The sequence below is a fragment of the Streptomyces sp. NPDC046915 genome (genome assembly GCF_040644935.1).
Classification (GTDB): Bacteria; Actinomycetota; Actinomycetes; order Streptomycetales; family Streptomycetaceae; genus Streptomyces.
Genome location: NZ_JBEYXB010000006.1, coordinates 272,897 through 388,239, shown reverse-complemented (window position 1 = coordinate 388,239; position 115,343 = coordinate 272,897). Strand labels below are relative to the sequence as shown.

The 115,343-nt window shown below is 71.1% G+C and carries 92 protein-coding genes, 1 tRNA gene and 3 pseudogenes (2 of these 96 running past the window's edge); 43 read left to right on the top strand and 53 right to left on the bottom strand.

Annotated elements, in window-relative coordinates:
* From ABZ915_RS18530 to ABZ915_RS18490, 9 genes are all read right to left on the bottom strand, one after another.
* Window positions 1-933, bottom strand: the 5' portion of a protein-coding gene (locus ABZ915_RS18530; RefSeq protein ID WP_361803561.1) for a glycoside hydrolase family 13 protein. It extends 657 nt beyond the left edge of the window; only the first 933 of its 1,590 coding nucleotides appear in the window; the start codon lies at window positions 931-933; the stop codon falls past the left edge of the window.
* A 36-nt stretch (window positions 934-969) separates the two neighbouring features.
* Window positions 970-1,845 (bottom strand): carbohydrate ABC transporter permease, encoded by an 876-nt coding sequence (locus ABZ915_RS18525; RefSeq protein WP_361803558.1) that lies wholly within the window; start codon window positions 1,843-1,845, stop codon window positions 970-972.
* On the bottom strand, window positions 1,842-2,798 hold the full coding sequence (locus ABZ915_RS18520) for a sugar ABC transporter permease (protein ID WP_361803555.1): 957 nt from the start codon (window positions 2,796-2,798) through the stop codon (window positions 1,842-1,844). Before ABZ915_RS18520 ends, ABZ915_RS18525 begins: the two co-directional genes overlap by 4 nt.
* Window positions 2,799-2,803: 5 nt before the next feature.
* Entirely contained in the window at window positions 2,804-4,153 is a 1,350-nt protein-coding gene (locus tag ABZ915_RS18515; RefSeq protein WP_361803552.1) for an extracellular solute-binding protein, read from the bottom strand.
* A 110-nt stretch (window positions 4,154-4,263) separates the two neighbouring features.
* Window positions 4,264-5,262 carry a LacI family DNA-binding transcriptional regulator gene (locus tag ABZ915_RS18510; protein WP_361803549.1) on the bottom strand — a complete coding sequence of 333 codons (999 nt, stop codon included), beginning with the start codon at window positions 5,260-5,262 and terminating at the stop codon, window positions 4,264-4,266.
* 48 nt (window positions 5,263-5,310) lie between these two features.
* Window positions 5,311-6,126 (bottom strand): ABC transporter permease, encoded by an 816-nt coding sequence (locus ABZ915_RS18505; protein ID WP_361803546.1) that lies wholly within the window; start codon window positions 6,124-6,126, stop codon window positions 5,311-5,313.
* 16 nt (window positions 6,127-6,142) lie between these two features.
* A complete protein-coding gene (locus tag ABZ915_RS18500) occupies window positions 6,143-7,033 on the bottom strand; it encodes an ABC transporter permease (protein ID WP_361803543.1) in 891 nt (296 codons plus the stop codon).
* Between the two features lie 3 nt (window positions 7,034-7,036).
* On the bottom strand, window positions 7,037-8,227 hold the full coding sequence (locus ABZ915_RS18495) for an ABC transporter substrate-binding protein (RefSeq protein ID WP_361803540.1): 1,191 nt from the start codon (window positions 8,225-8,227) through the stop codon (window positions 7,037-7,039).
* A 33-nt stretch (window positions 8,228-8,260) separates the two neighbouring features.
* Entirely contained in the window at window positions 8,261-9,298 is a 1,038-nt protein-coding gene (locus ABZ915_RS18490; RefSeq protein WP_361803537.1) for an ABC transporter ATP-binding protein, read from the bottom strand.
* A gap of 107 nt (window positions 9,299-9,405) precedes the next feature.
* On the opposite strand from ABZ915_RS18490, the gene ABZ915_RS18485 reads away from it, so the two are divergent.
* Together ABZ915_RS18485 and ABZ915_RS18480 are read left to right on the top strand one after the other, a co-directional pair.
* Window positions 9,406-10,149, top strand: coding sequence for a GntR family transcriptional regulator (locus tag ABZ915_RS18485; RefSeq protein WP_361803534.1), 744 nt, complete (start codon window positions 9,406-9,408; stop codon window positions 10,147-10,149).
* Between the two features lie 34 nt (window positions 10,150-10,183).
* Window positions 10,184-10,966, top strand: a complete 783-nt coding sequence (locus tag ABZ915_RS18480; RefSeq protein ID WP_361803531.1) for a cache domain-containing protein — start codon at window positions 10,184-10,186, stop codon at window positions 10,964-10,966.
* Between the two features lie 57 nt (window positions 10,967-11,023).
* Here ABZ915_RS18480 and ABZ915_RS18475 read toward each other — a convergent pair whose 3' ends face one another.
* Window positions 11,024-11,686 (bottom strand): hypothetical protein, encoded by a 663-nt coding sequence (locus ABZ915_RS18475; protein WP_361803528.1) that lies wholly within the window; start codon window positions 11,684-11,686, stop codon window positions 11,024-11,026.
* A gap of 235 nt (window positions 11,687-11,921) precedes the next feature.
* Here ABZ915_RS18475 and ABZ915_RS18470 point away from each other — a divergent pair, with 235 nt between their 5' ends.
* The 3 genes from ABZ915_RS18470 (at window position 11,922) to ABZ915_RS18460 (ending at window position 13,543) form a co-directional block, all read left to right on the top strand.
* The gene (locus ABZ915_RS18470; RefSeq protein ID WP_361803525.1) at window positions 11,922-12,578 is read left to right on the top strand and encodes a helix-turn-helix transcriptional regulator; all 657 of its coding nucleotides are present in this window, start codon (window positions 11,922-11,924) and stop codon (window positions 12,576-12,578) included.
* Between the two features lie 52 nt (window positions 12,579-12,630).
* Window positions 12,631-13,170 (top strand): toxin-antitoxin system, toxin component, encoded by a 540-nt coding sequence (locus tag ABZ915_RS18465; protein WP_361803883.1) that lies wholly within the window; start codon window positions 12,631-12,633, stop codon window positions 13,168-13,170.
* A 145-nt stretch (window positions 13,171-13,315) separates the two neighbouring features.
* A complete protein-coding gene (locus tag ABZ915_RS18460; protein ID WP_361803522.1) occupies window positions 13,316-13,543 on the top strand; it encodes a hypothetical protein in 228 nt (75 codons plus the stop codon).
* Between the two features lie 51 nt (window positions 13,544-13,594).
* Here the strand turns inward: ABZ915_RS18460 and ABZ915_RS18455 are convergent, their stop codons facing one another.
* Together ABZ915_RS18455 and ABZ915_RS18450 are read right to left on the bottom strand one after the other, a co-directional pair.
* Window positions 13,595-14,275 carry a 4'-phosphopantetheinyl transferase superfamily protein gene (locus ABZ915_RS18455; protein ID WP_361803519.1) on the bottom strand — a complete coding sequence of 227 codons (681 nt, stop codon included), beginning with the start codon at window positions 14,273-14,275 and terminating at the stop codon, window positions 13,595-13,597.
* Window positions 14,223-15,131: a metallophosphoesterase gene (locus ABZ915_RS18450; RefSeq protein ID WP_361803516.1), complete on the bottom strand. Its 909-nt coding sequence runs from the start codon at window positions 15,129-15,131 to the stop codon at window positions 14,223-14,225. Before ABZ915_RS18450 ends, ABZ915_RS18455 begins: the two co-directional genes overlap by 53 nt.
* 320 nt (window positions 15,132-15,451) lie before the next feature.
* On the opposite strand from ABZ915_RS18450, the gene ABZ915_RS18445 reads away from it, so the two are divergent.
* Window positions 15,452-16,603: an ATP-grasp domain-containing protein gene (locus ABZ915_RS18445; RefSeq protein ID WP_361803513.1), complete on the top strand. Its 1,152-nt coding sequence runs from the start codon at window positions 15,452-15,454 to the stop codon at window positions 16,601-16,603.
* Between the two features lie 199 nt (window positions 16,604-16,802).
* Window positions 16,803-18,488 (top strand): carbohydrate binding domain-containing protein, encoded by a 1,686-nt coding sequence (locus ABZ915_RS18440; RefSeq protein ID WP_361803511.1) that lies wholly within the window; start codon window positions 16,803-16,805, stop codon window positions 18,486-18,488.
* Window positions 18,489-18,497: 9 nt separating this feature from the next.
* Here the strand turns inward: ABZ915_RS18440 and ABZ915_RS18435 are convergent, their stop codons facing one another.
* The 5 genes from ABZ915_RS18435 to ABZ915_RS18415 form a co-directional block, all read right to left on the bottom strand.
* Window positions 18,498-19,388: a sulfotransferase gene (locus tag ABZ915_RS18435; RefSeq protein ID WP_361803508.1), complete on the bottom strand. Its 891-nt coding sequence runs from the start codon at window positions 19,386-19,388 to the stop codon at window positions 18,498-18,500.
* Between the two features lie 153 nt (window positions 19,389-19,541).
* Window positions 19,542-20,792: an alpha-L-fucosidase gene (locus ABZ915_RS18430; protein WP_361803505.1), complete on the bottom strand. Its 1,251-nt coding sequence runs from the start codon at window positions 20,790-20,792 to the stop codon at window positions 19,542-19,544.
* Window positions 20,793-20,795: 3 nt separating this feature from the next.
* Entirely contained in the window at window positions 20,796-23,897 is a 3,102-nt protein-coding gene (locus ABZ915_RS18425) for a glycoside hydrolase family 38 C-terminal domain-containing protein (RefSeq protein ID WP_361803502.1), read from the bottom strand.
* 71 nt (window positions 23,898-23,968) lie between these two features.
* The gene (locus ABZ915_RS18420) at window positions 23,969-25,306 is read right to left on the bottom strand and encodes a 6-phospho-beta-glucosidase (protein WP_361803499.1); all 1,338 of its coding nucleotides are present in this window, start codon (window positions 25,304-25,306) and stop codon (window positions 23,969-23,971) included.
* Window positions 25,303-26,067 carry a DeoR/GlpR family DNA-binding transcription regulator gene (locus ABZ915_RS18415; protein ID WP_361803880.1) on the bottom strand — a complete coding sequence of 255 codons (765 nt, stop codon included), beginning with the start codon at window positions 26,065-26,067 and terminating at the stop codon, window positions 25,303-25,305. The genes ABZ915_RS18420 and ABZ915_RS18415 overlap by 4 nt, the downstream gene beginning before the upstream one ends.
* Before the next feature lie 136 nt (window positions 26,068-26,203).
* On the opposite strand from ABZ915_RS18415, the gene ABZ915_RS18410 reads away from it, so the two are divergent.
* The 7 genes from ABZ915_RS18410 (at window position 26,204) to ABZ915_RS18380 (ending at window position 36,962) form a co-directional block, all read left to right on the top strand.
* Window positions 26,204-27,223, top strand: a complete 1,020-nt coding sequence (locus ABZ915_RS18410) for a carbohydrate kinase family protein (protein ID WP_361803496.1) — start codon at window positions 26,204-26,206, stop codon at window positions 27,221-27,223.
* A 67-nt stretch (window positions 27,224-27,290) separates the two neighbouring features.
* The gene (locus ABZ915_RS18405) at window positions 27,291-28,577 is read left to right on the top strand and encodes an extracellular solute-binding protein (RefSeq protein WP_361803493.1); all 1,287 of its coding nucleotides are present in this window, start codon (window positions 27,291-27,293) and stop codon (window positions 28,575-28,577) included.
* Window positions 28,577-29,539, top strand: a complete 963-nt coding sequence (locus tag ABZ915_RS18400) for a sugar ABC transporter permease (protein ID WP_361803490.1) — start codon at window positions 28,577-28,579, stop codon at window positions 29,537-29,539. The genes ABZ915_RS18405 and ABZ915_RS18400 overlap by 1 nt, the downstream gene beginning before the upstream one ends.
* A 12-nt stretch (window positions 29,540-29,551) precedes the next feature.
* The gene (locus ABZ915_RS18395; RefSeq protein ID WP_361803487.1) at window positions 29,552-30,415 is read left to right on the top strand and encodes a carbohydrate ABC transporter permease; all 864 of its coding nucleotides are present in this window, start codon (window positions 29,552-29,554) and stop codon (window positions 30,413-30,415) included.
* Entirely contained in the window at window positions 30,412-33,375 is a 2,964-nt protein-coding gene (locus ABZ915_RS18390; RefSeq protein ID WP_361803484.1) for a glycoside hydrolase family 2 TIM barrel-domain containing protein, read from the top strand. Before ABZ915_RS18395 ends, ABZ915_RS18390 begins: the two co-directional genes overlap by 4 nt.
* Window positions 33,376-33,408: 33 nt before the next feature.
* Window positions 33,409-35,259, top strand: coding sequence for a LamG-like jellyroll fold domain-containing protein (locus tag ABZ915_RS18385; RefSeq protein ID WP_361803482.1), 1,851 nt, complete (start codon window positions 33,409-33,411; stop codon window positions 35,257-35,259).
* Between the two features lie 26 nt (window positions 35,260-35,285).
* Window positions 35,286-36,962 carry a histidinol-phosphatase gene (locus tag ABZ915_RS18380; RefSeq protein WP_361803479.1) on the top strand — a complete coding sequence of 559 codons (1,677 nt, stop codon included), beginning with the start codon at window positions 35,286-35,288 and terminating at the stop codon, window positions 36,960-36,962.
* Window positions 36,963-37,040: 78 nt separating this feature from the next.
* On the opposite strand, the gene ABZ915_RS18375 is transcribed toward ABZ915_RS18380, so the two are convergent.
* Genes ABZ915_RS18375 through ABZ915_RS18360 form a run of 4 tightly spaced genes read right to left on the bottom strand, consistent with a single transcriptional unit; the run spans window position 37,041 to window position 40,836 of the window.
* The gene (locus tag ABZ915_RS18375) at window positions 37,041-37,496 is read right to left on the bottom strand and encodes a MaoC family dehydratase (RefSeq protein WP_361803476.1); all 456 of its coding nucleotides are present in this window, start codon (window positions 37,494-37,496) and stop codon (window positions 37,041-37,043) included.
* A 14-nt stretch (window positions 37,497-37,510) separates the two neighbouring features.
* Window positions 37,511-39,019, bottom strand: a complete 1,509-nt coding sequence (locus ABZ915_RS18370; RefSeq protein ID WP_361803473.1) for a long-chain fatty acid--CoA ligase — start codon at window positions 39,017-39,019, stop codon at window positions 37,511-37,513.
* Between the two features lie 12 nt (window positions 39,020-39,031).
* A complete protein-coding gene (locus ABZ915_RS18365) occupies window positions 39,032-39,907 on the bottom strand; it encodes an amidohydrolase family protein (protein ID WP_361803877.1) in 876 nt (291 codons plus the stop codon).
* A gap of 11 nt (window positions 39,908-39,918) precedes the next feature.
* Entirely contained in the window at window positions 39,919-40,836 is a 918-nt protein-coding gene (locus ABZ915_RS18360) for an SDR family oxidoreductase (RefSeq protein WP_361803470.1), read from the bottom strand.
* Between the two features lie 278 nt (window positions 40,837-41,114).
* Between ABZ915_RS18360 and ABZ915_RS18355 the strand changes: the two genes are divergently transcribed.
* The 4 genes from ABZ915_RS18355 to ABZ915_RS18340 all read left to right on the top strand — a co-directional run bounded on the left by ABZ915_RS18355 (window position 41,115) and on the right by ABZ915_RS18340 (window position 45,376).
* Window positions 41,115-41,540 (top strand): MarR family transcriptional regulator, encoded by a 426-nt coding sequence (locus tag ABZ915_RS18355; protein ID WP_361803467.1) that lies wholly within the window; start codon window positions 41,115-41,117, stop codon window positions 41,538-41,540.
* Between the two features lie 50 nt (window positions 41,541-41,590).
* The gene (locus ABZ915_RS18350) at window positions 41,591-42,346 is read left to right on the top strand and encodes an IclR family transcriptional regulator (RefSeq protein WP_361803464.1); all 756 of its coding nucleotides are present in this window, start codon (window positions 41,591-41,593) and stop codon (window positions 42,344-42,346) included.
* A gap of 166 nt (window positions 42,347-42,512) precedes the next feature.
* A complete protein-coding gene (locus ABZ915_RS18345; RefSeq protein WP_361803461.1) occupies window positions 42,513-43,778 on the top strand; it encodes an Ig-like domain-containing protein in 1,266 nt (421 codons plus the stop codon).
* Between the two features lie 197 nt (window positions 43,779-43,975).
* Window positions 43,976-45,376 (top strand): glycoside hydrolase family 16 protein, encoded by a 1,401-nt coding sequence (locus tag ABZ915_RS18340; RefSeq protein WP_361803458.1) that lies wholly within the window; start codon window positions 43,976-43,978, stop codon window positions 45,374-45,376.
* Here the strand turns inward: ABZ915_RS18340 and ABZ915_RS18335 are convergent.
* A complete protein-coding gene (locus ABZ915_RS18335; RefSeq protein WP_361803455.1) occupies window positions 45,370-46,293 on the bottom strand; it encodes an AraC family transcriptional regulator in 924 nt (307 codons plus the stop codon). The two genes, ABZ915_RS18340 and ABZ915_RS18335, sit on opposite strands and share 7 nt — an antisense overlap.
* A gap of 199 nt (window positions 46,294-46,492) precedes the next feature.
* On the opposite strand from ABZ915_RS18335, the gene tkt reads away from it, so the two are divergent.
* The 7 genes and pseudogenes from tkt (at window position 46,493) to ABZ915_RS18300 (ending at window position 55,398) form a co-directional block, all read left to right on the top strand.
* Window positions 46,493-48,568 (top strand): transketolase, encoded by a 2,076-nt coding sequence (gene tkt / locus ABZ915_RS18330; protein WP_361803452.1) that lies wholly within the window; start codon window positions 46,493-46,495, stop codon window positions 48,566-48,568.
* Between the two features lie 19 nt (window positions 48,569-48,587).
* Window positions 48,588-49,730 carry a transaldolase gene (tal, locus tag ABZ915_RS18325; RefSeq protein WP_361803449.1) on the top strand — a complete coding sequence of 381 codons (1,143 nt, stop codon included), beginning with the start codon at window positions 48,588-48,590 and terminating at the stop codon, window positions 49,728-49,730.
* Complete coding sequence (gene zwf, locus ABZ915_RS18320; protein ID WP_361803446.1) at window positions 49,730-51,316, top strand: glucose-6-phosphate dehydrogenase; 1,587 nt, start codon at window positions 49,730-49,732, stop codon at window positions 51,314-51,316. The genes tal and zwf overlap by 1 nt, the downstream gene beginning before the upstream one ends.
* The gene (gene opcA, locus ABZ915_RS18315) at window positions 51,313-52,248 is read left to right on the top strand and encodes a glucose-6-phosphate dehydrogenase assembly protein OpcA (protein ID WP_361803443.1); all 936 of its coding nucleotides are present in this window, start codon (window positions 51,313-51,315) and stop codon (window positions 52,246-52,248) included. The genes zwf and opcA overlap by 4 nt, the downstream gene beginning before the upstream one ends.
* The gene (gene pgi / locus ABZ915_RS18310) at window positions 52,241-53,890 is read left to right on the top strand and encodes a glucose-6-phosphate isomerase (RefSeq protein ID WP_361803440.1); all 1,650 of its coding nucleotides are present in this window, start codon (window positions 52,241-52,243) and stop codon (window positions 53,888-53,890) included. The genes opcA and pgi overlap by 8 nt, the downstream gene beginning before the upstream one ends.
* Window positions 53,891-53,901: 11 nt before the next feature.
* A pseudogene (gnd, locus tag ABZ915_RS18305) lies at window positions 53,902-54,798 on the top strand (phosphogluconate dehydrogenase (NAD(+)-dependent, decarboxylating)); the annotation flags it as partial.
* A 6-nt stretch (window positions 54,799-54,804) separates the two neighbouring features.
* The gene (locus ABZ915_RS18300) at window positions 54,805-55,398 is read left to right on the top strand and encodes a histidine phosphatase family protein (protein ID WP_361803437.1); all 594 of its coding nucleotides are present in this window, start codon (window positions 54,805-54,807) and stop codon (window positions 55,396-55,398) included.
* On the opposite strand, the gene ABZ915_RS18295 is transcribed toward ABZ915_RS18300, so the two are convergent.
* Together ABZ915_RS18295 and ABZ915_RS18290 are read right to left on the bottom strand one after the other, a co-directional pair.
* The gene (locus ABZ915_RS18295) at window positions 55,395-57,197 is read right to left on the bottom strand and encodes a TIM barrel protein (RefSeq protein WP_361803434.1); all 1,803 of its coding nucleotides are present in this window, start codon (window positions 57,195-57,197) and stop codon (window positions 55,395-55,397) included. The two genes, ABZ915_RS18300 and ABZ915_RS18295, sit on opposite strands and share 4 nt — an antisense overlap.
* 109 nt (window positions 57,198-57,306) lie before the next feature.
* Window positions 57,307-58,185, bottom strand: a complete 879-nt coding sequence (locus ABZ915_RS18290) for a shikimate dehydrogenase (protein ID WP_361803431.1) — start codon at window positions 58,183-58,185, stop codon at window positions 57,307-57,309.
* A 187-nt stretch (window positions 58,186-58,372) separates the two neighbouring features.
* On the opposite strand from ABZ915_RS18290, the gene ABZ915_RS18285 reads away from it, so the two are divergent.
* Both ABZ915_RS18285 and ABZ915_RS18280 read left to right on the top strand, forming a co-directional pair.
* Window positions 58,373-59,038: a TetR/AcrR family transcriptional regulator gene (locus tag ABZ915_RS18285; protein ID WP_361803428.1), complete on the top strand. Its 666-nt coding sequence runs from the start codon at window positions 58,373-58,375 to the stop codon at window positions 59,036-59,038.
* A gap of 184 nt (window positions 59,039-59,222) precedes the next feature.
* Window positions 59,223-60,563 carry an MFS transporter gene (locus tag ABZ915_RS18280; protein WP_361803425.1) on the top strand — a complete coding sequence of 447 codons (1,341 nt, stop codon included), beginning with the start codon at window positions 59,223-59,225 and terminating at the stop codon, window positions 60,561-60,563.
* Between the two features lie 82 nt (window positions 60,564-60,645).
* On the opposite strand, the gene ABZ915_RS18275 is transcribed toward ABZ915_RS18280, so the two are convergent.
* Both ABZ915_RS18275 and ABZ915_RS18270 read right to left on the bottom strand, forming a co-directional pair.
* Complete coding sequence (locus ABZ915_RS18275) at window positions 60,646-61,239, bottom strand: TetR/AcrR family transcriptional regulator (RefSeq protein ID WP_361803874.1); 594 nt, start codon at window positions 61,237-61,239, stop codon at window positions 60,646-60,648.
* Between the two features lie 166 nt (window positions 61,240-61,405).
* The gene (locus tag ABZ915_RS18270) at window positions 61,406-61,843 is read right to left on the bottom strand and encodes a PPOX class F420-dependent oxidoreductase (RefSeq protein ID WP_361803422.1); all 438 of its coding nucleotides are present in this window, start codon (window positions 61,841-61,843) and stop codon (window positions 61,406-61,408) included.
* Window positions 61,844-61,918: 75 nt separating this feature from the next.
* On the opposite strand from ABZ915_RS18270, the gene ABZ915_RS18265 reads away from it, so the two are divergent.
* The 3 genes from ABZ915_RS18265 (at window position 61,919) to ABZ915_RS18255 (ending at window position 65,236) form a co-directional block, all read left to right on the top strand.
* Complete coding sequence (locus tag ABZ915_RS18265; RefSeq protein WP_361803419.1) at window positions 61,919-62,512, top strand: TetR/AcrR family transcriptional regulator; 594 nt, start codon at window positions 61,919-61,921, stop codon at window positions 62,510-62,512.
* Window positions 62,509-63,882, top strand: coding sequence for an MFS transporter (locus ABZ915_RS18260; RefSeq protein ID WP_361803416.1), 1,374 nt, complete (start codon window positions 62,509-62,511; stop codon window positions 63,880-63,882). The genes ABZ915_RS18265 and ABZ915_RS18260 overlap by 4 nt, the downstream gene beginning before the upstream one ends.
* Window positions 63,883-64,012: 130 nt before the next feature.
* Window positions 64,013-65,236 (top strand): serine hydrolase domain-containing protein, encoded by a 1,224-nt coding sequence (locus tag ABZ915_RS18255; protein WP_361803413.1) that lies wholly within the window; start codon window positions 64,013-64,015, stop codon window positions 65,234-65,236.
* Between the two features lie 116 nt (window positions 65,237-65,352).
* Here the strand turns inward: ABZ915_RS18255 and ABZ915_RS18250 are convergent, their stop codons facing one another.
* Window positions 65,353-66,492: an FAD-binding oxidoreductase gene (locus ABZ915_RS18250; protein WP_361803871.1), complete on the bottom strand. Its 1,140-nt coding sequence runs from the start codon at window positions 66,490-66,492 to the stop codon at window positions 65,353-65,355.
* Window positions 66,493-66,651: 159 nt separating this feature from the next.
* Complete coding sequence (gene ribA, locus ABZ915_RS18245; RefSeq protein WP_361803410.1) at window positions 66,652-67,311, bottom strand: GTP cyclohydrolase II; 660 nt, start codon at window positions 67,309-67,311, stop codon at window positions 66,652-66,654.
* Between the two features lie 39 nt (window positions 67,312-67,350).
* On the opposite strand from ribA, the gene ABZ915_RS18240 reads away from it, so the two are divergent.
* Window positions 67,351-68,139 (top strand): creatininase family protein, encoded by a 789-nt coding sequence (locus ABZ915_RS18240; RefSeq protein WP_361803407.1) that lies wholly within the window; start codon window positions 67,351-67,353, stop codon window positions 68,137-68,139.
* Window positions 68,140-68,243: 104 nt separating this feature from the next.
* On the opposite strand, the pseudogene ABZ915_RS18235 reads toward ABZ915_RS18240, so the two are convergent.
* From ABZ915_RS18235 to ABZ915_RS18215, 5 genes and pseudogenes are all read right to left on the bottom strand, one after another.
* Window positions 68,244-69,179: pseudogene (locus ABZ915_RS18235) on the bottom strand (lysylphosphatidylglycerol synthase transmembrane domain-containing protein); the annotation flags it as partial.
* A gap of 290 nt (window positions 69,180-69,469) precedes the next feature.
* Entirely contained in the window at window positions 69,470-70,441 is a 972-nt protein-coding gene (locus ABZ915_RS18230; protein WP_361803868.1) for a class I SAM-dependent methyltransferase, read from the bottom strand.
* Between the two features lie 155 nt (window positions 70,442-70,596).
* Window positions 70,597-71,796, bottom strand: a complete 1,200-nt coding sequence (locus ABZ915_RS18225; protein ID WP_361803404.1) for a glycosyltransferase family 4 protein — start codon at window positions 71,794-71,796, stop codon at window positions 70,597-70,599.
* On the bottom strand, window positions 71,793-72,191 hold the full coding sequence (locus ABZ915_RS18220; protein ID WP_361803401.1) for a 6-carboxytetrahydropterin synthase: 399 nt from the start codon (window positions 72,189-72,191) through the stop codon (window positions 71,793-71,795). Before ABZ915_RS18220 ends, ABZ915_RS18225 begins: the two co-directional genes overlap by 4 nt.
* Before the next feature lie 163 nt (window positions 72,192-72,354).
* A complete protein-coding gene (locus ABZ915_RS18215; protein ID WP_361803398.1) occupies window positions 72,355-73,335 on the bottom strand; it encodes a zinc-binding alcohol dehydrogenase in 981 nt (326 codons plus the stop codon).
* A 121-nt stretch (window positions 73,336-73,456) separates the two neighbouring features.
* Between ABZ915_RS18215 and ABZ915_RS18210 the strand changes: the two genes are divergently transcribed.
* Window positions 73,457-74,257 (top strand): CDP-alcohol phosphatidyltransferase family protein, encoded by an 801-nt coding sequence (locus ABZ915_RS18210; RefSeq protein WP_361803395.1) that lies wholly within the window; start codon window positions 73,457-73,459, stop codon window positions 74,255-74,257.
* 121 nt (window positions 74,258-74,378) lie between these two features.
* Here ABZ915_RS18210 and ABZ915_RS18205 read toward each other — a convergent pair whose 3' ends face one another.
* From ABZ915_RS18205 to ABZ915_RS18170, 8 genes are all read right to left on the bottom strand, one after another.
* Complete coding sequence (locus ABZ915_RS18205) at window positions 74,379-75,140, bottom strand: YcnI family protein (protein WP_361803392.1); 762 nt, start codon at window positions 75,138-75,140, stop codon at window positions 74,379-74,381.
* A gap of 40 nt (window positions 75,141-75,180) precedes the next feature.
* Complete coding sequence (locus ABZ915_RS18200; RefSeq protein ID WP_361803389.1) at window positions 75,181-75,792, bottom strand: hypothetical protein; 612 nt, start codon at window positions 75,790-75,792, stop codon at window positions 75,181-75,183.
* A 68-nt stretch (window positions 75,793-75,860) separates the two neighbouring features.
* Entirely contained in the window at window positions 75,861-76,163 is a 303-nt protein-coding gene (locus tag ABZ915_RS18195) for a hypothetical protein (RefSeq protein ID WP_361803386.1), read from the bottom strand.
* A gap of 606 nt (window positions 76,164-76,769) precedes the next feature.
* Window positions 76,770-78,662 (bottom strand): discoidin domain-containing protein, encoded by a 1,893-nt coding sequence (locus tag ABZ915_RS18190; RefSeq protein WP_361803383.1) that lies wholly within the window; start codon window positions 78,660-78,662, stop codon window positions 76,770-76,772.
* A gap of 160 nt (window positions 78,663-78,822) precedes the next feature.
* Window positions 78,823-80,187, bottom strand: a complete 1,365-nt coding sequence (locus ABZ915_RS18185) for a GH1 family beta-glucosidase (RefSeq protein WP_361803380.1) — start codon at window positions 80,185-80,187, stop codon at window positions 78,823-78,825.
* Between the two features lie 29 nt (window positions 80,188-80,216).
* On the bottom strand, window positions 80,217-81,056 hold the full coding sequence (locus ABZ915_RS18180; RefSeq protein ID WP_361803865.1) for a carbohydrate ABC transporter permease: 840 nt from the start codon (window positions 81,054-81,056) through the stop codon (window positions 80,217-80,219).
* Window positions 81,057-81,063: 7 nt separating this feature from the next.
* Window positions 81,064-82,056 (bottom strand): sugar ABC transporter permease, encoded by a 993-nt coding sequence (locus ABZ915_RS18175; protein WP_361803377.1) that lies wholly within the window; start codon window positions 82,054-82,056, stop codon window positions 81,064-81,066.
* A 5-nt stretch (window positions 82,057-82,061) separates the two neighbouring features.
* Window positions 82,062-83,378 carry a sugar ABC transporter substrate-binding protein gene (locus ABZ915_RS18170; RefSeq protein ID WP_361803374.1) on the bottom strand — a complete coding sequence of 439 codons (1,317 nt, stop codon included), beginning with the start codon at window positions 83,376-83,378 and terminating at the stop codon, window positions 82,062-82,064.
* Between the two features lie 210 nt (window positions 83,379-83,588).
* Between ABZ915_RS18170 and ABZ915_RS18165 the strand changes: the two genes are divergently transcribed.
* Window positions 83,589-85,406, top strand: coding sequence for a coagulation factor 5/8 type domain-containing protein (locus ABZ915_RS18165; RefSeq protein WP_361803371.1), 1,818 nt, complete (start codon window positions 83,589-83,591; stop codon window positions 85,404-85,406).
* A 140-nt stretch (window positions 85,407-85,546) separates the two neighbouring features.
* Here the strand turns inward: ABZ915_RS18165 and ABZ915_RS18160 are convergent, their stop codons facing one another.
* Window positions 85,547-87,712, bottom strand: coding sequence for an elongation factor G (locus ABZ915_RS18160; RefSeq protein WP_361803368.1), 2,166 nt, complete (start codon window positions 87,710-87,712; stop codon window positions 85,547-85,549).
* A 964-nt stretch (window positions 87,713-88,676) separates the two neighbouring features.
* Between ABZ915_RS18160 and ABZ915_RS18155 the strand changes: the two genes are divergently transcribed.
* Window positions 88,677-89,933 (top strand): MFS transporter, encoded by a 1,257-nt coding sequence (locus tag ABZ915_RS18155; RefSeq protein WP_361803365.1) that lies wholly within the window; start codon window positions 88,677-88,679, stop codon window positions 89,931-89,933.
* A 143-nt stretch (window positions 89,934-90,076) separates the two neighbouring features.
* Here ABZ915_RS18155 and ABZ915_RS18150 read toward each other — a convergent pair whose 3' ends face one another.
* Window positions 90,077-91,135, bottom strand: coding sequence for a LacI family DNA-binding transcriptional regulator (locus ABZ915_RS18150; protein ID WP_361803362.1), 1,059 nt, complete (start codon window positions 91,133-91,135; stop codon window positions 90,077-90,079).
* 639 nt (window positions 91,136-91,774) lie between these two features.
* Here ABZ915_RS18150 and ABZ915_RS18145 point away from each other — a divergent pair.
* The 3 genes from ABZ915_RS18145 to ABZ915_RS18135 are packed head-to-tail and all read left to right on the top strand — an operon-like array spanning window position 91,775 to window position 95,511.
* On the top strand, window positions 91,775-93,364 hold the full coding sequence (locus ABZ915_RS18145; protein WP_361803359.1) for a sugar ABC transporter ATP-binding protein: 1,590 nt from the start codon (window positions 91,775-91,777) through the stop codon (window positions 93,362-93,364).
* Window positions 93,361-94,455 (top strand): ABC transporter permease, encoded by a 1,095-nt coding sequence (locus tag ABZ915_RS18140; RefSeq protein ID WP_361803356.1) that lies wholly within the window; start codon window positions 93,361-93,363, stop codon window positions 94,453-94,455. Before ABZ915_RS18145 ends, ABZ915_RS18140 begins: the two co-directional genes overlap by 4 nt.
* A 57-nt stretch (window positions 94,456-94,512) precedes the next feature.
* Window positions 94,513-95,511: a substrate-binding domain-containing protein gene (locus ABZ915_RS18135; RefSeq protein ID WP_361803353.1), complete on the top strand. Its 999-nt coding sequence runs from the start codon at window positions 94,513-94,515 to the stop codon at window positions 95,509-95,511.
* 108 nt (window positions 95,512-95,619) lie between these two features.
* Here ABZ915_RS18135 and ABZ915_RS18130 read toward each other — a convergent pair whose 3' ends face one another.
* The 4 genes from ABZ915_RS18130 to ABZ915_RS18115 form a co-directional block, all read right to left on the bottom strand.
* Complete coding sequence (locus ABZ915_RS18130) at window positions 95,620-102,270, bottom strand: beta-ketoacyl synthase N-terminal-like domain-containing protein (RefSeq protein ID WP_361803350.1); 6,651 nt, start codon at window positions 102,268-102,270, stop codon at window positions 95,620-95,622.
* Window positions 102,267-103,988: a fatty acyl-AMP ligase gene (locus ABZ915_RS18125; protein WP_361803347.1), complete on the bottom strand. Its 1,722-nt coding sequence runs from the start codon at window positions 103,986-103,988 to the stop codon at window positions 102,267-102,269. Before ABZ915_RS18125 ends, ABZ915_RS18130 begins: the two co-directional genes overlap by 4 nt.
* Window positions 103,989-104,277: 289 nt before the next feature.
* Window positions 104,278-104,362: transfer RNA gene (locus ABZ915_RS18120), tRNA-Leu, on the bottom strand.
* A 196-nt stretch (window positions 104,363-104,558) separates the two neighbouring features.
* Window positions 104,559-106,118: an aldehyde dehydrogenase family protein gene (locus ABZ915_RS18115; RefSeq protein ID WP_361803344.1), complete on the bottom strand. Its 1,560-nt coding sequence runs from the start codon at window positions 106,116-106,118 to the stop codon at window positions 104,559-104,561.
* Window positions 106,119-106,375: 257 nt separating this feature from the next.
* On the opposite strand from ABZ915_RS18115, the gene ABZ915_RS18110 reads away from it, so the two are divergent.
* The gene (locus ABZ915_RS18110) at window positions 106,376-107,170 is read left to right on the top strand and encodes a low temperature requirement protein A (protein WP_361803341.1); all 795 of its coding nucleotides are present in this window, start codon (window positions 106,376-106,378) and stop codon (window positions 107,168-107,170) included.
* On the top strand, window positions 107,098-107,529 hold the full coding sequence (locus tag ABZ915_RS18105) for a low temperature requirement protein A (protein ID WP_361803339.1): 432 nt from the start codon (window positions 107,098-107,100) through the stop codon (window positions 107,527-107,529). The genes ABZ915_RS18110 and ABZ915_RS18105 overlap by 73 nt, the downstream gene beginning before the upstream one ends.
* A 15-nt stretch (window positions 107,530-107,544) precedes the next feature.
* On the opposite strand, the gene ABZ915_RS18100 is transcribed toward ABZ915_RS18105, so the two are convergent.
* The 4 genes from ABZ915_RS18100 to ABZ915_RS18085 all read right to left on the bottom strand — a co-directional run bounded on the left by ABZ915_RS18100 (window position 107,545) and on the right by ABZ915_RS18085 (window position 110,888).
* A complete protein-coding gene (locus ABZ915_RS18100; RefSeq protein WP_361803336.1) occupies window positions 107,545-108,228 on the bottom strand; it encodes a GntR family transcriptional regulator in 684 nt (227 codons plus the stop codon).
* Window positions 108,229-108,371: 143 nt separating this feature from the next.
* Window positions 108,372-109,319: a beta-ketoacyl-ACP synthase III gene (locus ABZ915_RS18095; RefSeq protein ID WP_361803333.1), complete on the bottom strand. Its 948-nt coding sequence runs from the start codon at window positions 109,317-109,319 to the stop codon at window positions 108,372-108,374.
* Between the two features lie 137 nt (window positions 109,320-109,456).
* Entirely contained in the window at window positions 109,457-109,585 is a 129-nt protein-coding gene (locus ABZ915_RS18090) for a hypothetical protein (protein ID WP_361448894.1), read from the bottom strand.
* Window positions 109,560-110,888 (bottom strand): OFA family MFS transporter, encoded by a 1,329-nt coding sequence (locus tag ABZ915_RS18085; protein WP_361803330.1) that lies wholly within the window; start codon window positions 110,886-110,888, stop codon window positions 109,560-109,562. The genes ABZ915_RS18090 and ABZ915_RS18085 overlap by 26 nt, the downstream gene beginning before the upstream one ends.
* 224 nt (window positions 110,889-111,112) lie before the next feature.
* Here ABZ915_RS18085 and ABZ915_RS18080 point away from each other — a divergent pair.
* A pseudogene (locus ABZ915_RS18080) lies at window positions 111,113-111,247 on the top strand (Fe-S-binding domain-containing protein); the annotation flags it as partial.
* 7 nt (window positions 111,248-111,254) lie between these two features.
* Complete coding sequence (gene fdhD / locus ABZ915_RS18075; RefSeq protein ID WP_361803327.1) at window positions 111,255-112,103, top strand: formate dehydrogenase accessory sulfurtransferase FdhD; 849 nt, start codon at window positions 111,255-111,257, stop codon at window positions 112,101-112,103.
* 44 nt (window positions 112,104-112,147) lie between these two features.
* Here fdhD and ABZ915_RS18070 read toward each other — a convergent pair whose 3' ends face one another.
* Both ABZ915_RS18070 and ABZ915_RS18065 read right to left on the bottom strand, forming a co-directional pair.
* A complete protein-coding gene (locus ABZ915_RS18070; RefSeq protein WP_361803324.1) occupies window positions 112,148-112,672 on the bottom strand; it encodes an isochorismatase family protein in 525 nt (174 codons plus the stop codon).
* A 16-nt stretch (window positions 112,673-112,688) separates the two neighbouring features.
* Window positions 112,689-113,129, bottom strand: coding sequence for a MarR family transcriptional regulator (locus ABZ915_RS18065; protein ID WP_361803321.1), 441 nt, complete (start codon window positions 113,127-113,129; stop codon window positions 112,689-112,691).
* A 125-nt stretch (window positions 113,130-113,254) separates the two neighbouring features.
* On the opposite strand from ABZ915_RS18065, the gene ABZ915_RS18060 reads away from it, so the two are divergent.
* Window positions 113,255-114,172 carry a zinc-binding dehydrogenase gene (locus ABZ915_RS18060; RefSeq protein ID WP_361803319.1) on the top strand — a complete coding sequence of 306 codons (918 nt, stop codon included), beginning with the start codon at window positions 113,255-113,257 and terminating at the stop codon, window positions 114,170-114,172.
* Between the two features lie 153 nt (window positions 114,173-114,325).
* A protein-coding gene (locus ABZ915_RS18055; RefSeq protein ID WP_361803316.1) for an exo-alpha-sialidase crosses the window boundary here: on the top strand, window positions 114,326-115,343 show its 5' portion. The gene runs 878 nt beyond the window's last position; only the first 1,018 of its 1,896 coding nucleotides appear in the window; it begins with the start codon at window positions 114,326-114,328; its stop codon lies off the right edge, out of view.

Below are 115,343 nucleotides of genomic sequence, written 5' to 3'. Positions count from 1 at the left end.
GGCGGGGGCGCCGACCGGCGCGTGTTCGGCGAGCGTCTCGTCGATGGACGTCCTCAGGCGGGCCGCCTCCCAGGGGCAGGTCATGAAGGAGAAGTTGAAGGCGGTGTGCAGTTCGTCGGGGCGCAGATAGCGGGCGAAGCGTTCGGCGTCCGGGAGCCAGACCTCGCCGACGAAGACGCCGCCGTACTCGTCGGCGATCGCCCGCCAGGCCCGGTAGATGTCGTGGAGTTCGTCGCGGTCGACGTACGGGTGGGGGTCGCGGCCTTCGGTGAAGTCCGGCAGCCGGGGGTCCTTGACCAGAAGGGCGGCGGAGTCGATGCGGACGCCGGCCACACCCCGGTCGAACCAGAACCGCAGGATGTCCTCGTGCTCCCGGCGCACGGCCGGGTGGGCCCAGTTGAGGTCGGGCTGCTCGGGGGCGAAGAGGTGGAGGTACCAGTCGCCGTCGGCGACGCGGGTCCAGGCGGGCCCGCCGAACTGCGACCGCCAGTCGTTGGGCGGGAGTTCGCCGCGGTCGCCGCGTCCGGGGCGGAAGTGGAACAGGGCCCGTTCGGGGCCGCCGGCGAGGGCCTGGCGGAACCAGACGTGCTGGTCGGAGACGTGGTTGGGCACGACGTCCACGAGGGTGCGGATGCCGAGTTCACGGGCCTCCGCGATCAGCTTCTCCGCCTCGGCGAGTGTGCCGAAGGCCGGGTCGACGGTCCGGTAGTCGGCGACGTCGTAACCTCCGTCCTTCAGGGGTGACAGGTACCAGGGCGTGAACCACAGCGCGTCCACGCCCAGTTCGGCGAGGTACGGGAGCCGGGCACGGACGCCGGCGAGGTCCCCGGTGCCGTCGCCGTCGCCGTCCGCGAAACTGCGGACGTACACCTGGTGGATGACGGCGGAGCGCCACCAGTGGTCGGGGGTCCGGGCATGGGTGGGCTGTCCCACGGTGCTTGCCTTTCTGTCTCGGTCCGGAGGGCGGCGTCAGCCCTTGGTGCTGCCCGCGCTGATCCCGGCGATGATGTGCCGCTGGAAGAGAAGGAACAGCGCGACCATCGGGATGCTGGCGATCACCATGGCGGCGATGAGCACGGTCAGCTGGATGTTCTGCGACAGCTGGACGAGGGCCACGCTGATCGGCTGCCGGTCCGTGTCGGAGAACACCATCAGCGGCCACAGGAAGTCCTGCCACACCGCGACCAGCGCGAAGATCGACACCACGCCTAGCACGGGCCGCGACATGGGCAGCACGATCGACCAAAGGGTCCGCAGCCGCCCGGCGCCGTCGATCTCCGCGGCCTCCAGCACGTCCCGCGGCAGCTGGTCGAAGAACCGTTTGAGCAGGTACAGGTTGAAGGCGTTGGCGACCGCGGGCAGCCAGATGGCGAGGGGGTCGTTGAGCAGGCTGGTGTGGATCAGGGGCAGATCGGCGACGGTCAGGTACTTGGGTACGACCAGTGCCTGGGCCGGGACCATCAGGGTGGCCAGGATGCCGCCGAGGATCACCTTGCCGAAGGCGGGCCGCAGCTTGGACAGGGAGTAGGCGGCGGCCGTGCAGAACACCAGTTGCAGCAGCCAGGCCCCGGCCGCCTGGACCACCGTGTTCCGCAGGTGGAGCGGGAGCTGCATCAGGTCCCAGGCGTCGGTGTAGCCGCCGAGGTGCCAGTGCTGCGGTACGAGCGTGGGCGGGGTCCGCGCCACCTCGTCGGGGGACTTCATCGCGCCCGTCACCATCCAGTAGACGGGGAAGAGGAAGGCGAGCGCGAACAGTATGAGGACGACGGTGAACAGTATCCAGTAGACGATCTTCGCATACGGCCGGGCGAGCGCCGCCGGGGACACCAGGGTCCTGGTGCTCATGCCTCCCCCTCTCCGGAACGGGTCAGCCGCAGGTACACGGCGGAGAACAGGCCGAGCAGGACGAGCAGCATCACGCTGAGCGCGCAGGCGCCGCCGAAGTCGTTGTAGAGGAACGCGTACTTGTAGATGAGGTAGAGAACGGTGACCGTGGCGTTCTCCGGCCCGCCGCCCGTGATGACGAAGGGCTCGGTGAAGACCTGCATGGTGGCGATGATCTGCAGGAGCATCAGCATCAGGATCACGAACCTGGTCTGCGGGATCGTCACATGGCGGATGCGCTGGAGGAGGCCGGCGCCGTCCAGCTCGGCCGCTTCGTACAGCTCGCCGGGGATGGACTGGAGCGCGGCGAGGTAGATCAGGACCGTGCCGCCCATGTTCGCCCAGGTCGCGACGATGACGAGGGAGACGAGGGCGGTGTCGGCGCCGTTGGACCAGTTCGAGGTGGGCAGGTGCAGCGAGCGCAGCGCCTCGTTGGCGAGGCCGGCCCCGGGGTCGTAGAACCACTTCCACAGCAGGGCGCTGACCACCGGAGGGATCATCACCGGCAGGTAGACCACGACCCGGAAGAAGGCCTTCGCGTGCCGCAGCTCGTTGAGCACCAGGGCGAGTACGAAGGGGATCGCGAAGCCGATGAGCAGAGCCAGCGCGGTGAAGGTGAGCGTGTTGCGCCAGGCCGCCGCGAACTCCGGGTCGTGCAGGACGCGGGTGAAGTTCGCGGTGCCGACCCACTCGGGCGAAGAGCCCGGGGTGTACTTCTGGAAGGAGATGACGACCGCGCGGATCGCCGGGTACCAGGAGAACAGGGCGAAGCAGAGGAGTCCGCCGAGGAGGAAGGCGTAGGCGCGGGCCTGGTCGGCCAGGCGGCGCCGCCTCCGGTCCCCTGCCGGGGGCGGCGCCTGTACCCGGTGGACGGCGACCGCATCGGCGGGGCGCCGCTGAGCCGTCTTGGTCATCGGTGTCAGCCCCGGGCGAGGATGCCGTCGATCTTGCCGGAGGCGTCCTTGAGGAGCTGGTCGATGTCCGCGTCCTTCTTGGTGAGGACGGCCGAGACGACGCCGTCGAGGACGGAGTAGAGCTGCTGGGCGTCCGGCGGCTCGATCTTCATCTCCAGTCGCCGGCTGCCGTCGAGGAAGGCCTGGTAGTTCTCGACCGGCACGTTCGCGTCGGCCTTCTTGACCTGCTGGTCCTTGGCGTCGGCGGCGCCGGTGAACAGGCGTGGTTCGGGCAGGCCGACGGGGGCGTCGTTCTTCTTGGCGCGCGCGTAGTCGCCGAGGAAGCCGTCGCCGGGGGTGAGGAACATGTGGTCGAGCCACTTCAGGCCGGCGCGGATCTGGGCGGGCGTGTCGTGCTTGTTGAACATGTAGCCGTCGCCGCCGATGAGCGTGCCCTTGCCGCCGGGCATGGGGGCGAGGGCGAGGTCCTTGTAGTTGCCGCCCTTCTCCTTCACCAGGATCGGGATGTTGTCGGGGGCGGCGAGGTACATGCCGAGCTTGCCCGAACCCATCATCTGCTGGACGTCGTTGATGACGAGCAGTTGCTTGCTGCCCATGGAGTCGTCCGTCCAGCGCATGTCGTGCAGGTTGCCGAGGACGGCCCGGCCCTCGGGGGTGTCGATCGTGGCCTTCTTGCCGTCGGCACCGACGACGTCGCCGCCCTGGGAGTACAGCTCGGCGGTGAAGTGCCAGCCGCCCTGGTTCTGGGCGCTGTAGTCGGCGTAGCCGACGGTGCCGTCGCCGAGCGCGGCGATCCGCTTGGCGTCGGCGCGGACCTCGTCCCAGGTGGCCGGCGGCTTGTCGGGGTCGAGGCCCGCCTTCCTGAAGAGCGCGCGGTTGTAGATCAGTCCCATCGAGTAGCCGGTACGCGGTATGCCGTACACCTTCCCGTCGGCGGTGTAGATGTCGCGCAGCTGCTTCTGGATGGTGCCGTAGCTCTTCAACTCCTTGACGTACGGCGTGAGATCGGCGGCCTGCCCGATGTCGACCACGTGCCGGGCGTCGGTGAAGTACGTGTAGAAGACGTCCTCCATCTGCCCGCCGGCGAGCTTGGCGTCGAACGTCTTCGGGTCCTGGCAGGGGAAGGCGTCGTGGGCGACGACGTCGGTGTCCGGGTTCTGTTTCGCGAAGGAGGCGAGGTCCTCCTCGAAGAAGCTCCGGTCGGTCTTGGCGCTCTTGGGCGGCTCGCAGTTGACGGTGATGCGGGTCTTGCCGCTCGCCGCGTCGTCGCCCGATCCGCAGGCGGTGGCGGCGAGGGCGAGGGACGAACAGACGCCGATCGCGAGGAGGGTACGGCGGAACCCGGTGCTTCTCATCGGTGGACCCCTCTGGGCAGGAGCAGTGGGCGCCGCACACTCAAGCACCGCCGACACCTCTTCGCAAGATGTCGCGCAGGATCTGTAATTATTCGACAGTGGAGTGGATCTCAGCTACGAGGTGCTTGCGCGGTCGACCCCCGCACCACCAGCTCCGGTTCGAACAGCAGCTCCTCGGCCGGTACGGCGGAGCCTGCGATCTGGGCGTTCAGCAGCTCGACGGCCGCCCTGCCCATGGCCTCGATGGGCTGGCGGACGGTGGTGAGCGGGGGCTCGGTGCAGTTCATGAGCGCGGAGTCGTCGTAGCCGACGACGGAGACCTGCGAGGGGACGCCGAGTCCCTTGCGGCGGGCGGCCCTGACCGCCCCCAGTGCCAGCGGGTCGCTGGCGCAGATGATGCCCGTGACCCCCCGGTCGATCAGCCGGGAGGCCGCGGCGTGACCGCCCTCGATGGAGAAGATCGCCCGCGCGACGAACTCCTCGGGCAGCTCGCCGGCGATCGCCCGCGCCGCGGCCAGCTTCCGCGCCGACGGCATGTGGTCGCCGGGTCCCAGCACCAGGCCGATCCGTTCGTGCCCGAGGGAGGCGAGGTGCCGCCAGGCCTGCTCCACGGCGACCGCGTCGTCGCAGGAGACGGCGGGAAAGCCGAGGTGTTCGATGGCCGCGTTGACCAGGACGACCGGGATGTTGCGGTCGGCGAGCAGCCGGTAGTGGTCGTGCGGCGCGTCCGCCTGCGCGAACAGGCCGCCGGCGAAGACCACGCCGGACACCTGCTGTTGCAGCAACAGGGACACGTAGTCGGCCTCGGAGACCCCGCCCTTGGTCTGCGTGCACAGCACCGGGGTGAGGCCGAGCTGGGCCAGCGCGCCGCCGATGACCTCGGCGAACGCCGGGAAGATGGGGTTCTGCAGCTCGGGCAGCACCAGGCCCACGAGCCGGGCGCGTTCGCCGCGCAGCTGCGTGGGCCGTTCGTAGCCGAGGACGTCCAGGGCGGACAGCACCGCCTGCCGGGTGGCTTCGGAGACTCCGGGCTTGCCGTTCAGCACCCGGCTGACCGTGGCCTCGCTGACCCCGACCTTCTTCGCCACTTCCGCAAGTCGTCGCGTCATGAGCGCAAGACTAGCGCAAGAAACGCAAACAGCTTGCGTAAATCGGGTTCAGACCCTGCTCCCGGTCGCCGTGTCCGCCGACAGCCGCTGAGCGACGTAGATCGGCACGACGGACAGCAGCACGAGGACCGCCGCCACCACGTTCACGACCGGTGCCTGCTGCGGCCGGGTCATGTTCTCGAAGATCCAGATGGGCAGCGTCTCGATGCCGGGCCCGGCGGTGAAGGTGGTCACCACGATCTCGTCGAAGGACAGCGCGAACGCGAGCAGCCCGCCCGCGAACAGCGCCGAGCGCACCAGCGGGAAGGTGACGTCCACGAAGGCGCGGAAGGTGTTCGCGCCCAGGTCCATGGCCGCCTCCTCGTACGAGCCGGAGGTGCGGCGCAGCCGGGCGACGACGTTGTTGAAGACCACCACGATGCAGAAGGTGGCGTGGCCGACGATCACGGTGAACAGGCCGAGGCCGATCCCCAGCGGCGCGAGGACCGTGCCGAAGGCGGAGTTGAGGGCGATGCCGGTGACGATACCGGGCAGCGCGATCGGCAGGACGACGACGAAGGAGACGGCGTCCCGGCCGAAGAAGCGGTACCGGGCCACCGCGAACGCGATCAGCGTGCCGAGGACGAGGGCGACGGCGGTGGCGCCGAGGCCGGCCTTCACCGACACCCACAGCGCCTCGCGCGCGCCCGCGTTCTCCCAGGCGACCGACCACCAGTGCGCGGTAAGACCGGGCGGCGGCCAGCTCGCGCTGCGGTCCGGGTTCAGGGAGTTGACGAGGACCAGCAGCAACGGCACGTAGATCACGGCGAAGCCGAAACCGGCGGCGACGCGCAGCGCGATGCGCGCGGAACGCGAGAGCTGCATACGGACGAACACCTCTCTAGAGGCTGCTGAGCGCGCCCGTGCGGCGCATCGCCAGCAGGTACAGCACGATCACGACGACCGGGACCGTGCCGAGCGCGGCGGCCATGGGCAGGTTGAGTTCGATGTTGGAGTAGACGAGATTGCCGATCAGCTGGGTCTTGCCGCCGACGATCTGCACGGTGATGTAGTCGCCGAGGCTGAGCGAGAAGGTGAAGACGGACCCGGCGGCCACCGACGGCAGCACCATCGGCAGGACGACCGACCGGAAGGTGCGCCCCGGACGCGCCCCGAGGTCGGCGGAGGCGTCCAGCAGGCCCGCGGGCAGCTGTACGAGGGCCGTGTGGATCGGCAGGATCATGTACGGCAGCCAGAGGTAGGTGAGCGTCAGTACGGCCGCCGGCAGCCCGAAGCCGGGACCGCTCAGGCCGAACGGCTTCAGCACCCAGTCGGCGAGCCCGCCCTCGGAGAGGATCAGCCGCCAGGCGTACACCTTGACCAGGTAACTCGCCCACAGCGGGGTGAGGATGGCGACGACGAGCAGCGGCCGCCACTCGGGCCCCGCCACCCGGGCGGTGTAGAAGGCGAGCGGGAAGGCGATCACCGCGCACAGGACGGTGACCGCGAGGGCCACGCCCACGCTGCGCAGGATCACCTGCCGGTAGACGGGGGTGGTCAGCAGCGCGTGGAAGTTGTCGGTCGAGAAGACCTTCACCACCTCGGAGGTGAAGGAGTCGGTCGTCCAGAACGCGGAGACGAACAGGACGCTCAGCGAGCCGAGGTAGAGCACGGCCAGCCACAGCAGCGGGGCGGTGAGCAGCAGGGTCAGCCTGAGCCGGGGCCGGCGGTGCAGTGTCCCGGCGAGCCGCCGGACGGTCCCCCGCCCGGCGGCCTGCGCCTGTGTGGTCATGGCTCAGCCCTTGATCTCGGTCCAGGCCTGGACCCACTTGGCGTACGGCACGCACGTGACGTCCGTTCGGCCGTCGAGGCACTGCTCGATGGGCGTGTTCCAGAAGGCGATGTTCTTCCAGTAGCTCTCGTCGCCGGCGTGGTAGGTGGCGCAGAAGTTCTTGTCGCTGGTCTCCGCGCACGCCTTGGCGTTGGCCGGTGCCTCGCCGAAGTACTCGGCGACCTGGGCGTTGACCTTCGGGGAGACGATCCAGTTCAGCCATTTGTATGCACAATTCGGATGCTTGGCTTTCGCATACACCATCCAGGTGTCGGACCAGCCGGTCGAGCCCTCCTTCGGCACGAAGGCCTTGACCTTCGCCCCCTCGGAGGCGGCGAGGCCGGCGATGACCTGCCAGGTGGTGCCGACGACCGAGTCACCGCTCTTGAAGGCGGAGATCTCCTTGAGGTAGTCGCTCCAGTACTCGCCGATGCTGGCGTTCTGCTTCTTCAGCAGGGCCACGGCGGCGTCGAACTGCTTCTGGTCGAGCGCGTACGGGTTCTTGATCTTCAGTCCGGGCCTGGTGGCCTTGAGGTAGAGCGCCGCGTCGGCGATGTAGATCGGCGAGTCGTACGCGGTGACGTGGCCCTTGTACTTCGCCGCGTCGTCGAACACGGCCGACCAGGAGGTGGGCGCGGGGGTCACCTTCTCGGTGTTGTACATCAGCAGGTTGGCGCCGCGGCCGTGCGGGATGCCGTACATCCTGCCGTCCACCGAGTTCCAGGCGCCGTTCTTCAGGCCGCTGAACACGTCCTTGTAGTTGGGCACGAGGGAGGTGTTGACGGGGGCCGCGTCGCCGGAGGCGATGAGGCGCAGGGACGCGTCGCCGGAGGCGGAGACGGCGTCGTACTCGCCGGTCTTCATCAGTTTGACCATCTCGTCGGAGCTGGCCGCGACCTTGGAGTGGACCTGACAGCCGGTTTGTTTCTCGAAGCCGCTGACCCAGTCGGCCTTGGGGTCGTTGGACCCGTCCTCGACATAGCCGGCCCAGGCGATCAGGTCGACCTGGCCCTCGGTCCTGCCGATCTCGGACTGCGCCTTGAGGTCGGGCGGGTTGAGGCCGCCGGACGAGGAGCCGCCGGAGGAGCCGCAGGCGGTGGCGGCGACGAGCAGCGCGGCGGCTGCCGTCACCTGAAGGGTTCGGGTGAGGCGCACGACGTACTCCCTGTGTGACTGTGTGAGGAACGGTCAGTGGGCGTCCGGGACCTGGACGGTGTGACGGCGGTGCCATTGGAGGCGGACCCGTCTGCCGCGGTAGGCGGCGACGTCCTCGGCGGAGGTCTCCAGGTTCTGCTGGAGCGCGGTGAGGCGGCCGCCGGCGTCGAGGTCGACCAGGAAGCGGGTGCTGTCGCCCAGGTAGACGACCTCGGCGACGGTGCCGGTGGCGCTCGCGTGGCCGGGTCCGTCCACGTCGGCGGACTCCTTCAGCACGCGGATCTTCTCGGGGCGGACGCTGTAGGTGCCCGGGGTGCCGGTGATGCGCCGGGCGGACTCGCCGGCGAGCAGGTTGGAGGTGCCCACGAAGGAGGCGACGAAGCCGGTCGCGGGGCGCTCGTAGATCTCGGCCGGGGTGCCGACCTGTTCGATGCGGCCCTGGTGGAAGACGGCGATGCGGTCGCTCATCGTCAGGGCCTCCTCCTGGTCGTGGGTGACGAAGACGAAGGTGATGCCGACCTCGCGCTGGAGCGCCTTGAGCTCGACCTGCATCTGCTCGCGCAGCTTGAGGTCGAGGGCGCCGAGCGGTTCGTCGAGCAGCAGCACGCGAGGGCGGCCCACCAGGGCGCGGGCGAGGGCGACGCGCTGGCGCTGGCCGCCGGAGAGCCGGTCCGGGCGCCGTGTGCCGTAGCCGTCGAGACGGACCTCGGCGAGCGCCTCGCGGGCACGGACGAGACGCTCGGCCTTGGGCACCCCCCGGACCTTGAGGCCGTAGGCGACGTTCTGCTCGACGGTCATGTGCGGGAAGAGGGCGTAGTCCTGGAAGACGGTGTGCACGTCCCGCTCGAAGGGGGCGAGCCGGGTGACGTCCCGCCCGGCGAGTTCGACCCGGCCCTCGGTGGGGGTCTCGAAGCCGGCGATCAGACGCAGGACGGTCGTCTTGCCCGAGCCGGAGGGGCCGAGCATGGAGAAGAACTCCCCGTCCCCGATCTCCAGGTCGACCCCGGCCACGGCGGTCGTCTCCCCGAAGGACTTCGCCAGGCCCTGCAACCGGATCGCGCTTCCCTCCATGTGCGGGAACCTTTCTGGCGCTCGCTTACGTTGTCGGGAAACATATGAAGTCATAGTTCAAAGCTCAAGTCCCCGTTAGGGTAAAGCTTGAGTCAACGTGCAAGGTGGTGGCCGTGAAGCAACCGACTGACGGCGGGGCCCGCAGAGCCGTCTTCGCGCCGGTCGACAACCGGGCGCGCGTCGAGGCGGTCGTCCACCGGCTGGGCGACGCCATAGAGCTCGGACTGCTCGCCGACGGCGAGCAGCTGCCCGGCGAGAGCGAGCTGGCCGGGCGGCTCGGCGTGTCCACGGTGACCCTGCGGGAGGCGCTCATGGCGCTGCGGCAGCAGGGCCTGGTCACCACCCGCCGGGGCCGCGGCGGCGGCAGCTTCGTCTCGCTGCCCGACGTCCCGGGCGAGGAACGCCTCAGGGTCCGGCTGCGCGGCTGGAGCACCGAGGAACTGCGTGACCTCGGCGACCACTGGGCCGCCCTGTCCGGCACCGCGGCCCGGCTCGCGGCCGACCGCACGGAATCCGGCGACCTCGCACAACTGCGCCGTACGGCCCAGGAGTTGGCCAGCGCCGAGAACGCGGCGGCACGCAGCCGGGTGTACGGCAGGTTCCACGTGGAGCTGGCGGCTGCCGCGCAGTCGGCGCGGCTCACCCGGGAGCAGGTCGCGCTCCAGAGGGAGATCGGGGCACTGCTGTGTCTCGTGTTCGGCGACGACGCATATCGTGAAGAAGTGGCGGACCGTCACCGGTCCGTGATCTCGGCCGTGCAGGATGGGGCCCACGAAACGGCCCGCACGCTGGCCGAACGGTGCGTCCAGGACTCGGCGGCGCGGCTCATCGCCCTGCGCATGAGCCTGTAGGGCGGCCGTCCGGTCCCGTCCGCTGGAGTGCGCCATGAGCCAGAGCCCCGGCCTCGCCGGCGCGGCGGCCACGACACCGGCCGGCACCGCCGAGGAACACGTGTCCGCACAGGTGGGCCGGTGGCTGGAGGCGGTGTTCGACGCCGTCGCGCAGACCCGTGCCGACACGGCCGCGCTGCTGGCGCGGGTCGCCGCCGAGGGGCGCCGGCCCGCCACCGCCGACCTCGCGGCGCTGCGCCCGGGACTGCATCTGCGGCTGACCCGGGGCGAGTTGGTCTCCGGGGTCGGTTTCGTCGCGGCGCCCGGGCTGCTCGCGGATGTGCCGGCGTGGCTGGAGTGGTGGCAGACGAACGCCGAGGGGGACGTACGACCGCTGCTGCCCGAGCTCGACCCGGACCGGTCGGCGTACTCGGACTACACGCACTGGGACTGGTTCGCCCTGCCCCGCGACACCGGGCGGCGGGCGGTGGCCGGGCCGTACGTGGACTACCTCTGCTCCGACGAGTACAGCCTGACGCTGTCCGCGCCGGTGACGGTGGCGGGCCGGTTCGCGGGGGTGGCCGCGGCGGATGTCTACCTGCGGCACTTCGAGGCGGCCGTACTGCCCCTGCTGCGCCGGCTCCCCGGGCCCGCCCACCTGGTCAACGCCCGGGGCCGGGTGGCGGCCTCCGCGGATCCGGCACACCTCGCCGGGTCGCTCACGAAGGGGCCGGACTTCGCCGCCGTACTGGGGCGGGCGCGGACGCAGACGCTCGGCGGCTCGCGGCTGGTGCCCTGCCGGGGCGTGCCGCTGGTCCTGGTGGTGGGGGCGGGATGAGGCCTCGCGGGTGTCCGGCCCGGCGCCGTCGGCGACCTGAACGCCGACGGTGCCGGGTCAGGCCTCCGGTGCGGGGACGACGGTCAGATGGCTCGCCCCGGCGCGGGCACGGCGCGGGGCCGCGGCGGGGCGGCGGGGGTCGCGCAGCACCAGGGTGAGGCGGGTGTAGCCGAGGGCCTGAAGGGTCCTCGGGGTCTCGACGACGATCCGGCACTCGGTGGCGCCCCAGCGCGGGTCGGGGTGCAGCAGCGGGCGGACGGCGCCGTCGGGCTCGCCGGCGTCCTCGCCGACGGCGCGGATCCAGTGCGGCAGGCCCTGCCGGAAGGCGGCCTCCATGAGGGGGTCCTGGGCGATGTCCCGGCGGATCGCCTGCAGCCCGTGGTCGTGGGCGCCGAGCTCCCAGGCGGCCTTGAAGTGCGCCAGCATCGGCAGGCACCAGCTCGGTTCGTGCTCGCCGAGGACCGTGGCGGCGTCCGGGTGGAACAGGACGAACCTCAGGAAGTTGTCGCCCGGCATGGCCGTCGGATGCGGGCCGACGCCCCGGAAAAGTGTCTCGAAGGCGCTGTTGGCCAGGACGACGTCCCAGCGGTGGTCCACGACGAAGGACGGGAAGGGACCGGCTTGGAGCAGCGCGGCGTAGTCCTGGAGGTACGCCTGGGCCTCGAGACCCTCGGGGACGGGCCGCGGCGCCGGCCGCTGCCCTCCTGCCTGATGTGCCATCGGGAGGTCACCCCTCTTGCCTATGCGGCCTTCACGCGGCGCCCTGATCCTGCTGCCCCGAGAAGAGTGATGTCAACTATCGTGGCATTTCATGCCTGTTGACGGCTGAAATTGGCCACAGTTGTGGCGAGACCTGGATGTGAGTTCGAACCACCCGCTACTCTCCGGGAAGTTCACGGCAACCGTTTGTGATGAGCCTCGTGTAGAGCCTCTGAGAGACGTAGGAGATCTGTCGGTGACGGATGGCTACGAGGATCCGGGCGCCACGGCGACCGACCGGCTGCCGGCCGTCGTCGCCCGCGTCACCGCGCTCGCCGACCGGCTCGGTGTACCGCACGCGGAGGTCTTCGACGTCAGACGGCTCTCCGTCGGCTGCGGCGTCCCCGAGCCCGTGGTCGGGGCCCTGCTCGGCGGCCGGCCCGCGGGCGAGCGCGATGTGCAGGCACGGTTCCTGCAACGCCTGGACCTGCTGCGCCGCACCCGGCTGAAGACGAACGGGCGGAAGTACACCCAGCAGGAGATCGCCGACGGCGCGGGCATGTCCCGGCAGCAGGCGGGCGCTCTGATCAACGGTGACCGGCGTCCCACGATGGAGCACTGCGACGCGTTGCAGCGCTTCTTCCGGGTGCACGCCGGCTTCCTCACGGCGGAGGACCCCGAGGCCCTCGCGGGTACGTTGCAGCGCACCGAGCAGGAGCTGCTGCAGAAGCTCGCCGGCCGCGAGCGGGCGGCGGCCGAGGCCGCCGAGGATCCGCTGGAGCGGCTGTTGCAGGACCACGGTGTCCGGGGGATCGCCTGGCGGGCCGCACAGCTGCCCACCGACCAGCACCGCGACAAGGTCGCGGAGTGGCTGGACATGCTCCTGGAGAGCGTCAAGCGCCCTGAGCCGTGAGCAGTCGTGACCAGTCGTGAACCGAGGGAGAAGAGTGGGCATCGCCAGGGAGATGCGCCGCCTGTGCGGCGAGTTGGTCACCGAGCTGACCCTTCCCGCACCGGCGCGGCCGCACGACCTGTACACGGCCCTGTGCGACGCGATGAGCCGCCGCCGCGGCCGGCCCGTGGTGTTCCGGGCGGCCGGCTTCCCGCCCGGCACCGCCAGCGGGCTGTGGCTCGACATGGCCGACCGTGACCTGATCGTCGTCGAGGAACGCACCGCGCCCGACCACCAGCTCGTCATCCTCGGGCACGAGCTGTGGCACATGCAGGCCGACCACAGCGGCCACCACGTCGACGGCGTGGGGGTGGCCGCGCGGCTGCTGGACGACGCCCCGGACCAGCGGACCTTCGAGGCCACCGTGCGCAAGGTGGCCGCCCGGACCCGCTTCGACCTGGCCGAGGAGCGGGAGGCCGAGGCCTTCGGACTGCTCCTGGCCAGCAAGTGCCGCACCTGGCTCGCCGGTTCCTCGCTGCGCGGCCCCGTGCAGCGGGACGACGTGGCGGGCCGCATCGAGGCGTCACTGGGGTATCTCGGGCCGCAGGGCTGACCACGCGGTACGAAACGGCGGGGCCGGACCCGCGGTGGGGCGGCGTTGTCAGTGGTGGACGGCAAGCTGGAGGTACGCCGCCGGCCTGTGCGGCGTACGCGCTGCCAAGTGCGTGACCGTGACGCCCGACGGGGAGAGCCGACCGATGCCCACCGCCGTACTGACCGACCGCGAGCGTGCCGCCGTCCAGGCCTATCTGCGCTTGCTGCACACCGTGCGCGCCGCCCTGGACGGCCCACCCGGCCGAGTCCGTCCGGTCGTGGTCCCGCCCGCCGTGCTCGCCGAGGCCGAGCAGGCGCTCTCGGACGCCGGACTCGCGGGCAACGAGGAGCAGTTCTTCCGGCTGCTGCACGACTGGTGCCCTCCGTCCTGACGGCCCCGGTCCGGCGCCGGCCGCACGGCCGGCGCCCCCGGCGCACCCCGCTCAGGAATGCGGCACCACGACCGCCGTGGTGACCACGCCTCGCCGGATGCTCCAGCGCCCCTCGAACCGGCCGAGGCGACGGCCGCCCACCCACGGCCCCGGCACGAGGAGTTCGGCGTGCAGACGGCCCTGCGGGGCCGGGCCGGGCTCGGGGACGATCTCGATGTCGGCCTCGGAGAAGTCCAGCCACTGGCCGGTGAGCGGGAACCAGGCCTTGTAGACGGACTCCTTCGCGCTGAACAGGATCCGGTCCCAGTGCACCTCGGGCCGTTCCTCGGCGAGCCGGCGCAGACGGTCGGACTCGGCGGGCAGGAACACGTAGGAGACGACCTCCTCCGGCAGCACCTCGTGCGGTTCGGCGTCGATGCCGAGGGAGGCCAGGTCGGCGGCGCGGGCGAGGGCGGCGGCGCAGTAGTCCTCGCTGTGGGTCATGCTGCCGACCAGCCCGTCCGGCCAGCGCGGCGCGCCGCTCTCGCCGGTCAGCACGGGCTGCGCGGGTACGCCGAGCTTCTCCATGGCGAGCCGGGCGCAGGCGCGCACGGTGGAGAACTCGCGGCGGCGCTTGGCCACCGCCCGGGTCATGAGTGCCGCTTCCTCGGGGTAGAGCGGGGCGTCCCGGAGTCCGTCGTCACCGTGCGCTTCCACGGCCACGACCGAGTCCGGAAGCAGCTCCTCGATCACCGGATCCGACCTCCATCGGCAGAATGCGGCGCAGCCTTCCCGGTGGTTCCGGGCGCTTGCGCCACTCGCGGGGGTATCCCACGGACACCTCTTCGAAGCGGACGCCGTCGAGCCAGGTCGTCCGCGGGATGTGCAGATGACCGTAGACCATGGCGGCGACGCGGAATCTGCGGTGCCAGTCGGCGGTGAGCGCGGTGCCGCACCACATGGCGAACTCGGGGTGCCACAGGACGTCCATCGGGTGGCGGTCCAGCGGGTAGTGGTTGATCAGGACGGTGGGCAGGTCCTCGGGAAGCGCCGCCAGCCTGCGTTCCGTCGCGGCGACCCGGGCGCGGCACCAGGCCTCGCGGCTGGGGTAGGGGTCGGGGTGCAGCAGGTACTCGTCGTTGCACACGATGCCGGTGCCGTGCGCGTAGGCGAGGCCCTCCTCCTTGGTGGCGCACCCGTCGGGCAGCAAGGAGTAGTCGTACAGCAGGAACAGCGGTGCGACGACCACCGGGCCGCCGGGGCCGTGCCACACGGGGTAGGGGTCCTCGGGCGTCGTCACGCCCAGCTCGCGGCACACCTCGACGATGTGCTCGTAGCGGGGGACGCCGCGCAGGGGGACGGTCTCACGGGGGTGGGTCCACAGGTCGTGGTTGCCGGGGGACCACAGGACCTTGCGGAAGCGGCCGGCGAAGGTCTCCAGGACCCAGCGGATGTCGGCGACGGTCTCGGCCACGTCGCCCGCCACGATCAGCCAGTCCTCGTCCGAGTCGGGGCGCATCTGTTCGACGAGCGCGCGGTTCTCGGGGTACCCGATGTGCAGGTCGCTGATGGCCAGTAACTGCCCGGCCCCGCCGGCCGTCGACTCCACCCTGGCCCCTTCCGATCATGTCAGTCACACCACGAGAACACATTCGAGGTCACCGGACAAGAACAATCCGCGACAGTACGAGAACACGCCCCGAACGCCTGTTTCTCGAACTCCCGTTTCACAGTAGCGGCCGGACGGGTTGGCAGGACCGGCGAATCCGTAACACTCGCGTTGTACGCCGGACCGATTGAAAGCCGTATGATCGCCCCAACACCACCGCCACGATGGCCCTTCGCGCAGGGCGGTTCGGTGTCCCTCCATCCACCCTGCCCGGGCACGGGCCGCTGAGCCCTGCCCGAAAACCCCGAAAGGCGGCCTGCATGCTCTCTCGCGTACGCGTCTGGCTCAACCGCACGTACGCGGAGAACGTGTTCTTCATGGATCAGCTGCGGAGAAATCCCAGCGACCGGGCGGTCGAGATCCATGCCACGCACGGCGACCCCGACTCCCCCGTGCTGGCCGCGGCCGACACCGCGGACCTGGAGCCGGAGGGCCTGTCCCCGGCCGGGTACGTCGAGTACGCCCTGGACCAGTGCGCACGGCGCGGCATCGACGTGTTCGTGCCGCGCCTGCACCAGGCGGCGATCGTGGCGCACCGCGCCGACTTCGCCGCGGCCGGTACGGCGCTGCTGGCGCCGACGCCCGAGGCGGTCGCCGTGTTCGAGGACAAGGCGACCGCGTACGAGGCGATGGGCTCGGTCGGCGTGCCGGTGCCGCCGTGGCGACGGGTACGCACGGCGGACGAACTCCTGGCCGCCGTCGAGGAGTTGGAGGCGGACGGGCACAAGGCGTGCTTCAAGCCGGCCGCCGGTGCGGGCGGGGTGGGCTTCCGGGTGATCACGCGTGCGCCCTTCTCGCTCACGCATCTGAGCGGCTTTCCGGGGCCGTACGTGCCCTTGGACATGGTGCTGACGGCGGTACGGGAGGCCGACGAGCCGGTCGACTGGCTGGTGATGCCGCGCCTGTCGGAGCCGGAGGTGTCGGTGGACTGCCTGACCGGCCCCGACAACCGGGTCCGGCTGGCGGTGGGCCGCACCAAGAACGGCCGTCGCCGCGGCTTCACCCTCGACGAGCGGTGGCTGGCGCCCGCGCGGCTGATCGCGGGAGGTTTCGGGCTGCACTACCTGTCCAACATCCAGTTCCGGATGTTCGGCGAGCAGCCGGTGCTGCTCGACGTCAACACGCGCCCGGCCGGCGGCCTGCACCAGCTGTCCCTGTGCGGGATCAACGCCCCCTGGGCGGCGGTGCAGTTGGCGCTCGGCGAGGACCCGGGCGAGTTCGAGCCGCCGTTCCTGGGCCAGGACTACGCGGTGGTGTCCGGGCCGCGTCCGCTGCGCCCGGTGTCGCTGCCGCGGCAGCGTACGCAGGAGCCCGGGGTACTGCTGCCGGCGATGCCCGCCCCCGCGACCGAACCGGCCACCGGCGTCGCTGCACAAGCGGATGCCGCCGCGGCGGCCACCGCCCCGGCCTAGGCCCTGCCGGCCCGCCACCCTGCCGCCCTGCCGTACGAAAGCCCCGACTCACCCCCACCGGTCTGGACCAATCATGGCGTAGCCCCTTGACACCATGATTGGTCCATACCAACTTGGTTGCGCATCGCTTTCCGCACTCCCCGCACTCCCCGCACACCTTCGTGCACTCCCGAACACCCCACCACTTCAGGGAGATCGCGTGCGCAACACACTCCGGCGTTCCAGACGCCGTCTCCTCGCCCTGCTCGGCTCCGCTGCCCTGGCCCTCGCCGGGGCCATCGCCCTACCCGGCACCGCCCACGCGGCCAACGTCCTCACCAACCCGGGCTTCGAATCGGGCGGCCTCTCCCCCTGGACCTGCACCGGAAACCTCGGCTCGGTCGTCTCCTCCCCCGTGCACGGCGGCTCCAAGGCCCTGGCCGGGGCGGTGAGTTCGAGCGACAACGCCCAGTGCAGCCAGACCGTCTCCGTCCAGCCGAACACGACGTACAGCCTCAGCGGCTGGGTACGCGGCAGTTACGTCTACCTCGGCGTGAACGGCGGCGCCTCCACCTGGACGACGTCCCCGTCCGCCTACAGTCAGCTGTCGGTGTCCTTCACCACCGGCGCCTCCCAGACCAGCGCCACGATCTACGTCCACGGCTGGTACGCGCAGGGCACCTACTACGCCGACGACATCAGCCTGGACGGGCCGGGCGGGGGCGGCGGTTCGGACACCCAGGCGCCGACCGTGCCCACCGGGCTGAGCTCCACGGGCAAGACCTCCTCGAGCGTGTCGCTGAAGTGGAACGCCTCCTCGGACAACGTGGGCGTGACCGCGTACGACATCTACAGCGGCTCGAGCCAGGTCCTCAGCGTGTCCGGTACGTCCGCCACGGTCAGCGGCCTGTCGCCCAGCACCTCGTACACCTTCACCGTGAAGGCGCGGGACGCCGCCGGGAACACCTCCGCGGCCTCCAGCTCCGTGTCCGTCACGACCGATGCGGGCACCGGCGGCGGCACCGGCTTCAAGCAGGCCGCGCCCTATCTGTACGAGGGCTGGGGCGATCCCCCGAGCCCGAGCACGGTGATGAGCGCGACCGGCATCAAGTGGTTCACGATGGCCTTCGTGCTGGACTCCGGCGGCTGTACCCCCGCCTGGGACGGCAGCCGGCCGCTCACCGGCGGCGCCGACCAGAGCGCCATCAACGCCGTCCGCTCCGCCGGCGGTGACATCGTCCCGTCGTTCGGCGGCTGGCAGGGCAGCAAGCTCGGCGCCAACTGCTCCTCCGCGAGCGCGCTTTCCGGGGCCCTGCAGAAGGTGATCGACGCCTACTCCCTGAAGGCGATCGACATGGACATCGAGAACTCGGACGAGTTCGAGAACGAGGCCGTGCAGGCGAAGATCCTCACCGCGCTGAAGACCGTCAAGGCCAACAACCCCGGTCTGAAGACGATCGTCACCTTCGGCACGTCTACCACCGGCCCGACCTACTACGGCAACCGCCTCATCGAGCAGGCGCAGTCGCTCGGCGCGAACATCGACGTCTTCACGATCATGCCGTTCGACTTCGGCGGCGGCTCCGACATGTACGGCAACACCGTCAACGCCGCCGAGGGCCTGAAGACCAAGCTGAAGTCGACCTTCGGGTGGGACGACGCCACCGCCTACTCCCACATCGGCATCTCCGGCATGAACGGCCTGTCGGACCAGCAGGAGAACACCACCCCGGCGATCTGGACCCAGATCCGGGACTGGGCGAACTCCCACCACATCGCCCGGCTCGCCTTCTGGGCGGTCAACCGTGACCGGCCGTGCGCGGGCGGCGGCGTGGTGAGCAACTGCTCCGGCATCAGCCAGAACAACTGGCAGTTCACCTCGATCACGGCCGGCTTCACCGGCTGAGCCGTGCCGTCAGCGGCGTGGGGGTGCCCCGACCGGGTACCCCCACGCCCTCGCGATGTCCGCGAGCCGCGGCGGCAGTTCGGCCGTCGGGTCGGCGCGGCGGGCCGCCTGGATACGGCCCGACCTGATGGCCGGCGACCAGTCGCCGAGCTGCGGACGGAAGGCGCCGTGGTCCTTGGTGCCGTAGTCGAGCATGCCGCTCTCCCACTCGACGCCGGGGTACGCGCACAGGCCGCGCGTGGTCCGCTCCGGCTCGGCGGTGAGGTCCTCGTACCGCACCACATGGACGTCGAGGCTGTTCCGCGCCTCCTCCAGCTTCTCCGCGTAGCCGAGGACTTCGGCGTGTACGGCCGCAGGGTCGGGATGTCTGCGGCGGTCCGTCAGGGACGCGACGACCGCACCGGGGTGGCGCAGCAGCAGGATGTAACGCGCGTCGGGCCAACATCGGTGCAGCCGCGGCCAGACGAGGGTGTTGGGCGGTGTCTTGTCGACGATGACGTCCTTGCCGCTGCGGGCGAGTTCCAGGTGCAGCACCCGGTCCCACAGCACGTGTTCCAGCTCCTCCTTGTCGAGTTCGCGCGCCTGCATGGCGTCCGCCGTGAACTCGCGGGAGAGGTTGACGTGCAGGGTGCGCAGATGCATCTCGTGCGGGGCGCGGACACGGCTGTGGCTGTTGAGCAGGACCCGCAGCGGCGTCGAGCCGGAGCGCACGGAGGACAGGACGAAGACCGGCGACCGCACCAGGCGGGGAGCCCGCGGCGCGGCGTACGAGGCCCCCGGCGCGGTGCGCGGTGACGGTACGGCGTCCAGGTTCCGGCGCGGCGGGCTCACCGCCCGCGCCACCAGCCGTCCTCGACGCCTCGGTCCCTTACCGATCGCGGACATACGCGGCTCACGCACGCTGACACCTTTCTCTCGCCGTTCGCCCGCATCTCAGGGGCGGCGGGCGAACCCCAGGTGTCGCGGAAGCGAACACCCCTGGTCACGGCGGCCGGAAACACCGCCGCGACCAGGGGCTTTACCGCTTCCTTAATTCTTGATGGGAATGCCGGTTCAGAACCGGCCCGCCCCCCGGTACAGCTCCAGTTCCCCGTCGAGTTCGACGGCGAGCACGGTGGCGTACGGATCGAGGTCGGACGCGGCGGGCGGGTCGATCCACAGCACGCCGACGGCCTCGTGCAGCCCGCCGACGACCCGGTGGCCGAGCTCGGTACCGGTGCCGAGCACAGTCACCCTGCGGACCGGTGTGGCGAGTCCCCGGACGCCGATCTCGGCGCGCGGCGCGTCGAACAGGGTCAGATAGAGGGTGCGACGGTCCGCGGAGAGGGTGCTGGGCCCGTAGTGGTGCCCGGCGGGCAGCCCGCGCACCGTCCCGTACACGGCCTCGGCGTGCCTGCGGATCCACTCCCCCAGGCCTTCGAGCCGCTCGGCCTGCGGCTGCGGGATGGTGCCGTCCTCCATCGGCCCGACGCTGAGCAGCAGGTTGCCGCCCCCGCCGATGGTCTCGGTGAAGTACCGGATCAGCTGCGCGAGCGACTTGTGGTTGTGGTCGTGGTGCTGGTACCCCCACGAGTCGTTGATCGTCAGGCACAGCTCCCAGGGGCCGTCCGGCGGCACGATGGGGGCGCCCTGCTCGGGGGTGGCGTAGTCGCCCTCGCTGAGCATGCGGGCGTTGAAGACGACGTGCGGGACGTAGGAGCGGACGAGCGCGGCGAGTTCCTTGATGCGCCACTGCTCCTCGCTGCGGTCCCACTCGCCGTCGAACCACATCAGGTCGGGCCGGTAGCGGGAGGCCAGTTCACGGATCTGGCCGTCCCGGTAGGCGATGAACCTCTCCCAGGCGTCGAGGTCCTCGTCCTCGGCCGAGCACTCGGAGTACCGGTTGTCCTCCATCTCCGGTGGACGGCCCGGCTTGCGGGTGGTGGCGTAGTCGGGGTGGCTCCAGTCGGAGTGCGAGTAGTAGAGACCGACCTTCAGACCCTGCTCGCGCAGGGCGTCGGCGTACCCCGAGATGTAGTCGCGGCCCAGGTTGAGGTCGCCGTACGCGGTGTCCCACAGGGCGACACCGTCGTGGTGCCGGCTGGTCAGGACGGCGTACCTGGCGCCCGCGCGGGCGAACAGACCGGCCCACGCGCGCGGGTCGTAGTGCGCGCCGGTGAAACGGCCGAGCTGGGACATGTACCGGTCGTACGGCACGATGTCGTCGTAGAAGGACCACGACTCCTGGACGCCGTCGACGGCGTAGATGCCCCAGTGGACGAAGATCCCCAACTTGGCGTCGGTGAACCAGGGTTGCATGGCCACGGGTCAGCTCACCTCCGCCCGGCCGAGGCGCAGGGTCAGGATCTGGAAGGGCCGCAGGGCGACGGTCACCGCGCCGTCGGCGTCCCTGTCCGCGTCCGCCAGCGGCCGTTCCAGCAGGTCGGTCACCTGGGCGCCCGCGAGCGGGAAGCCGGTGCGCAGCACACCCTGGGCACGCCCGCCGCAGGACTCGTACAGGCGGACCACGACATCGCCCGAGGCGTCGTCGGCGAGCTTGACCGCCTCGACGGTGACACCCTCGCCCTCCACGGAGACGACCGGCTCGGGCGCCGGTTCGGGCGCCGGTTCGGGCGCCGGTTCGGGCGCCGGTTCGGGTGTGCCCGCCGAATCGGCCACGCGCAGGGGGAGGTTGAGGGCGTAGCCCTCGCCGACCGCGTCGGCGATGCTCGCGCCGGGCAGCAGGGAGTAGGTGAAACGGTGGCGGCCCTGGTCGGCGCCCGGGTCCGGGACGCGCGGGGCGCGGACCAGGCTGAGGCGGACCGTGGTCGTCGTGCCGCCGTCCTCGCGGACCGTGCGGGAGACGTCGTGGCCGTAGGTGGAGTCGTTGATGACCGCGACGCCGTAGCCGGGCTCGCCGATGTGCACCCAGCGGTGGCCGGAGACCTCGAAGCGGGCCGCCTCCCAGCTGGTGTTGGTGTGGGTGGGCCGCTGGACGTGGCCGAACTGGATCTCCGCGCTGGAGTGCGGGGCCCGGATGTCGACGGGGAAGCCCGCCTTGAGGATCTTCTCGGCCTCGTGCCAGTCGATGTCGGTCTCGAAGTCGATACGGGGGCTGCCGGCGCGCAGGGTGATCGTCTGGGTGATCTTCGAGCCCTTGCCGAAGCTGCGCTCCACGCGGATCGCGCCGAGCAGCGGGTCCTCCTCGACGACCGTCACGGAGTCCGGTTCGAGCAGGTCGGTGTAGCGGTTCTGGTAGTGCTTGTCGATGTCCCAGGCGTCCCAGTAGTTGGGGAGGTCGGTGTGCAGGCGGAGGAGGTTGCCGCGGTCGGCGAGGACCTCGCGCTGCATACGAAGATCGTATACAGACGACAGCGTGCCGTCTTCCGCCACCTCCACCCGTACCAGCCCGTTGTCGAGGACCCGGCCGCTCACCGTCACCGGCCGCGGCGGTTCGGCGACCCCGAGGGGCGCGCTGCCGCTCGCCGGCACCTCGACGTACGCCGGTGCACCGCCTTGCGTACGGACGACCTCCGCCCGGTCGAACGGGCTGGTGTTGAACACCCGGACCCCGCCGCCGCCCAGCGCGGCCACGGCCTCACACGTCAGCTCCTCCAGCTCGACCGCCACCCGCGCGTACTCGGCCTCCGCCTCGCGGTGCACCCAGGCGATCGACGATCCCGGGAGGATGTCGTGGAACTGGTGCAGCAGCACCGTCTTCCACAGCCGGTCCAGCCGCTCGTACGGGTAGGCGTAGCCCGGGGCGTGCAGCGCGGCCGTCGTCGCCCACAACTCCGCCTCGCGCAGCCGGTGTTCGCTGCGTCGGTTGCCCTGCTTGGTGCGGGCCTGCGAGGTGTACGTGGCCCGGTGCAGCTCCAGGTACAGCTCACCGACCCAGACCGGGGCGTCCGGGTACTCCTCGCGGGCCTTGGCGAAGAACGCGTCGGGGTGTTCGACCTCGACCCTCGGGGAGCCCTCCAGGTTCTTGAGCCGTCGCGCCCGCTCCATGATCTCGCGGGTCGGGCCGCCACCGCCGTCGCCCCAGCCGAACGGGGCGAGGGACCGGGTGGCGCCGCCCTTCTCGGAGTAGTTGCGCACGGCGCGGGACATCTCCTCGCCGCTGAAGCGGGCGTTGTAGGTGTCGATCGGCGGGAAGTGGGTGAAGATGCGGGTGCCGTCGATGCCCTCCCACCAGAAGGTGTGGTGGGGGAACTTGTTGGTCTGGTTCCAGGAGATCTTCTGGGTCAGGAACCACTCGTTGCCCGCGAGCTTGGCGAGCTGCGGGTAGGCGGCGGTGTAGCCGAAGGAGTCCGGCAGCCAGACGCCCTTGGTCTCGATGCCGAAGTGCTCGATGAAGAACCGCTTGCCGTGGACGAGTTGGCGGGCGATGGCCTCGCCGCCGGGCAGGTTGCCGTCGGCCTCCACCCACATGCCGCCGACCGGCGCCCACTGGCCCTTCTTCACCGACTCCTGGATCCGGGCCCAGACGTGCGGGTAGTTGTCGCGCACCCACTCGTACTGCTGGGCCTGGGAGCAGGCGAAGACGAACTCCTCGTACTCGTCGGCGAGGGACGTGACGTTGGAGAAGGTACGGGAGGTCTTGCGCTTGGTCTCGCGGATCGGCCACAGCCACGCCGAGTCGATGTGCGCGTGGCCGACGCCGGAGATCACGTGCGCGCTGGCGTGGGCGGGCTTGGCCAGCACCGGCTGGAGCACCGCGCGCACATCCGCCGCCGAGCCCGCGATGTCGTCCAGGTCCAGCAGGTCGAGGGAGCGGTCCAGCGCGTGCATGATCTCGTGCCGGCGCGGGTCGTGCTCGCCGAGCTCCAGCATCAGCTCGCGCAGCACCTGGATGTCGAGGTCGAGGTGCCAGACCTCCTCGTCGAGGACGGCGATGTCGGCGCGGCGGAATGTATACAGTGGACGGTCGCCTGCCGTCAGGACGTCGCCGAGCGGTGTCGGAGCCGCGAAGTCGTTCGCCAGGATGTCGGGGTTGGAGGCGGCCTCGACCAGGTAGTCGATGCTCTCGCCGCCCGCCGCCGGGTTGGCGATCGGCACGTACTGGTTGAGCGGGTTGACCGCCTTCAGCGGCCGTCCGTCGGTGAGGTGGACCAGGGCCTCGGCCTGGTTGCCCGGCCAGTCGCCCACGAAACCCAGGTCGATGACCGCCTCCACGCGCCGGCCGGCCCACTCGGCCGGCACCTGCCCGCGCATCCGGAACCAGGTCGTCCCCCAGGGCGGGCCCCACGGGGTGTCCATCGCGAAGGGCTTGAACGGGGCGGCCGCGGCCTCCTCGAACGGGACCGGCTCCCCCGGCGCCTGCCAGGCCTCGACAGCGAAGGGAACGGTGGCCGCGTAGACCGCGGGCTTGATGCGCTGGTTGTGGAGGCGTTCTACGCGCTCCTCGATCCGGCGGCGTTCGTCGTGCATGAGGGGTCTCCAGGGAGGGAGCGGGCTGGGAGGGGCGAGCCAGACGGGGGAAAGCGCTTTCCGACGAGAGACTACTTGAGGTAGTCCAGGCCGGGATGCACCTCGGTGTAGCCCTCGACGAGCCTGCGGGCCACATTCACGGAGTCGACGAGCGGGTGCAGCGCGAAGGCCTTCACGGCCGTCGTACGGGAGCCGGACTCGGCGGCGGCGAGCACCTCCCGCTCGACGGCCTTCACCGCGCAGACCAGCCCGGTGGCGTGGTCGGGCAGTGGGTCGACGGCGACCGGGTGGGCGCCGTTGGCGTCGACCAGGCACGGGACCTCGATGACGGCCTCGGCGTCGAGCACCGACAGGGTGCCGCGGTTGCGGACGTTGAGGATCAAGGTGGTGCGTTCGTCGCGGGCGATGGCCCGCATGAGGGCGAGGGCCACCTTCTCGTAGCCGCCGGAGAGGTCGTCGGCGTCGCGCTCACCGGCGCCCGCGGTCTCCCGGTTCTCGGCCATGTAGGTGGCCTCGCGTTCGGCGCGGGTGCGGTCCCAGGCCTTCAGGGCCGGCGCCCCCGGGTCCTTCATCTGCTCGTAGAAATGGCCCTGCTGGTCGCGCAGGAAGGCACCGCGGGTCTTCTCGGCCTCCTGATAGGCCCGTACGGCCTCGCGGTTGTAGTAGTAGTAGTGCAGGTATTCGTTCGGGACGGCGCCGAGCGACTGGAGCCAGTCGACGCCGAAGAGCTTGCCCTCCTCGAAGGAGCCGAGCAGGTCGGGATCGGCGAGCAGGCGCGGGAGTTCGTCACGGCCGGCGACGCGCAGGCCGCGGACCCAGCCGAGGTGGTTGAGGCCGACGTAGTCGATCCACGCCTCCTTCGGGTCCGCGCCGAGCACGCGGGCGATCCGGCGGCCGAGGCCCACCGGGGAGTCGCAGATGCCGATGACACGGTCGCCGAGGTGGCGGGACATCGCCTCGGTGACCAGGCCGGCCGGGTTGGTGAAGTTGATGACCCAGGCGTCCGGGGCGAGGCGGGCGACGCGCCGCGCGATGTCGACGACTGTAGGCACTGTTCGCAGACCGTATGCGATCCCGCCCGCGCCGACCGTCTCCTGCCCGAGCACGCCCTCCGCGAGCGCCACCCGCTCGTCGTTCGCCCGTCCCTCCAGACCGCCGACCCGGATCGCGGAGAACACGAAGTCGGCGCCGCTCAGTGCCTCGTCCAGGTCGGTCGTCGCCGTCACCGTGGGCGCGTCGGGGACCCCCGCGGCCTGCTCGGCCAGCACCCGGGTCACCGCCGACAGCCGCCCGGGGTCCAGATCGTGCAGCACGACCCGGGTGACCCGGCCCTCGGCGCGGTCCGACAGCAGCGCGCCGTACACGAGCGGCACACGAAACCCGCCGCCGCCCAGAATCGTCAGCTTCACGCTTGCACCTTTCCTGCCACGACCACCTCGACGCCCGCCTCCTCCATCGAGGAGCGGGTCGCCGGGTCGACCGGCGCGTTCGTCACCACCACGTCCAGGTCCTCGGGACCGCAGACCTTCGCCATCCCCGTACCCGGGAACTTGGCCGAGTCGGCGAGCAGGACGACTTTGCCGCTCGCTTTGATCATGGCCCGCTTCACCGGCACCTCGACGACCGTCGTGTCCATCACCTGCCCGCCCGGGCGCACACCGCTGGTGCCCAGGAAGAGCCAGTCGGCGTGCAGCTGGCGCAGGTTGTCCTCGGTGAGGAACCCGACCAGGGAGCGGTACTCGCGGCGGACCATGCCGCCGAGCAGCACCAGTTCGATGCCCTCGTCGTCGGCGAGTTCCTCGTAGACCACCAGGTTGCTGGTGATCACGGTGAGGCGGCGGCCGTGCAGCTGGCGGGCCAGGCGGTAGGCGGTGGTGCCGATGTCGAGCAGCACCGACTGACCGTCTTTGACCATCGCCGCGGCGTGCTCCGCTATCGCGTCCTTCTCCCGCACGCGCACCTCGGCGACCTCGGCGAAGGGCTGGTCGCCCTCCTCGGCGACCGCGCCGCCGTGCACCCGGGTGAGCAGGCCGTCGTCCTCGAGTTTGACCAGGTCACGCCTGATCGTGGCCGGGCTCACACCGAGCTGCTCGGAGAGATCGGTCACGGCCGCGGGGCCGCCGGAGCGCAGGGCCCGCAGGATGAGTTGGTGTCGTCGTTCTGCCAGCACGTCGTGAACACTACTCGTCATCTTCAATCATTTCCATGCTCAGTTCTGCTCGGGTATTGACCAAACTCGCGGAGCAGCGCACGATTCCGGGCATTGAATTTTCAAAGTTCTGACGAGCCGACGAGAGGACGCTTCCGTGGACGACGACCGGCCCGATGTGCTGCTGACCGGGCTGCTCTTCTACGACCTCGTCCTCACCGGACTGGGCAAGCCGCCGACACCCGGCGAGGAGATCTGGACGACGGGGATGGGCTGCGGCCCCGGCGGCATCGCCAATCTCGCCGTGGCGGCCGCCCGGTTCGGCCTGCGCACCTCACTGGCCACGGTCTTCGGAGACGACTTCTACGGCGCCCACTGCCGCGAGATCCTCGCAGGCCAGGAGCGCGTCGACCTCTCCCTCTCCCGCGTCGCGGAGCACTGGCCCACCCCGGTCACCGTCTGCCTCGCCCAGGGCCAGGACCGGGCCCTCGTCACCCACGGCCAGGAGCCCCCCTTCTCGCAGGACGCGCTGATGGGCGACCCTCCCGAGGCACGCACGGCCCTCGTGCACCTCGAGGCCGAACCACGCGAGTGGCTCGCCAAGGCCGCCGCGAACGGCACCCGGATCTACGCCGACGTCGGCTGGGACCCCACCCAGCAGTGGTCCACCGGCCTCCTGGAGCAGCTCTCCCTGTGCCACGCCTTCCTCCCCAACGAGACCGAGGCGATGGCATACACCCGCACCGACAGCGCGGTCGCCGCCCTCGGCGCGCTCTCCGAACTGGTGCCGGTGGCCGTGGTGACCCGGGGCGGCGACGGCGCGATGGCCGTCGACCAGACGACCGGCGAGTACGCGGAGGTCCCCGCCCTCGACGTCGACGTCCTCGACGCGACGGGCGCCGGCGACGTCTTCGGCGCGAGTTTCGTCGCGGCCTCCCTCGGCGGCTGGCCGCTCCAGGAGCGGCTGCGGTTCGCCGTCCTGGCCGCCGGGCTGTCCGTCCAGCACCACGGCGGCGCGCCGGCGGCCCCCGGCTGGTACGGCGTCGACCGCTGGTGGCGCTCGCTGACCGACCCCGGACTGCGCCGGGCGTACGGCTTCCTCGCGGACCGGCTGCCGGCCGACCCCGGCCCTCCCGTCCGCTACGCCCCGGTCACCCCTCCCGCACCGCAGCACTGATCCCCGTACATCCGCGAAGCCGCGCGTTCGCGGCGTCGCGCGAAGATCCCGAAAGGCGGTGGGAGCTGTGCGGCTCTCACGAAGAGGCCTGCTGCGCGCCGGCCTGGCCGGCACGGCCGCCACGGCCCTCGGCGGCCTGGCGTCCGGCTGCGCCGTTCCGACCGGTTCGACCGGCCGGAACATGGTCCTGTGGTACTGGGACGGCGGCCTCGGCGACACGGTCGTGAAGCGGGCCAAGGCCCGTTACGACAGCACGGTCGCCCTGCAAGCGATCAAGATCGGCGGCTACTACCGCTCCAAGCTGATCACCACCATGGCCGGCCGGGCGCACGTCCCCGACATCGCGGGACTCAAGGGCGAGGACATGGCGTCCTACCTGCCCAACGCCGACCAGTTCGTGGACCTGCGGACCCTGGGCGCCGACAAGTACAAGAGCCAGTACCTGCCGTGGAAGTGGGAACAGGGCATCGCCGACGACGGCGCGATGATCGGCTTCCCGATCGACTGCGGCCCGGTCGCGCACCTCTACCAGTACGAGGTCTTCCGCAAGGCGGGACTGCCGTACGAGCCCGCGGACGTGTCGAAGGAACTGGACACCTGGGAGAAGTTCTTCGCCGCGGGCGAGCGGCTCAGGAAGCGGATCCCCGGGACCTCCCTGCTGACCGACGTCAACAGCGTGTTCGAGAACGCGGTGCAGCAGGGCGCCAAGCGGTACGTCGACAAGGACCGCCACTTCATCGGCGACCAGGAACACGTGCGCCACGCCTGGGACCTGGCCGTCCAGGCCAAACGGCGGGGGCTCGTCTCGAACCTGGTCACCGGCACCCCGGACGAGCTCTCGGCCGTCGAGGACGGCAAACTGCCCAGCCAGCTGGGCGCCTCCTGGGCGACGTACGACCTGAAGAACGGCGTGCCGAAGACCAAGGGCAAGTGGCGGGTCGCCGACATGCCCGTGCGGCCCGCCAACAACGGCGGCTCCTTCCTGTCGGTCACCAAGGCGTGCCGGGAACCCGAGCGGGCCTTCGAGATCATCGCCTGGATGCTGAACGCGGCCAACCAGGCCCAGGGTTACGTCGACGCGGGCCTGTTCCCCTCCACCCCCGTCTCGTACGGCCTGAAGCAACTGCGCGAACCGGATCCCTTCTTCGGCGGCCAGATCACCACGGACGTCTTCGGACCCGCCGCCCAGAAGATCGCGGTCGCCTACAACAGCCCGTACGACATCGCGCTCGGGCAGCCGGTCAAGGACGAGATCAAGAACGTCGGTGTCCTCGGCAAGGACCCGGAGAAGGCCTGGAGTGACGCCATGAGCAAGTGCCGGCGCATCGCGAAGCACCTGGGGGTGAGCTACTGATGGCCACCGCCCCCGCACTGGAGAAGCCCCCGGCGGCGACGGCGGCACCAGCCGCCGCGCGGCCCCGGAGCGGCCTGCGCAAGTACTGGCACCTCTACGCCGCGATCTCGCCCTTCTACCTCCTCTTCCTCGCCTTCGGCCTGATCCCCGTCGGCTTCTCGCTCTACCTGTCCTTCCACCGCTGGGACGGGCTCGGCTCGATGGAGTGGGCGGGCCTGGGGCAGTACCAGTACCTGCTGAGCGACAGCGACTTCTGGCAGTCGATCGGGAACACGATCGTCATCTGGGCGCTGGCCACCTTCCCCATGATCGCCCTGGCGATGGTCACCGCCGTCATGCTCAATTCGGCGGTCCGCTTCAAGAACCTCTACCGCGTCGCCTACTTCCTGCCGAACGTCACCTCCGTGGTCGCCATCGCGATCATCTTCGGCTCGGTGTTCTCCACCAACTTCGGCCTGGTCAACGCCCTCCTCCAGGCGGTCGGCCTGGACCAGGTGGCCTGGCTGAACACACCGTGGGGCATCAAGGTCGCCATCGCGACGCTGATGACCTGGCAGTGGACCGGCTACAACGCGATCATCTTCCTCGCCGGCCTCCAGACGATCCCCGGTGAACTGTACGAGGTCGCGCGCATGGACGGGGCCGGGCCCGTACAGACGTTCCTCCGGGTGACGCTGCCGCTGCTGCGCCCGACGCTGCTGTTCGTGCTCGTCGTATCGACCGTCACCGGCCTGCAGAGCTTCTCCGAACCGCAGGTGCTGCTCCAGAACACCTCCAACGACTCGACGTTCTCGGGTGGTCCGGGGCACGCGGGCCGGACGATGGTCCTCTACTTCTTCCAGCAGACCTTCGACAACAACGACTTCGGTTACGGCGCCGCCGTGGCCTGGGGCATCTTCCTCGTCGTCATCCTCTTCTCGATCATCAACTGGCGCCTGGTGCAGCGCCGGGACGAAGACTAGGGGGCCGTCACCATGGCATCCATCCAAGGCACACGCCGGCCCAGGCCCGTCAAGGGCACCCGCGGCAGGGGCATCGCGCTGCACGCCGTGCTGGTCGTCGGCCTGCTCCTGTCGGCCTTCCCGTTCTACTGGGCCGTGATCATGTCGACGCACACGTCGTCGGAGATCTTCTCCTACCCGCCCAAGCTGCTGCCCGGCTCGCACTTCCTCGAGAACCTCCGCCATCTCTTCGACAACATCGACTTCTTCGGCTCGATGTTCAACTCGCTGCTGGTCGCGGGCGCGGTGACCTTCCTGGTCCTGTTCTTCGACTCGCTGGCCGCGTTCGTCTTCGCCAAGTTCGAGTTCCCCGGCCGCAAGGTGCTCTTCGCGCTCCTGATGGCGATCTTCATGGTGCCGACGCAGCTCCAGGTCATCCCGCAGTTCGTGATCATGGCGAAGCTCGGCTGGATCGGCTCGATGACGGCGCTGATCGTGCCCGCGGCGGCCAACGCGTTCGGCATCTTCTGGATGCGCCAGTACATGAAGAGCGCCATCCACGACGAACTGCTCGACGCCTCGAAGCTCGACGGCGCGAACTTCCTGCGCCAGTACTGGCACGTGGCGCTCCCCGTGGTCCGGCCGGGCCTCGCCTTCCTCGGCATCTTCACCTTCATGGGCCAGTGGAACGACTACGCCTGGCCCCTGATCGCCCTCACCAATCCGGACAACGTCACCCTTCAGGTGGCCCTGTCCCAGCTCAACGGCGTGCACGGCACCACCGACTACGGCATGGTCATGACCGGCGCGCTGCTCGCCCTGATCCCCCTGCTGATCGTGTTCGCGATCGGCGCCCGGCAGATGATCGGCGATCTCGCCAAGGGGGCCATCAAATGACGGACCCGCTGCTCGCGCTCCGGCCCTGGGAGGCCCCCGAGGTGACCTCCTGGCGGCGGCTGCCGATGAACGCCGTGGACCGGCGCCCTGGTGCGGTGCCCCTGGACGGGGCATGGCGCTTCCAACTGCTGTCCGCGCCGGACGCGCCGCTCGCCGACGCATGGTCCTCGGCATGCGTGCCCGGCGTCTGGACGATGCAGGACACGGTCGACCTGCCGCAGTACACCAATGTCCGTATGCCGTATACGGAATACCCTCCGCTGTCGCCCGCCGCCAACCCGACGGGCGTCTACGAGCGTGAGGTCGACGTCCCCGCCGAGTGGGCCGGCCGCCGGATCGTGCTCCAGGTCGGCGCCGCCGAGAGCGTTCTCCTGGTACACGTGGACGGACAGCCCGTCGGCGTCTCCAAGGACTCCCACCTCGCGGCCGAGTTCGACCTGACGGACGTGGTCCGCCCCGGAGAGCGGGCGGTCCTGCGGCTGACGGTGGTGAAGTGGTCGGACGCCTCGCACATCGAGGACCAGGACCACTGGTGGCACGGCGGGATCACCCGGTCGGTGCTGCTGTACACGACGGATCCGCTGCATCTGGCCGACGTCACCGTACGGGCGCGGCACAGCGGCGAGCTCACGGTGGACTGCCAGGTGCGGGACGCGGGCGGCGGGGCGCTGCCCGAAGGGTGGTACATCAGCGGGGATCTGGACGGACACCCCGTGGCCCAGGACGCCGAGTTCGACCGGGCCAACGCCGACGACGAGCGGGTCTCCGACTTCCTCGGCGAGGCGCGGCTGCGGACCACCGTGCCCGAGGTGCGCACCTGGAACGCCGAGCTGCCGGAACTCTACGACCTGTCCGTCCGGCTGCACCGCGCGGACGGCACGGTCGCCGACACCTTCCGCCACCAGGTGGGTTTCCGCGACGTGGCGATCGTCGGCCGGGATCTGCTGGTCAACGGCGAACGGGTGTTCATCCGGGGCGTCAACCGGCACGACTTCCATCCGCTGACCGGCCGGACCGTGAGTGACGACGACATGCGCGCGGACCTCACCCTGCTGAAGCGTTTCGGCTTCAACGCGATCCGCACCTCCCACTACCCGAACGACCCCTCCCTGTACGACCTCGCCGACGAGCTGGGCTTCTACGTCGTCGACGAGGCGGACATCGAGTCGCACGACCACGCCCATGAGATCGCCGACGACCCGCGTTATCTGAACGCCTTCGTCGACCGTGTCTCGCGGATGGTGCTCAGGGACAAGAACCACCCGTCGGTGATCATCTGGTCGCTGGGCAACGAGTCCGACTACGGCGCGAACCACGACGCGGCGGCGGGCTGGGTGCGGCGGCACGACCCGACCCGGCCCCTGCAGTACGAGGGCGCCGCCAAGCGTGGCTGGGCGGACCCGGACGTGGCCTCCGACATCGCCTGTCCAATGTATGAACCGATCGAAGACTGTATTGCACATGCGCTGTCCGGCGAACAGACGAAGCCGCTGATCCAGTGCGAGTACTCGCACGCCATGGGCAACAGCAACGGCACCCTCGCCGACCACTGGGCTGCCATCGAGTCCACCCCGGGTCTTCAGGGCGGCTTCATCTGGGAGTTCTGGGACCACGGAATCCTGCAGCGCGTGAGTGACGGAAGACCGGCCGGGCGCACGGGCGCCGGGCTGTATGCGAACGGTGTCGCCGCGCCCGGCCACCGGTGGGCGTACGGCGGTGACTTCGGCGAGAGCGTCCATGACGGCGCGTTCGTCGCGGACGGGGTCGTCTTCCCGGACCGCACCCCGAAGCCGGCCCTCTACGAACACCGTGAGATCGCGGCGCCGGTCCGCATCCGGTGTTTCCGGCACGAGGGGCTGGTGCTCGCCAACCACCAGCACTTCCGCGGTCTGGACTGGCTGGCCGCCGAGTGGGAGCTGTCCCTGGCCGACGGCCGCACGCTGACCGCGCCGGCCGAACTGCCCGATCTGCGGCCGGGCGAGACGGCGGCGGTGCCACTGCCCCTCGAACTGCCGCGGGACGGCGGCGAGGCGTGGCTGACACTGCGGGTGACGACGGCCCGGGACGAGGCGTGGGCGCCGCGCGGCACCGAGGTGTGCGCGCCGCAGGTGCGGCTGCGGGCGGCTGCCGCACCGGCGGCCCCGGCCCCGGACCTGCCCGCTGTGACCGCCGTGACCGCCGTGACTGCCGCGCGGCGGCCCGTCGAGGTCGACGCCGACGGCCTCCTGGTCCATCCCCTGCTGACCGCCGCGCCCGTTCTGTCCCTGTGGCGGGCGCCCACCGACAACGACGAGCTGGGCGGCGTCGCGCTGCGCTGGCGGGCGTGGGGGCTCGACGCCCTGGTCCGGGGGCTCGTCTCCGTGAACCGTGCGGGCGGCCGGGTGACCGTACTCGCGGAGTACGCCGGGACGGTCGGCGTCATCCGGCACGGCCAGGAGTTCACGCCCGTCGAGGGCGGCATCCGGGTGGCCGAATGGGCCGAGCTGCCGGAGGAGTTCGACGACGTGGCGCGGGTCGGGTCGGTCTTCGAGACGGTGGCGGGCCCGAACCTGCTGGAATGGTTCGGGCAGGGCCCCTGGGAGTCGTACCCGGACCGCAGCACCGGCGCGCCCGTCGGTCATCACGCGCTCTCCGTCGACGAGTTGTTCACCCCGTATCTGCGGCCGCAGGAGAGCGGCGGCCGGCACGGAGTACGGCGCTTCACCCTGTCGGCGCCCGACGCCACCGGACTCGCGGTGGAGCTGGACGAGCCCCGCCAGGTGTCCGTCACCCGTTACCGCGCCGAGGATCTGACCGCCGCCTCCCATCATGACGAACTGGTGCCGCGCCCCGGGTGCGTCGTGCACATCGACGCGGCACACCGTGGCGTGGGCACGGCGTCCTGCGGCCCCGACACCGCGCCCTCCTACCTGATCCCCGCGGGCGTCCACCACTGGAGCTGGACACTGCGCGTCCTCTGAATCCCCCGGCGTCACCATCCTCACGGAGCACACGTGTGTACTTCGCATGACCACAACCAGGGCGAGGCCGCGCAGGCCGGCGCCGGCAGACGCAGTTTCCTCAGAGCCACGGCGCTCCTCGGCGCCGTCGCCACGGCAGGGGTCGCGCTGCCGGCCGCCGACGCCGAGGCCGCCCCGGCGTCGGCGGCCGGCCCGCGCCCGGATCCCGACAGCCGGCGCTTCACCCTCGCCGTGATGCCCGACACCCAGTACCTCTTCGACGGCCCCAGCATCGACAAGGCGCCGGTGGAGGCGTCCCTGCGCTACCTCCTCGAGCACAGCAGGGACGAGAACATCGTCTTCCTCTCCCACCTCGGCGACCTCACGCAGAACGGCGCCAAGGACGAATTCGCCGCGATCGGCGAGGCGTTCGGGATCCTCGACCGGCGGGGTGTCGGCTACAGCGTCCTCGCCGGCAACCACGACGTGAAGTCCTCCACGGACGACCAGCGCGGCCCGACACCGTACCTGGACGCCTTCGGACCGCAACGCCTCAAGGACAAGCCGACGTTCGGGGGTGCCTCCGCGGACGGCTACAACACCTACCACCTGTTCAAGGCCGCGGGGCGCGAGTGGATGGTGCTGGCGCTGGACTGGCGGCTGTCGGCGAAGGGGTACGCCTGGGCGAAGGACGTCCTCGCGCGGCATCCGAAAACGCCCGTCATCCTCACCACGCACGAACTGGTCGTCGAGGACGACCAGTTGTCGACGTACGGACAGCAGCTGTGGGACCAGCTGATCGAGGACCACGACCAGATCTTCCTGACCCTGAACGGCCACTACTGGCCGGCGGGCCGGACGACCCGCGAGAACGCGGCGGGCAACGAGGTGCACCTGCACCTCACGAACTACCAGAACCGCTACTTCGGCGGCGCGGCGATGATCCGTCTCTACCGCTTCGACCTGGACCGGAACGTCATCGACGTGGAGACGGTCTCCCCGTGGATCCTGGGCCGGGCCGCGAAGGGCCTGAACGAGCTGGAGCGGCAGGAGATCGAGCTGAGCGGCGACGCCGACCGCTTCTCGGTGGAGATCGACTTCGCGAAACGTTTCTCCGGATTCGCCGCGGTCCCGGCACGCCCGGCGCGCCCCGCGTCCAGGCTACTGATCCCCGGCACGGTGGCCTACTGGCGCTTCGACGGACACGACGAGGGTACGGCCGTCACGGGCACCGTCCGCGACCTGTCCGGACGCGGCAACGACCTCACCCTCGTGACGGTGGGCGGCGGCGCCCTGACCTGGTCCGACGACCACCATCCCGACCAGCCCGGCCACGGCAGCCTGGAGTTCCAGGGCTACAAGTCGCCGCTGAAGGGCGCGTATCTGAGGACGGTCGACGGCGCACCGATCAACTCGTCCGGCTTCAAGGACGGTTACACCATCGAGGCGTTCTACCGGCTGCCCGCCGACTGGGACCCCGACCACAACGCCTGGTCCGGCATCGTCAGCCGCACCGGCACGGGCGGCGCCGCCGGCAAGACCGCCGACGACCCCGACGAGCCCCTCGCCACACTGTCGCTGTCCAACGACCGCGAGCCGCAGTGGGCGATGCGCCCGCTCAACCAGGAGGGCATCGCCACCAACTGGGGCCAGGAGACCCCGCTGGAGACCTGGTGGCATCTCGCGGTCGTCAACGACGGCACGCACACCACCCTGTACGTCGAGGGCTGCCCGGTCGTCCGCAACCCGAAGGCCGCCGCGGCCGGCATCACCTCCGTCGGACTGCCGTGGCTGCTCGGCGGCTACGAGTACGCCGGCAAGATCGACCAGATCCTGCACGGGCGCCTCGGCGACGTCCGGATCGTCGCGCGGGCGCTGCCCGTCACCTCCTTCATGAACCACTGATGCCCTCGAAGAGGACCTTGCAGATCATGACCGAGCAGCAGCTCCCCGCCTGGGCCGACCCGTCCGTCTCCCCCGCCGCCCTCGACGCCCAGGGTGTGTCGAGACGCCAACTCATGCGCCACGCGGGTCTCTTCGGCGCCGCTTTCGCCCTCGGCTCCGTTGCGACCCCCGCGCTCGCCTCAGCGCAGCGCGGCTTCGGCGGCGACGACCCACGCCTCGCCTACCTCGTCGGCGACCACCACGTCCACTCCGTCTACAGCCACGACGCGAAGTACACCTTCTCCCAGCAGGCCCGGGCCGCCGCCAGGTACGGCCTCGACTGGATGGTGTTCAACGAGCACTCCAACTTCGGACACGCCAACTACGGCGCGAAGATGGAGCACGCCGAGATCATCAAAGCCCGCGCCGAGAACCCGCGCCAGCTGATCTTCCAGGGCCTGGAGTGGTACATCCCGGCCGCCGAGCACTGCACGGTGTTCGCCGCCCCCGGCCCGGGCGAGGTGGACCTGCTCACGCGGTTCGAACTCGCCTACGACGGCAAGCTGCTCGGCTACACCGAGGGCTCCGCCGGCGCGACCGACACCGCCCGCAACGAGGCCCACGCCGTCAAGGCCGTCCAGTGGCTGGCCGAGCAGCGCCGCACCGGATACGTCGACGACGTCCTCGTCCTCGCCAACCACCCGCTGCGCCTCGGCATCGACTCCCCGCACGAGATGCGCAACTGGCGGGACGCCGCCCCCGAGATCATGATCGGCATGGAGGGCGCGCCCGGCGCCCAGGGGGCGGCGATCCCCGGCTGGCGCTCCTCCACCTCGATCCGCGGCGAGTACGAGAACAAGCCGTCGGCGCAGTCGTGGGCGGGCTATCCGGCGGACGCGTACCTGACGTACGGCGGCTTCGACTGGGCGACCGCCACCGTCGGCGGGCTGTGGGACTCGATGCTGGCCGAGGGCCGGCTGTTCACGGTCACCACCAACTCCGACAACCACCGGACCGTCTTCGACACCTGGAAGAACGGCGACTGGCCGGCCGGCCAGAACTTCGACAACACCGGCAAGCTGCCCGACCCGGTCAACACCGACACCCCGCAGCCGGGCAGCGACTTCTGGCCCGGCGAGTTCAGCCGCACCCACGTCGGCGTGACCCGGTACGGCTACCGCGCCGTGATGGCGGGCCTGCGCGCGGGCCGCGTCTGGCTCGACCACGGACACCTGCTGGACGGACTCGACGTGCGGGTGAAGCGGGACTGCGACGCCGGCCGCGGCGTCACCCTCGGCGGGCGGCTACGGGTCCGCAAGGGCGAGAAGATCACGCTGTACGTGACGGTGACGACCGCCTCCCGGGCCAACCCGCAGGGCATCCTGCCGCAGTTGACTCAGGTGGACGTGATCCGGGGCGCGGTGCGCGGTCCGGTGGGCGACCGCGACACCTGGCAGGCGCCGGACACGAAGGTCGTGCACACGAAGGACGTGTCCGGCCGCAAGGGAACGTACACCCTGCGCATCCCGCTGTCGGCCGGGGACGAATCCTTCTACGTCCGGCTCCGCGGCAGCGACGGCAACCGGCACGGGGCCGGCTACCTGGGCGCCGCCGTCGACCCGCACGGCCCGATCCCCCACGAGCCCGGGAACGGTGACCCATGGGCCGACACGTGGTTCTACTCGAACCCGGTCTTCGTCGACGTGGTGGGGGCGGGCGGCTGATACCGCGGACGGTGGACGAGGATCGCAGACCGTCGACGATGATCGCAGATCGTAGACAAAGATCGTAGACAGTAGACGTCAGGCGTAGAACCTGGACAGGCTCTGCAGGACGGCGGCGGGCTTCCCGCCGCCGTCGATCTCGATCGTGCCGTCGACGGTGATCTGCACCCCGCCGGGCACCTCCTCGACCTCCGCGAGCCGCGCCACCAGGCGGATCCGGGAGCCGACCTTGACGGGCGCGGGGAAACGCACCTTGTTCAGGCCGTAGTTGACCTTGGTCGTGACACCCTGGACGTCCAGCAGTTCGGTGAACAGCGGGATGAACAGGGACAGCGTCAGATAGCCGTGGGCGATGGGCGCGCCGAACGGCCCTTCGGCGGCCCGCTGCGGGTCGACGTGGATCCACTGGTGGTCACCGGTGGCGTCGGCGAAGGTGTCGATGCGCTCCTGGGTGACCTCGATCCACTCACTGCTGCCGAGGTCGCTGCCGGCCAGCTTCTTCAGTTCGTCCAGGCCGTTGACGGTGAGGCTCATGAGTACCTTGTTCCTTAGGGGAGTTGGTTGCCGTAGCGCTGGCGCACCCGGGACTTGAGGAGCTTTCCCGAGGCGGTGCGCGGGAGTTCGTCCGCGATCACCACGGACTTGGGGATCTTGTACTTGGCGAGGCGGCCGGCCAGGGAGGCCAGTACCTCGTCGGGGTCGAGGGCGGCACCCTCGCGGGGTACGACGACCGCGCGCGGCACCTCGCCCCACTTGTCGTCCGACACACCGATGACCGCGCATTCGACGATGTCGGGGTGGGCGAGGAGCCGGTCCTCGATCTCGGCGGGGTAGACGTTCTCCCCACCTGAGATGATCATGTCCTTCATACGGTCGACGATGTACACATATCCGTCCTCGTCGACCCGTGCCGCGTCCCCGCTGCGGAACCAGCCGTCCGCGAAGGAGGCGGCGGTCTCCTCGGGCAGCCCCCAGTAGCCGGGCATGACGTGCGGGCCGCGCACCACGACCTCGCCGGTCTCGCCGACGTCGACCGGGGTGAGATCCGGCCGGACGACGCGTACGTCGCTGAAGAAGTGCGGTACGCCCGCCGACCCCGCCTTGCTCACGGCGTGTTCGGCGTCCAGGAAGAGGGTGCCGGGCGCGGCCTCGGTCATGCCGTAGCCCTGGAGGAAGGTCAGGCCGCGCTCCTGGTAGGCGGCGATCAGCGGGGTGGGGACGGGCGAGCCGCCGCAGGTGAGGATCCTGAGGGAGGACAGGTCGGCGGCCGCCCAGCGGGGGTGCCGGGCCACCTGGTCGAACATGGTCGGCACGCCGAACATGAAGGTGATGCGGTGCCGTTCGATCAGGTCGAAGGTCGCGTCGGGGTCGAAGGCGTCCACCAGGACACAGGTCCCGCCCTTCAGCAGCACCGGCAGCGTGAGCATGTTGAGGCCGGCCGTGTGGAACAACGGGGCGGAGACCAGGGCTCGTTCATCGGCGATCAGGTCGTGGTCGACGAGGACGTTGACGGCGTTCCAGGTGAGGTTGCCGTGGGTGAGCATCGCGCCCTTGGGGCGCCCGGTCGTCCCCGAGGTGTACATGATGAGGCAGGTGTCGTCCGCGGTGACCGGTTCGTCGATGGGGTCCGGCGGGGCGGCGGCCACCGCCTCCTCGTACTCGGCGCCCACCTCCACGTACGTCCGTACTCCGGTCTCGCCGGGCAGGCCGGCGACGAGCCCCGCGTGGGTGGGACCGTACACGAGGGCCTTGGCACCGGAGTCGGCGAGCTGGTAGGCGATCTCGGGGCCGGCGAGGCGGGTGTTGAGGGGGACGAAGACCGCGCCCAGGGTGCCCGCGGCGAACAGCGTCTCCAGGTAGGCCGGATGGTTGGGGCCCAGGTAGGCGATGCGGTCGCCGCGGCGGACGCCCCGGGCGCGCAGGGCGTGGGCCAGGCGCGTGGTGCGTGTATACAGTGTGCGGTAGTCGGTGGACAGGTCACCGTGTATCAGGGCCGTACGGTGCGGCGTCTTGCGGGCCCGGCGGGCGGGCCACGACCCCAGTCCCTCATTGCGCATCCGACGCCCCCTTCACGGTTTCGTCAGCCCGAGCAGGCGCGCGGCGTTCTCCTTGAGGATCTTCGGCCGGACCTCGTCCTTGACCGGCAGCTTCTCGAAGTCCGCGAGCCAGCGGTCGGGAGTGAGGACGGGGAAGTCGGAGCCGAAGAGGACCTTGTCCTTCAGCAGCGTGTTGGCGTACTGCACCAGTTGCGGCGGGAAGTACTTCGGCGACCAGCCCGACAGGTCGATGTGCACGCCCGGTTTGTGCGTGGCGACGGCGAGGGCCTCGTCCTGCCACGGGAAGGACGGATGCGCCAGGATGATCTTCAGGTGTGGGAAGTCGGCGGCGACGTCGTCCACGTGGAGCGGGTTGGAGTACTTCAGCCTGATTCCGCCGCCGCCGGGGACTCCGGCGCCGATGCCCGTCTGGCCGGTGTGGAAGAGGGCGATGGTGCCCGTCTCCTCGATCACCTCGTACAGGTCGTACGCCACCGAGCGGTCGTTGGGGAAGAAGCCCTGGATGCTGGGGTGGAACTTGAAGCCCTTCACCCCGTACTCCTCGACCAGGCGGCGGGCCTGCCTGACGCCCGCCTTCCCCCGGAAGGGGTCGATGGAGGCGAACGGGATCAGCACGTCCGCGTTGGCGGCCGCGGCCTCGGCCACCTCCTCGTTCGGGACGGGCGCGGTACCGGTGGCGGACTCGGCGTCCACCGTGAAGATCACGGCGGCCATCTTCCGTTCGCGATAGTGGGCGGCCGTCTCCTGAAGGGTCGGCTTCCGCTTGCCCTCGACCTTGAAGTAGGCGGAGGAGGCGTCGTGCAGGTCGGCGTCCAGGGAGGAGTGGCCCTTGGAGGACACCTCCGCGTGGGTGTGGACGTCGATCGCGACGAGTTCGTCGAGGTTCATGCCGTGGTTCATCACGCCTCCGGGAACTCGGGCGCCGGAATGCCGACGGTCTGCGGTTCCGCGCCGACCGAGCCGGTCCACGCGTCGGCCAGGGCGTCGGGGGTCCAGCCGCCGTCGGCGTATGCAGTCCTGATCTCCTGCGGATGCGACCAGAGTGCCACCTTGTCGCCGCCGATGCCGATGGCCTGGCCGGTGATGCCGCGCGCGGCCGGTGAGGCGAGGAAGGGGACGAGGGCCGCGCAGTCCTCGGGGGTGCCGAAGCCCTCGCCCTTGCGCAGGAAGTCCGGCAGCGGCTCGCCGTTCTTCAGGGCCTCGACGTACGGGGCGAAGGCGGGGATGGTCTCGGTCATGGCGGTCGCGGCCACCGGCACGATCGCGTTGACGGTGATGTCCGCGCGGGCCAGCTCCATCGACCAGGTACGGGCCATGGCGGCGATGCCGGCCTTGGCGGCTGCGTAGTTGGTCTGGCCGAAGTTGCCGCGCTGGCCCGCCGGGGAGCCGACCAGGATCAGGGTGCCGCCCTCGCCCTGCGCGCGCATACGCACGGCGGCGGCCCGGGCGCAGGTGAAGGTGCCCTTGAGGTGGGTGGTGATCACCGCGTCGAAGTCCTCGTCGGTCATCTTCCACAGCACCTTGTCGCGCAGGATGCCCGCGTTGGTGACCAGGACGTCCAGCCTGCCGAACTCCTCGACCGCACGGCCGACCAGCCGGTCGGCGGCCTCGGTGGTGCCGACGGGGACCACCTCCGCGACGGCCGTGCCGCCCGCCTCGGCGATGGACTTCACGGCCTGCTCGGCCACGTCCTCGTCGATGTCGTTGACGACCACGGACGCCCCGTGGGCGGCGAGGGCATGGGCGTAGGCGAGGCCGAGGCCCCGGCCGCTGCCGGTGACGACGGCGGCCTTGCCGGTGAGATCGATGCTGGACACGGGCGAGTCCCTTCACAAGGCGAAGCGGTTCAACAAGGCGAAGCGGTTCACAAGGCGCTGACGCGGTTCACAAGGCGTTGCGGTGCCGTGGCTGTGCCGCGACTTCGAGATCGAAGCTAAGAGCAATAATTGTTGACGTCAATAGTTGTCCCGAACCTACGGGTGGGGCATGCTGGCCTGCGAGGGCCGGACGACATCCGGGCCGGCCAAGACGAGGGAGAGCCGCCATCACCCGCCAGCACGCCACGAACCCCAGCCTCGACGCGCACGAGCCGTGGATGCGCGGCCTGCACGCCGACACCGGCTACCTGCTGTACCGACTGGGCCTGCGCTCCGGGCAGCTGTTCAACGTCTTCCTGCAGGAGTCGGGCCTGCGCCTGCGCCACTACGCGCTGCTGCGCTTCCTCGCCACCTCCGAGGGCGCCCTCCAGCGGGAACTGAGCACGCGGCTCGGCTACGACCCGAGCGCGATCGTCGGCCTGGTCGACGACCTGGAGAAGCTGGGCTTCGCCGAGCGCCGCCCCGCCCCCGACGACCGCCGCAGCCGCATCGTCGTCCTCACCGGTGCGGGCCGGGCCTTCCTGCGGGACACCGACGAAGCGGGCCTGCGCGTCACCGGGGAACTGCTGGCCCCCCTGGACCCGGCCGAGCGGGAGACGCTGCACGCGCTGCTGCTGAGGGTCGCCGAGGACGGGCTCTCCTGAGCCGGACCGCTGGAAACCGAGGCCGCGCCGTCGGAAAGGGGCACTCGGCGATGACCGTCCGTTCCGCCCCCGACCGGCTGCTGTCGGTGCTCGCCGCGTTCGACCACGAGCATCCGGCGCTGTGCCTGACGGACATCAGCCGCCGGGCGGGGCTCACCCTCACCACCACGCACCGGCTGGTCGCCGCGCTCGCCGATTGGGGCGCCCTGGAACGGGACCCGGACGGCGTCTACCACGTGGGTCTCAGGCTCTGGGAGCTCGCCGCCCTGGCACCGCGCGGCCTGGCGCTCAGGCAGATCGCGCTGCCGTACCTGGAGGACCTGTACGAGGCGACGCACGAGAACGTGCAGATGGCGGTGCGGGACGGGTCGGAGGTCGTCTACATCGAGTGGATCTCGGGCCGTTCGGCGGTCGGCGTACACATCCGGGTCGGCGCGCGCTGGCCCCTGCACGCCACCGGGGTCGGGCTCGCGCTGCTGGCACACGCCGACACCGGCTTCCAGGAGGAGTACTGCGCCGGTCCGCTCGCCTCCTTCACCCCGTACACGATCACGGACCCGGCGCGGCTGCGCAGGGTACTGGCCGAAGTGCGGCGTACCGACGTTGCGGTGAGTGACCGTCAGGTCACCAAGGACGCGCTGTCGGTGGCGGCGGACGTGCGCGGGCCGGGCGGGGCCGTGGTCGCCGCCGTGTCCGTCGTCGTCCCCCAACGGGCCGCCCAGGTACCGGTGCTGGCACCGGCGGTACGGCTGGCGGCGCGTGGGATATCCCGGGCACTGGGGTGGCAGCCGGAGCGGACAGCCTGAGCGGCGGCGCCGCAGGGCCTGGACAGCGCGAGCGCGTCGGCCGGACGGCGCGGCTGCCGCCCGTCCTCACCGGAATCTCAGGCAGGACCCCTCGGATTCAAAGAAACGACCCAGACAACCCACGCAGTATGCCCACGCACAGACGGACAACTCAGAAAGGCGTGTCGTGGGCGTCTCGCACATATCGAACCGGGCCGGACAACGGGCGCGGAACTGGTCCCGGCGCGGGATCCTCGGCATCCTCGGCGCCGTGCCCGCCACCGCCGTCCTGGCCGGATGCGACTCCTCCCCGGACTCCTCCGGCGGCAGCACCTCGCAGGCCGCGGGCGGCGGGGACGCGACCGCGTCCGCACAGGCCGCGACGACGAAGAAGGCGACGATCACGGTCACGCCCGCGGCGGGCACCAGGAAGGCCGCCTTCACCAGCCGCGTCGAGGTCACCGCGACCGACGGCACCCTGGCCTCCGTCAAGGTCACCGGCAACGACGACTCCACCCTGACGGGCTCCTACAACGACGCCCGCACGCAGTGGACGTCCACGAAGAACCCGTACTCGGGAACGAAGTACACGGTGACGGCCAAGGCGAAAGGCGCCGCCGAGGAGACGGTGACCACCTTCACCACCAAGTCCCCCGGCGCGACGTTCGTCGGCTACTTCACGCCCGAGGCGGGTTCCACCTCCGGCGTCGGCATGCCGGTGTCGATCAACTTCACACATGCCGTCACGGACCGGGCCGCCGTACAGAAGGCGATCACGGTGACCGCCGAGCCCGCCGTCGAGGTGGTCGGACACTGGTTCAGCGACACCCGGCTCGACTTCCGGCCGGAGACCTACTGGGCGCCCGGCACCACGGTCACGCTGAGCCTGCGGCTGAAGGACATCGAGGGCGCGGACGGTGTGTACGGTATGCAATCAAAGGATGTTGTATTCCATATCGGTCGTCGGCAGATCACCACCGTCGACCTCGCCACCAAGCAGATGACGGTGAAGCGCGACGGCACCACCGTCGCCACCTACCCCGTCTCCGGCGGCGACTCCGACCACACCACCTGGTCCGGAATCATGGTGATCAGCGAGCGGTTCGAGCAGACACGCATGGAGTCGTCCACGGTCGGGCTCGGCGACGAGTACGACATCCCGGACGTGCCGCACGCCCAGCGGCTGACCACCTCCGGCACCTTCGTCCACGGCAACTACTGGGCGTCCACCGCGGTGTTCGGGCACGAGAACACCAGCCACGGCTGCGTCGGCCTGCACGACGCCAAGGGCGCGAACGACAGCTCGGTGGCGGGCTACAAGTTCTACGAGTCCTCGATGCTCGGCGACGTGGTGATCGTGAAGAACTCGGGCGAGAGGACGGTCGACCCGGCCAACGGCCTCAACGGCTGGAACCTGTCCTGGGCGGACTGGAAGGCCGGCAGCGCACTCTAGAGCCGACGGCCGGGCCCCGCAGCCGAACCCGGCAGCCGGGGCCCGTACACGGCTTCATCGGGTGAACTCACCCCTAATCCAGGGACTTTCCTTGCTTCAAGTCTTGACGACCGCTGGGGCGGAGAGCACATTGGCCGCACCTTGAGAGCGCTCTCAAGGCCACCGCGCCCATCGACTCCGTACCCGAGAGGCCCCCCATGAGCGAAACCTCCGGCATACCCAGACAGCGCCCGCTGCGCCGTGCGCTAGTGGCCGTACTCGGCACCCTCGGCCTCGCGGCAGCCGCCGCGACGGCCACCACCCTCCCCGCCAGCGCCTCCGCGCCCACGCCACCGTCCGGCTGGACGCAGGTGTTCCTGGACGACTTCAACGGCGCCGCGGGGACCGGCGTCAACACCTCCACCTGGCAGTACGACACCGGGACGTCCTACCCGGGCGGCGCCGCCAACTGGGGCACCGGCGAGGTCGAGACGATGACCTCCAGCAGCAGCAACGTCGCCCTCGACGGCAACGGCAACCTGCTCATCACCCCGCGCCGCGACTCCGCCGGCAACTGGACCTCGGGCCGCATCGAGACGACCCGCACCGACTTCCAGCCCCCGGCCGGCGGCAAACTGCGCGTCGAATCCCGTATACAGATGCCCAACGTCACCGGCGCGGCCGCCAAGGGCTACTGGCCGGCGTTCTGGATGCTGGGCGCGCCCTACCGCGGCAACTACCAGAACTGGCCGAGCGTCGGCGAACTGGACATCATGGAGAACGTCCAGGGGCTGAACACCGACTGGGCCACGATGCACTGCGGCACCAACCCGGGCGGGCCCTGCAACGAGACCTCCGGCATCGGCGGCAACACTCCCTGTTCCGGCACCACTTGCCAGGCCGGGTTCCACACGTACGCGATGGAGTGGGACCGTTCCACCAGCCCCGAGGAGATCCGCTTCTACCTCGACGGCGTCAACTTCCACACCGTGAAGGCCAATCAGGTCGACGCCACCACCTGGGCCAACGCCACCAACCACGGCTTCTTCGTCATCCTCAACGTGGCCATGGGCGGCGGCTTCCCGGCGGCCTTCGGCGGCGGACCCGACAGCGGCACCGAACCGGGCCACCCGATGGCCGTGGACTATGTGCAGGTGCTTCAGTCGACGGGCGGTGGGAGCGGTACCACACCCCCGCCGTCCGGCAACCGCGACGCCTACGGCGCCATTCAGGCGGAGTCGTACGACAGCCAGTCCGGCACGTCCACCGAGACCACCACGGACACCGGCGGCGGCCAGGACCTCGGTTACCTGGCGAACGGCGACTGGGCGCTGTACAAGGGCGTCGACTTCGGCTCAACGGCGGCCAGGCAGTTCTACGGCCGGGTGGCGAGCGGTGCCGCCTCCGGGGTGAGCGGACTGGTCGAGGTGCGCCTCGACAGCCCGAGCAACTCCCCCATCGGCAGCTTCGCGGTGTCCAGCACCGGCGGCTGGCAGAGCTGGCGGACGGTCCCGGCCAACATCGCCTCGGTGACCGGCACCCATGACGTCTATCTGACGTTCAGCAGCGGCCAGTCATCGGACTTCGTGAACGTGAACTGGTTCGACTTCGGTCACTGACCGCCCAGTTCCGCCCGGAACGCCACCGGTGCCTGTCCGGTGTGGAGTTGGAAGAACTTGGAGAAGTTCGCCGCGTCGGGGAAGCCCACGGCCGCCCCGACGCGGCCTATCGGCATGTCCGTGTGGGCGAGGAGACGTTTGGCCTCCAGGACGACGCGTTTGTCGATGAAGCCCTTGGGTGTCTCGCCGGTGGCGGCGCGGACCGCGCGGACCAGGGTGCGGCGGGAGTAGCCGAGGGCGTCGGCGTAGGCGCTGACGCTGTGGTTGGCGGCGAAGTCCTTCTCGACGGCGTCACGGAAGAGGGTGAACGTCGTGTCGGCCTGCTGCCGGGCCGCCTGCTCCGCGCTGGCCGCCAGGTGCGCCAGGCGCAGCAGGAACGCCGTGAGGGAATGGCGCAGCACCGAGGTGTGCAGGCTGAGCGGCAGCGTCGTGGTGTCCTCGTACTCGCGGCGCAACTGGGCGAGGGACGCCTCGACGGCTGCCAGCCGGGGCTCGTCCGGGTGGAGCAGGGGCGGCAGGTCGTAGCGGTACAGGCCGGTGGCCTCCACCGTGGCGCGGGGCAGGAAGCCGGGCTGCATGGTCAGGACGGTTCCGCGGTACTCGCTGGTGCGCGAGAAGCGGTGGACCTGCCCCGGGCGGATCCACAGCAGGTCGCCGGCCGTGGCCTCGTACTCGGCGAAGTCGATCATGTGGCGTACGGGGCCGTCGGTGAACAGCATCACGACGTGGAAGTCGATGCGGTGCACCCGCTCCAGCGGTGCCTCGGCGTGCCAGGTGCGGCCGTCGCCCATGGGGCCGATCTGCATGCCGACGCCGCAGACGCTGAGTTCGACCGGGAAGGGGAAGGTTCTGATCCCGTCCACGCCGCCGTCACCGACGACGTCACCTTCTTGGCCTTGGGTGGTTCTGTCCGCCATGTCCTTCTCGTGCCGCCCTCGTCGCGCGCGTCGCCGCGCAATGCCGCGCGATGCCGTCGCCGATGTCGCCGACGCCCCCGTCATGGGTGTCCCACTTTCACCACAGGCTGACACACGCCGACCTTCCCCCGTAAAAGTCAGACTTTTAAGTTTGAACGCGTCAGACCAGCCGCCCGCTCGGATCGAGGATTTCTTGAAGATGAGCACGCAGACACCGGACAGCTTCGAATGGACCGAACTCGACCGGCGTGCGGTCGACACCGCCCGGCTGCTGGCGGCGGATGCCGTGCAGAAGGTCGGCAACGGCCACCCCGGCACCGCGATGAGTCTGGCCCCGGCGGCGTACACCTTGTTTCAGAAGGTGATGCGTCATGACCCGGCCGACCCGGAGTGGGTGGGCCGCGACCGTTTCGTGCTGTCCCCCGGTCATACCTCGCTGACCCTGTACACCCAGCTCCACCTCGCCGGGTACGAGCTGGAGCTGGACGACCTGAAGGCCTTCCGCACGCACGGCTCGAAGACCCCCGGGCACCCCGAGTACGGGCACACCGCCGGCGTGGAGACCACCACGGGCCCGCTCGGCCAGGGCGTCGCGAACGCCGTCGGCATGGCGATGGCCGCCCGCTACGAGCGCGGCCTGTTCGACCCGGACGCCCCCGAGGGCACCTCGCCCTTCGACCACACCGTCTGGGCGATCGTCTCCGACGGCGACCTCCAGGAGGGCGTCTCGGCGGAGGCCTCCTCGCTGGCCGGGCACCAGAAGCTCGGCAACCTCGTCCTCCTCTACGACGACAACCACATCTCCATCGAGGGCGACACGGCCACGGCGTTCTCCGAGGACGTGCTGAAGCGGTACGAGGCGTACGGCTGGCACACCCGGCGCATCGAGCCCGCCCGGAACGGCGACATCGACGTGCGGGCGCTGTACGCGGCGCTCGAGGCCGCGCGGGCCGAGACCGGGCGCCCCTCCATCATCGCGATGCGCACGATCATCGCCTGGCCCGCGCCGAACGCCCGGAACACCGAGGCCGCCCACGGCTCGGCCCTCGGCGCCGACGAGGTGGCCGCGACCAAGCGGGTCCTCGGCTTCGACCCCGAGAAGAGCTTCGAGGTCGCCGACGAGGTGCTGGCCCACACCCGCCGGGCCCTCGACCGGGGCGCGGAGGAGCATGCCGCCTGGGACAAGCGGACCGCCGAGTGGCGCGAGGCCCGGCCGGAACGCGCCGGGCTGTTCGACCGGATCGTGGCGGGCCGGCTGCCGGAGGGCTGGGAGGACGCCGTACCGGTGTTCGAACCCGGCAAGTCCGTCGCGACCCGCGCCGCCTCGGGCAAGGTCCTCCAGGCCCTCGGGCCGGTGCTCCCCGAGCTGTGGGGCGGCTCCGCCGACCTGGCCGGGTCGAACAACACCACCATCGACAAGGACAGCTCCTTCCTCCCCGAGGGCAATCCGCTGCCGGAGGCGAACCCGTACGGCCGTACGGTCCACTTCGGCATCCGCGAGTTCTCGATGGCCGCGGAGATGAACGGCATCGCGCTGCACGGCAACACCCGCATCTACGGCGGCACCTTCCTGGTGTTCTCCGACTACATGCGCAACGCCGTCCGGATGTCCGCGCTGATGCAGCTGCCGGTGACGTACGTGTGGACGCACGACTCCGTCGGCCTCGGCGAGGACGGCCCGACCCACCAGCCCGTCGAACACCTGGCGTCGCTGCGCGCGATCCCCGGACTGAACGTCGTGCGTCCGGCCGACGCCAACGAGACCGCCGCCGCCTGGGCGGAGATCCTCCGCCGGCACTCCACCCACCCGGCACCGCACGGCCTGGCGCTGACCCGGCAGGGCGTGCCGGCGTACGCGCCGAACCCGGACGCGGCGCGCGGCGGCTACGTTCTCGAGGAGTCCTCCACCGGGGCGCCGGACGTGGTCCTGATCGCCACCGGCTCCGAGGTGCAGCTCGCGGTGGCCGCCCGTGAACTGCTGGAAGCCGAAGGGATCGGGACGCGGGTGGTGTCGATGCCGTCCGTGGAGTGGTTCGAGGAGCAGCCGCGCGAGTACCGGGAACGGGTGCTGCCGCCCCAGGTGCGGGCGCGCGTCGCCGTGGAGGCGGGCATCGGCCTGACGTGGTACCGCTTCGTGGGAGACGCCGGACGCATCGTCTCCCTCGAACACTTCGGCGCCTCCGCCGACGCGAAGACCCTGTTCGCCGAGTTCGGCTTCACCGCCGAGAACGTCGCCGCCAAGGCCCGGGAATCCCTCGCGGCCGCCCGCGGTTGATCCGATCGCACGAAGGAAGATGATCACAGTGACCGAAGCGACCGCGACCGCGGGAGCACTCGAGCGCCTCGCCGACGAAGGCGTGTCGATCTGGCTGGACGACCTGTCCCGGCGGCGGATCGAGTCCGGCAGCCTGGCCGGGCTCGTCGAGGCCGGGAACGTCGTCGGTGTCACCACCAACCCGTCGATCTTCCAGGCCGCCATCGGCTCCGGCGCGGGCTACGAGGAGCAGCTCGCCGACCTGGCCGTGCGGGGTGTCACGGTCGACGAGGCGGTACGTATGCTGACGACCGCCGACGTGCGGTCCGCCGCCGACATTCTGCATCCTGTATACGAAAAGACAGGCGGTCGGGACGGCCGTGTCTCCATCGAGGTCGACCCGCGCCTCGCGCACGACACGGTGGCCACCGTCGCGGAGGCCCGCCAGCTCGCCTGGCTCGTCGACCGTCCCAATGTCATGATCAAGATTCCGGCGACCCGGGCGGGGCTGCCCGCCATCACCGAGGTCATCGGCCAGGGCATCAGCGTCAACGTCACGCTGATCTTCTCCCTGGAGCGCTACCGCGAGGTCATGGACGCCTACCTCGCCGGCCTGGAGAAGGCCCGCGCGAAGGGCCTGGACCTGTCCGCCATCCATTCGGTGGCGTCGTTCTTCGTCTCCCGCGTCGACACCGAGATCGACAAGCGGCTGACGGTCCTGGGCACCGACGAGGCCCTCGCGCTGAAGGGCCGGGCCGCGCTGGCCAACGCGAGACTGGCCTACGAGGCCTACGAGGACGTCTTCTCCGGTGAGCGCTGGCTCGCCCTGTCCGGGGACCGGGCGAACAAGCAGCGTCCGCTGTGGGCGTCCACCGGTGTGAAGGATCCTGCATACAAGGACACGCTGTATGTAGACGATCTGGTCGCGCCCGGCACGGTCAACACCATGCCGGAGGCCACCCTGAACGCGGTCGCCGACCATGGAGCCGTCACCGGCGACACGGTCACCGGCGGCTACCCGCAGGCCCGCGCCGACCTCGCGGCCGTCGAGCGGCTCGGGATCTCCTACGAGGAGGTCGTCGGGCAGCTCGAGGACGAGGGCGTCGCCAAGTTCGGGGCGGCCTGGCAGGACCTGCTGGACGCGGTCACGAAGTCCCTGGACAGCAAGGGAGTTGACGCGTAATGACCACGAATGAAGAACAGGGCACGGCACCGGAGCCGGTGCAGGTGCCCGTCGTCCCGGCGGCCGACTGGGCCAATCCCCTGCGCGATCCGCGCGACCGCCGACTGCCCCGCATCGCCGGTCCGTCGGGTCTGGTCATCTTCGGCGTGACCGGTGACCTGTCCCGCAAGAAGCTGATGCCGGCCGTGTACGACCTGGCCAACCGCGGTCTGCTGCCGCCGGGCTTCTCCCTGGTGGGTTTCGCCCGCCGCGACTGGGAGGACCAGGACTTCGCCGAGGTGGTGCACGACGCCGTCCGCGAGCACGCCCGCACCCCGTTCCGCGAGGAGGTCTGGCAGCAGCTCGCCGAGGGCATGCGGTTCATCCCGGGCGACTTCGACGACGACACCGCGTTCAAGCAGCTGCGGCAGGCCGTCGATGAGCTGGACGCCTCCCGGGGCACCGGCGGCAACTTCGCCTTCTACCTCTCCGTACCGCCGAAGTTCTTCCCCAAGGTCGTGCGGCAGCTGAAGAAGCACGGCCTGGCGAGCCCGCCGCAGGGTGCCTGGCGGCGCGCGGTCATCGAAAAGCCGTTCGGTCGCGACCTGGCGAGTGCCCGCGAGCTGAACGCGGTCGTGCACGACGTGTTCGAACCGGACCAGGTGTTCCGGATCGACCACTACCTCGGCAAGGAGACCGTCCAGAACATCCTGGCGCTGCGCTTCGCCAACCAGATGTACGAGCCGATCTGGAACCGGTCGTACGTCGACCACGTGCAGATCACCATGGCCGAGGACATCGGCATCGGCGGCCGGGCCGGCTACTACGACGGCATCGGCGCCGCCCGTGACGTCATCCAGAACCACCTGCTCCAGCTGATGGCGCTCACCGCGATGGAGGAACCCATCGCCTTCGACGCCGAGGCGCTGCTCACCGAGAAGCTGAAGGTGCTCAAGTCGGTGCGGCTGCCGAAGGACCTCGGTGCGAGCACCGTCCGCGGGCAGTACGCACAGGGCTGGCAGGGCGGCGCGAAGGTGCCCGGCTACCTCCAGGAGGAGGGCATCGACGCGCGGTCCAAGACCGACACCTTCGCTGCGGTCAAGCTGGAGGTCGACAACCGCCGCTGGGCGGGCGTCCCCTTCTACCTGCGTACCGGCAAGCGACTGGGCCGCCGGGTCACCGAGATCGCGGTGGTGTTCAAGCGGGCCCCGCACTCCCCGTTCGACTCCCAGGCCACCGAGGAGCTCGGGCAGAACGCCGTCGTCATCCGCGTCCAGCCCGACGAGGGCATGACCGTCCGGTTCGGCTCCAAGGTGCCCGGCACCTCGATGGAGATCCGGGACGTGTCGATGGACTTCGCATACGGCGAGTCGTTCACCGAGTCCAGCCCGGAGGCGTACGAGCGGCTCATCCTGGACGTGCTGCTGGGCGACGCCAACCTGTTCCCCCGTCACCAGGAAGTGGAAGAGTCCTGGAAGATCCTCGACCCCGTCGAGGAGTACTGGGCGGCGCACGGCAGGCCGGCCCAGTACCCGGCGGGCACGTGGGGTCCGGAGGAAGCAGACGAGATGCTCGCACGAGACGGACGGAGCTGGCGCAGGCCATGAAGATCGACCTGACCGACACCACGGCAAGCAAGATCAACAAGGCGTTGGTGCAGGGGCGCCGCGCCATCGGAACCCCTGCGGTGGGCATGGTCCTGACGATGGTCATCGTCACGGACGAGGAGAACGCCTACGACGCGATCAAGGCCGCCGAGGAAGCCTCGCACGAGCACCCCTCGCGCACCCTGGTCGTCATCAAGCGGCACGCCCGCAGCCCGCGCGAGCGCACGCAGTCCCGGCTGGACGCGGAGGTCCGGGTCGGCTCCGAGGCCGGCACCGGCGAGACGGTCGTACTGCGCACCTACGGCGAGGTGTCCCAGCACGCCGACTCGGTGGTCCTGCCGCTGCTGCTGCCGGACGCGCCGGTGGTCGTGTGGTGGCCGGTGGACGCGCCGGAGAACCCCGCGAAGGACCCGCTGGGCGCGCTCGCGCAGCGCAGGATCACCGACCTGTACGCCGTCGAGAACCCCCTCGCGGTGCTCCAGGACCGTATGCGTTCCTACGCGCCGGGCGACACCGACCTCGCGTGGACGCGGCTCACCCCGTGGCGGTCGATGCTGGCCGCCGCCCTGGACCAGGCCCGCACCGACGTGACCTCGGCGGCCGTGGAGGCCGAGGCCGACAACCCGGCCGCCGAACTGCTCGCCCGCTGGCTGGAGGCACGGCTGAAGGTGAACGTCGACCGTGTCGTCACCGCCGGGCCGGTGGTCACGGCCGTCCGCCTGGGCACGCACAACGGCGAGATCGTCATCGACCGTCCCGAGGGCCCGCTGGCCACGCTGACCCTCCCGGGCCAGCCGCCGCGCACCCTCGCGCTGAAGGTGCGGTCCATGTCCGAGCTCATCGCCGAGGAACTGCGCCGTCTCGACGCCGACGAGATGTATGCGATCGCCCTGCGCGGCGACGGCGCCGAGGGGACCCCCGCCCATGTCTGACACCCCGATTCCCACCCGGCGGCCGGAGTGGGCCGCCCTGTCGGACCACCGCACGGACGCGATGCCGCACCCGAGCCTGCGGGAGCTGTTCGCGGCGGACCCTGCTCGCGCCGAGCGGTACGTCGTCACCGTCGGCGACCTGCGCATCGACTACTCCAAGCACCTGGTCACCGACGAGACCCTCGCCCTGCTGCAGGAACTGGCCACCGCCACCGGCGTGTTCGGTCTCAGGGACGCGATGTTCCGCGGCGAGCGGATCAACGTCACCGAGGACCGGGCCGTGCTGCACACCGCGCTGCGCGCCCCGCGTGAGGCGGTGGTCGAGGTGGACGGGGAGAACGTCGTCCCCGAGGTGCACGCGGTCCTGGACAAGATGGCCGCGTTCGCCGAGCGGGTCCGCTCCGGCGAGTGGACCGGTCACACGGGCAGGCGGATCCGCAATGTCGTCAACATCGGCATCGGCGGCTCCGACCTGGGCCCTGCGATGGCATACGAAGTACTGCGATCGTATACCGCACGCGAGCTGACGTTCCGTTTCGTGTCGAACGTGGACGGCGCGGACCTGCACGAGGCGACCCGTGACCTGGACCCGGCGGAGACCCTGTTCGTCGTCGCGTCCAAGACGTTCACCACGATCGAGACGATCACCAATGCGACATCGGCGCGCACGTGGCTGCTCGACGGGCTGAACGGCGACGACAAGGCGGTCGCCAAGCACTTCGTCGCCCTGTCGACGAACGCCGGGAAGGTCACCGAGTTCGGCATCGACCCGGACAACATGTTCGCCTTCTGGGACTGGGTGGGCGGCCGCTACTCGTACGACTCGGCCATCGGACTGTCCCTGATGATCGCCATAGGCCCGGACCGGTTCCGGGAGATGCTGGACGGTTTCCGGATCGTCGACGAGCACTTCAGGACCGCGCCCGCCGAGGCCAACGCACCGCTGATCCTGGGCCTGTTGGGCATCTGGTACAACAACTTCTTCGACGCCCAGTCGCACGCGGTGCTGCCCTACAGCCACTACCTGTCCAAGTTCACCGCCTACTTGCAGCAGCTGGACATGGAGTCCAACGGCAAGTCGGTGGACCGTCAGGGCCGCCCGGTCGAGTGGCAGACCGGTCCCGTGGTGTGGGGGACGCCGGGCACCAACGGGCAGCACGCCTACTACCAGTTGATCCACCAGGGTACGAAGCTGATCCCGGCCGACTTCATCGGCTTCGCCCGGCCGGTGGCCGAGCTGAGCGGGGAACTCAAGGCCCAGCACGACCTGTTGATGGCCAACTTCTTCGCCCAGACCCAGGCCCTCGCCTTCGGCAAGATCGCCGAGGAGGTCCGCGCGGAGGGCGTGCCCGAGGAGCAGGTGCCGCACCGCACCTTCCGTGGCAACCACCCCACCACGACGATCCTCGCCGCCGAGCTGACCCCGTCGGTCCTCGGCCAGCTCGTCGCGCTCTACGAGCACAAGGTGTTCGTGCAGGGCGCCGTGTGGGACATCGACTCCTTCGACCAGTGGGGCGTGGAACTGGGCAAGGTCCTCGCCAAGCGCGTGGAGCCCGCCCTCAGCGAGGGCGCCGACGTGCCCGGCCTCGACCCGTCCACCCGCGCCCTGGTGGCCGCGTACCGCTCGCTCAAGAACGCCTAGAGAGAAGTGAAGCTGACATGACAGCCATGCAGTTGGGCCTCATCGGCCTCGGCAAGATGGGCGGCAACATGCGCGAGCGGATCCGCCGCGCGGGCCACACCGTCATCGGCTACGACCGCAACCCCGACCTCTCCGACGTCAAGGACCTCGCCGAACTGGTCGAGAAGCTCGACGCCCCCCGCATCGTGTGGGTGATGGTCCCGGCCGGCCACGCCACCCAGTCCGTCATCGACGAACTGGGGGACCTGCTGTCCGAGGGCGACACGGTCGTCGACGGCGGCAACTCCCGCTGGACCGACGACGAGAAGCACGCCGCGGAACTCGGCATCAAGGGCATCGGCTTCGTCGACGCGGGTGTCTCCGGCGGCGTGTGGGGCCTTCAGAACGGTTACGCCCTGATGGTCGGCGGCGACAAGGAGCACGTCCAGCGCCTGGAGCCGGTCTTCGAGGCGCTCAAGCCGGAGGGCCCGTACGGCTACGTCCACGCGGGCAAGGTCGGCGCCGGGCACTTCTCCAAGATGGTCCACAACGGCATCGAGTACGCCATGATGCAGGCCTACGCCGAGGGCTGGGAGCTCCTGGAGAAGGTCAAGTCCGTGGACAACGTCCGCGAGGTGTTCCGCTCCTGGCAGGAGGGCACCGTCATCCGCTCCTGGCTGCTCGACCTCGCCGTCAACGCCCTCGACGACGACGAACACCTCCAGAAGCTGCGCGGCTACGCCGAGGACTCCGGCGAGGGCCGCTGGACCGTCGAGGCGGCCATCGACAACGCGGTGCCGCTGCCGGCGATCACCGCCTCCCTCTTCGCACGGTTCGCCTCCCGCCAGGGCGACTCCCCGCAGATGAAGATGATCGCCGCGCTGCGCAACCAGTTCGGCGGGCACGCCGTCGAGTCGGCGAAGGACTGACCGGCCGTGGGGGACCTCCTGCTGGTCCGCCACGGTGAGACGGAGTGGAGCGTGTCGGGCCGGCACACCAGCTGGACCGACCTGCCCCTCACCGGGCACGGCGAGGAACAGGCCAAGTCCCTCGCCCCACTCCTCACCGGCCGGACCTACGCCCAGACGCTCACCAGCCCGCTCGGCCGCGCGATGCGCACCGCGCAACTCGCGGGCCTCGACGGGGCCGTCCCGGACCCCGACCTGCACGAATGGGACTACGGCGGTTACGAGGGCGTCACCACCGTCGACATCCACCGCACCCGCCCCGACTGGGACCTGTGGACGGACGGCGTGCCGCCCGGCCCCGAGGGGCACCCCGGTGAGTCGCCCGCCGAGACCGGCCGGCGCGCCGACCGGGTGCTGTCCCGCCTGGACGCGGCCCTCACCGGCGACGAGGGCGACGTGGTCCTCGTCGCGCACGCCCACTTCCTGCGCGTCCTGACCGCCCGCCGGCTGGGCCTGCCACCCGCCGACGGCCGCCTCTTCCGGCTGGCCACCGGCACCCTCAGCCGCCTGTCGACGGAGCACGGCCGGCCGGTGATCGCGGAGTGGAACCGCAGACCCTAGGGCCTGTCCGAGCGCTGGGTGTGCTGCGCCGCGAGGCGTACCGGCGCGTTCGGGGCGCCGTAACCGCGGTAGCCGGGATCGCGCTGGACCAGTTCGAAGAAGACCCGGCCGACGGTGGCCGTGTAGCAGTGCCGGAAGGCGCCGCCCGCGTCCCGGTCGTAGAGGATGCCGAGGTCGCGGTACGCCTCGAGCTCCCCGTCGGCGAACTCATGCCGGGCGGCCAGGTCGTCGTGGTAGTTGGCGGGGATGGGCAGCAGACGGCCGCCGGCCGCGCGGAAGCGGCGGGCGGCCGTCACCACGTCGTCGGTGGCCAGGGCGATGTGCTGGGCGTGCGCGCCGTCCTCGGTGGGGGCCGCGCCCACGGTGAGGGCGATACGGACGCCGCCGTCGGCGCCGGTGACGGCACGGCTGCGCAGCAGACCGTAGGGATCGGCGACGTCGACGCTCTCCTGGGCGTCCAGGCCGAGCACGCCGCGGTGGAAGAGGGCGGCCTCGTCGAAATGGTGCCAGGGCTGGGTGAGGGCGAGGTGGTCGACGCGGGTCACTCGGGTGACGCCGTCGGCCGGCGGGGCGTGCGGCACGTCCGCGAAGTCGGCCCGCCAGTCGGGCAGTGGGGGACGGTTCGTGGCGCAGAAGAACAGTTCCGTGCCGTCGGGAGCCGCCACCGCCTCGAGCGGGGCGTCCCCGGGGGCGCGGCGGCGGGGCAGCACCGGGGCCAGCAGGGCCTCGGCGCGCCGGGCGGCGCCCGCCGGATCGGGTGACTCCAGGCCGACCGCGGCGAGGGCAGTGCCGTCCCGCCGCCCGGCCGCGCCCGTGTTCACCAGGATCCGGGCCTGCCCCTGTTCCCACAGGTCCACCGGCTTGCCGCGGTGGCGGGCCGTACGGACGAAGCCCAGCGCGCCCAGGACCGCCGCGACCGGTTCGGCGTCCGGGGTGAGCAGTTCGGTGAAGGCGACGCCCGTCGGCACCACCGGCGCGGGCGGCTCTGCCACCCCGGCGGCCTCCTGGAGCAGCAGCAGTGAGCGTTGCGCGTCCACGGCCGTCGGGCCCGCCTCGGCCTGCCGGAAGACGTCGTTGAAGACCTCCAGGGACAAGGGGCCGTCGTAGCCGGTGCGCAGCACGTGCCCGAGCAGCCCGGCGACGTCGAAGCCGCCCTGCCCGGGAAAGCAGCGGTAGTGGCGGCTCCACTGGAGCACGTCCATCGCGAGCCGGGGCGCGTCCGCCAGTTGCAGGAAGAAGATCTTCTCGCCGGGGATGTCCTCGATGCCCTTGGGGTCGCCGCCCCGGGAGAGGATGTGGAAGCTGTCCAGGCAGGTGCCCAGAGCCGGATGGCCGGCCGCCTCGACGATCCGCCAGGCGTGCTCGTAGGTGTTCACATGACGGCCCCAGGCGAGCGCCTCGTAGGCGACGCGGATTCCGAAGTCCCGTGCCAGATCGGCGAGTTCACTCAGCTGCGCGGCCGCCAGCGCGTCGTCGTCCATGGCGGCCGGGGACACGCTGGAGCACACCAGGACGGTGTCCGTGCCGAGCCTGCGCATCAGCTCGAACTTGTGCCGGGCGCGGCGCAGGTTGCGGGCGAACTCGCCGGCGGGCACGGCCTCGATGTCACGCATCGGCTGGTACAGGTCGATGCTCAGGCCGAGGTCGGCGCAGCGGGCGCGGATCTCCTCGGGGGTGAGGGGGCTGGCGAGCAGGTCGTTCTCGAAGATCTCGACGCCGTCGAAGCCCGCCCGGGAGGCGGCGGTGAGCTTTTCGGTGAGGGATCCGCTGAGGGAGACGGTGGCGATGGACGTACGCACGTCGATTCCTCTCTCTACCGGTCTCTACCGGTCTCTATCGGTTTCTGCCGGTTCTGCCGGTTCTGCCGGTTCTGCCGATATCCGCTGGTCTCGCCGGTCTCGCCGGTCGCTACCGGGGGCTGGCCACGGCGTCCGCCAGTTCGGCGAAGTCGTCGAGCATCCGGGCGCTGTCGGGTTCCCGGTCCGTGAACAGCCGGAACGCGTCCGCCGCCTGGAAGACCGCCATGCCGCCGCCGTCGAGGATGGCGCAGCCCGCCGCTCGGGCGGTGCGCAGCAGCTCGGTGCGCAGCGGGCGGTAGACGACCTCGGCGACCCACAGGCCGGGGTGCAGCAGGTCCGCCGGGAAGGGCAGGCCGGGGTGGGCGGCCATGCCGGTGGGAGTGGCGTGCACGATGCCGTCGGCCCGCCTCAGCAGGCCGGGAAGTTCCCCGGGGGGCGCGGCGGTCGCCCGACCCGCGCCGAAGTGCCGGTTCAGGGAGGCGGCGAGGGCGGCTGCCCGTTCCGGCAGCGCGTCGACGACGGTGACCAGCCCCGCGCCGAGGGTGAGCGTGGCGTGCGCGACGGCCGCGCCCGCGCCGCCCGCGCCGAGCTGCACCACCCGCTCCAGCGGCGCGTCCGGCAGACCGCGCGCGAAGGACGCCGCGAAACCGGTGACGTCCGTGTTGTGGCCGGTGGCCCTGCCGTCCTCGCCGAACACGACGGTGTTGACCGCGCCGAGCGCCTCGGCCTGCGGGACGAGCGCGTCGAGGTGCTCCAGGACGAGCTGCTTGCACGGGTGGGTGATGTTCAGCCCGTCGAAGCCCAGGTCGCGGGCGGCCCGGACGAGGTCGCCCACCACCTGCGGGCCGACGCCGAGCGTGGCGATGTCGATGAGCCGGTAGACGTAGCGCAGCCCCTGCCGGTCGGCCTCCCGCTCATGCAGGGCCGGGCTGAGCGAGGGTCCGACGCCCGCACCGACGAGCCCGACGAGATACGAGTCCCTGGCCACGCGGACCTCCTCCTGAAACCGCTTAATGTACGAACCAGTACGTTAGCTATATCAGGCCTGCGAGCCCCGGGGAAGACTCGGCGCGGCGCACCCCCGCCCGGGAAGAGCCCGTGCGGAACATCCCGCCGGCGGCCCGGGGGCCTGCTTCTACAATCACGGGCACTGGCCCTACGCCCGAAGGAACCCGATGACCACCGTCGACGAACCGGCCCGCGACAACGGGCGCATCCGCGACGCCGCCCGCACCAGGGCCGAGATCCTCGACGTGGCCACCCAGGAGTTCGCCCGGGCCGGCTACGACGGCGCCCGCGTCGACGAGATCGCCGCCCGCACCCGCACCACCAAGCGGATGATCTACTACTACTTCGGCGGCAAGGAACAGCTGTTCACGGCCGTTCTGGAGCGGGCGTACGGGGTGATCCGCGAGGCCGAGCAGGAACTCGACGTGGAACACCTGGACCCGGTCGCGGCCATCCGGCGCCTGGCCGAACTCACCTTCGACCACCACGAGCGGCATCCCGACTTCATCCGCCTCGTCAGCATCGAGAACATCCACGGGGCCGAGCACATCGCCGCCTCCGAGAAGCTCGGCAGGATCGGCTCGCCCGCCCTCGAGGTGATCCGCCGCATCCTGGCGTCCGGCCAGGAGTCCGGCCTGTTCACGGCCGACGTCGACGCGATCGACCTGCACGCGATGATCAGCTCGTTCTGCTTCTTCCGGGTCGCCAACCGGCACACCTTCGGAGCCCTGTTCGGACGGGACCTGGTGGACCCCGCGCAGCGCGAGCACTACCGCGCCATGCTCGGCGACATGGTGATCGCCTACCTGACGGCGGAGCGCACGGCCGACTGAGGCCGTACGGGCACGGCCGGCCGAGGTCGCGGCGCGGTACCCCTTGACACCTGGGAGACGCGGACGCACCATCCCTACCCACCGGAACTAACTACCCAGTGGGTTAATTGGCCGAGATCCGGCACCTTCATCTCCCGCCTCCGCTCACTCCGCCCACGGTGGAGTCGCCCCGAAGGAGCACGCCGTGTCCGTCCCCGCCGAAGCCGTCGGGCAACCGAAAAAGGCGGCCGCCGCCGCCTGGATCGGCAGCGCCCTGGAGTACTACGACTTCTTCATCTACGGCAGCGCGGCCGCGCTGATCTTCCCGAAGGTGTTCTTCGACGCCTCCGACCCCGCCACCGCGACCCTGCTGTCGCTGGCCACCTTCGGCGTCGCCTACGCCGCCCGCCCCGTCGGCGCGCTCTTCCTCGGGCACGTCGGCGACCGGCTGGGCCGCAAGAAGATCATGGTGTTCACGCTGATCCTGATGGGCCTGTCGACGTTCCTCATCGGCTGTCTGCCCACCCGCGCCCAGGCCGGCTCCCTCGCCCCCGTGCTGCTGGTGCTGTGCCGGGTGCTGCAAGGGATCTCGGCGGCGGGAGAGCAGGCCAGCGCGAGTTCCATGAGCCTGGAACACGCACCGGAACACCGGCGCGGCTTCTTCACCAGCTTCACCCTCAGCGGCACCCAGGGCGGTCAGCTGATCGCCACCCTCGTCTTCCTCCTCGTCGCCCAGCTGCCGGACGACCAGTTGCTGTCCTGGGGCTGGCGGGTGCCGTTCTGGCTGAGCGTCGCCGTCGCCGCCGTCGGCTACGTCATCCGGCGCAGGCTCGAGGAGGCCCCGGCCTTCACCCGTCAGGCGGCGACCGCGGGCGTCGTACGGCTGCCGCTGCTGGTGCTGCTGCGCGAGCACTGGCGGGACGTGCTGCGGGTGATCGCGGGTGCCCTCATCGCCTCGGTGAGCACGATCTTCACAGTGTGGTCGCTGGCCTACGCCACCAGTGACTCGGTCGGCATGTCCCGGTCGTCGATGCTGTGGGTGGGGGCTCTCGCCAATCTGGTCGCCCTGGCGGCGATCCCGCTGTGGGCGACGCTGTCCGACCGGATCGGCCGCCGCCCCGTGTACCTGGCCGGCGCGGCCGGCAGCGCGGTGACGATGTTCCTGTACCTGTGGGCGATCTCGGCCGGCTCCTACCCGCTGACCCTGCTGACCGGCGTCCTCGCCTTCGGCGTGGTCTACAGCGCCGCCAACGGTGTGTGGCCCGCCTTCTACGGGGAGATGTTCTCCACCCGGGTCCGGCTGTCCGGCATGGCGATCGGCACGCAGATCGGCTTCGCGGTCGCCGGGTTCGCGGTCACCTTCGCCGCGCAGGTCGCGGGGCCCGGTGGCGACGACTGGTCGGCGGTCGGCCTGTTCACCGCGGCCCTGTGCGTCCCGCCGGTCGTCGCCGCCCTCTCGGCCCGCGAGACCCACCGGGTTCCGACGCGGGCGCTGGGCGAGCGGGCGGGACGGGAGGCCTCGCGGCCGGAGACGGTGTCGGCCTGACCGCCGCCGCTCCCCCGGCTCCCGCCGGCCGCGGACCGGCGGGCCCGGCCTGCGAGCCCGGCCGACGACACGCGGGGCGGGCTCACGGGCGGACCGCGGAGTCCAGGAGAGGCCCGAGTTCCCCGGCCACGGTCGCGAGGGGCCGCACGTCCTGTTCGGCCCGAGCGAGCAGGATGGCGCCCTCGAGGGCGCTGATCATCAGGGTGGCGAGCGCGTCGGCCCGAGCGGACGGCACGCCCATGCCGGTGAGGGCGCCGGCGAGCGGGCACCGCCAGGCCGCGAAGGCGTCGGCGACCGCGTCGCGCGTGGACGTGCCGGCCGAGGCGCAGTCCACGGTGGCCGCGGCGACCGGACAGCCCGCGCCGAAGCCGGCCGCCTGGTACTCGTCGGTCCACTGCCGCACCATCGCCGCGAACAGGCCGCTCGGCGTCGCCCTGTCCCCCAGCCCGGCCAGGAAGCGCTCGATCCGCTTGCCCGCGTACCGGCCCGCCCAGTCGACGGCCTCGTTGACGAGCTGTTCCTTGCCTCCGGGGAAGTAGTGCTGGAGCGAGCCGCGGGGCGCCCCGGCGTGCGCGGCGACGTCCCGCATACCGGTGGCCGTGACTCCGTCCCGCCGGATGAGCTGGGCAGCGCTGAACACCATCCGCTCGCGCGGCCCCCGCCCGGACTCCGCCATCATCGACCTCCCGGCACCCCGCATCGGCTCGCGCACCCGGAGGTCACTCTATGACCGGCGTCATAACGGCCGCTGTTCCTGGACTGCGGCATGCGCGGCTTCGCCACACGGGCCGCCGGGCGGAGCGTCGTCCATATTGGCTACGTTCATTGGCTACGTTTATTGGCTACGACTTCGGAATACCGTATGCACGCTCCACCCGCAGCCTCAGCACCAGCCGGTGGTCGCGGACCATGGCGGCCCGGTAGTCGTCCCAGTCCGGGTGCTCGCCCTGCACATCGCGGTAGAGGCGGATCAGTTCCTCCACCGTCCCGTCGTGCGGGTCCCCGGCGACGGGCGAGAGATCGGCGGTGCCCTCGGCGACCGTGTACGCCCACCGGTCGGCGGTGGTGACGTGGTACGAGGCTCTCGGATCCCGGCGCAGATTGCGGGTCTTGGCGCGGTCGTCGGTGAGCGAGACCCGGATGATCCGCTCGTCGGGGTAGTAGGCGTGGTTGACGTTCGACAGCTGGGGCCGGCCGTCGCGCTTGAGGGTGACCAGCACTCCGCTGTTGCCCGCGGAGAGCAGCCCGAGCAGTGCGTTCTGCGTCGCGTCGTGAGTCATGCCTGGATCAACTGTCCCGCCGTGCCCGCGCATTCCGGGTAGACACTGTCTACGTCATCTTGGTAGACAGTGTCTATGTCCTTGAGTGAGAGTGAATCCGAGCCGGGCCTGCGCACCCGCCTGGTCGACGTCGGTGTGGAACTCGTGGCCGCCGAGGGCGCCGCGGCACTGACCCTGCGGGAGATCGCCCGCCGGGCCGGGGTCTCGCACGGTGCGCCGCGCCGCTGGTTCCCCACCCACCTGGAACTGCTGTCCGCCATCGCCCACCGCGGCTTCACCGACCTGGCCGGCCACGCGGAGACCGCGCTCGCGGACGCCCCGGCGGACCCGCGCGGGCGACTGACGACCCTGGGCCGGGTCTACCTGGAGTTCGCGCTGGGCAACCGCGGCATGTACGAGCTGATGTTCCGTCACGATCTCCTGGAAAGCGGCCACTTGGGGCTCCGCGAGACCAGCCTGCCGCTCTTCGGTCTGCTGACCGACCTGGTGGGCCGGGCCCGCGCTGACGCCGACGCCCGCCTGGTCGCGGGCGCGTTGTGGGCGAACCTGCACGGCATCGCCCAGCTGTGGGGCTGGGGCAGCCTGCAACTGGCCACCGGCGCGGACGACTTCGTACCCCTCCTGCTCTCGGCGCTGGATGCCCACCTCGGACCGGAGGGCGCGCAGTGAACCGTCCGCTGACGCTGGCCGCGAGCGTGATCGGCGCCATGGTCGTCGCACTGGACGGCACGGTCCTCACGGTCGCCCAGCCGTCCCTGCAGAAGGAGTTGCACGCCTCCTTCGCCGAGGTGCAGTGGACCAGTACCGCCTACCTGATCGCGGTGGCGAGCCTGCTGGTGTTCGCCGGACGGCTGGGCGACCGGTACGGGCAGCGGCGGATGTTCGCCTGGGGGATGCTCGGATTCGGGGCGGCGTCGGCGGGCATCGGCCTGGCGCCCGGTGTGGGCTGGGTGATCGCGCTGCGGGTGGCGCAGGGCGTGTGCGGCGCACTGTTGCAGCCGGCCACGCTGGGCATGCTGCGCACCGCGTATCCGCCGGAGCGTCTCGCCATGCCGCTCGCGGTGCGCACCGCCGCGATCGGGCTGGCGGCGGCCGCCGGGCCGGTCGTGGGCGGGGCGCTCGTGACGGACCTGGGCTGGCGGGCCGTGTTCTTCCTCAACGTGCTGCCCGCCTGCGGTTTCGGCGCGATCGCGCTCACCGCGGACGACCACGGTGAGGCGCGGCCGGCCGGGGCACGGCTGGACATACCCGGCGCCCTGCTCCTCGCGGTGACACTCGGCTGCCTGGTGCACGCGCTGGTCGCACGGCCGGTGTCCGCGCAGACGGCCGCCGGACTGACCCTGGCGGCCCTCACCGGCGCCGCGTTCGTCCGGCACGAGCGGATGGCCACCCACCCGCTGCTGCCGCCCGAGGTGATCGGCTCACGGGCGGTCGGGGCCGCGCTGGGCGTCCTGGTGGCCGCGTCGGCGGCGCTGTTCGGCACGCTGTTCGCCGTCACGTACGTCCTGCAGGACGGACTCGGCCTCGACCCCTTCCACAGTGCCCTGCGCGGCCTGCCGCTGCCGGTGCTGATGGTCCCGTCCGCCCCCGGGTGCGCCGTGCTGCTGCGCCGCCTGGGCGCCCGCCTCACGACCGGGGCGGCGATGGCCGTCCTCTCCGCCGGCGTACTCGTGCTGACCGGAGCCTCGGGCACGCTCGCGCTGGGCGCCGGGTTCGCGCTGCTGGGCGCCGGCTTCGGCACGGTCATGGTGGCGGCCACGCACGTCGTCGTACGACGGGCGGACGCCGGTACGGCCGGGGTGGCGGGCGGGCTGCAGCAGACCGCGATGAACGTCGGGCCGACGCTGGGGGTGGCCGCGGCGACCTCGTTGATGGGCGTGGGGACGTCCTCGGCGCTGACCGTCCTGGCGGTCGTGGCCGCGCTCGGCGTGGTGGCCTCCCTGGCCCTGCCGGGACGGCGCGTCGTGTCGGTCACAGCCTGCCCGGATGCGCGGGAACGGGCGGAGGTTCCTGCGAAGATGATCTCCGACGACGTCTGAAGACGAGGTCTGGGGCCGTCCGATGGGGTCTGAGACGTCCGATGAGGCCTGAGACGTCCGAATGGGGTCTGCGGTCGTCCCTGCGGGGTAGGACGGACCCCACCGGGTCGGACATGACCGGAGGAGAGCGATGGCACGGCTGCGACAGGAAGTCGACCCGGGCGAGGCCGGACTGGACGCGAAGGCGCTGGACCGCCTCGACCAGTACCTCGCCCACCACGTCGGCGAAGGACGTCTGCCCGGCTTCCTGACGGCCGTCTCACGAGGCGGCCGCGTCGCCCACCTCACCGTGCACGGACACCGCGACCGGGCGGCAGGGCTGCCGGTCGAGCCGGACACCCTGTGGCGGATCTACTCCATGACCAAGCCGGTCACCGCGGTCGCCGTGCTGCTGCTCGCGGAGGAGGGCGGGCTGTCGCTGGACGACCCGCTCGAGGCCCACCTGCCCGCCTTCGCGAACCCGCGGGTGTACGTCTCCGGTTCCGGCTCCGACGTGACGACCCGCGCGGCCGACGGGCCCGTGCTCCTGCGCCACCTGCTGACCCACACCGCGGGCCTCACCTTCGGCTTCTACTACTCCCACGCCGTCGACGCGCTCTACCGCGATGCCGGTCTGGAGTCGTCGGTGCCGCCCGGCGCGGACCTGGCCGAGACGATGGACGTGTACGCGCGGCTTCCGCTGCAGTTCGAGCCGGGCACACAGTGGAACTACTCCATCGCCTCCAACGTGCTCGGCCGGGTGATCGAGGTGGTCTCCGGGCAGCCGCTCGACCGGTTCTTCGCCGACCGGATCTTCCGGCCGCTCGGCATGACGGACGCGGGCTTCGAGGTCACGCCCGAACAGTCGGGCAGGCTCGCCGAGTTGTACGGCGAGACCGACAACGGTGGCATCAAGCCGATCCCCGGGCTGCCGCTGCACGGCCGCCCACGCTTCCTGTCCGGCAGCGGCGGCATGGTCGCCTCGGCCCACGACTACCACCGGTTCATGGAGATGCTCCGCCGGGGCGGCGAACTGGACGGCACCCGCCTGCTCTCCGCCGAGTCGGTGGCCCTCATGACCAGCAACCACCTCCCCGGCGGCGCCGACCTGCGCGCCTTCGGCGCCCGGCCCCACCAGGAACCCGGCAACGCGGGCGTCGGCTTCGGTTTCAACGTCTCCGTGGTCACCGACCCCGCCCGTACGGTGGCGCCGGTGGGTCTGGGCACGTTCGGGTGGAGCGGCGTGGCGACCACGACCTTCTGGGTCGATCCGGGCCGGGATCTGACCGTGCAGTTCATGACTCAGGTGCGGCCGAAGACGCTGAAGATCTTCCCGGAGTTGAAGCGCCTGGTGCACGAGGCTGTCGTCGACTGAATACGATCTCTGCATACGATTTCGGTATACGACCCCCCTGTATGCGATCGCTGTATGCGATCTCCGTCGGCTACTGACCGAGCAGGCCCAGTGGCACAGCCACAGGTGAAGCTCGGTCATACCAGGTTGGCCTCCGGGCGCGGGGTGTCGGCCGCGAACCGGCCGGCGCTCAGGGGACGGACGTCCAGGAAGGGTGCGCGGCCCAGGTACAGGTCGCGGATCACCTCGCCGACGGCGGGTGCCTGCAAGAAGCCGTGACCGGAGAAGCCGGTCGCATACAAGAATCGGGACACCGAAGACGCCTCGCCGATCAGGGCGTTGTGGTCGGGCGTGTTCTCGTACAGCCCCGCCCAGCCGCCGGTGCGGCGCAGGTCCAGCAGGGCGGGGGCGCGCCGTTCCATGGCCTCGGTGAGGCGGGGGATCCAGCGGTCGTGGGTGTCGGTGGCGAAGCCGGGTGTCTCGTCGGGGTCGGACATGCCGACCAGCAGGCCGGGGCCCTCGGCGTGGAAGTACAGGCTGGTGGTGAAGTCGATCGTCATCGGCAGCGTGGGCGGCAGGCCGGGTACGGCTTCCGTGACGGCGATCTGGCGGCGCAGCGGTTGTACCGGCAGGTCCACGCCGGCCATCGCGCCGACCGCCCGTGACCAGGCGCCGGCCGCGCAGATCACCGTGCCGGTGGCGATGCGGCCCAGGCTCGTGGTCACCGCCGTGATCGTGTCGCCGTGCCGTTCGATGCCGGTGACCTCGGTGTGCCGCAGGATCCGGGCGCCGTGGGCGCGGGCGGCCGAGACGTAGCCGTGGACGACCGCTTCGGGTGTGCAGTGGCCGTCGTCCGGGGACCAGGCGGCGGCCAGCAGGCCGTCGGTGCTGATCAGCGGTGACAGGCGCCGGGCTTCCTCGGGGGCGATGATGCGGCTGGGCACACCGAGGGAGTTCTGCAGCCGCACGCCCGCCTCGAAGGAGGTCACGTCCTCGGGCGTCGACAGCAGGAAGAGGTAGCCGACCCGGTGCAGCCCGATGTCGTGTCCCGTGTCCTGCTCGAACCGGGCGAAGGCCTCCAGACTGCGGGCGCCCAGCTGGATGTTGAGCTCGTCGGAGAACTGCGCCCGCACCCCGCCGGCTGCCGCCGAGGTGGACCCGGCGGCCGGCTCGTCGCGTTCGACGAGCACGACGTCACGGACGCCGGTCCTGGCCAGATGCCAGGCGATGCTGGTGCCGATCACCCCGCCGCCGACGATGACGACCCCGGCCTGCATGGTCACTTGGCGCCTCCGTGGCAGTCGGCGTCCGGGGCCCGGAGAGGAAGAGGACGCCTTCGGTCATGGCCTCTTCTTCCTGTCCGGTTCTCCGGGCTCGTATGCAGGACAGGTGGTGCAGGACAGATGGTGCAGGAAACGTGGTGCGGGACGGACGGTTCAGGACAGGTGGGCGACGGCGTCCAGATGGGGCAGGTGGTGGTCGAGCCGCTCCCGCTTCGTCCGCAGATAGGTGATGTTGCTCTCGCACGGCGGAATCAGCAGCGGCACCGTCTCGGCGACCTCTATGCCGTGCCGTACCAACGCCTCCCGCTTGCGCGGGTTGTTGGACATCAGGCGGACCGAGTTCACGCCGAGGTCGTGGAGCATCCCGGCGGCGACGCCGTAGTCGCGGGCGTCGACGGGCAGTCCGAGGGCGAGGTTCGCCTCCACGGTGTCCAGGCCCTCGGCCTGAAGGGCCATCGCGCGCAGCTTCGCGAGGAGGCCGATGCCACGGCCTTCGTGCCCTCTCAAGTAGACGACGATGCCACTGCCTTCGGCGGCGACCGCGCGCAGCGCGGAGTCCAGCTGGTCGCCGCACTCGCAGTGCTGCGAGCCGAACGCGTCGCCGGTCAGGCACTCCGAGTGCAGCCGGACGAGCACGCCCTCGGAACCGATCTCGCCGTGGACCAGGGCCACTTGCTCGTCACCGCGATCGTGGTCCAGGTATCCGACCGCCTGGAATTTCCCGTACACCGTGGGCAGTGGCGCATTGACGACGCGTTCCACACCCGTACGCTGCGGTGCCTTCTTACCGAGTACGCCGATGTTATCTGTCATGATCTGATTCCTAAAGCAGAGACGAAAGGCCGTGAAGAAATGAGTGGTTCGGGCGCGGGTGGGGCGACGTACGGTACATGGGGCCTGCTGCCGGCGGACACCACGGAAGACGTACGGACGCGGGCGGCGGGCGTCTCAGCACAGGTGGCCGTCCTTCCCGTCGGCAGTTTCGAGCAGCACGGCCCCTACCTTCCGTTGGCGACCGACACCCTGGTCGCCTGTGCCATCGCCCGGGAGATCGCCGCGGCGCACCCGGTGCACCTCCTTCCTCCGGTGACGGTCGCCTGCTCGCACGAGCACGCGGCCTGGCCAGGGACCGTCAGCATCTCCTCCGTGACCCTGCATGCGGTGGTACGGGACATCGCGGCGTCGCTGCGCCGTTCGGGCGTCGACGCGCTCGTCGTGGTCAACGGGCACGGCGGCAACTACGTGCTGGGCAACGTGGTTCAGGAGGCTTCCGCGCGCGGGGAGCGGATGGCGCTGTTCCCGGCCGCGGAGGACTGGGAGGAGGCCCGGGAGCGGTCCGGGGTGCTCACCTCGCTGCTCACCGACATGCACGCGGGAGAAATCGAGACGTCCATTCTGCTGCACGCTCATCCCGAATATGTCCGTCCTGGTTACGAGTCCGCCGATTTCACCGCGGACGACCGCCGTCATCTGCTCACCGTGGGAATGTCCGCCTATACCGAATCGGGTGTCATCGGCCGTCCTTCCCTGGGTTCGGCGGAAAAGGGGAAGGAACTGCTGGCGAGCCTGGCCGAATCCTTCGGCGCGTACCTGGAGTTGCTGACCTCGCCGGAGGGCGGTTCCGGCAGCGGGCGCGCGTAGCGGCCGCGCAGTCCGGTGTACCAGCGGGCGACGAGGACGAGCGCGCCGGGCAGGGCGGCGACGAAGCTGAGCACGCCGTACACCACGGCGACGGCCAGTCCGCTGCTCGCGCCGAGGCCGGCGGCGCCGAACGCCCAGGCGGTGGCGCCCTCCCGGGGGCCGAAGCCGCCGACGTTCAGCGGCAGGCCCATGGCGATCAGGGCGAGCACCGCGAGCGGCAGCAGTACCGGCACGGAGGCGCCGGATCCGGCGACCCTGGCCGCGACGACGAACATCGCGAGGTGTCCGGCCAGGACGACGACGGAGGAGAGCGCGACGCCCGGACCGTTGCGGCGCGACAGCAGCGCGCGGCGGGCTTCGTCGAGGCTCGTGCTGCGGGTGCCGCGGCGGGAGGGGGCGCGGTTCATGCGGACCGCGAGGACGACGGCGAGCGCGCCCAGCGCGGCGAAGACGGCCGGCAGGGCGAAGCTGCGGGCGTCGTTGCGCACCGGCGAGGGCAGCGTCAGCAGTGCCGCCCCGCCGATCACGGCCAGCGCCACCTGGCCCGCGACGCGCTCCAGCACGACCGCCCGGACGCCGCGCCCCATGTCGCCGGCGCTCTGGCCGTGGCGCACCGCCCGGTGCACGTCGCCGAGGACGCCGCCGGGCAGGGCCGCGTTCAGGAACAGCGCCCGGTAGTAGTCGGCGACGGCCGCCCCCAGGGGCAGCCGGATCCCGAGGCCGCGGGCCACCAGCTGCCAGCGCCAGGCGCTGAACACCGTGGTGACGACGCCGACGCCCAGCGCCACGAGCAGCGTCCCGCCGTCGATCCGCCGCAGCCCGTCGAGGAACACGCCCGTGCCCAGCCGCCACAGCAGGACGGCGAGGATGACGACACCGGCGACGGTGCCGAAGTGGGTGCGTACGGCGGGGGTGTTGAGGCGTGCGAGGAAGGAACGCAGGCCGGAGCGGGGGCCGGAAGGCGCCTGCGGGCCGTCGGGTTGCGGGGGCACCGGGACGGGGTCCGGCGTGTGGGGGGACGGTGCCGCGGTGTCAGCCATCCGCACGGTCGTCGCAACCGCCTGCGGCACAGCACCGGTTCCCGCGGACCTGCGCACGCGGGTGCGTGCGGTCCGGGAGCGTGCGGTCGTCGTGGGCTGCACGCGCGCGTGGGTGGCCGCACGGCCCGTCCGCGGCTTCGTGGCACCGTACGCCTGCGCGGACCTGGCGGCGCCGGCTCGCGCGGACCTGGCGGCGCCCGGCCGTGTGGTGCGGGCGCTGGCCGCGAGCGTCGTCCGCGCGCTCGCCGGACGCGTGGCCGCGGCGCTCCCCGTCTGCGGGGCCCCCGCGCTCACGCGGCGCCGCCCGTCGGCCGGGGCAGTGCCAGCAGGTCGCTGTGGTGGACGGTGACCCGCAGCTTGCCGGCGGCGCAGGCGGCGAGGCGCTCCTGGAGGTAGCGTTCGGCGCGTTCGCCCAGTTCGGGGCGCTGCTCGACGGCCGCGCCGACCCAGCCGCGCAGCCACTGGGCGGTCAGTTCGGCGTCGTCGGGTCCCAGTCGCCAGGGGCTGGGGTTGACCCGTACGGTCGCGCCGCGCTCTCCGAAGGCCTCGCAGGCCACGGTGACCGCCTCGGGGCCGAGCAGGCCGCCGCGCCGCTGGTGGGCGTTGAACGCCTCGGCGATCTCGGTGTCCAGCGGGTCGGACGGGCCGAGTTCGACGCGTCCGGCGACGGACAGGGTCAGCAGTGCCGGGCAGCCGGCGCCGACGCAGGCCTCGGCGAGGGCCTCGATCTCCTCGCGGGTGAGGACGTCGAGCAGTGCGGAGGCGGTCACCAGGGAGGCGCCGGACAGGGCGTCCGGGGTGAGGCGGGCGACGTCGGCGCGCCGGGTCTCCACGGTGACGCGGCTGCCGTCGGCGGCCGCCCGGGGGGAGGCGACGGCGGCGAAGTGCAGCAGGTAGGGGTCGCGGTCGTGCAGGACCCAGTGCTGGGCGCCGTCCAGACGGGGGGCGAGCCAGCGGCCCATCGAGCCGGTGCCGCAGCCGAGGTCGTGCACGACCAGGCTTCCGCACCGGCCCGGCAGGTTGGCCAGCCGGATGCGCAGCGGGTCGAGCAGGTCGAGCGCGCGTGCGGTCCCGTCGGCCCCTTCGCGCAACTGGAGCCACTCGGGGGCGTACCGGGGCGGTTCCTCCTCCGACTCCGACCCGGCGTCCCTCAGTCGTACGGTGGCCCGCTCGCCGGGGCGGGCGACGGGGCCCGCGCCGGCGATCACGCCGGACGGTCCGGGCTCGCCGGCGATGTCGTGCCGCGGTGCGGGTTCCGTCATGTCCGTAGCCCTGTCGGTCGCACTGTCCGTCGCTGTCTTCGCTGCCGCGTCCTTCGCTTCCCCGTCCTTCGCTGCCGCGTCCCTCGCTGCCACGTCCGATACGTCCGTGGGGCCGGGCTGGGCCGGGATGCCGTCGGTCGTCGTGGTGGTCCGGCTCATGCCGCCCTCCGGGGTTCGTCGGGGAGTCGCAGCAGGACTCCGGCCAGGCTGCGGGCGGTGGCCGCCCAGCCGCCGAGTGCCGCGCGGCGGCCGCGGGCGGCGGCCTTCAGGCGGCGGCGCACATCGGCCTCGCCGAACCAGCCGCGCAGTTCGGCGGCGAGGGCGGCGGGGTCCTCCGGCGGTACGAGGATGCCGGGCACGCCGCCGTCGGGGGCGCGGCCGACCGCCTCGGGCAGCCCGCCGACGTCGGTGGCCAGTACCGGGATGCCGCGTGCGAGGGCCTCGGTGACCGCCATGCCGTAGGTCTCGGCGTAGGAGGTGAGGACCATCAGGTCGGCGGTGGCGTAGCTGGCGTCGAGGTCGGCGCCGGAGCGCGGGCCGGCCAGGTGCAGGCGGTCGCTCAGGCCGTGCCTGCCGATGAGGGCGCGCAGGTGGGCGACGTACTCGGGGTCCTGGTTCAGGCCGCCCACGCAGGTGCAGGTCCACGGCAGGTCCCGTACCGCGGCGAGTGCCTCCACCAGCCGGTGCTGGCCCTTGCGCGGGGTGACCGCGGCCACGCACACCAGGTGGGAGACGCCGTCGGTGCCGGGGGCGAGGGGAGCGATGTCGGCGCCGGGGGCGGCGACGTGCACCCGTTCGGGGGCGAGGCCGTGGTGGGAGACGAGGCGGCGCACCGCCCAGTCGCTGGTGGCGATCACCGCGGGCACCGCCCGCAGCACCGCCCGTTCCCGGGCGTCGAGGTCGGCGGCGACGGACGGCTCGAGGCCGGTCTCGTCGCCGAGCGGCAGATGCACCAGGACGGCCAGGCGCAGCCGTTCGGCCTCGGGGACGACGATCTCGGGGACGCCGCAGGCGACCAGGCCGTCCAGCAGGACGACGGCGCCGTCGGGCAGTTCCCGCAGGGTGCGGGCGAGCGTGTCACGGGCGGCGGCGCCGGGGCGGGGCCAGGCGCCGTCCACGGAGTGCTTGGTGGCCTGCCAGCCGAAGCCGGGCAGGTCCAGGCAGACCCGCCGGTCGTAGGCGTTGCCGCCGCTGGGGTTGGCCGGGTCGTCGACGCCGCCCGGCAGGACGAAGTGGACGGTGCGCAGGGACATGGGGATGATCCCGACGTTGTTCAGTACCTCGCGCTGGACGGGCACGTAGGCGAGGGGTGACGTGCCGTCGAAGGGCGCCCGGTCGATGGTCGTGTCGGTCACAGGGCACGCTCGTAACTCGCCCAGGCGATGTGCGACTCGTGCAGGGTGACCGTGATGCCCGCCAGGCCCTTGGCGCCCTCGCCGAGGCCGCCCTTGTGGACGCGTTCGGCGAGCCGGTCGGCGATGACCTTGGCGAGGAACTCGGTGGAGGTGTTGACGCCGGCGAAGTCGGGCTCGCTGTCGAGGTTGCGGTAGTTCAGCTCGCTCACCACGGCGCCCAGTTCCTGGGTGGCCAGGCCGATGTCGACGACGATGTTGTCGTCGTCCAGCTGCTCGCGCCGGAAGGTGGCGTCCACCAGGAAGGTGGCGCCGTGCAGCCGCTGGGCGGGCCCGAACACCTCGCCGTGGAAGCTGTGGGCGATCATGATGTGATCGCGGACGGTGATGCTGAACAACGGACGACCCTCCAGGTGCGGCGCGTCTGGCTCCCCAGCGGTTCCCTGCCGGGGGATGCCGTGTAGTACGGCTCTTCGCTTCCCCTTGTTCAGCCGTTCCTCACTCTTTTCTCAGGTCAGGCGCTCTTGCCGGGCCGCCGGTGGTCCGGGAGCGAACAACCCGTCAGTCGTCCTCGGCGTACCGCACCCGGTGGCACAGTGCCGGGATCTCCCCGGAGGCGAGCCCGGGCAGCACGTCGGGGAGCTCCTCGAACGCGGACTCACCGGTGATGAGCGCGTCCAGGGCGGGGTCGGCGAGCAGGTCGAGGGCGAGGGCGAGCCGGTCGGCGTAGGTGCGGCCGGGGCGGGCCGGGGAGACGGTGCCGACCTGGCTGCTGCGCACGGTGAGCCGCCGGGAGTGGAAGGCCTCGCCGAGCGGGAGGCTGATCCGCCGGTCGCCGTACCAGCTCAGTTCGACGACGGTGCCCTCGGGGGCGAGGAGTTCCAGTGACCGGGTCAGGCCCGCTTCGGTGGCGCTGGCGTGCACGACCAGGTCGCAGTCGCCCAGGGCGTCCGCGGGCGAGGCGAAGCCGGCACCGAGGGCTTCCGCTGTCTTCGCGCGCGCGGGGTCGGCGTCGACGAGTTGCAGCCGTACGCCCGGGAAGCGGGCCAGCAGGGCGGCGACCGAGCAGCCGACCATGCCGCCGCCGACGACGGCGATCCGGTCGCCGACCAGCGGGGCCGCGTCCCACAGGGCGTTCACGGCCGTCTCGACGGTCCCGGCGAGGACGGCCCGCTGCGCGGGCACGTGGTCGGGCACCACGGTCACGGCGCTCACCGGGACGACGTAACGGGTCTGGTGCGGATACAGGCAGAAGACCGTGCGGCCGACCAGCTCGCCCGGCCCCTCCTCGACGACGCCGACGCTGAGGTAGCCGTACTTCACCGGGCCGGGGAACTCGCCCTCCTGGAACGGCGCCCGCATGGCGGCGTACTGGCTCTGAGGCACCTCGCCGCGGAAGACGAGCGTCTCCGTGCCCCGGCTCACCCCGGAGTACAGCGCGCGGACCAGCACCTCGCCCTCGGCCGGTGCCGCGAGCGCCTCCTGGCGGATCTCTCCGTGCCCCGGCGAGGCGAGCCAGAACGCGCGGGCCGAGTGGTTCATCGGCATCCTCCTGAACGATCGGGAACTTGTCCACGTACCGAGTTGTGCACAGGGAGATGTGCACAGGCCGCGCACAGTACGCGGCGTTGATCGACTCTGTCACTCGGCCGGAGGATGTGCGGTGGCCCTGAACAACACGTACGACGCAAGGCTGGTCCAGCAGGAGACCGCTGTGGGAGCGGGCGTCCAGATCCTGCTGCTGGCCCTGCTGGGCTCGGCCATCGGAATGGGCCCGGCCGGCTGGCTGACGGGCCTGGTGTTCGCGATCGCCACCTGGGCGGTGCTCTCCCGGGCACTGCACCGCTCCCGGCTGCGCTCCTTCGGGCCGGCCAACCGCGTCACCCTCGGCCGGGCCACCCTGGTCGGCGGGGTGACCGCGCTGGTCGCGGACTCCTTCGAGAGTTCCCCGCCGGTCACGCTGCTGGTCGGCCTGACCGCCGTCGCCCTGATCCTGGACGGCGTGGACGGCAAGGTGGCCCGCCGTACGGGCACCTCGACGGCGCTGGGCGCCCGCTTCGACATGGAGGTCGACGCGTTCCTGATCCTGGTGCTGAGCGTGTACGTGGCCATGCAGCTCGGCCCGTGGGTGCTGCTGATCGGCGGTATGCGGTATGCGTTCGTCGCCGCAGCCCGTGTCCTGCCCTGGCTGAACGCGCCGCTGCCGCCGTCCTTCGCCCGCAAGACGGTCGCCGCGATGCAGGGCATATGCCTGCTGGTGGCCGGCGCGGAACTGCTGCCGCACGCCGCCAACCTGGGGATCGCGCTGCTGGCGCTGGGGTCGCTGCTGTGGTCGTTCGGACGTGATGTGCACTGGCTGTACCGGACGTCCCGGACGAGCCCGGTGACGCCTGTGGAGGAGCAGGCGCCCGCGGACGAGCAGGCATCCGTGGAGGAGCAGCTGCTGGAGCCCGCACTGCGGTGAACCGTAGCGCCAGGCATGCGAAAGGGCCCCGGACCATCGACTGGTCCAGGGCCCTTCGCATGTGCGGCGCTACGAGCCGTACGTCGTGCGCGGCGCTACGAGCGACACGCCGTGCCCGGCGCTACGAACGTGCCGACCGGCCGCGTACGAGGGCGAAGGCCGCCGCCGCGAGGCCGAGCACGCCGACGATCAGGCCCGCGATGCCGAGGCCGCGCGCCGTCGAGTCGCTGCCGGAGGCGGCGGCCTGCTTGGTGCCGGCGGAACTCTTGGTGTCCGAGGAGCCGGTCTTGCCGCTCGCCGAGGAACTGTCGTCGTCGGCCGCGCCCTTGGCGGTGAGCTTCAGCACGGGCGCCGGGTTCTCCGGCTCGTCCGCGCCCTCCTCGGACTGCTCGATCCAGCGGGTCGTCTTGCCGTCGGAGTACGTCTGGAGGGTCTTGAAGGTCAGCTGGTCGGTGTCGCCGGGCAGTTGCCCGAAGGCGACGTCGAAGTCCTCGAAGTGCCCGGCGGTGATCTTGCCGCCGGTGAAGGTGATCTCGGAGGCGGCCTCGGTGATGGTGCCGTCGTCGGTCTTCACCGGGGTCTTGAGCTTGGTGGTGGTCACCTTGGCGGTCCAGCCGTCCCGCGGGGAGACCAGTACTCCGAGGACGGGGTGGTCGGTGGGCAGGAAGACCTGCACCTTGGTGGTGGCGGCGCTGTCCTCCTCGTTGGGCACGCGGAAGGTGAGCACGCCGTCCGTGGCGCCCTTGGCGTAGCTCTCGGGGTGGACGGTGACATGCGCGGAGGCGGCGCCCGCGGCGGCGAGGACACCGGCGGCGGCGAGCACGGTGACGAGACCGGCGCGGCGCGCGCTCCTGGAGACGCTGCTGGACATGTTGATGGACATGGGTGAGTGGATCTCCGTACGTACTGAAGGGTGTAGGGGGTCAGATCGGGTACGGGATCCGGGCCGGTGGCCCGCGACGGCTCACGGCGTGCCGCAGCGGGAGCAGGCGGGGCGCTTCCGGGTCGGCCGGGGCGCGCAGGCGGCCGTCGGGAGGGGCGGGCAGGGGTGCGTCCCGCCACCAGGCGGCGAGGCCCGGCATCAGGGCGGCCGCCCGGCGCAGCAGCGAGAAGAGGGCGGCCTCGCCGCGCCTGAGCCACCAGGAGGCGACCAGGGCGGCGAGGATGTGGGCGGCCGTGGCGTGCGCGGTCACCGCGTGAACGGGGTGCGGATGGGTCATTCCCGCCATGACGTGAGCGGGCATGGCGGTCATGCCCATGGCGTGCACGGACAGGGGGACGGCACGGTGCGCCGCGTCGAAGGCGAAGTGCAGGCCCGCCTGGGTGGCGAGCATGGCCGAGCCGATGCCGAGCAGGGAACGCTCCCGCCCGCCGAGCAGCCACCCGAGCGCGAACACGCCGAGGAAACCGGCGGCGTCGACCCGCACCGGCGGCATGTCACCCATGGCGAGACGGTGTCCGGCGGCGGCCAGCAGCACACACACCGCGGCGAACACCGCGGCACGCAGACTCCGTACGGCCGGGGACGCACTCATGGTGAGGGATCCTCCCACGCCCGGGAGATACGTGGGACGCCGATGCCCTGTTCAGTCGCCGCTTCAGGTCACCCTGCGGACCGGCGTCGGATCACCCGCAAGTGAGCTACCGCCTCCCCCTTGAATCCATCCTTTCCCTCACCGAACCACTCCTCGGGTTTCTCGATGCCGAGACTGTCCAGATCCACCCCGTGCTCCCTACGGACCTCGGCGACGGTGTCCGTCACCGCGTCGAGAAGCGTGGTGCCGGGCCGCTCGCACTTCAGGGCGAAGCTCCCCCAGTCCACAGGGACACACCCTTCGGGAGGATGCGCCCGCAGCCTCGCACAGCGAGCGTCGTCGAAGCCGCTGGTGCCGAACGCCTCGTCCACGAGGGCGAACCGGTGATGCCCGGGCGGTAAGGGGGCGGCGGAGGTGTGTACTCCCATCCCGCGTCCTCGTACAAGCGCCGCGTCACCTCTTCCGCATCGGCGTCCGTCACGGTGAAGTCGGTGATCAGGTTGCGGCCCGTTGTGGTGCCGTCGGGATTGCGGTGAAAGGAAAAGCTCATGCGCTCCCCCATTGGGTCAGGTCGGTCCGGCGATTCCGCGTCATCGATCCAAACGGACCGCGCCCTGCGCGCATCCCCGGTCTCGGCGAAGCTCACTCGAAGGCGTGACCGCCACCGGTCCTGTGCTTGAAGTGTCCGTGTGGGTGTCGGGGACGACCACCGAGTCGAAGTCCAGCCCTCTGACGTCGGCCGTCGTCGGGGCCGAGTACGTTTCCCCAGAAGGCGCGACGACCGGCAGCGCGCAGTGGGACAGGTGCCAGGCCGCTGTCCCACTGCCGCAGACTCAGCCGCTTCAGGGGTGGGAGCCGTGGTGCACGTACGCCTTGCCGATGGTGCTGGTCGGAGTGGCCGCCATGGCGGCCGGGGCCGGGGCCGGCAGGGAGCCCACGCCAAGGGCAACGGTTGCGGCGAGCGCCTGCCGTCCGTGTCAGCCCTTCTGCTCCACCCGCACCCAGTCCACCTCCGCCCGCACTCCCCCGCCGGCGATCCGGTCCACGCTGGACTGCGGCAGCCCCCAGTAGGGGGTGGTGACCTTGTTCCAGCCGGCCGGGTAGGCGCCGCCCAGGGCGAGGTTGAGGATGACGTACTGGTTGTGGTCGTAGACCCACTGGCCCCGCGTGGACTCCAGCACGTTGCGGGTCGTCTCCTGGACCAGGCGGTCGTCGACATAGAAGCGCATCGCCGTCGGGGTCCATTCGACGGCGTAGGTGTGCCACTGGTCGGCGGTGCCGCCGCTGGGGTAGGTCTGGCGGGCGCCTATGTTGCCGTCGGCGGAGTAGCCGGGGCCGTGCAGGGCCGAGCTGGTCCAGTCGGGGTAGCCGATGTTCTCCATGATGTCGGTCTCGCCGGAGGCCGGCCAGGAGACTGAGGGGTCGTCGACGTTGCTGCCCAGCAGCCAGAAGGCGGGCCAGAAGCCGTCGCCGACGGGGAGCTTCATGCGGGCGCTGACCTTGCCGTACGTGAAGTCGAAGTGGGTGTTGGTGTCGATGCGGCCGGAGGTGAAGTCGTAGGTGCCGCCGCCCGCACGGGTGCAGCCCTTGCAGAATTTCGCCTTCAGGATCAGGCTGCCGTTCTGCGTGCTGATGTTGTCCGGGGAGTCGACGTAGGCCTGGGACTCGCCGTTGACCGGGCCCATCTCCGTGCCGGTGCGTACGACCCGCCACTTGGAGCGGTCGAGGCTCGCGCCGGTGAAGTCGTCGAAGAACGTGGTGCGGTAGGTGCCGCTCTGGTCGGCGGGGAGGGACGGGTAGGCGGCGGAGGCGGTGCCGCCGGTACCCCAGACCTGGAACTCGTAGAGGGAGTAGCCGAACTGGGCGGTGGTGGGGGCCGGGTTGTAGAAGGAGCGGCGTTCCTTGCCGAGCATGCGGACGTAGCGGCCCGTCGCGGGGGTGGGCAGCTTGACCGTGTCGTGCAGGCCGGCGGCGTCGGAGGGGGACTTGACGTTCGCCCGGCGGGCGGCGATGTCGGCGGCCGAGGGTTCGTAGACGGTGCGCCAGGTGCGGTTGTCGTCGGAGACCTGGACGAGGTAGTCGACCGCGTACGCCGACTCCCAGTACAGGTCCACCGTGTCGATCATCGACTGTATGCCGAGATCGACCGACACCCACCGGTCCGTGTTCCAGTCGCTCGACCAGCGGCTCGTGTCGCCCTTCAGGTCGGCCGGCCAGCCGCCGTCCGTCAGGGACGCCGGTGAGTGGCCCGCGTCCTGGTAGAAGTTCGAGTACGCCGGGTGGTTCAGGGCCAGGTTGGTGCGGGTCGTCGACGCGGGGGCCGGTTCGCCGCCGTAGACCTTGAAGCTCCACAGGGAGTAGCCGTACGGCGTGGCCCTCTCCAGGCCGCGCAGGCGGACGTAGCGGCCGGTGGCCTCCTGCGGGTAGGTGTGGGCCGTGACCGAGCCGCCCGTGCCGGAGGTCTCCGTGTAGAAGGGGGTCCAGTCCGTGCCGTTCTTCGAGACCTCCAGGACGTAGCGCTTGCCGTAGGCGGCCTCCCAGTCCAGGGTGACGTGGTCGACGCGGATCATGGTGCCCAGGTCGACGCGGATCCAGGCGTCGTCGGCGAAGTCGCTGGACCAGCGGGTGGAGCCGTTGCCGTCGAAGGCGAGGCCGGGGGCGGTGCCGGCGTTCTCGCTGCCGGAGGCGGTGACGGCGGCCGGGTTCGCGGCGTAGGCGGCGGCCGCGCGGTCGGTGTCCCAGCTGACGGCGGCCGCGGAGGCAGGGGCGGCGGGGGCGGCTGAGGCGGGGGCGGCCAGGAGTGGGCCGGAGGCCAGCAGGGCCGTGGCGGACAGGGCGGCGAGCAGGGTGCGCGGGATTCGGGATGGCATGCGGCTCTCCTCGGAGGACAAGTACTGGGCGTACTGACGCGTGCATGACAGTTCTGGCGCGGTGCGGTGCCCTTTGCGTGTGTACGAAGGCCCCTTGCATGTGTGCGGACCGGTGGGCGCGGGCTCCCGCACCCGCACCCACCGGCCGTCCAGGCCGGACTCAGGCGGCCCGGCGTGCCTGGCCTCGGTGGACGCGGACGATGTCCGCGTACCGGTGGCCGGAGCCCTTGATGGTGCGCACCTGGGTGCGGTAGTCGACGTGGACGAGGCCGAAGCGCTTGTCGTAGCCGTACGCCCACTCGAAGTTGTCCAGCAGCGACCACGCGAAGTAGCCGGCGAGCGGGGCGCCCTTGCGGGCCGCGGAGGCGCAGGCGGCCAGGTGCCGCTCCAGGTAGTCCTGGCGCTCGGGGTCGTCGACGGTGCCGTCGGGACGCACCACGTCGGGGAAGGACGAGCCGTTCTCGGTGACGTAGATCTTCCGTGCGCCGTACTCGTCGGTGAGGCGCAGCAGCAGTGTCTCGATGCCGCTCGCGTCGATCTCCCAGTCCATGCCGGTGCGCGGGACGTCCGGGCGGCGTACGGAGCGGGCGCGCGGGGCGGGGCCGTCGGGGTCGTCGGCGATGTACGCCGGGAAGTAGTAGTTCAGGCCCAGCCAGTCCAGCGGGGCGGCGATGGTCTCCAAGTCACCGGGCTTCTCGGGGAGTTCGACGCCGTACGTCTCGACCATGTCGGCCGGGAAGCCGCGGCCGTGCACCGGGTCCAGCCACCAGCGGTTGACGTGCCCGTCGTGGCGGCGGGCGGCCGCGACGTCCTCGGGGCGGTCGGTGGCGGGGTGCACGGTGGAGAGGTTGTTGACGATGCCGATCCGCGCGTCGGGGACGGCGACGCGGATCGCCTGCGCGGCGAGGCCGTGGCCGAGGAGCAGGTGGTACGAGGCGCGTACGGCGGCGGTCAGGTCGGTCAGGCCGGGGGCCATCGTGCCCTCGAGGTGGCCGATCCACGCGGAGCACGACGGTTCGTTGAGCGTGGCCCAGTGCTTGACGCGGTCGCCGAGGCGGGCGGCGACGACCGAGGCGTACTCGGCGAACAGGGCGGCGGTCTTCCGCTCCGGCCAGCCGCCGCGGTCCTGGAGGACCTGCGGCAGGTCCCAGTGGTAGAGGGTGACGGACGGGGTGATGCCCGCCTCCAGCAGCGTGTCCACCAACTCGTCGTAGAAGGCCAGGCCCTTGGCGTTCACAGGACCGTCGCCGCCGGGCCGGACGCGCGGCCAGGCCACGGACAACCGGTAGGCGTTGGTGCCGAGTTGCCGCATCAGGCCGATGTCCTCGCGCCAGCGGTGGTAGTGGTCGCAGGCGACGTCGCCGTTGTCGTCGTTCGCGATCTTCCCGGGGGTGTGGGAGAAGGTGTCCCAGATCGAGGGCGCCCGGCCGTCCTCGGTGACGGCTCCCTCGATCTGGTACGCCGCTGTGGCCGTGCCCCACAGGAAGTCGTGCGGGAGTGCGGCGAGGTCGATGCGTACGGACACGGAAGTCCCTTCGGAATACGGGGTGTTGGTCACTTGACGGCGCCCGCCGTCAGTCCGGCGACGAGATAGCGCTGAAGCAGCAGGAAGCCCGCGACCACGGGCACGCTGACGACGAGCGAGGCAGCCATGATCTGGTTCCAGTAGACGTTGTTGAGCGTGGAATAGCCCTGGAGGCCGACGGCCAGGGTTCGCGTGGTGTCGTTGGTCATCACCGACGCGAAGAGCACCTCTCCCCAGGCGGTCATGAACGCGTAGACGGCGACCGCGACGATGCCCGGGATCGCGGCCGGCACGACGATCCTCAGCAGCGCGCCGAGCGGTCCGCAGCCGTCCACCAGCGCCGCCTCGTCCAGGTCGCGCGGCACCGAGTCGAAGTACCCGATCAGCATCCAGATCGAGAACGGCAGGGAGAAGGTGAGATACGTGAGGATCAGCCCGCCGCGCGAGCCGAACAGGGCGATGCCGGTGGCGTTGCCGATGTTGACGTAGAGCAGGAAGAGAGGGAGCAGGAAGAGGATGCCGGGGAACATCTGCGTCGAGAGCACGGTGACCGTGAAGACGCGCTTGCCCCGGAACTGGTAGCGGCTGACGGCGTAGGCGGCGAACACCGCGACGACCACCGAGCAGACCGTCGCCGCGCCCGCCACGATCAGCGAGTTCACGAAATACCTGGCGAGCGGGACCGTCGACCAGATGTCGATGTACGGGCGGACGGTCAGGCCGCTGGGCAACCAGCGGAACTTGCCCGTGACGTCCGCGAGGGGCTTCAGCGAACTGGAGACCATCACGTACACGGGGATCAGCACGAAGCCGGTGAGCAGGGTGAGGAAGATCCGCCGGGACCACAGGAACGAACGGGGCGGCGCCATGGGCGAGTCAGACATCGGCGGCCTTCCGTCCTCGCGAGGTGAGCAGCAGATACACACCCGTCACGACCAGCAGGAACAACAGCAGCAGCACGGACATCGCCGAGCCGGTGCCGAAGTTCCAGGTGACGAAGGAGGCTTGGTAGATGTGCACCGAGATGAGGTCCGCGGCCTCGGGTGCGGCCTTGCCGAACAGGACGTACGGCGTGTTGAAGTCGTTGAACGTCCACAGGAACAGGACGAGGACCAGCACCTGGTTGACCGGGCGCAGCGACGGCAGGGTGATGCGGCGGATCTGCTGCCACATCCCGGCGCCGTCCAGTGCGGCGGCCTCGTACAGCTCGCGTGGGATGTTCTGGAGTCCCGCCATGACGATGAGGAAGGCGAACGGCCAGCCCTTCCACACGTGCACGATCAGCAGGGCGTAGAAGCTGTTGTCGCCGATCAGCCAGAAGGACGGCTTGCCGGTGAGGTGCAGCTGGTCGTGCAGGACGTGGTTCACCAGGCCGTTGTCGTGCTGGAACATGAACACCCAGGTGATGACGGCCGCGTAGACGGGCAGCGCGTACGGCACCAGGAACAGGGCGCGCAGCAGGCCGCGGCCGCGGAAGGTGTCCTGCATGAAGATCGCGGCGGCCGTGCCGATCAGCCAGCACAGCGCCACCGACAGCAGGGTGAAGCCGACGGTGACGAAGAACGAGTGCAGCAGTGCCTCGCCGACGGGGGCGTCGAAGTCCACCGAGACGCGGTAGTTGCCGAAGCCGGACCAGGGGGCGGTGCCCCAGTCGCGGATGTAGAACTGCGTCAGCTCCTTGAAGCTCATCACGATGCCGATGACCATCGGCACCAGGTGGACGAGGAGTTCGAGGAGCAGGGCGGGCAGGAGCAGCAGGTACGGCAGTCCGATGCGGCGGATCCGCCCGGCGCGGCGGCGGGGTTCGCGTGCCGCCGCACCGGGTGGGTCGTCCCCGTGCACCGTCTCCTTCAGGGCGGTGGTGGTCATCGTGCTCACTTCGCGGGCATCTGCTGCTGGGCCTTGGCGAGTTGGGCCTTCACCGAACCGGCGGTGACCGCGCGTCCCGCGGCCGCGTCGGCGAACAGTTCCTTCACGGCCGTACCGACCGCCGTCTCGAACTGCGACTCGTCCGCGACCTGGGGCAGCGCGACGGCGCTCTTGGCCAGGGTGTCCTTCAGGACGGCGTTGGACGGGGTGGTGAACGCGGTGTCGGACTGGGCGGACTTGACCGGCGGGATGGTGCTGTAGGCCGTGTTGAGGATCTTCTGCTCGGCGTCACCGGTCATGAACTTCACGAACTTCGTGGCGCCGTCGAGGTTGTGGGTGTTCTTGAAGACCGCCAGGTTGATGCCCGCGACCATCGAGTTGACCTGGGCGCCGGCGCCGGGGGTGCCGGACTGGACCGGCACCGGCGCGATGCCGTACTGGTCCTCGCTCATGCCCTGCGACTTGAGGTTGGAGGACGCGGACTGCCACAGCAGCATCGCCAGCTTGCCCTTGGCGAAGTCGCTCACGGACTGGTTCTGCGCGTACTCGGCGTCGCTGGTGGGGATGGCCTTGTCCTTCGCCATGAGGCCGACGTACTGCTGGACCGCGGCGACCACACCGTCATTGGTGAAGTCGGGCTTGCCGTCGGCGGTGAAGAAGTCGGCGCCGTGCTGCTTGGCGAAGACGAAGACGTGGTGGATGTTCTCCGAGACGTTCGCGCCCTCGGCGCCGAGGGCCGACTTGCCCTTCGCGTTGATCTTCCTGCCGTCGGCGGCGAGTTCGGCCCAGGTCGCGGGGGGCTTGGCTATGCCGGCGTCGGCGAAGATCTTCTTGTTGTAGTAGAGCGCGTACGCCATCGAGTACAGCGGCACCGCGGCCGGGTCCTTGCCGGCGGCGCCGGTCGAGCCGAGCGCCGAGTCGACGAAGCGGTCCTTGCCGCCGATCCTGCCGAAGTTCTTCGCGTCCCAGGGCAGCAGCGCGCCGGTGGCCTGCAGGGAGGCGCTCCAGGTGTTGCCGATGTTCAGGACGTCGGGGCCCTGACCGGAGGTGGTCGCGGTGAGGATCCGGTTGAGCAGGTCGGACCAGGGAACGACCTCCAGCTTCACCTTGATCCCGGTCTGCTTCTCGAACTTGTCGAGTTCGGGCTGGAGGACCTTCTTGTCCACCGCGATGCTGGCGCCCTGGTTGGACGCCCAGTACGTCAGCGTCTTCGGCGAGTCGTTGGACCCGCCGCCCGTCGACGAACCACCTCCGCAGGCCGTGGCGGCCAGGGCGAGAGACAGGGTGACGGCCCCTACGGCCGCGACTCGGATTCTGCGCATGGCTCCGGGTGTCCCTTCAGGGATTGCAATCATGGCTTAATTTAGGACGTGAGTTAAACCCCCGGAGATGCGCTCGTCAAGGGGTGCGGCAACCGTTGTGGAACTCCGGCCCTGCCTCTTGACGCACCCGTTCGGGTAGTTGAAGCATTCACCGGCAAGAGAGCGCTCCCAAACCCCACCCCGTTCACTTCCTGAACAGGAGAGCCGCCCATGCCCCTGCCCGCCATCGGACGCAGAGCCGTCCTGGCCGCCGCGGCCGCCGCGGCACCCGCCGCCGCGCTCGGCCTGGCCGCCCCCGCGTCCGCCGCCCCGTCCGCCGGGAAGAGCCCGGCCGGGAAGACCCCCGCGGAGAAGACCCCGGCCGGCAAGAGGCCGCGTCTGCTGCCCGGCGGCGGCGACCTCGGCCCGAACGTCCTCGTGTTCGACCCGTCGACGCCGAACATCCAGGCACGGCTGGACGAGGTGTTCCGGCAGCAGGAGTCGGCCCAGTTCGGCACCGGCCGGTACGCCCTGCTGTTCAAGCCCGGCACCTACCAGGGCCTCAACGCCCAACTCGGCTTCTACACCTCCATCGCCGGCCTCGGCCTCTCCCCCGACGACACCACCATCAACGGCGACGTCACGGTCGACGCGGGCTGGTTCAACGGCAACGCGACGCAGAACTTCTGGCGTTCGGCGGAGAACCTCGCCCTGGTCCCGGCGAACGGCACCAACCGGTGGGCGGTCGCGCAGGCGGCGCCCTTCCGGCGCATGCACGTACGCGGCGGCCTCAACCTCTCACCCACCGGCTACGGGTGGGCGAGCGGCGGCTACATCGCGGACAGCCGCATCGACGGCCAGGTCGGGCCGTACTCGCAGCAGCAGTGGTACACCCGCGACAGTGCGATCGGCAGCTGGCTCAACGGCGTCTGGAACATGGTGTTCTCGGGCGTCGAGGGCGCACCCGCCCAGAGCTTCCCGAACCCGCCGTACACCACCCTCGCCACCACCCCGGTCTCCCGGGAGAAGCCGTTCCTGTACGTCAGCGGCAGCGAGTTCCGCGTCTTCCTGCCCGAGAAGCGCACCAACGCCCGCGGGGTGACCTGGGGCAACGGCACCCCTCGAGGAACGTCCCTGCCGCTGTCGCAGTTCTACGTCGCCAAGCCCGGCGTCACCGCCGCGACCCTCAACCAGGCCCTCACGCAAGGACTTCACCTGCTGCTGACACCGGGGATCTACCACCTCGACCAGCCGATCCAGGTGAACCGCGCCAACACCGTCGTCCTGGGCCTCGGTTACGCGACCCTGGTCCCCGACAACGGCGTCACCGCCCTGAAGACGGCCGACGTCGACGGCGTACGCCTCGCGGGACTCCTCGTCGACGCCGGACCGGTCAACTCCGCCACCCTGCTGGAAGTCGGCCCCCGCGGCGCCGGCCGGGACCACTCCGCCAACCCGACCACCGTCCAGGACGTGTTCGTCCGCATCGGCGGCGCGGGCGCCGGCCGGGCCACCACCAGCATGGTGATCAACAGCCGCCACACCATCGTCGACCACACCTGGGTCTGGCGCGCCGACCACGGCACCGGCGTCGGCTGGGAGACCAACCGCGCCGACTACGGCGTCGTCGTGAACGGCGACGACGTACTGTGCACGGGCCTGTTCGTCGAGCACTTCAACAAGTACGACGTCCAGTGGATCGGCCAACGGGGCCGCACGATCTTCTTCCAGAACGAGAAGGCGTACGACGCCCCGAACCAGGCAGCCATCCAGAACGGCTCCGTGAAGGGCTACGCCGCCTACAAGGTCGGCGACGCCGTCACCACGCACGAGGGCTGGGGCCTGGGCAGCTACTGCTACTACAACGTCAACCCGGCCATCGTGCAGCACAGCGGCTTCGCCGCCCCGAACCGGCCGGGCGTGCGCTTCCACGACCTGCTCGTCGTCTCCCTCGGCGGCAACGGCCAGTACGAGCACGTGATCAACGACACCGGGTCGCCGACGCAGGGCACGTCGACGACGCCGTCCACGGTGGTGTCGTACCCCTGACGGGCCGCGATGACGGACCCGGCGGGTCGCGGTGGCGGACCCGGCGGGCAGCGACGGTGGCCCGGGGCGGGTCGCGTCACGCCTTTCGGGGGACGTGACGCGACGCGCCGACACGGGCCGGCAGGGCGAGGGCCGTCGGGCTACCGTGCCGGAGCCGCCGCAGTCGCGGCCTCGGTCGCCGCCGGGGCCGGTGCGTAACCGGTGGGCCGGGCCGTGAAGGTGCCCCGGCCCTGTGTCCGGCTGCGCAACCGGGTCGCGTAGCCGAACAGTTCGGCCAGCGGCACGGTGGCGGTGAGCACCGTCACCGTGCCGCGCGACTCGGAGCCCGTGACCCGGCCGCGCCGCGCCGCCAGGTCACCGAGCACACCGCCGACGGCGGCCTCGGGCACCGTGACCGTGACCTCGGCGACCGGCTCCAGCAGCGCCATCACGCACGCCCGCAGTGCCGCGCGCAGCCCGAGCCGGCCCGCCGTGCGGAACGCCGTATCCGAGGAGTCCTTCACATGCGTCGACCCGTCGGTCAGCGTCACCCGGAGCCCGGTCACCGGGTGACCGCCGAGCGGCCCCTCGGTCAGGGCGTCCCGGCAGCCGGCCTCCACCGCACGCACGTACTCCTGCGGCACCCGGCCGCCGACCACGGCCGACCGGAACGCGAAGCCGGTGCCCCCGGGTTCGGCCGCGAGCGGCTCGACGTCCAGGACGACATGGGCGAACTGCCCTGCCCCGCCGTCCTGTTTGACGTGCCGGAACACCAACTGCGCCACCCCGCGGACCACGGTCTCCCGATACGTCACCCTCGGACGGCCGACGGCGACGTCCGGCCCTGAGTCGCGGCGGATCTTCTCCACCGCGACCTCCAGGTGCAGTTCACCCATGCCCGACAGCACCGTCTGACCGGTCTCGGGATCCGTCCGCACCACCAGCGACGGGTCCTCCTCGGCCAGCCGCGCCAGCGCCGACGCCAGCCGGCCGGTGTCGCAGCCGCGACGGGCCTCGACCGCCACCGACACCACCGGGTCGGCGACCGACGGCGGCTCCAGGACGAGCGGAGCGGCCGGATCGCACAAGGTGGAACCGGCCCGGGCGGACTTCAGCCCCACCACGGCGACGATGTCGCCCGCGACCGCCCGGTCCAACTGGGCGTGCCGGTCGGCCGTCACCCGCAGGATCCGCGCGACCCGCTCGGTACGCCGCGTGCCCGGATCCCACACGGTGCCTCCCTTCTCGATCGTGCCCGAGTAGACACGGACATACGTCAGCCGGCCGGTGGCGGTCGCGTTCACCTTGAACGCCAGCGCGGCGAACGGCGCCCCCGCGTCGGCGGGGCGGAGCTGCTCGGCGCCGTCGTGCGTCCCGCGTACGGGTGGGACGTCGAGCGGGGACGGCAGATAGGCCACCACCGCGTCGAGGAGCGGCTCGGTGCCGCGGTTGCGGTAGGCCGAGCCGCAGAGCACGACCAGGCCGTCTCCGGTGCTGGTCAGGTCGCGCAGGGCGGTGATGAGGGTGGGCGTGGATACGGTCGGCGGGGGCGTGTATACGATCGGCGGCGCAGTGGATACAACCGACACGGATACCGCCGACACGTCGACGGTCGGCTGCATACAGAATTCCTCCATCGCCGCCGGATGCAGTTCGGCCACGGCCTCCTCCAACGCCCGGCGCCGTCGCCACGCCTCCTCCCGCAGCGCCTCGGGCACCGGCCCCTCCTCGACCGTGTCACTGCCGTCGGCCCAGACCAGCGCACGCATGCGCACCAGGTCGACCACCCCGGTGAACGCGTCCTCCGCACCGATCGGCAACTGCACGACGAGCGGGGCCGGGTGCAGACGTTCCCGGATCGACGCCACGGCGGCGTCGAGGTCGGCGCCCGCCCGGTCCATCTTGTTGACGAACGCGATGCGCGGTACGCCGTGCCGGTCGGCCTGCCGCCACACGGACTCGCTCTGCGGCTCGACCCCCGCGACGGCGTCGAACACCGCGACCGCGCCGTCGAGCACGCGCAGCGAGCGCTCGACCTCGTCGGCGAAGTCGACATGGCCCGGCGTGTCGATCAGGTTGATGCGGTGGCCGTCCCAGGCGCAGCTCACCGCGGCGGCGAAGATGGTGATGCCGCGGTCGCGTTCCTGAGGGTCGAAGTCGGTGACGGTCGTGCCGTCGTGGACCTCACCGCGCCGGTGCGTGATGCCGGTCGCATACAGGATCCGTTCGGTGACGGTGGTCTTGCCGGCGTCGACGTGGGCGAGGATGCCCAGATTCCGGACGGCGGCGGACGGAGTAGTGGAGTGCGGACGGGGTGCGGTGCGCATGGCCCGATGCCTTTCGCGTGGATGCGGAATGGGCGGCGCGATTCCCGGGCAGACAAAAGCCGATCGACCCTCGACAGGGGGTCGCCGGTGGACACCGAAGCGACGGATGTGGCATGCGAATGCGGAATACGTCAGCGGTGTGCCGCGGGGTTCCGGTGCCGGCCGCGCTGCGGGCACCGGGCCGACGAGGACACGAGGATCACCTCGTACCGGGAACGGGGAACGGCGACGGCGGCGTGGTCACACACGGCGCGGCTCCCCTCACTCGTCGGCTGGTCACGAACGGCGCGCCGTCCTGTGGTGGCGGCGCGCGACGCATCGTGAGTGTAGGGAGGACGGCCGCCTCGGAGCACGGAGTTTTTTTCGTCGCCCGGTATTGCCGAAGCTCCCGAACAGGCGGAGAAAACACGGAGATTCCCGTTCGGCACCGTTCCTCCGTGCTCTTCCGGGAATTCGTTCCACCGGTCCGACATTTTCCGGACATTCGTCCGACAGACATCGGCCAACTTCGGTGCGGCGACCACGCGTTGCCGCGCGGGACCGGCGACCCGGGGGCTGTGTACGGAGCGGGCCCCTCCGCACCCGTGCCTGTCCGAAAAGCGATGGTCGCATGTCGCTGACAGAACACCGGTGGACAGTGACCGGAGAACCGGCCGCCCGGCCGCAACGGCGGTGACCACACCCCCGGCACACGGCAGTTGCGCCACGGCGGCCCGCGAACGGGCGGCCGTGGCGGCCGTCGAAGCCCGGAATTCCGCGGTACCGGAACGCCGAGTGCCCACGTCCGCCCCGTACCGGACATGGCCGAGAAGCCGGGACACCGGCGTCCGGGCCGGGGCTCCTTCTCCCCCGTCCGGGCGGTGTCCGGGGGTGGCCGGTGGACGCCCTCCACCATCTGGCGCAGACCTAATCTGTTCCGCAGCAGCCTTGAAATGATCACGGCAAGCAGATGGATTGGACTCGATTGGACACGCACAAAACGCGGAAGACGAGGTTCGCCACACTGCGCCGCGGCCTGATGATCCCGGCCCCCGCTCTGGTACTGATCGCGGGAACGCTCTTCTCACGTGTGGGCGACTCCCTCGCCTCCCTCGGTATGGTGCTGGACGCGGCGGACCACGGCATCCGCTGGGGGGTCACCGAGGTCTTCCTCGCCGAGCTGATCCCCACCGTCCTGGCCGCTCCCCTCGTCGGGGCACTGGTGGACCGGCTCAGCGCCCGGTCGGTGTGCCTGTCTGCGCTGGCCGTCCAGGCGCTGTCCTTCGGTGCCGCCGCCGCGGTGGACGGCTTCCATCTGCGGGTGGGGCTGATCGCCCTGTCCGGGCTGGCCGGCGTGGCGTCGGTGACGGCCGGCTTCAAGATGCTGCCGGTGGTCGCGGGCGGCGAGCACACCGGACGAGCCAACAGCCTGCTCACCGCGGGGCTGTCGACGGCCGGGCTGATCGGACCGCCGCTGGCCGGTTTCCTGCACTCCGCGCGGGGCACCGCGTTCCTGCTCGGCGCCGACGCCGTGTCGTTCCTCGTACTCGCCGGGGGCACGGCGGTGGCCGTCCCGCGCCGTACGGACGTGGCGATCGGACGCCGGCCCTCCTCAAAGCTCTCGGACGGCTACCACGCCCTGCGCGAGGCCCCGGTGGTGGGCATGCTGCTGCCCACGCTCGCCGCGGCGATGCTGGCCACCAGCGTCGAGGGGGTCGCCGGCGTCTTCTATCTGCGGGACGTGGCCGACGGCAACGAAACCCTCTTCGGGTTCTTCCTGGCCACCTGGGCGCTGGGCAGCGTTCCCGGTGCGCTGCTGGCGGGCCGCGCGGGCTGGTCGGCGCGGCACACCGCGCTCATCCTGGGCGGAGTGCTCGGCATCTCCGTCGCGCTGCTGTCCGCCGGGCTGCTGCCGATGGCCGTCGCGATCTTCCCACTGTTCCTGCTGGGCGGGTTCGGCAATGGTGTATGCAATGTCGGTCTACGAAATGCCGTACACAGTCAGGTGCCGGCAGCGGTACACGGCAGCGCGTGGGCCTGCTACCAGGCACTGTCGCGGATCTGCATCGGCCTGGGCTTCGTCCTGGGCACCCCTAACGCCCTTGTCTCCAGCCGCGGCCAGGTGATCGTCTCCGGCGCCGTCCCGCTGGCCTTCTCCCTGTGGGCGCTGATCGGCCTCGGCCGCCGGGGGCAGTCGTTCCTCGGGGAATCCCCTGCCGGGATCGGCGAGGTCTCGGGCTGAGAGGACCCGGGCTGAGAGCTCCCGGGCTGAGGGACCGAGCCTGCCGAAGCGTGCCGGCCGTCGACCGGTCGGTGCCCTTCCGAGAAGTGTCCGAGGGGGGAGTCGACGGCTGACGAACTGCTGGACGAACCGAGGCGGTCGCCTCACTGCCGGCGGCCCGCCGGCCGGGGACCGCGGGCCGTCGGCCCGGCGGTGCTCTCCCTGACCTGGAGGGAGCTGCGCAGCACCACTGTGCGCAGCGGGTCGTTCTTCCCGGCGATGCGGTCCAGCAGCAGGTTGGCCGCCGTCCACCCCAGGTCGTACGAGGGCAGCTGCATCGTGGTCAGGCTGGGCCGTACCAGCGGCGCCCAGGGCACCTCGCCGAACGACAGCACGCCGATCTCCGGTGGTTCCAGACCGGCGTCGTGCACCGCCTGTAGTGCCCCGACGGCCATCAGGTTGTTGGCCGCGAAGACCGCGTCCGGCCGCTGCGGCGCCGCGAGCAGGTCGGCCATGGCCTTGCGCCCGCCCTCGACCTTGAAGTCGGCGTGGCGGGTGTAGTCGCGCAGCAGGTCCACGTCCTTGGGCGCGGCATCCGGGTCGTCACCGAGGAAGTCCTGGAGCGCCCGGCGGTAGCCGGCCAGCCGCTCCTCCGAGGTGGAGGCGCCCTGCGGGCCGGTGATGCAGGCGATCCGCCGGTAGCCCTGAGCCAGCAGGTGCGCGGTGGCCGCCTCGCTGCCCTCCTCGTTGTCCACCAGCACGGCGTCCACCTCGGTTCCGCGCAGGCGGCGGTCCACCGCGACCACCGGGATGCGGCGACCCTCGAGCGCGGACAGGTCGGTGCGGCTGCGGGACGCGGCGGCCACGACGACACCCGCCATCTGCTCCGCGACCGCGATGTCCAGGTAGCGCCGCTCCTTGTCGACGTTCTCGTCGGTGTTGCACAGCACCACCGAGAGGTTGGTCTGCTGGGCCGCGTCCTCGACGCCGCGGGCCAGCGCGGTGAAGAACAGGTTCTCGATGTCCGGGATGATCAGTCCGATGACACTGCTGCGCTGCATGCGCAGCGAACGGGCGACCCGGTTGGGGGCGAAGCCCAGCTCGGCCGCCGCGCGCCGGACCCGTTCGGCGCGCTCGGCCGTGACGCGGCCCCCATTGAAGACCCGGGAGACCGTGGCCGGGGAGACTCCGGCGGCCTGGGCCACGTCGTTGATCGTCGTCATAGGTCCTTCGACCCCTCCTTGGCCACCAGGGGCCACGCTCGCGGATGCCGGGTCAACGCCGCCCCGCTGCGGCCGACTTGCACGCGACTCTTGACACCCTCTGAGGCAAACCCTACGTTTCGCTGAAAAGGATTTCAAGGAGTCGCCGGACGCCAGTCCCCTGTAAGGGGGTACGTCCTTGGCCATCCCACCCCTTCACAGAGGGAGGATGGTGTGCGTATTTTTGAAATCGATTTCTCCCGTCGTTCCGGAGGCCACCTTCATGGCACGCATGACCGAGCACATCGCCCACGCCGCGCAGCGGCGCGCCGCGATGCCGCGGGACGCCGGGCACCGAGCCGTCATCTCACCCGAGCAGGTGAGCGACGGCTCACCCCCGGACTTAAGTGGCCGCGGCCGGTACGGCCTGCCGAGGTGCCGCCCGGCGCGCAGAGCCTGCTGATGCTCCCGTAGTTCACCGGGGAACGCGCTCCGCCGTCCGCCCTGGTTCCCACTTGCCCGCATATGCCACGTTCCTGCTCGCCAGGATTCCGTGTCCCCGTCCTGCTCGCCAGGACTCAAGAAATCGATTTCTCACCCACTACACCTGTCCACCATAGGGAGGCCCGCGATGGCGCGGATGAACACGGACGGCGCGGCATGAGCGACGCACCGCCCGCCCTGCTGCACATGCGGGGCATCAGCAAGGAGTTCCCGGGCGTCCGGGTACTCAACGACGTCGAACTGACCGTCCACCCCGGCGAGGTCGTGGCACTGCTCGGCGAGAACGGCGCCGGCAAGTCGACGCTGATGAACATCCTCGCCGGGGTGCACACCGACTACCAGGGCACCATCGAGATCGACGGCGCGCCGGTACGGATCCACTCGCCGAAGCAGGCCCAGCAGCACGGCATCGCGATGATCCACCAGGAACTCAACCTGGTCCCCGAGCTGTCCATGTCCGACAACGTCTTCCTCGGCCGCGAACTGCGCACCGCACGCGGCACCCTGGACCGCACGGCGATGCACGCCCGCACCACGGAGCTGCTGGCCGACCTCGGCCTCGACCTGCCCCCGCAGCGGCTGGTCCGCGACTGCCGCATCGCCGAGCAGCAGCTCGTCGAGGTGGCCAAGGCGCTGAACGGCACCCTGCGGATCCTGGTGCTGGACGAGCCGACGTCCGCGCTCGCCGAGGCCGAGGTGGAACGGCTGTTCACCGTCATCCGCCGGCTGGCGGCCCGCGGCGTCGGGCTGATCTACATCTCCCACCGGCTGGAGGAGCTGGAGGAGATCGCCGACTCGGCGACCGTGCTGCGCGACGGCACCTTCGCGGGCAGCCGCCCGGTGGCCGGCACCGATCGCGCCGAGCTGGTGCGGCTGATGGTCGGCCGGCCGCTGGGGGAGCTGTTCCCCAGGGCCCCGGAGCAGCGTTCCGACGGCTCGGTGCGGCTGAGCGTCAAGGGCCTGTCGAGCGCTCCCCCGCCGGCCAGCACCCGTACACCGCTGCGCTCGGTGGACCTCGAGGTGCGGGCCGGGGAGATCCTCGGCGTCGCCGGGCTGATGGGCGCCGGGCGCAGCGAGGTGCTGGAGGCCCTCTTCGGGGCCGGCGACGGGGTCCGGGGCGAGTTCATGCTGGGCGACCGCCCGTACACCCCGCGCACCCCCCGGGCCGCGATCCGCAGGGGCTTCGCTCTGGTCGCCGAGGACCGCAAGGCCCAGAGCCTGGTGATCGGCAACACGGTGCGGTTCAACGCCACCCTGGCCGCCCTCGACCGCTACCTCAGGCCGTGGCGCACCGTCGACGCCCGCCGGGAGAAGGCCGCCGCGGCCGAGAAGGTCGAGGAGCTGCGCACCAAGACGCACAGCCTGGACGCCGTGGTCGGCACCCTCTCCGGCGGCAACCAGCAGAAGGTGGTGCTGGCCAAGTGCCTGCTCACCGAGCCCTCGGTGCTGCTGCTGGACGAGCCGACGCGGGGCATCGACGTCGGGGCCAAGGCGGAGATCCACGCCCTGATGGACTCCCTCGCGGCCCGGGGCACCGCGATCATCGCCGTCTCCTCCGAGCTTCCGGAGCTGATCGGCATGTGCGACCGGATCATCGTGCTCTGCGAGGGGCGGCTGACCGGCGAGTTCCACCGCGACCCGGCCCGCGGGCCGGCCGCGACCCAGGAGGCCATCCTCACCGCGGCGATGGCACGGCAGAACGTTGTGGCCGGACCACCGGCGGACGAGAACGAGGAAGAGAAATGAGCAAGACACTCCCACCGGCCCGGGACACCGCCGCCGGGACCGGCGAGAACCTCCAGACGCTGGGCGGGCGCCTGCTGGGGGCCCTGCCGCCGCTCGGCTCACTGCAGAGCTACATCGGCCTGCTGCTGGTGGTCGCCGTGGGCATCGTCACCAAGGGCGAGATCTTCTGGAACCAGGACAACCTCACCAACGCCGTCACCGCCTTCGCCTCGCGCGGCATCCTCGCCGTCGGCGTCACCCTGGTCATCCTCACCGCGGGGATCGACCTGTCCGTGGGTTCGGTGCTGGGCATCGGTTCCATGACGGCGGCGATGCTGCTGGTCCACCACGGGCTGTCGCCCTGGGTGATCGTCCCGGTGTGTGCGCTGGTGGGCGCGTTCTTCGGTCTCCTCAACGGGATCGGCACCACCTGGCTGCGCATCCAGTCCTTCGTGATGACCCTGGCCATGCTCTCGGTGGTGCGCGGCATCGACCGGCAGATGAGCGACAACGTGGCCGTCGGGGTGCAACTGGTGGACCCGGGCGGCCATCTCACGGCCAAGGCCTCCGCCTTCGCCGCGCTGGGCACCCCGGGTCACACCCTGATCGGGGGCATCGGCTACCCGGTGATCGCGTTCGTCGGCGTCTGCGTCGTGGTGCAACTGGTGCTCTCCAGGACCCGGTTCGGACGGCATGTGTACGCCGTGGGCGGCAACCCCACCGCGGCCCGGCTCTCCGGGATCAACGTCAACCTGGTGATCATCACCGTCTTCACGCTCTGCGGCCTGCTGGCGGGCTTCGCCGGTCCCATCGACGCCGCGTACAGCGCCTCGGCCGACCCGCTGGCCGGCACCTCCTACGAGCTGGACGCCATCGCCGCGGCCGTCATCGGCGGCACCAGCCTGGCCGGCGGCAAGGGCACCATCACCGGCACCGCCGTCGGCGCGCTGATCCTCACCCTGCTCGACAACATCCTGGGCCTCAACGCGATCAGCGACAACATGCAGATGATCATCAAGGGCCTCATCGTCGTCGTGGCCGTCGTACTGCAGCGCCCGGGCTTCCTCAAGCCGCTCACCGAGCCGCTGCGGCGGCTGCGCACCCGCGCCTGACCTTCCCGCGTACCCACCCCCCGTACCACCCACGCTCACCCACGCAAGGAGTCCGCCATGTCGATCCGCCGTCGCGCCTCACTGGCCGTCACCGCCGCGGTCGCCACCGTCGCCGCCCTCACCTCCTGCTCCGCGCACGCGCCGAGCTCCACCAGCGCCGGCTCGGACAGCGGCAAGAAGCAGTTCGTGGTCGGCTACTCCCAGTCCAACAACGCCGAGCCGTACCGCGCCCAGCTCAACGCGCAGCTCGAGTACTTCGTGAAGAAGTACCCGGACCTCAAGCTGCTGCCCATCACCGACGCGCACCAGGACAGTGCCACCCAGGTCAGCCAGGTGCAGAACTTCGTCCAGCAGAAGGTCGACGTCCTGATCCTCTCGCCCAACGAGCCGGCCCCGCTGACCGCCGCCGTGCAGCAGGCCTGCACCGCGCACATCCCGGTCATCGTCCTGGACCGCACGGTGAACACCGACTGCTACACGTCCTTCATCGGCGGCGACAACTACAAGATCGGCAAGCTCGCCGGTGAGGCGGCGGTGCAGGCCCTGCCGCACGGCGGCAACGTGGCCGAGCTGCAGGGGGCCCTGTCCGCCCAGCCGCAGATCGACCGCGACAAGGGCTTCAGAGACGCCATCGCCGGACACCACATCAACATCACGCACCACCAGGAGGCGAAGTGGCTGAAGGCCAACGCCACCACGATCACGCAGCGGTGGCTCTCCCAGGACAAGAAGATCGACCTCATCTACGGTGAGAACGACGACATGGCCCTCGGCGCCGTCCTCGCGGCCCGCGGCGCCGGCCGGGCCGACGGCATCAAGTTCGTCGGCATCGACGGGCTCGCCATCCCGACCGGCGGCATCCGCGCCGTGCAGCTCGGCCAGATGTACACCACCTTCATCTACCCGACCGGCGCCCAGCAGGCGGCGGAGACCGCCGAGGCCATCGCCCACGGGAAGACCGTCGCCAAGAAGCAGACGCTGAAGACCACCAGGATCACCAAGGACAACGCGGCGGCCGTCTACAAGCAGTACGACATGTCGGGCAAGATCGGCTGACCCCGACCGACCCCGACCCCCGGCAGGCCGGCTGGGGGTCGGCCGCGCACACCTTTCGAGGGGCCCGATCCACAGGACGGGCCCCTCGGCCTTTCCTGGATGCACCGTTCAGGACGGCCTGGAACTCCCGCCTGCCAGGATGGCGTCGAGCCGCCGGGCGACCGAGTCGACGTGCGGCGGGTCGAGCAGTGACAGGTGGTGCCCGGGCACGGTGCTCACGTCGAGGTTCGAGCACACCGCGTCCCAGCTGCGGGCCGGGTCTCGCCGGTCGAACCGGTGGTCGCGCAGGCCGCCCGGCGTGGGGTCCGTCGCGCTGAGGAACGACACCGGACCGTCGTAGGGGCGCGGTGTGTAGCGTTCCAGCGCTCGGGCATCCAGGAGGGACGTCCGCTGATGGTTCAGGATCGCGTCGCTGACCGCGCTGTTGACCAGGCCCTCCGCTCTCATCGTATCGACGACCAGTTGTATCTGCGCCTCGTCGTCCAGGCCCGCCAGCCGCTCGTAGGGCAGCGAGATCGTCAGCGCGTAGGTGGTCTCGAGGAACTCGACGAATCGTTCGAACTGCTTTTCGGCGAGTTCGGCATCGGACAGTCCGGTGGGGCAGGGCAGCGGGATGATCGAATCGATCAGCATCAACGCCTCGACCCGCTCGCCGCCGGCCCGCCGCAACTGTTGCGCCGCTTCGAACGCGAGGGACCCGCCGAACGACCAGCCGGCCAGCCGGTACGGGCCGTGCGGCTGCACCGCCCGCAGCTCGGGCAGGTACTGCCGGACCCGTTCCTCCACCGCGGGAACGCCGTCGATCCGGTCGAACCCGTACACCGGGATGTCCGGATCGAGCAACCGCGTCAGCTGTGTGTAGACGACCGTGTCGCCGCCGCCGGGGTGGAAGAGGAACAGCGGCGTCTTCGTGCCCTCGCCCCGCAACACCCGCGGCGACGGCCCGCCGTGCTCCTCCTCGCGCAGGTACACCGCCATTCGCTCGATGGTCGGGTGCTCGAAGAGTTCGGTGGTGGTCAGCTCGCGGCCGCCGCGTTCGGTGAGCAGCGCCGCGATGCGCCCGGCCCGGCTCCGGTCACCGCCGGCCTCGTGGAAGTCCTTCGTGACGCCGACCTCCACGCCGAGCACGTCCCGCCAGACTCCGGCGACGAGCCGCTCGGCGGAGTCGCGCGGCTCGATCGCCGGGGCCACCGGGACGCTGCCGTCACTCAGGTCCCCTTCGTCCAGGTTCGATTCGCTCCCGTGCGATTCTTTCCGGCCCGATTCGCCCCGGTCCGATTCGTTCAGGTCCGATTCGTTCAGGTCCAATGCACCGAACAGCCACTGCTCGGTCTCGAGAGCGCTCGCACCACGAAGGAGCAGGGAGACCGGCAGCGTCACGTCGAAGTCGTGCTGGACGGCGTGGCGGACGCGAACCGCCAGCAGCGAGTCGAGACCCAGCGCGGGCAGCGGTGCGGTGATGTCCAGCGAGTCCGGCGGGTGGCCCAGCACGGACGCGATCCGCGACCGCAGTTGCGACGAGGCGGCCGCCCGTGCCGCTTCGGGGGAGAGTCCGCGCAGCCACGCGACGCCGGCCCAGTCGTCCGAGGAGTCGGCGTAGGGACGCAGCAGCGGCTCGAAGAACGGCACTTGCGCCAGCTGGGGGAAGGCGGTGACCAGTGCGGGAGTGTTCAGGCGCAACGCACCGACCTGCGCCAGGTCCTGGCCGAGTGCCGCGGTGAGCACCTCCAGAGCCTCAGCCGGGCGGATCGGGTGCAGCCACGGGATGTCCAGCCCGGCCACGGCTCCGATCTCGGCCCACGCGCCCCACGCGATGGACGTGCCGGGCAAGCCCTGTGCGCGCCGCATCTCGGCCAGCGCGTCGAGATATGCGTTGCCGGTCGCGTAGGCGGGCTGGCCGGGCAGGCCGTGCAGTGCGGCCACGGAGGAGAACCCGAGCCACCAGTCGAGGTCGAGGTCGCGCGTCACCTCGTGCAGCCGCCACGCGCCGTAGGCCTTGGGCAGCCAGGACCGGTGCAGGGTCTCGGCGTCCAGGCGGATCGTGGGGTGATCGTCGAACACCGCGGCGGCGTGGATCACGCCCCGCACCCTCCCCGCGGCGGCCATCAGACGTTCGGCGACACCTGCTTCGGCGATATCCCCCAGTATCACCTCGACTTCGGTGCCGCGTTCAGTGATCTTGTCGATGGCCTCGGCCACGGTCGGCGCGGCCGGAGAGCGCCCGTTGAGGACGATCTTGCCCACGCCCTGGTGGGCGAGCCGGCCGGCCAGGAAGATGCCGAGACCGCCGAGACCGCCGGTGATGACATATCCGCCGTCGCGGCGCACGAGCGGGGAAGTGGCCGGGCGGGCTTCGGGCAGCCGGTCCAGTCGGCGCGCGTGCCGTACACCCGACCGCCACGCCACCTCGTCGTCGGTGCCCGAGGCCAGTTCCTGCCGCAGTGCGGCAGCCGCCTCGTCGCTCGTCCACAGGGGATCGAGATCGACGATTCCCAGGCGTAGTTCGGGACGCTCGCAGGCCAGCACCCGCACCAGCCCGCGCAGGGACGCGCCTGCGGGGTTCCCGGTCTCGCCCGGACCGACGGCGAACGCGCCCGTGGTCACCAGCAGCAACCGCGGTGGCCGGTTCGATTCCGCCAGCTCGCGGGTCGCGTCGGCGACGGCGAGCACGGCCCGCTCGGCGTCGGCGAGGCCGGCCAGGTGCGGCAGTACGAACAGCACCGCACCGGCGTCCGGCCTCGTGCCGTAGCCGCCCTGCCGTGCGCCGAGCGCGGCGGCGAGCGGCGTCGGCCGCTCGCTGAGCACAAGGATCGACTCGCCGGCGATGCGACGCGCCCAGTGGGCGTCCCCCCGGACGGAGCCCGCAAGGGGCGTCGGCCGCCACACCGCTGCCAAGAGCTTCGCGGTCAGCGGAGCCGCGATCTCGGTGTGCTGGACGGCGCGCACGACCACACCCGTCATTTCCAGCAGGACCTGTCCCTGCTCGTCGACGAGGCGCACCTCCCCGGTCCGGCCGCCGTCGTGATCGTCCTCATCGTCCTCGGCGAGCCAGGCGTGTACCTGTGTGCCCCGGGTGAGGTCGCCGTAGCCGCGCACGGTGCCGTACTCGACGGGCATCCACACGGTCGTGGCGTCCGGATCGTGCAACGCGGCGGCGAACACCTGCAGGCACGACTCGACCAGGGCGGGGTGCAGACGCAGCCCGGGACGCCAGGTGGTGCCCTCAGGCAGGGCGACATCGGCGACAGCACGCACGCGCCGGTCGCCGGCGCCCCTGCTGAGCCGAGGGCTGCTCATCCCGGTGAACCCAGGTCCGTAGCTCACGCCGAGGAGGCGAAGCCGCCGGTGGAGGTCGGCGCTCGAGACGGGCAGGAACTCGCTGTCGTCCACTGTCGGCACACACGCCTCGGGGCGTTCAGGTCCGGCGACGGCCGCTCCGGCGCTCGCGTGAAGCAGCCACGTACCGTCCGCCGCCTTGGTGTGCACGTGGATCGTGCCGCCTGCGAACGTCGTGGTGACGGTGGTGTGGTCGTCGAGAGCGAGCGGCCGGTGCGTCGTGACGTCACGTAGCGCGATGTGTTCGACCGGGGCACCGAAGGCCGTGCTCGCCGCGGCGGCCGCCATCTCCAGGTAGACCGGGCCGGGCAGTACGGGGCGATCGTCGAGGCGGTGGTCGGCGAGCCATGGGTGCGCGGCCGTGCCGAGGTCCGCCCGCCACACGTGCCTGCCGTCATCGGGGAGTTCGGTGTGGACACCGAGCAGCGGGTGCCCGTCCGTGGGCAGCGCGGCAGAGGCAGGGGGCGCCGCGGCAGAGGCAAGGGGCGCCCCGGCAAGGGTGGTTGGCGCCGCGGCAGGGACGGGGAGCCAGTGCCGGGTGTGGCGCCAGCGGGTCGTGGGAACGTCGGTGATCCGGCCCTCGCGCGGCGGTTCGGCCTGGGCGGCGAGTTCGAGGGTGGCGAGCTGACGGTGGAAGTACCCGGCCTCGTCGGGACAGTTGCGCAGGCTCGACAGCACCAGCGCGTCGGAACGGTCGGCGAGGTTGTCGGACAGGGCGTGCCGCAGCACGGGATGCGGTGACAGCTCGACGAACGTGCCGAAGCCGTTCTGCGCGGCCGCGGCCACGGCCGTCGAGAACCGCACGGGATTGCGCAGGTTCTGGGCCCAGTAATCGGGGTCGAAGGCAGGCTCGCCGTCGACGACCGTGCTGTACACGGGAATTGCGGCAGGCTTCACGACGATCCCGGTCAAGCCGTCGACCAGCGCCGGAGTGACGGGGTCGACGAGGCAGGAGTGCGCGGCGACATCGAGCTTGACCAGGTGGGCAAGCCTACCGTCGGCCTCCACTCGGGCCATGATGCGGCTTACCGGCGCAGGTCTGCCCGCGATGACCGTCTGCCCTGGTGAGGACAGCACGGCGATGCTCACACCGGACTCGTGTGCCGACAGCTCGGCCACCTCGCAGGCGCCGGCCTCCAGTAGTGCCATGGCCCCGTCGCCGGCGAGCGAGGCCAGCAGCCTGGAGCGCAGCGCGACCACACGGGCTCCGTCGGCTTCGGTGAGCGCCCCCGCGACGACCGCCGCCGCCACTTCGCCGAAGGAGTGACCGATGACCGCGGCCGGGCGGACGCCGTAGTGCCGCCACAGCTCCGCCAGCGCCACCTGGACGCCGAACACCATCGGCTGGACGTGGTCCATCGTGGTCGCCTCGACACCGGCAAGCAGGTCGTCCCGCAAGGAGAACCCGGCCTCGGCCCGGACGACCGGGTCGAGCCGGTCGACGGCGGCGGCGAACACCGGTTCTTCCGCGAGCAGTTGCCGGCCCATGCCCGCCCATTGCGACCCGTGCCCGGAGAAGACGAACACCGGCCCCTGCGCGGGCGCGGGCACGTTCTCGGGGGCCGGCGCCAAAAGCCCCTCGACCAGTTCCTGACGGCTCCGCGCCACGACCGCGGCCCTGTGCCGGCCCCCGAGCCGGCGGGCCAGCGTGTACTCGATGTCCGCCGGTTCGGCCTGGGTGCCCTCCACCCACTCGGCCAGCGCCCTCGCATTCTCCCGCAGCCTGCCCTCACTGGCCGCGCCCAGCAGAAACCTGCGCCGGGCCGCCCACGGCCGGGTGCCGTGCGGGAGTCCCGCGCCGCTTTCCCGCTCCAAGCGTTCCTGCTCCAGGCCTTCCTGCTCCAGGCTTTCCTGCTCCAGGCTTTCCTGCTCCAGGCCTTCCTGCTCCAGGACCACGTGGGCGTTGGTGCCGCCGAAGCCGAAGCCGGAGACCCCGGCGAGCGCGGGACGGCCGGTGGTGGGCCAGGGCCGGACCGAGTCCACCACGGACAGGCCGAGATCACCGAACGGTATGTGCGGGTGGGGAGCCGAGTGGTGGAGGGTCGGTGGGACGAGCCGGTGGTGCAGCGCCAGCACCGTCTTGATCAGCCCTACGATGCCGGCGGCGGCCTCGAGGTGTCCGAGGTTGCTCTTGACGGATCCGAGCAGGAGCGGCCGCCGGCGCCCGGCGCCCAGCACCGTACCGAGCGCGCGAGCCTCGATCGGGTCGCCGAGCAGTGTTCCCGTGCCGTGTGCCTCGACGTAGTCCGTCGTGGACGGATCGATCCCGGCCTGCCGGTAGGCCGCGCGCAGAAGTGCCCGCTGCGCTTCGGTGTGGGGCGCGGTCAGCCCGCCCGAGCGGCCGTCGGAGTTGGTCGCGGTTCCGCGGATCCGCGCCAGCACGCGGTCACCCGCCGCAGTTGCCTCCGAAAGCCGTTTGAGGACGACCACGCCCACGCCCTCGGCGCGTACGATCCCGTCGGCGTCGGCCGAGAACGGCTTGCAGCGTCCGTCCGCCGAGCTGACGCCCATCTCGTCGAAGCACGCCGTGATCCCTGGTCCGAGCAGCAGGTTCGCGCCGCCGACCAGGGCGAGATCGCATTCACCCGACTGAAGGCTGCGCACCGCCAGGTGCACCGCGACCAGCGACGACGAACACGCCGTGTCCACGGAGAGGCTCGGACCGCGCAGGTCGAACGCATAGGACAGGCGGTTCGCGGCGATCGCCGGCGCCGCGCCGGTGGCCGTCCACGGGTCCACGGCGCGGATGTCGCCGATCGACCGAGCGCCGTACTCGGTGCCGCTGATGCCGACGAACACGCCGGTCGCGCTGCCGCTCAGCGTCCGGGGTGCGATCCCGGCGTGCTCCAGCGCCTCCCAGGCGACCTCCAGGAGCATGCGCTGCTGCGGATCCATCCGGGCGGCCTCGCCCGGCTCGATGCCGAAGAACTCCGCGTCGAACCCCGCGACGTCGTCCAGGAACCCACCCCGCCGCGTCACGCGCTCCGGCACCGGCCCGTACTCGGCCCAGCGGGCGGCCGGAACCTCCGCCACGGCGTCCCGGCCTTCGGTGAGCAGGCGCCAGAACTGCTCCGGCCCCCGCACACCGCCGGGCAGCCGGCAGCCTAGGCCGACCACGGCGATCGGGTCCCCGGACGGATCGGGAGAGCCGGACGTCTCACCCTGTTCGTCGCCGGCACCGTCCTGTGCATCGGTCAGTGCGTCGACGAGCCGGTCGATGCTCGGGTGGTCCCACAGGAGCGTCGTCGGCAGGGCGCGTCCGAGGAGTTCCTCCAGCTCCCCGGAGAGCTCGACGGCATCGCGTGAGGACAGTCCGAAGTCCTGTAACGGCAGGCTCGGGTCGACCTCGTCCTCGTCCAGGAAGCAGGCTTCGGCGACCCGTGCGACGATCCATCGCCGCAAGGGGCCGGCACCGGTCGTCATGTCTGCTCCCAGTGGCGCTGCCGGGTCGCGGCCCGGGCGACTTTGCCGCTCGAGGTGCGCGGCACCGCGCCGACCCGGACCAGTTTGAGGCCACGCAGCCTGACGTCGTGCCGCGCCGCGACCGCCCGCCGTACCGCCCGGCCGATCTCGGCGTCGTCCGCCTCGCCGCCGCGACGGTACTCGGCCACCACGGCGGCGCCTTCCGCGCCGGACGCGTCGTGCACGGGGAACGCGGCCACGCCCCCGGGCCGGATCGCCGGGTGGGCGTCGGCCACGGTGAGCTCGATGTCCTGCGGGTAGTGATTCCTGCCGTCGATGATGATGAGGTCCTTGATCCGGCCGGTGACGTAGAGCAGTCCGTCGTGGATCGTTCCGAGGTCGCCGGTACGCAGCCACCTGCCGGGCACGTCGCCGCGTCGTCCGCCGAAGGTCTCCTCGCTCCGCTCGGGCTGCTGCCAGTAGCCGTCCGCCACATTGGGGCCGTCGACCCAGATCTCGCCGACGCTTCCCTCGGGGAGAGGGACGAGCCGTTCCGGGTGGACTATGTGGACGCTCTGGCTGACCGGCCGTCCGGCAGCGACCAGTTCCAGTGCTCCGGGCGTCCCCGGTCCGACCGGCACGACACGGTCCTCGGCAAGCGCCGCGCGGTCGAACGCGGTCACCACCGGGCCCTCTTCACCGGTAGCCGTGACGAAGACGGTCGCCTCGGCCAGGCCGTAGGACGGGCGCAGCACATGGGGCGCCAGACCGTGCGGACCGAACGCCTGCTGGAACCGGGCGATGGTGGCGGCCCGCACCGGCTCGCTGCCGGTGATGAGCGCCCGCACACCGGAGAGGTCCAGGCCCGCACGGTCGGCGTCACCGGTCTTGCGGGCCGCGTACTCGAAGGCGAAGTCCGGAGCGGCCGACATGACGTCGGGCATTCCCGACATGGCCCGCAGCCAGCGCACCGGGCGTTTCAGGAAGGCGACCGGGGTCATGAACACCGACCGGATCCCGGCGAAGACCGGCGCGGCGAGCAACTGGACCAGCCCCATGTCGTGGAAGAACGGGATCCACCCGGCGACGACCCGCTCCGCACCCGCCCCGTACGCGGTCGCGGCCTGCCACGTGTTGGCCACCACGGCACGATGCGTGATCACCGCGCCGGCCGGATCACGCGTGGACCCGGAGGTGTACTGCAGATACGCGGGTTCGTCGAGGCCGATGGCGGGGGCCGTGAACTCACCGGCCGACTGGGACAGTTCGTCCACGGCGATGATCTGCTTCGGCTTCGGGACCGAGGTGTTCTCCGCGAGCGCGCGTACCCCTTCGAGAGCGTCCGACGATGTCAGCCACACCTCGGGCGCGCAGTCGGACAGGACGTGGACCAACCGCTCGCTGTGCCGGGTCACTTCCGGTGCGAACAGCGGCACGGCGATGGTTCCCGCGTGCAGGGCTCCGAGAAACCCGACCACATAGGTCAGATCCTGCGGCGCCAGGATCGCCACCCGCTGACCGCGCCCGGTGAGCCTGTTCAGCGCGGCGGCGACGGTACGGACCCGCTCCGCCAGCTCCGCCCACGACATCGTGTGCTCGATGCCGTCGAGGTCCGTCGCGTAGTCGAGAAAGGTGAACGCGGGGGCGTCCGAACCGGACTTGTCGAAGAGGTAGCTGGTCAGCAGCCGCAGATCGGTCGGTAACGTGGGCTCAGGGGAACGGCTTTCCACCACTGGCATCTGCGTGTCACCCAAAATCGCCTGGCCTCACCGGTCGTTGAAGCTGCGGACTGACAGGCAGCCACGCCTCACCCGCACACCGAAGGCCCGGCGGACTGCGGGACCGGGGCGGCGGCTCGGCCGCCAGGAGCATCTGCCCGTCAGTATAGGCGCGCGCGATCACGTGGTCCGTGGAGGCGGTGCAGGGCCGGACACCGGCCTCAAGCTCACCTACGACCCGCAAAAACAGCTTGTGCGGGCCGAGGCTCAGCTCGACCCGCACAAGTCGGGAATACGATCAGTTGATCAGTGTCCGAGGGGGGACTTGAACCCCCACGCCCGATAAAGGGCACTAGCACCTCAAGCTAGCGCGTCTGCCATTCCGCCACCCGGACCAGGTGTCCGCCGCCTTGCCGGGGGTCTTCCCCGCGGCGACATGGACAACAATACCAAGGTTTCGGAGTGCGTTTCACCTGCATATCTGCCGTGTGGGCAGGACCACGGGAGCCGGCGCCCCCACGGTCCCGCACCTTCACAACGGGTGAACTTCGGCTCACTCTCCGGTGGTGCGGGGCGCCCCGCGGCCGTTCGTCAGGGCAGGAGCTGGTAGTCCGGGAAGTTCCCGGGCAGCCGTTCCCCGGCCGGGCCCTGCGTGACCGCGCGCACCAGGAGCTCGCCGCCGACGAAGGCGCCGCGCCAGGACGCGCCGAACCCGCCGAAGAGCTCGTCGCGGTCACCGCGCGAGCGCGGCTTGCCGTGGCCGACCTTGAACGCCCGGATCTGCGGTGCCAGCCGGTCGTAGGTCGCGCGGTCGTCCGTGGCGAGCGTGGCCACCAGGGCGCCGTTGGAGGCGTTCATCGCGGCCAGCAGCTCGGCCTCCGTGTCGACCAGGACGATGGTGTCGACCGGGCCGAACGGCTCCGCGTGGTGCAGCGGGGACGCCGGCGGCGGATTGAGCAGGGTGACCGGCTGTACGTACGCGGAGGTGTCCTGGCCCGGCAGGAAGCGGGCGTCGGAGAGCCTGCCCCGGTGCAGCGGGACGGCGCCGCGGTCCACTGCCTCGCCGACATGGTCCGTGAGCTCCTTGGCCTTGGCCGCGTTGATCACCGGCCCGAAGTCCAGTTCGGGCAGCGCGTCGTCCGGGTTCTCGACGGCCAGCGGGTGCCCGACCCTGATCGTACGGACCGGCGGGAGGTAGGCGGCGAGGAACTCGTCGAACAGCGCACGCTGGACGACGAAGCGGGGGTAGGCCGTGCAGCGCTGCTTGCCGTAGTCGAAGAGCTTGGGGACGACCGCGGTGAGCGCCTCCCAGTCGGAGAAGTTCCAGATGCCCCAGGTGTTGAGTCCTTCCTGTTCGAGGACGTGCCGCTTGCCGAGGTCGGCGACGGCCGTGGCCACCGCGGCGCCGGTGTCGCGCCCGCCGACGAAGGAGACGCAGCCGATCTCGGGCGCCCGCACCAGCGCCTGGGACAGCTCGCCGCCGCTGCCGCTGACGAGGGTGACGGGAATGCCCTCGCGGGCGGCCAGTGCCGAGGCCAGGGTGAGGCAGGCGACACCGCCGTCGGTGGGGGTCTTGGCGATGACCGCGTTGCCCGCCAGGGCCTGGACCAGCATGGCGTGAACGAGCACGCTCATCGGATAGTTCCAGCTGGCGATGTTGGACACGGGGCCGTCCAGCGGGGTGCGGCCGTCGACCATCGGCTCGATGCCGTCGACGTACCAGCGCACGCCGTCGATCGCCCGGTCGACGTCCGCGCGCGCCAGCCGCCAGGGCTTGCCGATCTCCCAGACGAGCAGCAGGGCGAGCAGGTCACGGTGCTCGGTCAGCGCGTCCAGGGTGGCCGCGATCCGGGCCCGGCGTTCGGGGAGGGGGACGTGCCGCCAGGCGCGGTGCTGGTCGAGTGAGGCGCGTACGGCCTGGTGGGCGGTGTCCCGGTCGAGGCGCGGCGCGCCGGCGATGGGGCTGCCGTCGACCGGCGTGGTCGCCGGCAGCGCCCGCCCGTCCGGCTGCCAGGCGCCGCCGAAGAGGTTCAGGACACGGTCGTCGCGGAACGCCTCGGGGGCGACGGAGAGGCTGCGCTGCCAGGCGTCGTTCCAGGACGTGCCGGGTTTCAGGATGAGGGGGCGGTTCGTGGTCGGGGTGGATGCCATGGGTAGCTCCGCTCTCGGTGCAGGCTCGGGGCGGGGTGTGGCCAGAGTCGTCCCCGGCACCTGAGCCCGCTTCGACGCCGACTCGGGCGGGGTGTCCTGCGTCGTCGAGCGCGGGCTCGTGCGATCGCGAGCCGCAGGCCGGCCAACGCGTCCTCGGATCCAGGAAGTTGGCCCGCACCGTCGCACCGGGGGACGTCGGGCCGGCCCGCGGCGCCCCTCTACGATCGGCTCACCGATCACCGGAGGGGGAACACCGAATGGACACCGCGACGGAGGAACCAGGGCGCCGGGTCACCACCCTGGAACTCTTCTTCGACCTGGTCTTCGTCTTCACGCTCACCCAGCTGACGGTGCTGCTCGCCGCCGACCTGTCGTTCGCGACGGCCGGCCGCGTGGCGCTGATCTTCGTGGTGCTGTTCTGGATGTACGGCGCCTACGCCTACCTCACCAACCAGGTACCGCCCGACCGCCCGTCCCGGCGTCTGCTGCTGATGCTCGGCATGGCCGCGTTCCTGGTGTGCGCGCTGGCGATCCCGCGGGTCTTCGACGACACCGGCGTCGTGTTCGGGCTCGGCTTCCTGCTCGTCGTGATCGTGCACACGGCTCTGTACACGCGCAGTCACGGCTGGGACTCGGTCTGGTACGGCGTCCCGAACGCGCTGGCCGCCCTCTTGGTCACCGCCGCCGGCCTGGTCGACGGCCTCCCGGCGGACGGCCTGTGGGTGCTGGCGCTGCTGCTCCAGTTCGTGACCCCGTTCGTGGCCGAGCACGGCCCCGGCCGCCGGGACGGGCGTACGGCCGCGACCCTGCGGGTCCAGCTCGGCACCCTGGACCCGGCGCACTTCGTGGAGCGGCACGGACTGCTGCTGATCGTCGCGTTCGGCGAGTCGGTGATCTCCATCGGCGTCGGCATCGGTGATCTGCCGGCGGTGCGTTCCTGGCGCTCGCGCTCGCCGTCGCCCTGTGGTGGACGTACTTCGTGCGCGACGAGGAGGGCGCCGAGGCCGCGTTCCGGGCGACGCCGCCGCAGCAGCGCTGGCGGCAGGCGATGAACGCCTACTACTACGCCTTCCTGCCGATGCTGCTGGGCATCGCGTATCTCGCCGCCGGGGTGAAGAAGACGCTCGGGCATCTCACCGAGGAACTCGCCACCGGCCCCGCGCTGGCGCTGTCCGGCGGGGTCGCGCTGTTCCTCGTCGGTGATGTGGCGTTCAGGAGGGCGATGCGGCTGCTTCCGGTGCGGCACCGCGCGGTCGCCGCACCGGTCGCCCTCACCGCCGCGGTCCTCGGCATCCGGTGGTCCGCGGCCGTCGAACTCGTCGCCCTCGTCACGGTGTTGGTGGCGATGCTGACGGTGGAGGCCCGCTGGTGCACGGCGGAGAGGCATGGCCTGGACGTGGCGCGCGCCTGAAGTCCCCGGCCTCCGTCAGGAGTTGTCACGCGCGTGGTACGACCGCCGGGTGTGCTCGGTGTGCTCGCGCATCAACTGGGCGGCGCGTTCCTCGTCGTGGCCGGTGATGGCGGCGACCAGCTGCTGGTGCTCCTCCCAGGACTGCTTGCCACGGGACCGGGCCACCGGCGTGTAGAACCAGCGCACCCGGCGCTCGACCTGCCGGCCCAGTTCGGCGAGGACCGCGTTGCCCGACAGATCCATGATCTTGGCGTGGAAAGCGGTGTTCAGGGCCACGGCGGTGGCGATGTCGTCAGGGTGGTTGGCGACGGTCGACAGTCCCCGGATGAGCAGTTCCTCCAGGGCGTCGATGCCGTCGTCGTCCGCGTGCACGGCGGCGAGCCGGGCCGCCTCGGCCTCCATGAGCGTCCGGACGGTCAGGAGCTGGTCGGCCTCCTCCTCCGTCGGCTCGTGCACGAACGCGCCCTGGGCGGGCCGCAGATCGACCCAGCCGTCGGTGTTCAGCCGCTGCAACGCCTCGCGCACCGGTTGCCGGGACACCCCGAGGTGCCCGGCGAGTTCGCTCTCGACGAGGTGCTGACCGGGCTGGAGCGCGCGGGTGGTGATGAGTTCGAGCAGCGCCTCGTAGACACGGTCGCGCAGTGGGCCGGGCCGTTCGAGTTTGGGCACTGCTCCCTGCGGCAGTCCGGTCGACAACATCGCGGGTCCCCCCTTCTCGGCACACCGTCCGCCGTGGACGGTGTGCGCGTATGCAGTGGACGCCCAGTATCGATTGTCTTTCGTCTACAGTCTACGGTGCGCAATCGACCGTAGACCGGGAACCGGGCGCGTGACTGGTGATCTCAAGGGCACCGTACGACCTGTCCGGCATAGGACAGATTGCCGCCGAAGCCGAACAGCAGGACGGGGTCACCGCTGGAGAGCGCGCCCCGCTCGACGAGCTTGGACAGGGCCAGTGGAATGCTGGCGGCGGAGGTGTTGCCCGATTCGGTGACATCGCGCGCGACCACCGCGTTGACAGCACCGATCTTCTCGGCCAGGGGTTCGACGATGCGCAGGTTCGCCTGGTGCAGGACGACTCCGGCGAGGTCCTCGGGGGCGGTCCCGGCTCGCTCGCAGGCCTTGCGGGCGAGGGCCGGCAGCCGGGTCGTGGCCCAGCGGTAGACGCTCTGCCCCTCCTGCGCGAAGCGCGGCGGCGTGCCCTCGATCCGCACCGCGTGGCCCATCTCCGGCACCGAACCCCACAGCACAGGCCCGATCCCGGGCTCCTCCCCCGCGCCGGACGCCTCGACGACGACGGCCCCCGCCCCGTCCCCGACGAGGACACAGGTGCTGCGGTCGGTCCAGTCGGCCACCGCGGACATCTTGTCGGCACCGATGACCAGGGCGCGGGTCGCGGCACCGGCGCGGACCGTGTGATCGGCGGTGGCCAGGGCATGGGTGAATCCGGCGCACACCACGTTGACGTCTATCGCGGCGGGCTCCGGAATGCCGAGCCGGGCCGCGACCCGGGCCGCGTTGTTCGGGGAGCGGTCGATCGCCGTGGAGGTGGCGACGAGGACCAGATCGATGTCGGCGGGGGTCAGGCCCGCCGCGGCGAGGGCCTTGGCGGCCGCCTGCGCGGCGAGTTCGTCGACCGGCTCGTCGGGGCCCGCGAGGTGCCGGGTGCGGATGCCCACCCGGCTGCGGATCCACTCGTCACTGGTGTCGACCATGCCCGCCAGGTCCTCGTTGGTGAGCACCCTGGCGGGCTGGTGGTGGCCGACGGCGATGATGCGCGAGCCGTTCAACTGGGGTCCCCTCGTTCGGCGTAAGCTGCGGGATCCACCAGTCTGGGCAGTGACTCACGGGTACGACGGCAGGTGAAGCCACAGGAATCGGGCGCCGGTGTTGTCGGCTTCCGTCAGACCCGCGGACGCCCGGGCAATCACCCGGTGAACAGCTGGGTCGCCTTCTGCACGAGTTCGTAGAGCCCGTACCCGAGCGGCGCGGCCACCCACAGCCAGGCGAACGCGATCAGTCCCCGTCGGCTAGGCGGACTGGTGTCGCTGGACATCGGCGGCCTCCCTCGCTGCGGGGACGTGGTGACGGGCGTGGACGGGGCGTACGAACTCGTTGGCGACGAACCCGATGACCAGCAGCCCGATCATGATCGCGAACGACAGCCCGTACAGGGCGGATCCGTGCTTGCCGGCCGCTTCCTGCCGGTCGGCGATCCAGTTCACGATCAGCGGTCCGAGCACGCCCGCGGTCGACCAGGCGGTGAGCAGCCGTCCGTGGATCGCACCGACCTGGTAGGTGCCGAACAGGTCCTTCAGATAGGCGGGGATCGTCGCGAAGCCGCCGCCGTAGAAGGAGAGGATCACCAGTGCGCACAGGACGAACACCGGCTTGGCCGAGTCGCCGGCCAGGGCGAGGAACAGGTACGTCAGCGCCCCGACGCCGAGGTAGACCCGGTAGATGTTCTTGCGTCCGATCAGGTCGGAGGCCGACGACCAGCCGATCCGGCCCGCCATGTTGGCCGCCGACAGCAGGGCGACGAATCCGGCGGCCGCGGAGGCCGACACGGGCGTGGAGCTGTCGGCGAAGAAGTCCGTGATCATCGGCGCGGCCTTCTCCAGGATGCCGATGCCGGCGGTGACGTTGGTGCAGAGCACGACCCACAGGCACCAGAACTGAGGGGTGCGCACCGCACTGCGGGCCGACACCTGAACGCCCTCCAGGGAGCTCACGCCGCGGTCCTCGTGCCGGTCGGCGCGCGGGACCCGGACGAGGAGGACACCCAGCGACATGAAGACGGCATACGAAAGACCGTGCACGAGGAACGCGAGCGCGATCCCGGAGTGGTCCGAGCCGAACGAGTCGAGCATCTGCGCCGACCACGGCGAGGCGATCAGCGCGCCGCCGCCGAAGCCCATGATGGCGATGCCGGTGGCCATGCCGGGCCGGTCCGGGAACCACTTGATCAGGGTGGAGACGGGTGAGATGTAGCCGATGCCGAGACCGATCCCGCCCACGAAGCCGTAGCCGAGGACGATGAGCCAGTACTGCTCCGTCTGCGCGCCGAGCGCGGAGAGCAGGAAGCCCGAGGAGAAGCAGACGAGGGCCACGGTCATCGCCCAGCGCGGGCCGTTGCGTTCGACGAGCGTGCCGCCGAACGCGGCCGACAGGCCGAGCATCACGATGGCCAGTTGGAAGGGCAGGGCGCTCTCGGTGCCGTCGAGATGGAGCGCGGCTTCGAGGGGCGGCTTGAAGACGCTCCAGGCATAAGCCTGGCCGATGGAGAGGTGGACGGAGAGAGCGGCGGGCGGAACGAGCCAGCGGCTCCAGCCCGGGGGTGCGACAGGGGGGCTGCTCATGAAGCCGAACGGTAGGGGGCGGCTGGGAAGTTGAGAACCGAACGGATCAGCCGTATGCGATGAACGGTATGCAGAATGCGGTGAACGGTCGGCACGCGATCCCTGTCGCCACTTGCCGTCGCCTACATTTCCATACTGTAGACAATGTTCGTCTACAGTATTCAATCCTGTTTCCATGGCGTGTGCTGCGGCAACTGCATCGAGGCGCGCGCTACCGCAGAGCGGGCTGCAACCTCACGCCGCACGTGCAGGACAATGAGACCGCGAGGGTCACCTCCCCGCACGACAACCCGGTGACCCACCGCAACCTCTGCATCAAGGGCCGTTTCGGCTACCAGCACGTACAGAACCGGGGCTGATCAGGACATGGGACGAGTCACGGAACGACGCAAGGTCATCCGCATCCGCGGCGGGGCGGTCTCCATCCGTCCGGACACGCTCGTCGCCGAGGAACCCCTGGAGATCAGGCTCAACGGCAAGCCGCTCGCGATCACCATGCGCACGCCGGGCGACGACTTCGCACTGGCCGCGGGGTTCCTGGTGAGCGAGGGTGTCCTGGCGAACGCATCCGATCTGCTGAACATCGTCTACTGTGCGGGGGCGACGGTCGACGGCTCCAACACCTACAACGTGGTGGACGTGAAGACCGCGCCCGGCCTCGCGCTCCCCGATTTCACGCTGGAGCGGAACGTCTACACCAGCTCCTCGTGCGGGCTGTGCGGCAAGGCCAGCCTGGACGCCGTCCGCACGACGGCCCGATGGCCCATCGCCGACACGCCCCCGATACGTGTCGCGCCCGAACTGCTCACCGCCCTCCCCGACCGGCTGCGGGCGGCCCAGCGGGTCTTCGACCGGACCGGGGGCCTGCACGCGGCGGCGCTGTTCGACGAGGACGGGGAGCTGCTGGACGTCCGTGAGGACGTCGGCCGGCACAACGCGGTCGACAAGCTGGTCGGCCGTGCGTTGCAGAACGGGGACCTGCCGCTGTCCCGCACCATCCTGCTGGTTTCCGGCCGAGCCTCGTTCGAGCTGGCGCAGAAGGCCGTGATGGCGGGCATTCCGGTGCTGGCGGCGGTCTCGGCGCCGTCCTCGCTGGCCGTGGACCTGGCCGCCGAGACCGGGCTGACCCTGGTGGGCTTCCTGCGCGGCAGTTCCATGAACGTGTACGCGGGCGAGGACCGCATCGCTCTGCGGGCCGCGTCCGCCCAGGGCTGACCGGCTCCCGCGACACGGAGGCGGGCACGCCCGCCGCCGGCCGGTCAGGATCCCAGCCGCACCTCCTCCGCGCGCACCACCGTCCCGAGCCGGGGAAAGTCCAGCGTGACCGAGGCCTCGTGCTCGGCGGCGGTGAAGGCGGCCATGGCGTTCTCGACGAAGACGAGGTCGTAGCCGAGGTCGGCGGCGGCGCGGGCAGTGGATTCGACACCGAGGTTGGTGGCGATGCCACCGACCACGAGCGTGGTGACTCCGCGCTCCCGCAACAGGGCATCGAGGTCCGTGCCCTGGAAGGCGCCGATCGTACGCTTCACGATCTCCAGGTCGCCGTCCCGTGGAAGGCCTGCCACCAGTCCGCTGCCGGGCGGCTGCTCGGCGACGCCGGGCCGCTCGACGCGGACGAGCGCGACGGGCGCGCCGGCCGACCGGAACACGGACGCCAACTGCTCGGCGACGACGAGGACTTCGGTCCCCTTGCGGGGCTCCAGGGGCAGCGCGACGATGCGGTCCATCAGGTCGACGAGGACGAGGGCGGTGCGCGCCGGATCAAGAGCGAGAGGTGCGGTCATGACGGAACGTTAGCCGTCATACGCCGTCCGTACCGGAAATCCGGATCAGCAGGGCCATGAACTGGTCGCGTTCGGCCGCCGACAGCGGGGCGAGCAGCGCGTCGTTCGCCTCTCGGGCCGACTTCTCGCAGCGGGTGAGCAGCCGGACACCCTCGTCGGTGAGGGAGACCGCGTTCTTGCGGCGGTCGCGGGGGTCGGGCGCGCGGGCGACGAGGCTCGCGGCCTGTAGGTCGTTGAGGACGCCCACCAGGTCCTTGGGGTCGAGTCCGATGCTGCGGCCGAGGTCGGCCTGGGCGACGGGGGCGAGGTCGCGGACGGCGGAGAGTACGACGTGGTGCCACATCTTCATGTCGTCCGCCGCCAGCGCCTCGGCGACCAGGGCCCGGCCGCGGGCGGCCGCCCGGCCAAGGATCCAGCTGGGGAGGGAACGGATCGCGGAGAGGGGGGCTTCGGCCATGAGGACAGCCTACCGGCAAACCGTTGGACTTCCCAACGAACATCGCCTAACGTTGGGACTCCCAACGATCTGTGGGTGCGTTCCAACAGCGCCCCCTTGCTCCGTCCGCCACTTCAGGAGGTTCGATGCGTCGCGTCCGGTACGAGTCCCCCGGCGGCCCACTGTTTCTGGAGGACACCCCGGCGCCCGAGCCCGGCCCGGGCGAGCTGCTCGTGCGCACCGAGGCCGTCGGCCTCACCCTCCCGGTCGTACGCAAGGTCACCGAGGCCGCCGAACCGGTCCCGCTGGGCGGCGAGATCGCCGGGGAGGTCGTGGCCCTCGGCGACGGGGTCACCCGGTTCGAGGCCGGGCAGCGCGTGACGGGACTGTGTTTCGGGCACGGGTACGCCGACTTCGCGATCCTGCACGAGGCGATGGCCTCCCCCGTACCCGAGGCCGCCTCCGCCGTCGAGGCGGTGGCGCTGGTCCGCAGTGGACTGGTCGCACTCGGCGCCCTGGAAGCGGCGCGGCCGGAGCGCGGCGAGGCGGTTCTGGTCACGGCGGCGGCGAGCGGCGTCGGCCACCTCGCCGTCCAGCTGGCGCGCCTGCGCGGCGCCGCCCGGGTGGTGGGCGCCGTGTCCGATCCGGCCAAGGCGGACTTCGTCCGCTCCCTCGGTGCCGACGACGTCATCTTGTACACGGACGACAACTGGGGAGATCCCGTCGACTGCATACTGGATGCGGTCGGCGGCGACCTGCTCACGACCGCGATCGCCGCACTCGCCCCGGACGGCCGGCTGGTGGCGTACAGCTCGGGCGGCGGGACGATCCAGGCGTACGACCTCCTGGTGGGCGCCAAGTCGGTGATCGGGTTCCAGATGGCCCGGATCGCCCGAGGCCGGCCGGAGCTGTACGAGCGGTGGCGGCTCGAGCTGTGGCGGCTGTTCACCGAGGGCGCGCTGCGGCCCGCCGTGCACGGGGAATTCGCGCTGGAGGACGCGGCCCGCGCCCACGAGGTGATCGAGTCGCGGAGGAACCTCGGCAAGGTGGTGCTGCGCCCCTGACCCGTCCCGCCGATCCTGGGAAGTGGCCGCACGCTTCTTGTGAGGCGCCCGAGGCGCCGACTACCTTCATGGGAGCGCACGTGGAACGTGGGATGTCCCGATGTCCAGAGATCCGGTTGTCCGGATCCGGATGGATGAAGGGCAGGTCGCACCATGCCGTCAGGTTTTCGCGCACGCCAGAGACGCATCCTGGCCGCCGTTCTCACGGCGGCCGCGGTGCTCCTTCCGTTCCTGCTGCCGCATCCGGCGCAGGCCGGGCCGGCCGCCTCCCCAGCCGGTTCGGCCGACTTCGAACAGCAGGTCCTCTTCAAGGCCTCGCAGGACCCCGGTTACGCCTGCTTCCGCATCCCCGCGATCGTGCGAACGACGAAGGGCACGCTGCTGGCGTTCGCCGAGGGGCGGGTCCTCAACTGCGGGGACGCGGCTGACATCGACATCGTGGTGAAGCGCTCCGCCGACGGCGGCCGTACCTGGAGCCCGTTACGGGTCGTCACCGAGGGGGCCGGTGACACGCACGGCAACCCGGCACCGATCGTGGACCGTGCGACGGGCCGCATCCTGCTGGCGGAGACCTACAACACCGGCCGTACGGACAGCGGGAGTTGCCAGGTCCCCTGCGACCGCACACCGCACCTCCAGTACAGCGACGACGACGGCCTGACCTGGTCCGAGCCGCGCGACCTGAGCCCGGAGATCCTGCCTCCCGACTGGAACTCCTGGTACGCGACCGGACCGGTGCACGGCATCCAGCTCACCCGGGGCCGGCACGCCGGGCGACTGGTGTTCGGCGTCAACACCGAGACCTGGAACGGCAGGGTCACCGCCAACCACGCGGCGCTGATCGTCAGCGACGACGACGGTGAACACTGGAGGGCCGGAGCCACCGACACCTGGCCGATCGCCGCCGACGGCACCTTCCGGCAGAAGCCGTCCGAACTGACCCTCACCGAGCGCGCCGACGGCTCCGTCCTCGTCAGCGGCCGTGAACAGGACGGCACCGACCTCGGCCACCGCACCCAGACGGTCAGCCGCGACGGCGGCGACAGCTTCACCGCCCCGTTCCGTGACCTCCCGGACCTCTACGCCCCCCAGGTGCAGGGCTCGACGCTGCGCCTCGGCGACCGCATCCTGCTGGCCTGCCCCGGCGACCCGGATCGCCGCCGGACGATGA

Excerpts from the sequence above, each read along its gene's own strand:
- ABZ915_RS18505 (WP_361803546.1), bottom strand. The coding sequence starts at position 6,126 with ATGCAGCTCTCGCGTTCCGCGCGCATCGCGCTGCGCGTCGCCGCCGGT.
- ABZ915_RS18110 (WP_361803341.1), top strand. The coding sequence starts at position 106,376 with ATGGACACCGCGACGGAGGAACCAGGGCGCCGGGTCACCACCCTGGAA.
- ABZ915_RS18180 (WP_361803865.1), bottom strand. The coding sequence starts at position 81,056 with ATGGCGCCGCCCCGTTCGTTCCTGTGGTCCCGGCGGATCTTCCTCACC.
- ABZ915_RS18480 (WP_361803531.1), top strand. The coding sequence starts at position 10,184 with ATGAGCCAGAGCCCCGGCCTCGCCGGCGCGGCGGCCACGACACCGGCC.
- ABZ915_RS18465 (WP_361803883.1), top strand. The coding sequence starts at position 12,631 with ATGCGCCGCCTGTGCGGCGAGTTGGTCACCGAGCTGACCCTTCCCGCA.
- ABZ915_RS18240 (WP_361803407.1), top strand. The coding sequence starts at position 67,351 with ATGAGTGGTTCGGGCGCGGGTGGGGCGACGTACGGTACATGGGGCCTG.
- ABZ915_RS18395 (WP_361803487.1), top strand. The coding sequence starts at position 29,552 with ATGGCATCCATCCAAGGCACACGCCGGCCCAGGCCCGTCAAGGGCACC.
- ABZ915_RS18285 (WP_361803428.1), top strand. The coding sequence starts at position 58,373 with ATGACCACCGTCGACGAACCGGCCCGCGACAACGGGCGCATCCGCGAC.
- ABZ915_RS18160 (WP_361803368.1), bottom strand. The coding sequence starts at position 87,712 with ATGCGCACCGCACCCCGTCCGCACTCCACTACTCCGTCCGCCGCCGTC.
- ABZ915_RS18200 (WP_361803389.1), bottom strand. The coding sequence starts at position 75,792 with ATGAGTGCGTCCCCGGCCGTACGGAGTCTGCGTGCCGCGGTGTTCGCC.
- ABZ915_RS18255 (WP_361803413.1), top strand. The coding sequence starts at position 64,013 with ATGGCACGGCTGCGACAGGAAGTCGACCCGGGCGAGGCCGGACTGGAC.
- ABZ915_RS18340 (WP_361803458.1), top strand. The coding sequence starts at position 43,976 with ATGAGCGAAACCTCCGGCATACCCAGACAGCGCCCGCTGCGCCGTGCG.
- pgi (WP_361803440.1), top strand. The coding sequence starts at position 52,241 with ATGTCTGACACCCCGATTCCCACCCGGCGGCCGGAGTGGGCCGCCCTG.
- ABZ915_RS18460 (WP_361803522.1), top strand. The coding sequence starts at position 13,316 with ATGCCCACCGCCGTACTGACCGACCGCGAGCGTGCCGCCGTCCAGGCC.
- ABZ915_RS18190 (WP_361803383.1), bottom strand. The coding sequence starts at position 78,662 with ATGCCATCCCGAATCCCGCGCACCCTGCTCGCCGCCCTGTCCGCCACG.
- fdhD (WP_361803327.1), top strand. The coding sequence starts at position 111,255 with ATGGGACGAGTCACGGAACGACGCAAGGTCATCCGCATCCGCGGCGGG.
- ABZ915_RS18060 (WP_361803319.1), top strand. The coding sequence starts at position 113,255 with ATGCGTCGCGTCCGGTACGAGTCCCCCGGCGGCCCACTGTTTCTGGAG.
- zwf (WP_361803446.1), top strand. The coding sequence starts at position 49,730 with ATGACCACGAATGAAGAACAGGGCACGGCACCGGAGCCGGTGCAGGTG.
- ABZ915_RS18350 (WP_361803464.1), top strand. The coding sequence starts at position 41,591 with ATGACCGTCCGTTCCGCCCCCGACCGGCTGCTGTCGGTGCTCGCCGCG.
- ABZ915_RS18375 (WP_361803476.1), bottom strand. The coding sequence starts at position 37,496 with ATGAGCCTCACCGTCAACGGCCTGGACGAACTGAAGAAGCTGGCCGGC.
- ABZ915_RS18250 (WP_361803871.1), bottom strand. The coding sequence starts at position 66,492 with ATGCAGGCCGGGGTCGTCATCGTCGGCGGCGGGGTGATCGGCACCAGC.
- ABZ915_RS18150 (WP_361803362.1), bottom strand. The coding sequence starts at position 91,135 with ATGACGACGATCAACGACGTGGCCCAGGCCGCCGGAGTCTCCCCGGCC.
- ABZ915_RS18390 (WP_361803484.1), top strand. The coding sequence starts at position 30,412 with ATGACGGACCCGCTGCTCGCGCTCCGGCCCTGGGAGGCCCCCGAGGTG.
- ABZ915_RS18400 (WP_361803490.1), top strand. The coding sequence starts at position 28,577 with ATGGCCACCGCCCCCGCACTGGAGAAGCCCCCGGCGGCGACGGCGGCA.
- ABZ915_RS18265 (WP_361803419.1), top strand. The coding sequence starts at position 61,919 with ATGTCCTTGAGTGAGAGTGAATCCGAGCCGGGCCTGCGCACCCGCCTG.
- ABZ915_RS18065 (WP_361803321.1), bottom strand. The coding sequence starts at position 113,129 with ATGGCCGAAGCCCCCCTCTCCGCGATCCGTTCCCTCCCCAGCTGGATC.
- ABZ915_RS18475 (WP_361803528.1), bottom strand. The coding sequence starts at position 11,686 with ATGGCACATCAGGCAGGAGGGCAGCGGCCGGCGCCGCGGCCCGTCCCC.
- ABZ915_RS18525 (WP_361803558.1), bottom strand. The coding sequence starts at position 1,845 with ATGAGCACCAGGACCCTGGTGTCCCCGGCGGCGCTCGCCCGGCCGTAT.
- ABZ915_RS18510 (WP_361803549.1), bottom strand. The coding sequence starts at position 5,262 with ATGACGCGACGACTTGCGGAAGTGGCGAAGAAGGTCGGGGTCAGCGAG.
- ABZ915_RS18230 (WP_361803868.1), bottom strand. The coding sequence starts at position 70,441 with ATGACGGAACCCGCACCGCGGCACGACATCGCCGGCGAGCCCGGACCG.
- ABZ915_RS18175 (WP_361803377.1), bottom strand. The coding sequence starts at position 82,056 with ATGACCACCACCGCCCTGAAGGAGACGGTGCACGGGGACGACCCACCC.
- ABZ915_RS18130 (WP_361803350.1), bottom strand. The coding sequence starts at position 102,270 with ATGACGACCGGTGCCGGCCCCTTGCGGCGATGGATCGTCGCACGGGTC.
- ABZ915_RS18145 (WP_361803359.1), top strand. The coding sequence starts at position 91,775 with ATGAGCGACGCACCGCCCGCCCTGCTGCACATGCGGGGCATCAGCAAG.
- tkt (WP_361803452.1), top strand. The coding sequence starts at position 46,493 with ATGAGCACGCAGACACCGGACAGCTTCGAATGGACCGAACTCGACCGG.
- ABZ915_RS18165 (WP_361803371.1), top strand. The coding sequence starts at position 83,589 with ATGCCCCTGCCCGCCATCGGACGCAGAGCCGTCCTGGCCGCCGCGGCC.
- ABZ915_RS18115 (WP_361803344.1), bottom strand. The coding sequence starts at position 106,118 with ATGGCATCCACCCCGACCACGAACCGCCCCCTCATCCTGAAACCCGGC.
- ABZ915_RS18125 (WP_361803347.1), bottom strand. The coding sequence starts at position 103,988 with ATGCCAGTGGTGGAAAGCCGTTCCCCTGAGCCCACGTTACCGACCGAT.
- ABZ915_RS18425 (WP_361803502.1), bottom strand. The coding sequence starts at position 23,897 with ATGCACGACGAACGCCGCCGGATCGAGGAGCGCGTAGAACGCCTCCAC.
- ABZ915_RS18445 (WP_361803513.1), top strand. The coding sequence starts at position 15,452 with ATGCTCTCTCGCGTACGCGTCTGGCTCAACCGCACGTACGCGGAGAAC.
- ABZ915_RS18100 (WP_361803336.1), bottom strand. The coding sequence starts at position 108,228 with ATGTTGTCGACCGGACTGCCGCAGGGAGCAGTGCCCAAACTCGAACGG.
- ABZ915_RS18380 (WP_361803479.1), top strand. The coding sequence starts at position 35,286 with ATGACCGAGCAGCAGCTCCCCGCCTGGGCCGACCCGTCCGTCTCCCCC.
- ABZ915_RS18275 (WP_361803874.1), bottom strand. The coding sequence starts at position 61,239 with ATGGCGGAGTCCGGGCGGGGGCCGCGCGAGCGGATGGTGTTCAGCGCT.
- ABZ915_RS18515 (WP_361803552.1), bottom strand. The coding sequence starts at position 4,153 with ATGAGAAGCACCGGGTTCCGCCGTACCCTCCTCGCGATCGGCGTCTGT.
- ABZ915_RS18135 (WP_361803353.1), top strand. The coding sequence starts at position 94,513 with ATGTCGATCCGCCGTCGCGCCTCACTGGCCGTCACCGCCGCGGTCGCC.
- ABZ915_RS18355 (WP_361803467.1), top strand. The coding sequence starts at position 41,115 with ATGCGCGGCCTGCACGCCGACACCGGCTACCTGCTGTACCGACTGGGC.
- ABZ915_RS18490 (WP_361803537.1), bottom strand. The coding sequence starts at position 9,298 with ATGGAGGGAAGCGCGATCCGGTTGCAGGGCCTGGCGAAGTCCTTCGGG.
- ABZ915_RS18090 (WP_361448894.1), bottom strand. The coding sequence starts at position 109,585 with ATGTCCAGCGACACCAGTCCGCCTAGCCGACGGGGACTGATCGCGTTC.
- ABZ915_RS18170 (WP_361803374.1), bottom strand. The coding sequence starts at position 83,378 with ATGCGCAGAATCCGAGTCGCGGCCGTAGGGGCCGTCACCCTGTCTCTC.
- ABZ915_RS18140 (WP_361803356.1), top strand. The coding sequence starts at position 93,361 with ATGAGCAAGACACTCCCACCGGCCCGGGACACCGCCGCCGGGACCGGC.
- ribA (WP_361803410.1), bottom strand. The coding sequence starts at position 67,311 with ATGACAGATAACATCGGCGTACTCGGTAAGAAGGCACCGCAGCGTACG.
- opcA (WP_361803443.1), top strand. The coding sequence starts at position 51,313 with ATGAAGATCGACCTGACCGACACCACGGCAAGCAAGATCAACAAGGCG.
- ABZ915_RS18365 (WP_361803877.1), bottom strand. The coding sequence starts at position 39,907 with ATGAACCTCGACGAACTCGTCGCGATCGACGTCCACACCCACGCGGAG.
- ABZ915_RS18085 (WP_361803330.1), bottom strand. The coding sequence starts at position 110,888 with ATGAGCAGCCCCCCTGTCGCACCCCCGGGCTGGAGCCGCTGGCTCGTT.
- ABZ915_RS18370 (WP_361803473.1), bottom strand. The coding sequence starts at position 39,019 with ATGCGCAATGAGGGACTGGGGTCGTGGCCCGCCCGCCGGGCCCGCAAG.
- ABZ915_RS18070 (WP_361803324.1), bottom strand. The coding sequence starts at position 112,672 with ATGACCGCACCTCTCGCTCTTGATCCGGCGCGCACCGCCCTCGTCCTC.
- ABZ915_RS18520 (WP_361803555.1), bottom strand. The coding sequence starts at position 2,798 with ATGACCAAGACGGCTCAGCGGCGCCCCGCCGATGCGGTCGCCGTCCAC.
- ABZ915_RS18335 (WP_361803455.1), bottom strand. The coding sequence starts at position 46,293 with ATGGCGGACAGAACCACCCAAGGCCAAGAAGGTGACGTCGTCGGTGAC.
- ABZ915_RS18205 (WP_361803392.1), bottom strand. The coding sequence starts at position 75,140 with ATGTCCATCAACATGTCCAGCAGCGTCTCCAGGAGCGCGCGCCGCGCC.
- ABZ915_RS18215 (WP_361803398.1), bottom strand. The coding sequence starts at position 73,335 with ATGAACCACTCGGCCCGCGCGTTCTGGCTCGCCTCGCCGGGGCACGGA.
- ABZ915_RS18270 (WP_361803422.1), bottom strand. The coding sequence starts at position 61,843 with ATGACTCACGACGCGACGCAGAACGCACTGCTCGGGCTGCTCTCCGCG.
- ABZ915_RS18500 (WP_361803543.1), bottom strand. The coding sequence starts at position 7,033 with ATGACCACACAGGCGCAGGCCGCCGGGCGGGGGACCGTCCGGCGGCTC.
- tal (WP_361803449.1), top strand. The coding sequence starts at position 48,588 with ATGATCACAGTGACCGAAGCGACCGCGACCGCGGGAGCACTCGAGCGC.